Consider the following 115,343-nt stretch of genomic DNA (forward strand, 5'->3'; position numbering starts at 1 on the left):
CATCACTACCGCTCACCAAAGTCTTGCCGTCGGGACTAAAATTAACGCTATAGACACTGCCATTATGCCCTACTAAGCGATTATATTCCCTTCCTTCATTCATAATCTTCTGCAAAGCATCAATTACCTTCGTGTTGCTTGCGTTGTGTTTCTGCAAAATTTTTCCTGCCTTAATCGCTTCAACAATAGCATCTAATTCTTTTCCCTCTTCATTAAAGAGATGCAAAGAATAACCACTGAGAGAATTTGCTAAACTAAGTTCTGTATCAACTTCGCGCCGTTTTCTTTCTGCTTCGATTTTTTCTCGTTGCTTTTGATAGTGATAACTAGCTTTAATAAATTTTACGGCTACATCATCTAAATTAGAAAGTGATTTTTCTTTGATAAGATTGACAATCCTTTTCAGTTTAGAACCTCCCCAAAGCTCACTACTCGCTTTTACTGCATCTTGCTTCTGTAAATCATCCCACTGTTTAGCATCAGCATATAAACGACTTCTGAGAACAATTATCTCCTCTTTTTCTCGAATTAAATTCTGTAACACTTGCCAAGAACGTAATAACGCCTCATGTGCCACCTCAACCGTTGCTTTCCCGTCTTCTCCCTTACTCACCAAAAGACGATTATCTATTAATTGATAGAGAACCTCTCTTTGCATTTCCTCCTGTTCAAAACTCGATTTATCCGCCCTTCTGCTAACCGCTTTTTCCCCTTCTAAACTAATTAACTCTAGAAAAATTTCCTCTGCTGCTTTCCTTTGCACCTCATTAAATTGACCATAAATTTTATCCGCTTGTTTTTCTAGCGCACCCGTTACCCCACCAATCTCTTGATAAATCTTAATATTTAAAATCCGCTCTTGAATATGATCTTTTTCCCACAATAAATCTAACGTATATTGTAACAGAGGTAAAGAGCCGGCCTGTTCATAAAAATCCGCAATAATTTGATTAATTAATCCCTTTTCAAAAATTACACCATTTCTCGCCGCCGGTTCAGCAATAGCTAATCTTAACTCACTTTCATCCATATCCGTTAACATCTTGCTATACTGATCATGGATTTTTCCTAAACTGGGATAAGGACTTAATTTATCTAAAAAATCCGCCCTCATCGTCATCACAATTTTAACTAAACTATCATTATTTTCAATTAATTTAATCAAACTTTTAATAAAAATATCTCTTTCCGTCTTCGGTGTACGAGTAAATAATTCCTCAAATTGATCAATAAAAATAAACCATAAATCAGAATTATTTTTTAATCCTTCAACCACCTTAATTAAAGTCTCTTCCTTAACAGCTTGTGCTAATTTCGCTTGGGATTGTTTATATCTATTTGCCAAAAGACAACCATAAAAAGACTCAAAGGGATTAACATCAGGAACAAAAGTTAAATTAACCAATTTATTTGCGCCAAAATTATCCTTTAACTTAGGAATTAAACCCGCTTGCACGAGAGAAGATTTACCACTTCCCGACGCACCTAAAAGCAATAAAACATTCTTTTGCTTTAAATAATCGGTTAACTCAATAATCCAATTATCTCGCCCAAAAAACCTATCCTTATCATCTACCTCAAACTTCCTTAAACCCAAATAAGGTGAACCCGTAATTAAAGGTTGAGACTGAATCTCAACTCCTGACTTTTGGGTGATAATATATTGATTGATTACACCACCACTAATATCACCTGCAATTCCCTTAAATTCACCATCACCAATAAGACCTTTAACATCACCCCCTATTTCTAAATAATAACTTTTATCAGTCATTTTTGCTACCCCAAAATTATTCTTTTCAAGTTAACTTTAAATTGCAGTTTTAGAATTAGCACTCTTTAAGGACTTCCTACTAAACCAAACAATTTAGCCAAACCGCCTAAAATCGTTACAATTAAAGCAACTAAAATCCCTCGACTGACAAACTCTTGATTCTCTAAGCGCTTTTCCACGCCATCATTTTTTCCCTCTAGACGCTTCTCAATACCATCAATTTTTCCCTCTAGACGCTTCTCGACACCATCGATTTTTTCCTCCAGACGCTTCTCGACACCATCAATTTTTTCCTCCAGACGCTTCTCGACACCATCGATTTTTTCCTCCAGACGCTTAATTTCACCTTTAACTTCACTAAGTTCAATCTTAATATCAGTAACATCTTTTTGAAGATTATCTAACTTTTGATTGATTTGAATTAGAAAATCTTTAAGTTCTACCTCAACAGTAATTGACATAAATTTCCCTCCTAAATAATCCTCAACTAATTAATGTTCTGACTAATATTTCCACCACTAATATCTCCTGCAATTCCCTTAAAAGTACCATCTCCCACCATTCCTTTAATATCATCACCAACATTAATATTATACTTACCTGCGGCAAATTCTTCAGGTTTTAATTGCTTGAGTAATGCTTCTGCTGTCTTAATAACCTCTGCATCTCTATCAATTTTTGCTTCAAGTAACTCTTCTTTGAGCAGTGTTTTTACCCCCTCTGAATCTGGTTTTTTCTCATGTTTATCGACGATATCACTATCATCTGTTTTCCCTTTTTCTGCAAATTTCTTCTTAATCAACGCTTTTAAACCCTCATAAGCATCCTTAACCGCTGTTCCTGCCGTATCCTTAGCAGCAGCCGCCGCACCAGCAGCCAACGCAGCGAGAATTAGAGAAATCGGTTCCATTGCCTGAGACTCCAAATTAGATATTGCTGACTCAATCTTAGATCAAAGCAAAGTATCTGACGCGATTATGGCGCAGGTATTGGGCGCAAATGGCTTGCTCGTCGGGGTTGTTGGCTACTACTATAAGCTGGACGTGGGGGACTTGCTTGGGAATAATATCCCAGCCAGAAAATCGCTCTGTAGAAGAATCAGACCAGCCAGATAGCATATTATCAAAGCGTAAGTCCCTTAGCTGCGGGGACTCTCGAAGGACTTCCCCCTACTTAGGGTGATCAGCACACTTGAGCGATCGGAGGGCGCAGGTTCCTGGCACTTCTACAGTAACGGATTTTGTCCACAATGTAGGGGCGAACTGCGTTCGCCCAAAAGATACATTATCAAAGCGCAAGTCCCTAATCCCGTTTAGATCATATTTCATTTAGACGAGAAAGGCTGTACTTAAAAAAATATGGTATGATAGTAAATTGTCAGTTTTACGAAAGCCGATGAAAACGGAAGAGATTATCAAATCAATCGAAGCCGAGTATCTCAAGAGCGATCTGCCCATTATCCATGTCGGTGACACGATCCGGGTAGGGGTGCGAATCGTTGAAGGAGATAAAGAGCGGATTCAGCCCTACGAGGGTATTGTCATCGCCAAACGCCATGGCGGTATCAACGAAACGATTACAGTACGCAAAGTCTTCCAGGGTGTGGGAGTAGAAAGAGTTTTCCTGCTCCATTCGCCCCGGGTTGCCAATATAAAGATCATCCGTCGTGGTAAAGTACGCCGGGCGAAACTCTACTACCTGCGCGATCGGGTTGGCAAAGCCACCAGGGTCCAAGAACGTTTCGATCGCCCCCTCTAAAAAATTTCCGGCGACAGCCTAACCAAGAAAGTTGCTTAATCGCCAACAACTACGCTATAATAAATAAAGGCCTTAAAAAAGCCCAATAGTTTAGCGAATGGGCGCTCTTAGTTCAGTTGGTAGAACGCAGGTCTCCAAAACCTGATGTCGGGGGTTCAAGTCCTCCAGGGCGCGTTTGGTAATCACCAAGCCGATAATTGCAAAGGACATAATCTAAATGTCTGGGGGTTAGTGTGGGTTGTCCGGTGAAAATGATAAGTTAAGGATAGCTTGAGTATCATTTTAAGGAGTAGCGATCGTGGCCAAAAAAGAAACCCTAGAAAAAGACGCGAGCGACAAGAAAGAGGGAAGCTCCTTTCAGGTCAAGGAATTCGTCAATGAAACCAAAGAAGAACTCGCCAAAGTCGTCTGGCCTTCCCGTCAGCAACTTTTGAGCGAATCGGCGGCGGTGATGTTAATGGTGACTTTAGTAGCCACTCTCATCTATCTAATCGATAAATTCTTTGCCTGGGGTGCGGGGAAGGTGTTCCCATGAATCTAGAAGAAGAGCAGTTTCCCGAAGAACTCAATCTTAGCGGCCTACCGAAAAAACCCCGTTGGTATGCCGTGCAGGTGGCTTCCGGTTGTGAGAAACGGGTCAAAGCTAATTTGGAACAGCGCATCCACACCCTCGATGTGGCCGATCGCATTCTGCAAGTTCAGATTCCCCAAGCGGCCACCGTCAAAGTCCGCAAGGATGGTTCACGGCAACACGGTGAGGAAAAAGTCTTCCCCGGTTATGTCCTGATCAGAATGATCATGGATGATGACGCTTGGCAGGTGGTCAAAAACACCCCCCACGTGATCAACTTTGTCGGGGCCGAACAAAAACGCCACTACGGACGCGGCCGCGGTCACGTCACCCCGCTACCCTTGAGTATGTCAGAAGTTGATCGCATCTTCAAACAAGCTCAGATTCAAGAACCCGTCGTCAAAATCAATATGGAAGTTGGCGATCAAATCTTGGTTCTATCCGGTCCATTTAAGGACTTTGAAGGGGAAGTGATCGAAGTTAGTCCCGAGCGCGGCAAACTCAAGGCCCTGCTCTCCATTTTTGGTCGGGATACCCCGGTCGAATTGGAATTTAATCAAGTCGAAAAACAAAACTAAATCATGGCTAAAAAAGTCGTCGCAATTATTAAACTAGCTTTACCTGCTGGTAAGGCTAACCCTGCTCCTCCGGTCGGTCCTGCTTTAGGTCAACACGGGGTGAATATTATGGCGTTTTGTAAAGATTACAACGCTAAAACCGCCGATCAGGCTGGGATGATCATCCCTGTGGAAATTTCCGTTTTTGAGGATCGGAGTTTTACCTTTGTCCTCAAAACTCCCCCCGCTTCCGTTCTCATCCGTAAAGCGGCCGGTGTAGAAAGAGGTTCCAACGAACCTAACAAGAAATTTGTCGCCACCATTACCCGCGACCAATTACGCGAAATCGCCCAGACTAAAATGCCCGATCTTAACGCTAACGACATCGAAGCGGCCATGAATATTGTGGCAGGAACGGCCAGAAATATGGGTGTCAAGATCTCAGACTAAATCTTATTACGGGGAGAAGTTAAGCTTCGTTATTACCCAAGGAGCAACAAATCAGATGGTAAAAAAAGTTTCACGACGTTTGCGAGATGCCCAGGCTAAGGTAGAAAATAAAGCCTACGAGCCATTAGAGGCACTAACATTATTAAAGGAATTAGCGACGGCGAAATTCGACGAAACCGCCGAAGCTCATATTCGTTTAGGTATCGATCCTAAATATACCGACCAACAACTGCGGACAACGGTAAGTTTACCCAAAGGAACCGGACGCACGGTGCGGGTAGCGGTGATTACTCGCGGGGAACAGGTGCAGGAAGCGAACAATGCTGGGGCCGATATCGTTGGTTCAGAAGAATTAATCGAAGAAATCGCCAAGGGGATGATGGATTTCGAGGTGTTAATCGCCACCCCCGATATGATGCCGAAAGTGGCTAAATTAGGTCGTCAACTCGGTCCACGGGGTTTAATGCCCTCACCGAAAGGGGGAACCGTAACCACGGATTTAACGGGGGCAATCTCTGAGTTTAAAGCGGGTAAATTAGAATTCCGGGCTGATCGCACCGGGATCGTTCACGTTCAATTTGGTAAAGCTTCTTTTAGTGCTGAGGATCTGTTAGTTAATTTGAAAGCTTTACAGGAAACGGTGGACAGAAACCGTCCTTCCGGGGCAAAAGGTCGTTACTGGCGCACAGTTTACGTTTCTTCCTCCATGGGGCCATCGATTCAAGTGGATATTAGCTCCCTGCGGGATCTGAAATTAGCCGAAGGTTAATGACAGTTATTTTTCTTTGAAAAAGCCTCCAAGGGATTGGGGGCCTTTTTTGGCTTGATCGCCCGATTGATATAAAATCAAAAGGCTACACTCAAGATTAATCGCTTGAATTATTCTCTTGTATCTGTTCTTAAAGCCAGCGTGTGGATTGTAGATTCCCCTAATACCCGTATTTTAGCCCCTAGTGCGATCGCTCTTGGTAACTTTGATGGTTTGCACCTAGGTCATCAAACCGTCCTACAGCCAATTTTTCAGGATGAACCCGCTTATCCCACCGTTGTTAGTTTTACTCCCCACCCGCGGGAATTTTTTACGGGGGAAAAATGGCAGTTATTAACTCCTCTAGGGGAAAAGGTAGAGGTTTTAGAGAATTTAGGCGTTAAACAATTAGTTTTACTGCCTTTCTCTGCTCAATTAGCTTCCCTGACTCCCTTGGCTTTTATCGAACAGATTTTAGTAGCAAAATTACAGGCTAAATCGATCAGTGTTGGTCAAGATTTTCGCTTCGGTTATCGTCGTCAAGGTACAGCGGAAGATTTATTACAGATCGCCTCTCAATTTAACATTAAAGTCGAGATTGTTGCTTTAAAAAACTGTGGGACGGGTCGAATTAGTAGTTCCCTAATTCGTCAAGCTTTGGCAGCAGGAAACGTTGAGCAAGCCGGACAAATGTTAGGTCGTCCCTACAGTTTAACCGGTCGTGTGGTCATCGGGCAACAACTGGGCAGAACATTAGGTTTTCATACCGCTAATCTACAGGTTCCTCCCGATAAATTATTGCCGCGACTGGGGGTTTATTGCGGTTGGGTGCATCTCGATGGTTCTCGCTTACCAGCAGTTATGAATATCGGTTATCGTCCCACGATCGAGGGAAAAACTATCAGTGTGGAAATCCATTTATTGGATTGGTCGGGCAATGTATATGATCGTATTTTAACGATGGATTTAGTGCAATTCCTGCGACCAGAACAGAAATTTAATTCTCTCGATCGATTAAAAAATCAGATCGAGATAGACTGCGATCGCTCTCGGTTAATTTTAACTTCTGTAACCGACAACTTCTAATATTTTTGATATTCTCTTTCTACTTTACCCACCGCTTTCAATAAAGGAGAATCGAGGGGATCGATCCAATCAGCTACTTCTCGCGCTAATCCTAGGGTAACAATGCCTTGAGACGGTGGTAATTGACCAGCTAAAGCCTGACTTTTGATGGTTTTTAGGACAGAAATTAAACCCTCAATCCGAGTCGATCTTTCTGTTTTCGGCATCTGTTCGGCCACGGTAATAGCTTGGTCAATTGATTGAATTAATTCCCTCATGTTCGTTTCCATAATATTCTAGCGACAGGAAAGAGATGTAACCGTTATTGCTCGCCCCTCTCCCCATTGTATATTGGCATCTCGCGAGTCTTTAATAAAAGTTTGCTGACCACCACCGGGATAACAATCAGCAGGATTCTGGGGGGCGACAATTCCTTGATAAACCGTTGTTCCCGCAGGTAAAGTCACCGATATTACTTTGGTCGCTTGATTGGGAGGATTCCACTTTTGATCGAGGGCTAAATTCCTGATCACTTCCACATTGGTGGTATATTGATCCGTGGTCAGAAAACGACCTTTTTTGTAATTTTCGTCACTATAATAACGGAAAAAAGTCTGGGGTTTTTCTAGGGTAACTGCCTGACATTCACTATTGCGAAAAGTGATGGCAATATCTGGAGGAAGAGGACAGGAAGGAGCCTGATCTTGAGCCAATATTTTCCGAGAATTGAAAGTCAAATTTTCGGGCAAACTATTGGTTAATGTACTGGCTGCGATGCCTAAAACAAGACTAAAAACGAGCGAACTGGCTTTCATCTTCATCGATTAAGAGAAATTCCTCTCGATTTTATCAGACTGAACCGACTGAAAATCTTAATTTCGCCCACTGGCAACAATTCTTAACTAATTTTCTCCCTGCTCGCCACCCTAACCCTGATTAGCTCCCTAAAAGAAAATTTCCCGCCATTGTCTGTCAACTTTCCTCGCTAGTGTGGGCAAATTGGGAAAAGAATCGTTAAGATAAAAAAAACTTAACATTAATCTTCTTGACAAAATACCCCATTTGTGTTACGAGAGACGCTATTGATATTTTGATGGAAAATTTGAGCCAGAGCATCGTCGGCCAAACCGAATCGATTCGCATTGTGCTGGTGGCCTTACTCAGTGGTGGCCACGCTCTCCTGGAAGATGTACCCGGAGTTGGCAAAACCCTCTTAGCTGACAGGGGGACAAGCAAGCTGAAAAGCTTATGTAGCACGGAATACAGATACGGACTCCAAAAAAAGATAAGTCATATTTACCATATATGACCTAAATAACGAAAATGATAAGTGAACTATACCAGAAAGTGTTAGAAAATGAACTGGGACGAGCCAGATATCTACTGTTGTTAATGATAGTTGGAACCTTGCAAATACTAAAGCAAGCTAAGTTAGAGATATTAGCAGAAGCACTGCCAATACCAATCCTGTTTGAGAGTCGGAGAAAAAAACTAAAAAGATTTTTAAAACTGGAAATTCTGAATATTGAAAAAAATCTGGTTTCTCTGCTTAAAAGAGATGTTAAAACAGCAGGAGAGATTCACAATAAAAGGATTAGTATATATTGCCATAGACCGAACGAGTTGGGGAGCAATTAATATCTTGATGGTGAGTCTAATTTATGACAAGAGAGCCATCCCAATCTATTGGGAGATATTGGATAAAAAAGGAAGTAGTAATCTCGAAGAACAGCAGCGAGTATTGGGGAAAATATTGACGGTGCTATCAGGTCATAAAATCGTGGTGTTAGGAGATAGAGAATTTTGCTCGGTCAGTCTTGGAAAGTAGCTTCAGAAGCAGAGTTTATACTTTTGCTTAAGACAAAAACAAAGTACAAGTGTCAAGACAAAAGAAGGAATTTATCAAGAAATGAGAGAGTTAGGTTTAAGTCCAGGAACTCAACTATTTTTGAATGATGTCAATATTACAAAAGAGCAGGGATTTGTCCAGTTTAACTTAGCTGGTAAGTGGAAAAAAAACTATGGGGGTTTTCAAACAAAAGAACCTTGGTATATTCTGACAAATTTTGGAGATTTAGAGACGGCAATAATTGCCTATCAAAAAAGATTTGATATTGAGGAGATGTTCCGAGATTTTAAGTCGGGAGGCTATAGCTTAGAAGGTTCTCAATTAGCACCGCAATACTTATCAAAGCTGATAATTGTTATAGCTATCGCCTATACAAGTGCCACACTACAAGGTAAAAAAATTAAGGATATGGGAATCCAAAAATATGTCACAAGACCTGAAAAAAGATATAAAGGTCAACGCAGACACAGCAGTTTTTATGTGGGTCAACATCTCTATCATTGGCTCCAGCTACATCAAATGTTCCCAAAAAATATAGAAGAGCTAATGCAAATTAGCCGCTATCGGTTGAAGGATTACATCAAAGGACAAAGAGCGATATCGCTTGCCCTATCTACCTTCTAGCTCGCTTGTCCCCATCTCAGGCTTCCTCCCACTTTCCTGCTGCTAGTAAGTTATGAAGAAAATAGTAATTTTCTTTCGTTGTTGCCATGATATAGCGCACCTAAATGAAATGTAAAAACCCTCCGTTTGCCGTCTTGCTACACTTGACTTCTAGAGCCTACCCGTTCACAAATCAATTAGGCGCACTATATATGGACTCCTTATCTTTATATTTGTTCTGATCACTTACAATATCTCAGTTAAACGACAATTCAGAAGCGGGTGCGGCAGGACTCGAACCTGCGACTCGCTGCCTAGAAGTGCGATCGCCGATCTCGTAGGGTGCGTTAACATAGTGTAACGCACCCCTTTACTGACTCAAGCTGTTAAAATATGTCGGATGACTTAAAGATTGGGTTTAATTTATAACTCTACCCAATTCTCTAAACTTAATCCTTCAACCCTCAATAAATCACTGTCATTAGAAACAACAATTAAACTTTTAACTATAGCAGTAGCAGCAATTAAAATATCTTCTGTTTGTATGGGTAATCCTCTTAATCTAAGATGAGCATGAATTTCGGCTGCTTTTTCTAAAATAGCTAAATCATCTAATAAAATAATTTGATAATCCTGACAAAGTTGGTTAAATCTTTCTCTTTGTTTAGGTGCAGCAACTGCCAAAAATCCCCTCTTAATTTCAAAATAAGTAATGCAACTGATAAAGATACTTTTTCTTTGAGCTTTGACATCTTCAATTTTTTGATAAATTTCAAGATTACGCTTAATGATCAAAGAGACGATATTAGTATCTAACAAATAACTCATAATTATCTATTTACGCTTAATTGCTTCATCGAAAATAGCCATTTGTTCAGGAGTAAAATCGCCGCCAATTTTTGACAGGATTTCTGTGGACATAATAAAGCTACAATGCTCTTTCAATTCCGCCTCTGACATAGTGTTAAATTCATCAAAAGGTAAATTTTTTTCAAATAATTCAACCAAATGTTTCACTATTTCTGAATAATTAAGTTCCTCTTTAAAGAAAGGGCGGTCTTCCATTAAAATAGAAACAACTTGCTCAATTCTCTTAATCATTGATTTTTGTCTAACATCAGTTGATAACATATTTATGTCTCCAGTAAATTTTCAATAATATTTATCAACTGCCAATATATCAAGTTTCTCGTGGTTATGCAACATCGTGAGTTCGATCTCGAATAGATCCCTGTAACGGTGTCTTGGGTGGGATGTATCACCATTCTCATCGGATGGTGATTTCTGCGATGTCGAACCTGTTTGGGGTGAAGATGTCTTTATGGTTAAAAGACCGCAGGAGACGCACCTTGTCAGGCGAGGACATATTACACTATCATAAGATAGTAGTAACCTGAGCCGAAACCATGAAAACAATTAGTTTTAAAACCCATGTAGGAGAAGATGGAACATTACAAATATCTTTACCGCATGAACTTAAAAACACAGATTTAGAAGTTACCTTAGTTTATCAGCCAATATCTCTAAAAGAACAAGAAGAAAAAACTACATTTAGCCAATGGCAAGAAGGCTTTTTTGAAGAAGTAATTGGCGGTTGGGAAGGTGAATTATTAGTAAGAGAAAAACAGCCAGATTATGAGGAAAGAGCGATCGAGAATGATTAAGGACAAAAATCATCAAACCTATAGAGACCCTAGTATTGTCGGTTATTATGCTCAATTAACCGCACTACAGCCGGCAGAAAAGACAATTTTAACCCTGCTGCAAGAGCGTTTATCAACGATGAAAATGCTTGATTTAGGGGTAGGTGCGGGACGGACTACGAAGTATTTTGCCCCTCTTGTGGGAGAATATATCGGTGTTGATTATTCTGCGGAAATGATCGCCGCTTGTCGTCAAAAATTCCCCCATTTAGTCTGGCAAGTGGCCGATGCTAGAAATCTAGAACAATTTGCGGATAATTATTTTGATTTTATTCTCTTTAGTTTTAATGGCATTGATTATATTTCCCCTGCTGACCGTTTTCTAGTTTTAGAGGAAATTAGCCGCATCGGTAAAGCGGGCGGTTATTTTTGTTTTTCTAGTCATAATCTTCAGGGAATTATCCCAGAATTCGATTGGAAAAAAAAGATTAGTTTCAATCCTTTTAGTAGCTATGTCAATTTAGTCATCTGGGTGATTTTGCGGGTCTGTAATCCCTCTCTCAGCTACGAACAGTTATTGACTGCTGACTATGCAATTATTCGGGATGAACCCCATAATTTTCGTCTCCAAAATTATTACGCCACACCCAAAGAACAATTAAGACAGTTAGGGTCTTACTTTCAAGAGATTAAAATTTATTCTTGGAAAACCGGTCAGGAAATTAACAGCGAACAAGAGTTAAATACTAATCTTGATCATTGGCTTTATTATCTCTGTGTTCTTCCCTAATATTATCCCGCTTTTTTGGGGGATATTGAAGTAATGCTTGGGCAAGATAATGACCGGTGTAGGATCTTTCACATTTAGCCACGGTTTCCGGTGTTCCCACCGCGATTAATTCTCCTCCCTTGTCCCCTCCTTCCGGTCCCAAATCAATAATCCAATCGCTACAGCGAATCACGTCGAGATTATGTTCGATGACGATAATCGAATTACCTTTATCGACCAATCTTTGTAACACATCTAAGAGATGATGCACATCATAAAAAGATAAACCCGTAGTCGGTTCATCAATCAAATATAGGGTTTTTCCGGTGGCCCGTCGGGATAATTCGGCCGCTAATTTTACCCTTTGTGCTTCCCCACCGGATAAAGTGGGAGCGCTTTGGCCAAGTTTACAGTATCCTAAACCCACATCCACGAGAGTTTGTAATCTGGTGGTGGCCCGGGGGACATTTTCAAAGACCTTTAATGCTTCCTCGATCGTCATATCTAAGACATCGGCGATCGAATAACCTTTATACTTAACCTGTAGGGTTTCCCGATTATAACGCGCCCCTTTACACACATCACACTGCACATAGACATCGGGGAGAAAATTCATCTCGATGACGTTTACCCCTTGGCCTAAACAAGCTTCACAGCGTCCTCCCTTAACATTAAAAGAAAACTGCCCCGCTTTGTAACCCCTAGCTTTTGCTTCGATGGTTTCGGTGAAAATCTCGCGAATAATGTCAAAAACCCCCGTATAGGTGGCAGGATTTGACCGAGGAGTGCGTCCTATCGGTGATTGGTCGATGACAATTACTTTATCAACCGCGTCCAATCCTTCCACTTTCTCTAACTCTTTGGGGAAGGGAGTTAAACGGGTTAAATGATGTTGTAAAGCCGGATATAATAACTCATTAATTAGGGTAGATTTGCCTGAACCAGATACCCCCGTAATCGAGACTAATTTTCCTAAAGGAATCGTTACATCAATATTTCTTAGGTTATTCTGATGGCAATTTTTTAAAACTAAAGCGTTACCATTTCCCACTCTTCTTTGGGGGGGAGTTTCAATAACTTTGCGTCCCGATAGGTAGGCTCCTGTTATCGATTTTTTCGACTTTAAAAGGGTTTTAAAACTGCCTTGACAGATGATTTCTCCGCCATGAATGCCGGCTTTCGGACCGATATCGACCAAATAATCAGCTGCCCGAATCGTTTCTTCATCGTGTTCGACGACGATTAAAGTATTACCTAAATCTCGCAATCTTTGCAGGGTTTCTAACAGTTTACTATTATCTCTTTGGTGTAATCCGATGCTAGGTTCATCGAGAACGTATAATACTCCTGTTAATCCCGAACCAATTTGAGTAGCTAATCGAATTCGTTGGGATTCTCCCCCAGATAAGGTCATCGCTGGTCGATCGAGGGTAAGATAATCTAATCCCACATCGATTAAAAATTGTAGTCTCGCTTTGATTTCTTTGAGAGCTAATTCTCCAATTAATGCTTGTCTTGGGGTTAAATGACAATCATTAATTCTCTGCAAACAATCCCGAATCGGAACTCCGGTAAAATCCGTGACCGTATATTCTCCCAAACGTACTGATAAAGCTTCCGGTTTTAATCTTTTTCCGTGACAAACTTCACAGGTTTGGTTAACAATATATTTTTCTAGTCTTTGTTTAATAACTTCCGAGGTGGTTTCTTGATAATTTCTATCTAAGATATTGATAACTCCGGCAAATTCTCGATAGTAACCGCGACCAGTATCGTAACGGTAATCATCTTCAAAATAGATCGGTTCTTTACTCCCATAGAGAATGATATCCTGCTGGGTTTTTGTTAGTTTCTGCCAAGGAGTTTGAATTTCAAAACCTAAAGCTTGCCCTAAACCGTAGAGGAGAGAAAGATAGTAGGAATTATCCTTATCTGACCAGGGGGCAATAGCAGAATAAACCGGCTGTTTTGGGTCTGGAATGACTAAATCTGCCGAAAATTTCCGTAAACTGCCCAATCCGTGACAGTTGGGACAAGCACCATAGGGAGAATTAAAAGAGAATAAACGGGGGGATAATTCCTCCATAACTGCCCCGTGTTCGGGACAGGCAAATTTTTCAGAAAAGACAATTTCTTTGGTAACTTCGGGATTATCTTCGTTATTTTCATCGAGAATTTCCACAATCGCTACACCGTCGGAATGCTTTAAACAAGTGGTTAAAGAATCCACTAATCTTTCCTGTAAACCCTCTTTTTTGATCAGGCGATCTATAACAATTTCGATATCATGAAGATGTTTTTTATCTAACTCGATGCCCTCGGATAATTCTACTACCTTGCCGTCAATCCGCACCCGGGCAAAGCCTTGGGAGGCCAAACTAGAGATTAATTGCTTATGGGTGCCTTTTTTGCCGCGAATTACTGGAGCTAAGATTTGAAATCGGGTTTTATCGGCTAATTCCATCACTCGATCGCACATTTGATCGATGGTTTGGGGGGCAATATTGCGATCGCAATGGGGACAATGGGGTTCACCGGCACGACCGAACAATAAACGCAAGTAATCGTAAATTTCCGTTACAGTTCCCACACTAGAACGGGGATTGTGGGAAGTGGATTTTTGGTCAATGGAAATAGCCGGACTTAAACCCTCGATCGCATCCACATCGGGTTTATCCAATTGTCCCAAAAATTGACGCGCGTAGGCGCTGAGGGATTCCACATAGCGGCGCTGTCCCTCGGCAAAAATAGTGTCGAAAGCGAGGGAAGATTTGCCCGATCCCGAAACTCCCGTAAAAACAATCAACTGATTGCGGGGTAATTCGAGATCAACATTTTTGAGATTGTGTTGTCGGGCGCCACGAATACGGATTGAGTCAGTTTGAGCCATCGGACGGTGCCAAGTAGTCCTAAACAATCATAGCCTTGACGAATGGGTTTCAGCTACTAAAAAACCAGTCTTCTATCATATCAGAAGATTATCGGGGTTAAACCGCTCTTTCGAGAAACTCGCGCAGATCTCGATCGGCCCCAGGACCACAGCTAGGACTCGCTTCTTCTTCTAAATGGGCTAAAACTGGGCAATTAATCCGATAATCTGGTTCTTTTGACCGTTCTAGCTGCAATTCGTACACTTGTTTTTCCAGTTGTTCAATACGGTCCACCAAAGCGCGAATAGCCACCGCTTCCGAGTCGAGTAAATCACCGTGTTCGAGGGGTTCCACCCGCGTCCCAGCGCGATAGATTAAACGACCGGGTACACCAACAACGGTACAATCGGCGGGAATATCCCGCAGAACCACAGAACCAGCGCCGACGCGAACGTTATTACCCAGATAAATATTACCTAAAACCTTAGCCCCAGCGCCGACGACCACATTTTCCCCTAGAGTCGGGTGACGTTTACCGCTTTCTTTCCCCGTCCCTCCTAAAGTAACTCCTTGATAGATGAGGGCATAATCACCGACAATGGCGGTTTCTCCGATGACCACTCCCATGCCATGGTCGATAAAAACACCCTGACCAATTTGGGCGCCGGGGTGAATTTCAATACCAGTCAGAAAACGGGCAAGATGGGAAATTAAACGGGGAATAAAGGGAATCCCGATGTGATATAGCCAATGGGCGAAGCGATGGCACAGTAAAGCCTGTAATCCAGGATAACAAAACATTACCTCTAACCAGTTGCGGGCAGCGGGGTCACGTTCAAAAATGATCTTGAAATCGGCTAGGAGAATAGATAACACGAGTCTTGATTCCATATTGATCGAGCTTATACTAATCCATGTTATCACTCCGGTAAATGAGCCGTTCAACTAAAAAGCGATCGAATAACCCGTTTTCCTAGTTCGCTTTTACTGTCCTTGGCCAAATTTTGAAGATATCCCTAATTTCCCTCTTGTTTAATCTTCCTTTAACTTGGGACTGAAAAAAGGGGTTAACAGCGTTGCCATCAAAAATGGTATCGTGGCCATGGAAGCTAGTCAGATTACCAATAAGGGCAGTGTGGTTTTTTTCAATACTAATGGTGTCTTTGAGAGTCAGGTGACTGTGGGCACTTTACCAGATATGTTAACCTTCACTCCTGACGGTAATCGGGTTTTGGTCGCTAATGAAGGGGAAGCGAAAGGAGGGATCAATCCCAATAGTTCCGTTAGTATTATTGACCTTAGCATCAGTGTTCTCAATGCCACGGTCAACACTGCCACCTTTACCGGTTTTAATGGTCAAAAGAACACTTTAAGAAATCAGGGAGTCCGCATTTTCCCCAGTCAAACGGTTTCCCAAGATGTGGAACCAGAATACATCACCGTTTCCGACAATGGAACCACTGCGTGGGTGTCTCTACAGGAAAATAATATCGTCCCTATACTTTTGTGGGAATAGAAAGGGCTGGCGGTTTCATGGTTTATGATATCACCAACCCTAGTCATCCTTTCTTTGTTGATTATATCAACGATTGGCAATTAGGCGATATCTCTCCCGAAGGATTATTATTTATTCCCGCTGCCGATAGTCCCAATGGTACTCCCCTGTTAATTGTGGCCAATGAAGTGAGTCGTAATCTGGCGATTTATTCCGTTGAACCCGTACCCGAACCTAGCGCAGTTTTAGGATTGCTAACCATCGGATTAGCTGGTTATAGTTTGAAAAAAAGAGGGTATTGCTAATTAGGGTTTGCGGCAAAAAGTTTTTCGTGGGGGGTGGGGTGTGGGCTTCAGCGGTGAGCCTGTCGAACCGCCGGGGTCAATTAGCTAATTTTCAGGGAAAAAGTACCTTAATTTTCCCCCCGATCACTCCCAGATCTGATATACTTTTTGAGAAAAAAAGTCTAAAAGTCTTAGCCAAAAAGGTGTTTAGATGTATTCAGCCAGCCCTAGATAGAGAGCCATTTAAGTAATTTTCTATGGAGAGTTAAATTATGTCGTCAACTGCCTACGAAACTGATTATAATCAATGGCTAAAAGAGACGGTAAAACATTTACAAGAGCGCAATTTTGAGCAAGTGGATTGGGATAATTTAATTGAAGAAATCGAGAGTATGGGAAAAAGTGATAGACGAGCTTTAATGAGTCTGTTAACCCGTCTTATCGAACATCTTTTAAAGCTGGCTTATTGGCAAGAAGAAAAAAAACGGTCAGGTAATCATTGGGCGGCAGCAATAGTCAATTTTCGCGCCCAAATTCAGCAGCGTTTAGAAGATAGTCCCAGCTTACGGCCAGAATTAGCAGCCATGTATGATAAATTTTATCCAGTGGCGATTAAATCGGTTTCTCAGCTTTTTTCCCTTAATTCAGACGCTCATATATCCCTCGAACAAACATTAGATGATAATTGGTTTCCCCCAGCGGAAAAATAGTTCTTAATTAGGAGTAATACTAAAGCTGAATAAATGTGAAATATAGACGAGATAAGGGTTTTAGTGTCCTGTTTTGCTCTCACAGGTGCAAGATTTTGAGAGAATCGTGCTTCAAAACCTTGGGTCTTCATCGGCCCGCGTCCTGTAGGGGCGAAGCATTCGGGCAATAACCTATCGGTGAAACCGTAGATTTTCTATCCGAATGCTTCGCCCCTACTTTTTGCCGCAAACCCTAATCAGTTTTTAATAACCAGATTTATACTAAATCCGTTGAGTAACTCACAGAAAACGGGTTTCTCGGAGAAACCCGTTTTCTACTCATGCAAAAGGCAAAAAGGGGAATAAATAATCAGTTTTTAATAACCAGATTTAGTATAATTTGCATAGTCAACAGCTTACCCACGACTATAAAATTAACATCCATCTTGCGGGGGTATTACCCTGGTTAATACCCCCTATTTTTGGTCTGGTATAGTGTTAAGCTTCTCCTGTGATTGATAAACCCTCTACCCAAACGTAGGGACAAACACCACTGGGAGTAATAACTGCTTCCGGTTCCAGATAAACAATCGATTTCAGCAGTGTTAAAATATCCCCGGCTACGGTAGCGGAATCGATGCTAACGCGCTCATTTTTGTTCACTAACCAACCATCAAAGGGCAAAGAGAAGGAACCTTGTAGAGAATTAACTCCCGCATGAAGTGCCTGTAAACTATCAATTAACACCACATTTTCTGCTGTTTCCAAAGAATAGCTTTTTGGTTGATTAGCACTAGCAAAAACGTGATAAAAATGGGGACTAACCGTTACTTTTGACCCAATGTTACCGTTCCCAGTTGGTTCCGTATTCATCCGTTTAGCGGTAATCGTGCTATGGAGAAAATTACTCAAAATCCCCTCTTTAATTAATTCCACACGATGGGTGGGAGTACCTTCACTATCAAAAGTTTCTGCGGCAACATTAGCGGGATGGAGGGCATCATCGCACAAATTTAAGGCAGTGGCAGCGATTTGTGTTCCCAAAGATTCAGGAGTAGAAAGACTCTGTTTATCAAGGATATTTTGGGCATTAAACAGATTAGAAAATGCTCCCATTAGACTCAAAAAGGCGCGGGGGGCAAAAACCACCAAATATTTACCCGTGGTAATCGGTTGATAGTCCAGATGGCTAACAGTTTTGGTAATCGCTTCCTCGATGCAACCATCGATATCTAATTTTTCCAGTCCCGGACTCACCCGAAAAGCACCAGCGCTGCGGGGTTTTTTGCCTTCCTGTTCGGTTTTGGTGTATAAATACACACTGGCATAACTACGCGCTTCCTGACGCATTGCCCCGTCGCTATTGAGATAAAAACGTCTGACCTGCTGTTGTCCCAAACCGTTATAGGGAACACTGGCAATAGCTGGATGGGCTGCTAGTAACGATTTTTCGGCGGCTAATAACTTATCGACGAGAGTGGATACAGGTGCTTGATTAGACATTTCGCTGGCCACTTCTGTGGTAGGTGCGGTGGCAGCGGGACTAAAATCGGGGACATTTTCCTTAACGCCAAAAAAGCTGGCTTCTTGGGCGGTTTTCAGGGCTAATTGCAGTCCCACCGGGTCCACATCGGTGGTAGAGGTGACACCGACTTGATTATCCCGATTCCAGACGCGAACGATAACGCTGGAACGATTGGAAGCTTGTACCTGTTTCGGTTCCCCTTGAAACACATCCACATCGGTTTCATCCACAGAAGAACCATAGATGTCGTATTTAGCAATTCCTAAAGCTTGGGCGCTAGAATTAGCGATTTGGGCGATATCTTCAACTTTTGGCATAGATTTGGTCATAAATGAGATGAATGTAGAATTGAGCGGTCAGCCATCAGCCGTCAGCTAGATAATTAGGGAGGCACAATTATTTGTAGGATGGGTTAGCGGTAGCGTAAACTATGCGGGCGTTGGGTTTTATGCTTCAACCCAACCTACGTTCTGAAAACTCAAATCTGATAACTGATAACTGATAACTGATAACTGATAACTGAAGAGAGATTGGGCCAAGTGGTGACAATAAAGACGATAACGGCAGCCGTGGCCAGCATAGCTTTAGCAACGTGACCGATAACCGTACCGACGACGATACCGACACAGACTTTTAGGGATTGTTGCAAACGGGGGGTTAATTCCAAATCGCGACGATAGGCGTATTCTCCCAAAAAAGCCCCCACCACAGGACCGACAAATAAGCCGATAATCGGGCCGCCAATGGGTAAAGCCGGTAAAAGCCCGAATATTCCCGCTAATAAACCCACTACTAGCCCGATTTGACTCCAATTGCTCGCCCCAACTTTTTGGGCGCCGAGATAACTAGCGAGGAATTCCACCCCCAGACTGAGGAGAAGGATAACAAAGGCCACGGTTAAAGCGACCCCCATCCCCGCGAATTTGGTCACAAAACCCCACACCACCATGGCGATTAAAATCAAACTCATGCCGGGGATAGCGGGTAGCAGTTCACCAATTATCCCCACTATCATGATGGCGATGAGGAAATAGTAGAGAATTACTAAAGCCATGATTAACGACCGCCAACGGTAATAGAATCGACTTTTAAATGGGGTTGACCAACGGTGACATAAACGCTACCACTGACAGAACCGCAAAAACCCGCCGCTAGTCCTAAATCTTGGGAACACATAGAGATTTTATTCATAATCTCCTTAGCTGAACCGATTAAAGTCGCGCCTTTCAGGGGTTTAGTCAGGTTGCCGTTTTCGATAAGATAAGCTTCCTCGACAGCGAAATTAAATTCACCGGTCGCCCCCACACTACCACCGCCCATTTTTTTACAATAAATGCCTTTATCGATGGAATTAAAGAGATTATCGAGGGTATATTCCCCGGGAGCGATGTAGGTATTCCGCATCCGACTAGCGGCGGCATAGGTGTAGTTTTGACGGCGACCGCTACCCGTGCGCGGATGACCGGTTTTAATTGAACCGGTGCGATCGGCAATGAAGTTTTTTAGGATACCATTTTCAATTAGGAGAGTACGCTGGGCCGGCATTCCCTCATCGTCCATATCGATAGTACCGAAAGCTTTATCGGATAATCCTTCGTCCCAAGCCGTCAGATTTTCGTGGGCGATTTTTTCGCCTTTTTTATCGAGAAAGGGCGTGGTTTTTTGCTCAATTTGCGTAGTTTCTAGCAAATGGCCACAAGCTTCGTGGAAGATAACGCCGCCAAATTCATTGGCCATGACGATGGGATAACTGCCAGATTCTACATAGTCAGCGTAAAGCATTTTACCCGCCGATTCGGCCACTTCTGCCGCCGATTCCTCAGCATTCCACGTCCGCAGAAAATCGGGATTACTGGTACTACCCACCCGTTTACCAATGCTAGAACGATTGGTCCCATCGGCACAGAGGAGATTATAGCCCACGGATTGGGTGAGGCGAATATCCCGGGCAAAAGTGCCATCACTAGCGGCAACTAAAATTTCTTGCCAATCGCGAAAATAAGCGGCGCGACGAGATTGGACGTGAGAGGCTTTCTGATTGAGGTGAACGTTGGCAGTTAGGAGAATATCACCCATTTCTCGCAAAGAACTGCAATTATTCAGCCAAATATCTTTATTTTTGACCGTGGCATAATCCCGGAACATTTCCAGATTGATTTCGGGAATATACGCGTTAGGACTGGGTAGGTTTAAACCGAGAATCGATAAACCTTTTTCTAGGGCATTTTTTAAGCCTTGGAAGCTTAAATCGTTGGTACTGACATAACAATCGGCTTTACCGCGAAAAAGGCGGATTCCTGCCCCTGTAGATAGTTTCGGTGAGAGACTGGTGATGCTGTCATCTTCGGCTAAACAACTGATATAGTTGACTCTTTCCAGGAAAAATTCGATAAAAGTCGCCCCGGCAGCCCGTCCCAGTCCCAGGAGAGTGGACAAAGGGGCCGCCCAAGAGCTATCAAAGCGCTCCAGACTAGGATTATATTTCAGGGTGGGGAGTTCTTTGGAGATGAGTAGAGTGGGTGACATAAAGCTCGTTTATCAGTTAATCTGCTGGTTTCTAGTCTAACAGTTCTCAGTTTTTTCCGTCTTGGGGTGGGTTAGTGTGGCCTAACCCTGCTAAACTTTTCTCCTTCATATCTCTTCATAAAAACCTTGATTCGATCGCTGATCGCCCGCAAGATTAAATAAAGAGCGACTCAGGATTAAAATAATGGCCACAGCGACACAATTCTTAAACATTTCTGACTTGACAAAAGATGATTATTGTGTATTCGGTTTAGCGATTTGTTTTCTCAAACAGGAGGGAGAATTAGAAAAAGTGGCGGTGTTAGAACCGATTCCCTCGGCAGCCCTAGAGGCAATTGTCAAAGGAATTCCCACTTCCTACGAATTTGCCCGCGCCATGAGTTTAGGAGAGGTATTTCAGGACGATAATCCTCAAATACCCAGTAATTTCCCCGATAATGCCCAATTATGCGAGAATTTTGTCGAAAGGGCGATTGCTGCAACTCGCACCTATAAAAATCAACCCCACCTACAAGGGTTAATCCCCTTGGGCGGCCAAAAAGACGATTTAAACTTTTCCCTAGAGAAAAAACGCATCTTGAATGCTGTTCATGTGGTGCGGACGGAGGATAACGTCAAACAACATTCTCACACCCACAAGGTTTTGTAATCAAGTTTAGTTCGGATTAGGGAAATTTTGCCGTTTTCCCTGATTCCGAACTTAGGTTATCGCAGTGGAGCAATAGCTGCTCAATTAATTGTTTAGTCTCTGGTGATACTAATCGAGGTCAAATATAGGATAATTTCCCCAAAAATCAGCGATAAAAACCTTTTTTCCCATCTAGACTGGCTCTGAAGACTGGGAAGCTCGGAAAAATCCCAATTGAGCCACAATTAGCTTAATCAAAAAATGTGCTATAATCAGAATGTAGGCACAAGGGGCCGTAACGGTTTCGACAGGTTAGCGAAAGCTCCCCCGTGATACAGGTCGAGAGTGAGTCTCCTCTCGTAAATCAAAGGCTCAAACAAAAAGTAAATGCGAACAACATCGTTCCTTTCGCTCGTAAAGCCGCTCCTGTAGCTGCCTAATAGTCTCTAATCGACTCGAGCATTCATAGTTTGACTCCGTTAAGGACTATGGATAAACCCCCAACGGATGCCACGTTTAACTTTCTCTAGTTAGTTAACCGTCTAAGCTTTAACTAGAGCATCCCACTGTCCGGGATAAGTGACAGTCCCCGTTTCGAGGGTAATCGAAACTAAACCTGTGAATGAACGGACAGTCAATACCTAATTTGGACAGCAGTTCGACTCTGCTCGGCTCCACTGATTAGTTTAATGAAAAACCTTCTCTCCCGCATGGACGGGGTGCAAACGCCGATTATTCCCGTGGTCGGTCAATTAATTAAAGCGAACCCCAGCACTATTTCCCTAGGTCAAGGGGTTGTTTCCTATTATCCACCCCGGGAAGCGCTCGAATCTCTATCTTTATTTTTAGCTAATCCCAAAAATCATCAATATCAATCCGTGGCGGGAATTACCCCCTTATTAACAGTAATTCGGCAAAAACTAGCCGAAGATAATCGGATAGAAATCAGCGATAAACAGGCAATTTTTGTGACGGCGGGCAGTAATATGGCTTTTATGAATGCCATTTTAGCCATTACTTCCCCGGGGGATGAAATTATTCTCAACACTCCCTTTTATTTCAATCATGAAATGGCCATAAAAATGGCTGATTGTCAAGTAATTTTGGTCGCCACAGACAAAAATTATCAATTGCGTCCGGCTGCCATTGAAGAGGCAATCACGGCAAAAACTAAGGCAGTGGTGACGATTTCTCCTAATAATCCCACGGGAGTAGTTTATCCAGAAAATACCCTAAGAGAAGTCAATCGAATCTGTCAAAAAAAGGGCATCTATCACATTCATGATGAGGCTTATGAGTATTTTACCTATAACCATGCTCGCCACTTTTCTCCGGCGGCAATTGTTGGTAGTGAAGCCTGGACTATTTCCTTATTTAGTCTCTCAAAAGCCTACGGTTTTGCCAGTTGGCGCATTGGTTATATGGTAGTACCAGAACATTTATCTGAGGCGATTAATAAGATTCAGGATACTATTTTAATTTGTCCGCCGGTGGTTTCGCAATACGCGGCCCTAGGGGCGTTACAGGTGGGTAAAAGCTATCCTTTAGAACAGTTGAAAACCATCAGTCAAGTTAGAGAAATTTGCCTGAATGCTCTCGAATCAATCGGCGATATCTGTGATGTTGCCACTGCGGAAGGTGCTTTTTATTTTTTCCTGAAAATTACCACAGACAAGAATGATTTTCAGTTAGTTAAAAGTTTAATCGAGCGGCAGCGGGTGGCGGTGTTACCCGGTTCAACTTTTGGGATAACAGAAGGCTGTTATTTGCGTCTTGCCTACGGTGCTTTATCTCCAGAAACAGCTTTAACGGCAGTAGAAAGATTGGTAAAAGGACTGCGTTATTTTAGTCAGTGATTTTGAAGAATAAATACTGGCTTTCTTTCTTGGTTTTTACTTTACCACAACTGATGAAAAACCTTCTTTCGCGCATGGATGGGGTGCAAACGCCGATTATTGCCGTGGTCGGTCAATTACTTAAAGCGAAGCCTGGTACTATTTCCCTAGCTCAAGGGATTGTTTCCTAATTATCCACCCTGGGAGGCGATCAAATGTATTTCTTGAGACTAGGGGTTTGGCTGGCTGGTTTCCATAATCAGAATTGCTGACCTCTGGAGGGACAATTGACGGCAAAGCGCTTTTGATCTAGACTAGGGGATGCGGAATGCTCTGGCCTGTAAGATGCAAACAATCTATTTTTATGCTCCTGGCGAAATCAGACAAAAAAATATCAAGGAAGACCAGACTCTATGGACAGGCGATCATAGCAATTTTACGGCTTGGATAGCCCAAACCTACTTTCATCTTAAACAAGCCGGCTTTCCCTGTGAAATAGCCAGAGAAATCCCAGAGCAAGGAATTTTAATCGCCGACCGAGATACCCTAGATAATGACTATCCTTTGCTAGATAAGGTCATGTTAATTTGTGTCAAAAGCGACAAAGAATATCACCCTTCGGCTCACCTACACATTGTTTATAATCCGTCTAGTTGGGAGAAGGTTAAGGACTCTATTTGGAACCCCTATCTAATTAGTCATTGGCCGATGCCAGGGTTAGTTCCCAGAGATAGGGAACGGAACACCCTAGTGGAGAATATTTCTTACATTGGCACCAGGGGTCAGTTGGCACCGGAATTAAGGTCGGAAGCATGGCCAGAGTCTTTGGCTACTCTCAATTGCCATTGGATGCCGATTTGGGATAGATTTCAATGGAACAATTATACTAATCTAGATGTGATTGTAGCCGCGCGTAGTTTTGATTCTCGAAATTATCCTAATAAAGGTTCTATTAAGCTAATTAATGCTTGGCACGCGGGTGTTCCCGCTCTTTTGACTCCAGAGTTAGGCTTTTTAGCAGAAAGAAAGACGGAGTTAGATTTTATTATTATTCACTCTCTAGAGGAGGCAATTGAAGCAGTTCGTCGTCTGAAAAGTTCTCCAGAACTTTATCAAAAAATGGTTGAAAACGGTTATGAGAGGGCGAAAGAACACACAATTGAAACCACTTTAAATCAATGGATGTCTTTTTTCAAAGATGTGGCTTTTCCCACCTACGACCAATGGTCTGCTTTAAGTCAATTTGAAAAAAGATGGTTGTTCAGTCAGCGATATTTAGCTTTCAAATACGACAGATTTAAACACAAAATAAACAACCTTGGCAAGTCAAAAGCATAATTCAATTCTCGATCAATTATTTCTCCTTCGTGTAAAAAATAGTTTATCATGACCAACTCTCCAGACATATCTCATAATTTAGACCCATATTTTCTGAATTCTCGCACTAGGTTTGACCTAATAGAGTTAATACCCTATACTCCCAAAAGTGTTCTTGAGGTGGGTTGTGGTATTGGTAAAACTGGCAAAGCTATTGTGGATAAATATGGCAGTAAGGTAATAGGAATTGATCTTAGCGCTGAGGCGATTGAAGTAGCAAAACGACAGGGTTGTTGGGAAAAATTAATTGTTTGTGATCTGGATCGAACTCCTATCCCGATGGAAATCGAAAATTACCGTTTCGACTGCATAATGTATCCCGATGTTTTAGAACATTTGAAAAGTCCTTGGAACATCATTAAAGCCCATCTTGATCTCCTAAATCCAAGTGGTGTGATGATTGCAAGTATCCCTAATATTAGACATATCTACGTCATGAAGGATCTCCTGTTTAAAGGTAATTGGACTTATACAGAAATGGGTATTCTCGATAGAACTCATCTTCGATTTTTTACCAAAAAGACGATGATTAATCTTTTTGAACAAGCAAATTTAAAAGTGACCTGTATTAAACCTAGATCCTTTTCTGGTCCTTCGTTGCTTAAAAGTATCAATCGCTTAAATCATCATCTCTTAGAAGAATTTTTAACGGTTCAATATCTAATTTGTGCTTGCAGGAAATAAGTTCAGAAACATGAAAAACCTTGTAATTATTTCATTCTGGTGTGAGCGGAGTATTAAACCTTTGCTCCACTTACTTAAACAGCTTCAACGTATTGAGTCGGGTTGTCTCTTCGATATCGTGGTCGTCTGTAATGCCAACAGTTTGGGTAATATACCTGATTTACCTCAATTAGATAGCCAAAAAGTCAAGTATTTAATACGAGAAAATACAGGATTTAACATAGGTGCATGGGATTATGGTTGGCGACATTTGCCTCCTTATGACTATTATTTATTTCTTCAAGATGACTGTTTTATTGTCCGTCCGCTCTGGTTAAAAGCCTTTGTTGATCGATTCTGTCAATCTCCCCAAATAGGACTTCTAGGAGAAAGTTTAAACTGGGAATGTACTTGGGAAGAACTGGTGCGATCTAGTTATAATCAAATTAATCGGGATCATTTACTGAATGGTGAACCCATTAAAAGAGTTGATTTTTACCGACATTTTTTAGAGGAACATAAAATCCCTGAAGGGGAAACTGCCGAACACTTACAATCAATTATTATTTTTACATCTCGCTCCATTTTAGAAAAAATAGATGGGTTTATACTTGGCAAAAACTATGGGGAAGCGATCGCATCTGAAATTGCCATTTCTAAAAAGGTTCAAGGGTTAGGCTACCAAATACAAACCGTAAACCCTGATAGCTGTTATCATTATATTGCCCATCCCCAATGGTTTAGACGAAAAAGAAGGCTCGATCGATGGCTCTATACAGTTCGATCGAAAATCATCCCTATTTATAGGCAAGCTACAGATAACTAGGTTATTTGTTGTTTTATGAGTGACAACGCATCTCGAATAATTGACTCTGACTATCGAGATAGTTCCACCCTGGCTTTCCTGGGTATTGTGCTGAAAATATTCATTAGTGGGTCATTTGTTACAAAAACGGAAGTTAGATACCCTGTGGGACAAGCTTTTGAAGCAGACTTTATCTCCAGAAACAGCTTTAACGGCAGTAGAAAGATTGGTAAAAGGACTGCGTTATTTTAGTCAGTGATTTTGAAGAATAAATACTGGCTTTCTTTCTTGGTTTTTACTTTACCACAGCCTTTTTTCTCAAGATAACGACTCCCTAAAACCAGATAGTTTGTACCTCACCATTAAGATAACTGCTATAGGATAACCTCTGATTCGATCTTTTGGGCTATTCTTAGTTTAGCCGAACGAGAACGGGGATTTTTAGCCTGTTCTTCTCGGCTGGGAATAATCGGCTTTTTCGTGATAATTTTCAAGGAATTATCTTCGCGAAAGCCATACTTGATCAGACGATCTTCTAGACTATGAAAACTGATCATAGCGATAATTCCCCCGGATTTTAGCCAGTGGGGGGCTTGATTTAACAATTGTTGCAGAGAATCTAATTCTTGATTAACAGCGATGCGTAGGGATTGAAAAACCCGCGTTGCCGGATGAATACGTCCATAACGGTAACTAGCGGGGACAGAACTAGCGATGACAGCCGCTAATTCTGTAGTGGTAGTAAAAGGACGTTTTTGGACGATCGAGCGAGCAATAGGACGAGATAAACGTTCTTCTCCGTATTGATAAAAAAGATCCGCTAATTCTTTCTCCTGCCAATGGTTGATAATATCGGCTGCCGTCAGGGATTGACAGCGATCCATCCGCATATCTAAGGCTGCCGTGTGGCGAAAACTAAAGCCGCGCTCGCTCTGATCGAATTGGGGAGAACTGACTCCTAAATCGGCGATAATGCCATCAAAACTGCTATTTTGTCCATTATAATCGGCGAAGTTCCCCCACCAGAGGGTTAAACGGCTATCTAGATAGGGGCCAAGACTAATTTTAGCGGCTTCTAGGGCGCTTTGATCGCGATCAATGGCGGTTACTTTCGTTTCGGGATGAGCTTCTAAAAGCAAGCGGCTGTGTCCACCACCCCCTAGGGTAAGATCGAGATAATGCCCCCCGGGTTGAATATTTAAGCCGGCGATTAATTCTTGACTCAAAACGGAAATATGGGGAAAATCTTGATTCATCTGTACTGATAACTTCCTAAAAATGGCGATTTAACCTAAAAATAACTGATAGGCCCGGTTTTGACTTTCATCCCAATAGCGATAGCCGAGAGTATCGAGAAAAGCTTGCCATTGATTCATTTCATCGGGGGGGACTTGTATGCCCACGACGATGCGCCCGTAATCGGCCCCGTTATTGCGATAATGGAAAACGCTGATATTCCAGTGGGGACTCATGGAGGCGACAAATTTCATTAAAGCCCCCGGTCGTTCGGGAAACTCGAAACGATAAAATAATTCATGGTCGGCTAAATGCGATCGCCCTCCCACCATGTGGCGCAGATGCAGTTTAGTCAATTCATCATCACTAATATCGAGGGTTTTAAAGCCACAAGCTTCAAAACTCTCGGCTAATTTCTTGGCATCGCTGCGATTTTCGATCTGGGCGCCGACAAAAATATGCGCTTCTTTTTCATCGGCAATGCGATAACTAAATTCGGTTAAATTGCGTTTGCCGACACATTCGCAAAAACGCCGTAAACTGCCCGGTTGTTCGGGAATAGTCACAGCATACAACGCCTCGCGCCGTTCCCCTAATTCTGCCCTTTCCGCCACAAACCGCAGACGATCAAAGTTCATATTCGCCCCACAAGCCACAGCAACGAGGGTTTTATCCTCAATTTCTTCTCTTTCTACATAAGCTTTCGCTCCTGCTACCGCTAACGCCCCCGCAGGTTCTAAAATCGAGCGTGTATCTTGAAAAACATCCTTAATCGCGGCACAGATATCATCCGTATCCACGAGGATAATCTCGTCCACATACTGCTGACAGAGACGAAAAGTCTCCTCTCCCACCTCGCGCACCGCCACCCCGTCGGCAAATAATCCCACTTGCGACAAACGCACCCGATAACCGGCTTTTAGGGATTGATTCATCGCATCTGAGTCCACAGGTTCCACCCCGATAATTTTAATTTCTGGGCGTAAACGCTTGACATAGGCGGCAATACCTGATATTAAGCCACCGCCACCAATAGCGACAAAAATGGCCTCGATCGGTTGCTGATATTGTCGTAAAATTTCCATACCGATCGTACCCTGGCCGGCGATTACCTCCGGATCATCGAAGGGATGGATAAAAGTTAAGCCTTTTTCCGCTTCTAACTGCCGCGCGTAGGTGTATGAATCATCGTAGGTGTCACCGTGCAGGACGACAATTCCCCCCCGGGCTTTTACCGCGTCGATTTTGACTTGGGGAGTGGTGACAGGCATAACGATAATCGCTTGGGTTCCCAATTGCCGCGCTCCCAAAGCGACTCCCTGAGCATGATTTCCCGCCGAGGCAGCAATTACACCTTTTTGTAACAAATCCCTTGACAAATACGCCATTTTGTTGTATGCGCCGCGCAGTTTAAAAGAGAAAACTGACTGCATATCCTCACGCTTGAGTAAAAGCTGATTGTGCAAGCGTTGGGAGAGATTGGGGGCAAATTCCAAGGGGGTTTCTTGGGCGACATCATAGACGCGTGCGGTGAGGATTTGAACCAGGTAATCGCAGTACATTATTCTTTTTTGGCGGTGGGGATTGGCAAGTCAGGCTAGGATCCAGAATAGATCATCGTCGGTCCAGTTAGCAATAAAGAGCTATCATACTGAATCCTTTGATCATTTTCAACTTTTTCGATGAGTTTTCCTAGTCCGTAATCCTCTAGGATTTATGCAATTTTTTCAAATTCGGCAATGATAATCTTAACGGCAATCAGCTTTTGATCCTCGTCTAATACATAGTTTTTGGTAATTTCTAGCATTTGGAGTTTACCCTAAAATTTCTCTAGATTATTATTGATAAGCTGAATCGTGAGCGGAATAGGTATATCGGTTGGTAGAGAAAAGATAAGCAATTGACAGATAAAGATAGCGGTATCTTTCTGTTTTTTGGTCGGCAAATATCTTCTCCTAGAATTGTGCCAGTTTTGTTATCCCTATTTTACAGAATAGGAGGGTGGTGGTTTATGCTTGCCTAACGCACCCGACTGGACTTTAGATTTTACATTTTGCAAGTCTCCACGCGAGAGAATAAAATAAAGACCCAGTTCCACCACCAACTCCTCCCCAATTCCACAAATCAAAGATTCGGCATGGTAGATGTCCTCTAGGTGCATTTATATCGAAAATAGCTCTGTCGTATCTAATGTTTTTATTATCCTTTCGCCATCCTATAATCAAACCGAAGTCATCCCAGAGCTTATCATTATATTGTTGACCATTATTAAGCTGATCAAATAGTTGTTTTTGAATCGAAAAGCCAAATTTTTCTTGGCTATAATTTAACCATAGTTGATCAATTATTTGTAAGTCTTCACAAGGAAAAATATCTATATCTTCAACTCTTAAAAATCCATGTCTGTTACAAATTCTCAGCATAGTTTCAAAAGTTATTATATCCGCTTCTTTCCATTGCTGCCGTCTTAATAAATCTTCTAAGTTCCGATAATCGATTCCTTTGGCGCTTTTAAGCTGGATAGATGGGGGAGTTTGCGGAACGGAAATAATGGGAGATTGAATAATTGTTGCTACAGGTTGTTTTTGATTAATAATCTGGTGACTAGAAGTCTGACAAATAAATATTCTTGAGGTTAGATGATAGATAATATAACTTCCTTCTCCCTTATAACCGTAGCGTATTAGCGGCAAATGACCTTGAGGTGCTTGCAAACTATAATTAATATCTTGCCAATTCCAACTATTATTTTTTTGCCAGCCTACCAAACTGCCAAAAATATCCCAATTTCTTTCATTATATTCTTCCATGCCACCGATTTCTCGATAGATTTGCCCCTGCACAGAAAAGCCAAATTTTCCGTTACTGTAATAAACCCATAATTGGTCAATAGTTCGCAAATCCTCGCAGGGAAATTTCTGTATATCTTCATCTCTTAACCAGTCTTTGACACGATTAGTTACTTTTCGCACCAAGTTCGCAGTTTCCTCGTCTGCTTCTTTCCATTGCTGCCGTTTTAATAAATCCTCTAAGTTCCGATAATCGATTCCTTTGGCACTTTTAAGCTGAATAGATGGGGGAGTTTGGGGAACGGAAATAATGGGATTAACGGGTTTTTGAATATTTGTCTGGGGTATAGATACTGATGTTTTTATCTGCAAAGCTGACAACACTTCCGAGGCGGATTGATAGCGTTTTTTTGTGCCGAACTCGATTAATTTATCCAGAATATTCCCTAACTCATTACTAACAGGATTATTAACTAACCACTGTCGCCATACCCATTGGTGTTCCCCCCCATCGAATAAATCAAAGGGAGATATTCCAGTTAATAAATAAAGGCAAGTTACACCCAAACTATACAAATCACTGGCATTAACTGCCTTGCCATTTCCCTGTTCTGGGGCAATATATTCAGCAGAACCGATAATTGTTCCTGTCATGGAACGATTTAAAGGACTGACAAATTTTGCCGCTCCAAAGTCCACTAAAATCAATTTATTATCGCTTTTTCTGCGAATAATATTTTCGGGTTTAATGTCGCGATGAATTACTTGTTTACTATGAATAAATTCTAGAATCGGTAAAATCTCTGACAAAAGATGTTTAATTTTGGCTTCGTTAAATACTCCTTCCTGTTTTAATTCTTGTTCTAGATTTTGTCCCTCGATATATTCCTGAACGAGATATTGTCGCCCGTCATTAGCGGTAAAATAGGCGTAAAGTTCGGGGATTTGTGGGTATCTTCCCAAACTATCTAAACGAATCGCTTCTTCTTTAAATAATTCTGCTGCTTTTTGTAAAGTTCCTGTTCCCTGCGCTGACGGAAAAAATTGTTTAATTACACAATAGGGTTTTGAGGGTTTATCTTCATCTATGGCTTGAAATGTCTTGCCAAAACCCCCTTGACCGATTAATTTTAGCGCTCGATAACGTTCTCTGAGCAGTAATTGAGAACCGCACTTATGACAGAATTTATCCGTGGGGGTGTTTTGGTGCGAACAATCGGGATTGAGACAGAGACTCATAGCCGTTTGACAAGTGTGGGAAGATTAACCCCTATTATAGAAAAAGAAAGCAAGCTAGGGCGACTCTAGTGGGCAAATTTTCTGATAATTCGCTGAAAATAAGGTGACAGGTATGGTCAATCCACAACCCGTTATACTTTGTCCATACCACAATTTAGCCATTTTGTCAAAAAAATTTTGACTTTGCAACAAAACTACACAAAAATTAGATCAACGCTGTTGGGGAAAAAAGGGATAATTGGCGAAAGTGTTTGGTTTTGCTCAAGGGAAAAATCTAGATTTAGTAAGGGTTTTAAGACAACCTAGACCATAAAAACCTTAAAAATTACAATAAAGGCCATCATAGCATAATGGAAAATTGTACCAGAATCGCTGGAAGTATTGCAACCTCGTAAATAAATAAAAATTATTCTCAATAAATTCTTAAGTAAAAATAAATATTACCGATTGTAAATTTAAATATTTTTAAGCATTGAAGCTATTTATATATAAAATACTTATCATTTTTCCTGATTGCCTCTGACTGGAAAGAGGGTGTAGGGTGTGGGGTGTGGGGTGTAGGGAAGAAAACCTCTTTCATCTGTAGGGGTGAAAATTTTTTCATCGGGACTGACTTGAAAGAGGCGGTCGGCAGGGGGCAGGGGGCAGGGGCAGGAGGGAAAAGTACCATTTTGGGGAGTCAGTCGTCGATACCAAACTAGGCTAAACTCTATAGGAGAAACCCGATGACTAACTTGATTATTTCGCAAAAATATGGCTAAAAAGCTCGATTTTGTTATTCCCGCCGTCGGTGGAGTCACAGGAGCCAATTTATCTGCTTGTCTGGGAAATATTGGCTTAGTCGGCGGATTTGGCGGTATAAGCGTCGGTTTAGTGGGAATGACGGGGATTGGCATCCTGACAAGTTCGGCAATTTATGCCAGTCTGCAAGGACTAGAAACAAACGATCACAATGTCGGGTTAGCTTTGGGAATAGGAAGCCTTGGCGGAATCGGTATCTACTCTACCTTTGGGGGTGTGGGAGTCGCGGTTAAAGGTACAGCTTTCGCTGTTGGTGCCGGTTCTATGGCGATCGCTGGTGGGATAGTCGGGTTAGGAGTCTACGGACTGATGAAAATGTTATCCCCCACCTACTCCAACAATAATTTTTATGGCAATCTAGAATTTTTTGATCGCATTACTAGAGAGTACGAAGAAGCTTTATTTTGGCAAGAAGTTACGCGAAAATATAAAAATCTAGAGGCAGAACTACAGGGACTTTTAGAAGAAGTATCTGTTCAGGAAAATCAACAGTTATATTCTACAGAAATTACTATTCCAGAGCGTTTATCTTGGCAGTGTTTCCAAACTCTTAAAGGTCATCAGGAAAATATTGGGGCGATCGATGTTAGTCCTGATGGTAAAATTATCGCTAGTGCGGGAGAAGATCAAACCATAAAACTTTGGCAGCGAGAAACGGGTAAATTAATTTATTCCTTTGTGGGAGTTAATGAACCGCTCCAAACTCTGGCGATAAGTCCTAACGGTAAATCGATCATTGCTGGTGGATTGGATGGCAGAATTAGTCAGTGGCAATTAGAAACTAAGCAGTATAAAAGTAGTTTTTTCGCTCGTGTAAATGCTCCCGATAGCCACGATGGTGTAATTTTACAATTAGCTTTTGCTGCCAATGAAAGATTTATTGTTAGTGCTAGTAATGACAAAACTCTGCGAATCTGGGGTTATCATACAGGAGAATTGCAGCGAACTTTAATCGGTCATGAGGAGGCAGTTAATACCTGTGCTATTAGTCCCGATAGCCAAATTATTGCTAGTGGTAGTGATGATAAAACTATTAAATTATGGCGATTTGATCATAGTTATGCTTATCAAACTTTTATCGGTGACAGGGCAGCCGTTAACAGTTTAGCTTTTAGTAATGATGGTCAATATCTAATTAGTGGCGGTAGTGATAAAACGATTAAAATCTGGGATATAAAGACAGGAGAAATTATTAAAAGTTGGCAGGCACACGAGCAGGCAATTATTAGTATTGCTATTAATCCTCATCGCCATCTAATTGCTAGTGCTTCCCGAACAGAAATTAAAATTTGGCAAGGACAAACAGGAGAATTAATTAAAGTTTTACGGGGAACTGCTCCCTTAAAATTTAGTCCTGACGGTCAATTTTTAATTACAGGTAGTTATGGACATAAGGTAAAAATATGGTCAGAAATGTTAGGAGAATTAGAAATATTGCCCTCCGATTCCGAGGATTGGTGGGAGGTTTTAGAAATTTCTAAGAATGCCAGTTTTTCAGAAGTTAAACAAAGATATTATCAGCTTGCTCGTCAGTATCACCCCGATCACAATTCCTCCGCCATGGCGATTAAAATTATGCAAAAAATTAATCGAGCTTACGAGCGGTTTTTATTTTCTATCTCCCAACAGTAAAATTGTCAGCGTAGGTTCAAGTATTTAACTATCTTTCGATTCTCCCTTAATCCCCCCTTGATCCCCCCTGCCCCCCTTGATAAGGGGGGTGCCGATCCCCCCTTGATCCCCCCTTGATAAGGGGGGTGTCGATCCCCCCTTGATCCCCCCTTGATAAGGGGGGTGCCGATCCCCCCTGCCCCCCTTGATAAGGGGGGTGCCGATAGGCGGGGGGATCTCCCTTGATAAGGGGGGTATCTGATAATTTTTAACGACTACCTACTTATCTCACCATTAAGATAAATGCTATAATTATTCGATTCAAGAGCCAAAAGTAAAACCAGAAATATAGAGAGCTTACTAACAAGCTCTCTATAAAGTTTAGGTCTTTTACCACTTATCTTCCAGACTAGGATCTGTTAGCAGTATTCAAGCTACCCACTTGAATATTCAGATTAATTTTTTGTCCTTCCCGGCTAATTTCTACGGGTAAATTATCGCCGATTTGAGTATTAGCCACAATTTCCTGAACCGCATCGGGATCGGTGACATTCTTACCACCTACAGACTTTAACACATCACCCGATCGCAATCCCGCTGCTGCGGCAGGAGAATCTCTCATCACCCGCACTAACAAGACACCAGAATCATCGGGGACATTCCAATTATCAGCCATGGGACTATCGGCTAATTGTTCTTTTACCTCTGGGGTTAACTGTACCATTTGAACACCGAGATAGGGATGTTCCACCTTACCCGTGGCGATTAATTGTTCGGCGATTCTTTGGGCAGTTTTAATCGGAATAGCAAAACCTAAACCCTGGGCATTTTGAATGATAGCGGTGTTAACTCCGATAACTTCTCCGCGAGCATTTAACAAAGGTCCGCCGGAATTTCCGGGGTTAATTGCCGCATCGGTTTGCAGGAAATCCACCCGTTTATCACTAGCACCAATTTGGGAGCCATTGCGTTCCTTGGCGCTAATAATCCCCGTGGTGACAGTGTTATCTAATCCCAAAGGATTACCGATAGCGATCGCCCATTCTCCCACCTGTAAACTATCAGAATTACCTAATTTAACCGTGGGTAAATTGCTCGTTTCCACCTGTACCACTGCCACATCAGTTAAAGGATCACTACCTAAGACTTTACCATCAATAGTGCGACCATCTTTGAGGGTAACAGTCACCTTATCTGCTCCCTCGACAACGTGAGCATTGGTGATAATTTTACCGTCATTACTGATAATAAACCCGGAACCTGTACCCCTTTGAACTTGTTTTTCTCCTCGCTCTGGTATTTGGGAACCGAAGAAGCGACGGAAAACAGGATCGTTAGCAAATTCCGAAAAATCACCGCCTCCATTGACTTCCCTAGAAGCATTAATTCTTACCACCGCCGGCCCCACTTCTTGCACCACAGAAGCGACAAAATTGGTGGGAATAACTAGGGTTGAGGGAGCGGCTGCGGCTGCTGTGGAGGGGCGAGGATTATTGGTAGCGGTGGCAATATTTTGGGCTAATTCTAGAGGATTTTGACTGTAGGCATAGGTGGCACCGATACCTAACCCGGCACCCAAAACCAGTAAGGAGGAATAGGCAAAAAGTTTTTTCATTGCAGAAGATTTGGAGCGTTTGGGATTACCTTCGTTGAGCGGGGAAATATTATCGTTAAAAATATTGTGAGTCATAGTTTTTATTGTTTAACCATTTTGAGAAGGGAATAAAAGTCAGTCCTAATAATCGTGGGTGTGAGAGGAGTGTTTTGGAAAACGGCTTGGGACTGACTATCTCTAATTTAGGTGGGGGATATGAACTTACTGTGACGCAGACATGAACTTTTGATTGCAAGCTCATTGTTTTATAGTTTTTGACAGCTATAAGCATTAATACGCATGGCACAAGTGAGATGCTCCTCAGCAGAATAGACTCACTACTATGGCACAATTTAATTTTTGGGTTGCATTAATTAACCTAATCTAGGGAAGATAACAATAGAAAAAATGGAATTGTGAGGATAGTTTTATGTTTTGTTAGCCTTTGGAATGCATGAGAAAACGCAATAACCAACCGCTTGCTAAACCACTTAAATTTGTAACCGCAAGAATCAGAAAAATATTGAAAGGGCTAAAGTTTTTCTTGTCTAACTCTAATGTAGTATAATACTGAGTAAATACTATTACCATGCTCCCTATTCCAGTTACTACTCCCCCAAGAACATTCCCTGACATAAGACTGAAAGTAATACCACCTATCAATCCAGGAAAAACAAAAAGCAAGAAAGGTGCAAACTGATTTGTACTTTCCCAGCGATACAACAATAACTCAGCCACAGCCCAAGCCACAACCCCAGCCACAGCCACAGCCCCAGCCACAGCCCAAGCCACAACCACAGCCCCAGCCCAAGGCACAGCCCAAACCCCAGCCCCAGCCCCAGCCACAGCCACAGCCGCAACCCCAGCCACAGCCACAGCCGCAACCCAAGCCCCAGCCGCAACCAAAGCCAAAGCCCAAGCCACAGCCCCAGCCGCAACCAAAGCCAAAGCCCAAGCCACAGCCGCAGCCCCAGCCCCAGCCGCAGCCCCAGCCCCAGCCCAAACTTGCCATCGTGCTGAATTGGCAGCTAAAGTGTAACCAATTACACCATAAACAAGAAACATACCGAAAACAGGAAACACACCGATTAACCAACCCCAGGGAAGAGCTTTTAGTTTTTTCTGAAGAGAATTTTCAGAAGGTTTTGGGTTAACAGGGGCTTTTGTTTCAGCCCTTTTTGGTTCTTTCCTTGGCTGTGGGGGATTAACTATTTCTTGACGATATTTCTTTTCTACAGGAGGCGGTGGTAATTCCAATTGTTGAAGCCAATCGGACATGGACTGAGGGCGGTTTTCTTTTTCTAAAGCCATGCCCAGAGTAATCGCTTTGTTAAGATGATCACTTAAATTAGGATTAATTTCTTTCGGTGATGTTAAGGGACGATTATCTAAACGGCGTTCCAGTGAAGGAGTCGGTCTTTGACCTGTTACCGCATAATAAAAACTGGCGGCTAGGGCGTAAATATCCACACTAGGCTGACGATTGGCCTTGCTACCTTTATAAACTTGTTCATAGGGGGCAAAACTGGGATTTGCGGCATAATCCGTCGAACTACTACCAGCCGGAATAATCTCTTTAGCAATGCCAAAATCAATCAAGATAGCATTCCCATTGGGTTGAATCATAATATTGCCAGGGTGAGCATCTCGGTGTACCATTCCTGCTTGATGAACTGCCTCTAATGCGCTGCCAATTTGCCGAATATATTTTAAACATTCCGCTTCCGATAATTTTCCTTGAGTTTTCACCCTTTCCATCAAAGTTTGACCCTGAATAAAATCCATCACCAAACAGGGAACTTGACCTTCAGTAAAAAAATCGGAAATACGGACGATATGGGCATGGGGAGTCCGGGAAAATTTGGCTAACTTGCGTCCTTCCGCCTCAAATTGTCTAACATAATCCTCGTATTCCGTATCTCTTTTTTGCAAAATATCAGGAGTTTTGATCACCACTTCCAGGGTGAGTTGGCGATGACGTGCTTTATAGGTCAGGCCAAAACCTCCCCGTCCCAAGACCTCAAGGATCTCGTACTTGCCATTGTGGAGGAGTTGTCCCGCTTGCCAAACCATAGAATTTTGCAATAGTTATTTTTATCATACCAAAAAATCTGCTTTTGTCTCAAAATTGGCTTATGTTTTGGTATTTGAGTTTGTAGGGGCGAAGCATTCGGATAAGAAATTTACGGTTTCAGCGATAGGTTATTGCCCGAATGCTTCGCCCTTACGGGAGTTTGGTGGTGCTTAAGTTTACACCAATGGCACGTCTTGCATCCCATTGTGGTTAGTGAGTTTATCGAACTGCAATCGCCCTTGATCCCCCCTTGATCCCCCCTTGATAAGGGGGGTTTGATACCCCCTTGATACCCCCTTGATAAGGGGGGTTTGATACCCCCTTGATACCCCCTTGATCCCCCCTTGATCCCCCCTTGATAAGGGGGGGTTGATCCCCCCTTGATCCCCCCTTGATAAGGGGGGTTTGATCCCCCCTTGATCCCCCCTTGATAAGGGGGGTTTGATCCCCCCTTGATCCCCCCTTGATAAGGGGGGCATTTGATAATTTTTAACGCCTACCTACTTAGGAGAAGATGGGGGAGAACCTGTCGGAGTTGGTTGAGGTGTAAACTTTTGCTTCATCAATTCTGGTACACCTAAAGCCGTTAATAAAGTAGCAATCGCCGCGACACCAGCCCACACTAATGTCCAATTAATAACAATGGGTTGAGATATTTTAAATTGTTCTTTTTTGGGAATAGACAAACCTAAATCCTTAAACCATGCTTGCACTGACTGAGGACGTTTATCTGCGTCTAATTCCAATGCCCAAAGAATTGCTTTGTTGATATTAGGGCTGATTTTTGAATTGTAGGTTTTCGGCTCAATTAAAGGCGGATGATCAATTTTTCGAGTCATCGCATCTTTTCTAGTCATCGCATTCACTGGAATTTTACCCGTTAAAAGCTCGTATAACACGGCTCCTAAACTATAAATATCGGTAAAAGCTCCGCGTTTATTATTAAGAAAATAACACTCAATAGGCGCAAAACCTGAGGCTAATTCCTGGGTACGAATTTTGGTTAATTCTTCATCAAAATCTAAGGCTAAACCAAAATCAATTAAGACCGCTTCTGGTTTACCAGTCCGAATCATAATGTTACCCGGTCGAATATCTCGATGCAGAAAACCGCGACTATGTACCACCATTAAAGCCTGTCCAATCTGCTCAATGTAGCGTAAGGCTTCTTTTTCTGGTAAAATTTTTGTTGATCGCCGATCTAAGGTCGTCCCATCAATATATTCCATAACCATGCAGTTAGCTTTACCCTCTGAAAATAACTCTTTAACTCGCACGATATGAGGATGATCACAACCTTTTAATTTACTCGCTTCCTGCCAAAAAAGTTTCTGTAAACGCTTAGACTCCCACAATTTAAAACCCACATCCCTCGGCGTTTTGATCACCACTGAATCACCATTGCGATCGCTGGCTCGATAGGTAATGCCAAATCTTCCTTCACCCAATACTTCCTGAATCCTGTACTGGCCATCTTTAATTTTCTTGCCCAGATCCCAAACCATTAACTCCTAGCTCCTCTGCTCACAAACATTAATTAAACTTATTTTAATAGCGATGTCATTTTCCTAGAAGTATAACCTAATGTGGTGTTAACGACCGGCGACCGGCGACTGGCGACCCAATTAGATAAATTTGACCTAATCTTAGGTTTTATGGCTAGGATTATCTCTTGTCTTTTTTCTCCTCCTGTCTCCTCATCTAAGGGAAGATTTTTGATTTTTACAGGATTTCTATTAATCTTTCAGCAATTCTAGGCGATAACGATACAAAGCCACAGGACGATTCGGCGCTTGGAAATAATCCGGCGATTGGGGAGAAAGATAAATGGCTGTCACCTGATCGCCTAGAATTTTATCGGCAGATAATAACTGATAGGCGGTGGTGGTTTCCACCTCATTAAGATAAGTGTTGGTTTCTCCCCGGAAAATTTGTTGACTGATTTCTGTGGCAATAAATTGATTTCGGCTAGGAGTTTCGCTATTTCTGGCAATTACGGTGGAAATTAGTTGATGAGCGCCCCGTAAAAAGGTAATCTGACGATTGGGATTATTAGGGTCAGTTTTTACGGATAATACCGATTGATTACCTAAATAGGCGCGACTAATTGCTAAAGCATTAAAGGATCGATCGGCCACAATTGATGGTTTACTGATAATAGTGGATAAAAAGGCAGCATTTATCGGTCTGGAAATAGCTTTCTCGATGAATCTCACCGGAAACTCGATCGATTTTTCTAGGTAACGACGATTACTTTCAAAACCAGGTGTGATAATCTGGGGAGAAAGAGGAGCGGTTAAATCGATTAGGGTACTGGTGACAGTCCAATTGCCTACCATCCAATCGGGATAAACTAAATCTCCACTGGCAAAACTAACCACTGGTTTAGTCATCCAGCGAGGATAATTAGTTAAGCGATCGCTTAAATTTCCCGCTATAGATAATTCTAAATGGTTACTACAGCCTAGAATTAATACTAACAAGAACAAAATTATCCTTTGCATGGGTAAAAACATTTTTTAAGTAATATTCTTTAATTATGAACGATTTTATCAACTCCCACGCCTTTAATCTCGATTCGGCAGTAATTCCCATCGCACCCACTGGTTTTAAATCCGGTTTTATTGGCATTATTGGTCGTCCTAATGTGGGCAAATCCACCCTGATGAATCAATTAGTGGGACAAAAAATCGCCATTACTTCCCCCATCGCTCAAACTACCCGCAACCGTTTACGTGGCATTGTCACCGACGAGCGCTCCCAGATGATTTTTGTCGATACCCCCGGCATTCACAAACCCCATCACGAATTAGGCAAAGTTTTAGTTAAAAATGCCGAAAACGCCATAAATTCTGTAGATTTAGTTTTATTTGTTGTCGATAGTAGTAATTTTTTGGGCAATGGCGATCGCTATATTGCCGATTTACTGACTAAAAACCAAACTCCCACGATTTTAGGGCTAAATAAAGCCGATCAGCAACCGGAAGCCCCGGAGCCTATCGACGATAGTTATCGCACCTTAGCGGCGGAAAATAACTGGCCTCTGCTCAAGTTTTCGGCACTGGAGGGGACGGGAATCGAAGAATTACAAAATCTGTTAATTGATTCCCTCGAAGTCGGTCCCTATTACTATCCCCCCGATTTAGTCACCGATCAGCCGGAAAGGTTTATTATGGGCGAATTAATCCGCGAACAGATTTTACTGCAAACCCGTCAGGAAATTCCTCATTCTGTGGCGGTGGTGATTGAACGCGTCGAGGAAACTCCCGCTTTAACCAAGGTTTTTGCCGCCATCAATGTGGAACGAGCTTCCCAAAAAGGGATCGTCATCGGTAAAAATGGCAGTATGTTAAAAGCGATCGGCTCTTCCGCGCGATCGGCTATTCAAAAGTTAATCGCCGGGGAGGTATATTTAAAATTATTTGTGAAGGTAGAACCGAAATGGCGACAATCTCGCTCACTGTTAGCAGAATTTGGCTATCGCACCGAGGAGTGAATTGGGTTGTAGGGTGTGGGGTGTGGGGTGTAGGGTGTGGGGAGAAGCTTTTTTCAGTGTTGCCAAAGGCACGGCGTAGCCGTCCAGTAAACAGTAAACAGTAATCACTGAACTGAAAACTCACATCTGATAACTGAAAACTCACATCTGATAACTGATAACTGATAACTGATAACTGAAATGACCGATATTAAAACCCTAATTAAACAGGTACACCAAGAGGCAAAAAAAGAGGATTTTCCCATCGATACCCTGATTTACCAAGAGGCAAAAAAAGACCCCTTTGAACCGGTTTTATATGCTGGTAATCTTGCTAGTCAGTTATGCTTTTTTGGCCGGGATTTAGGACGAGATGAAGTGTATGCAGGACAACCTTTGATCGGGGCTGCCGGTAGAATGGTAAGAGAGGGATTTTTTCAAGCTTGGCAGGGGAGAAAATCTCATGATCGTCAAGAGTTATTATCGGTGTGCGATCGAATTTTCTTGACTAATACAGTTCCCTACAAACCTCCGGGTAATAAAGCTTATTCTGGGGAAGTGAAAGATCGTTTTCGTCCATTTATAGAAAAACTGCTCGTTTTTTATTGGCAAGGTGATCATATCATTCCCCTTGGTACGGAAGCTTTTAAATGGTTTGAACCCTACGGTAAACCCAGAGAAGTAGATAAATTCTATCTTGATAAAGAACGCTTTACCAAAAAACTCCTAGTTACCCTTACCGCTACTGATGAAGATGGATTAAAACAGCAAAAGAAAGTGACTTTATTGCCTCTCCCCCATCCTTCTCCTCTCAATCAAAGATACTATGCTCTTTTTCCTGATTTATTACAAAAAAGATTAACTGAATTTGCCTTTTAACCGATGAGAATTTACGGCAATCGTCCCATAAAAACCCTAGCAGGACAATTAACCCGTCCGACGACAGCAAGGGTCCGAGAAGCTTTATTTAATATCTGGCAACAGAAATTATCCGGCTGTCGTTGGTTGGATCTTTGTGCGGGTAATGGTTCCATGGGTGCGGAAGCTTTATGTCGAGGTGCGAGTCTAGTAATCGGAATTGAACAATCAGGACGCGCTGGTGAAATTATCAAGGAAAATTGGCGCAATTTAGCAACTTCTCCCCAGCAATTCCAAGTAATTCGGGGAGATGTGCTGACAAAGTTAGCCACTTTAGCGGGGAAAAGTTTTGATCTAATTTATTTTGATCCTCCCTACGAAAGCGGGTTATATTTACCGGTACTAACTGCCATCTCTCAATCTAATTTATTAGATTCTCTGGGGGAAATTGCCGTGGAACATAATCCCAAATCTTGGCAAGCAATTAATCTAGAAGGTTTAACCATTTGTCGTCAAAAACGCTACGGCAATACTACCTTAACTTTTTATCAAAAAGCAGTTATCTCCTGACCACTGACTTGAAAGAGGGTGTAGGGTGTGGGGTGTGGGGTGTGGGGAGAATAAATAAAAGCAATCTCCTGACTCCTGCTGAAAATAGTCAATTTTATTGGGCAGCCTAGAAAAATTATTATTTCTCAACAAAATCACATAATTTGTCACTTTTCTTGACAATCATCCTGAGTAAAGCGAGAAACTTTCTGGCAACCGCAGTTAATCGCCCCCTGTTTAAGCTATTTAAAGAAAAATTAGGGTTTATTTCGATAAAATTCGCAGTAAATAGGCTATAGCCTCCTAAAACACTTAAATTCCTTCTCCTAGTCCTTTTTTTGACCTAAAACTACCCCGAAGTTTCCTGACACGGCAGCCGAACTCTCTCCCCTTAACCCTTGCTGCTCCCCAGAATATCACCTATTTTTGGTATAAATTTATACCCGACTATTTTTGTCGGGTATATTTGACACCAAGATTTTGCCGGTGATAGGATGTGTGTAGATTCAGTTGACGGCAAGACAGGAAAATCATGACCCTAGCGACAAACATCAAAACCTCAAAATTCATCCCCACCTTTACCCGCTTGGTTTCTAAGGAAGGAGGGACTTCTTACCCCCTGAAAGCGCTGAATATCTGCGAAGAAACCTTTGCCCCCCTAGAAGTGGACTACGATTACGACCTCATCCGTCGCACCGTTACCAGAGAAAGCATTCAAGCAGGTCCCAATTCCATCTGGCGCTATCGTTCCTTTTTGCCGGTGGAAAGTGAAAATCCCATCGATGTGGGTACGGGTATGACTCCCCTAGTTAAATCCCACCGTTTAGCCCGGCGCTTGGGTCTAAAAAATCTCTACATTAAAAATGATGCCGTCAATATGCCCACTCTCAGCTTCAAAGATAGAGTGGTATCCGTCGCCCTTACCCGGGCCAAAGAATTAGGTTTTACTACCGTTTCCTGTGCTAGTACGGGAAATCTCGCCAATTCCACCGCCGCTATTGCTGCTCACGCCGGTTTAGACTGTTGTGTTTTCATTCCCTCCGATTTAGAAGCGGGCAAAATTCTCGGCACCCTAATCTATAATCCCACGGTAATGGCAGTTAAAGGCAACTACGATCAAGTTAACCGTCTCTGTTCAGAAGTGGGCAATACCTACGGTTGGGGTTTTGTCAACATCAATCTGCGTCCCTACTATTCCGAAGGTTCCAAAACTTTAGGCTTTGAAGTAGCTGAACAATTAGGCTGGAAACTCCCCGACCATATTGTCGCACCTTTAGCCAGTGGTTCCCTCTTTACCAAGATTTATAAAGGCTTCCAAGAATTCGTCAAAGTCGGTTTGGTGGCAGATAAAGCAGTGCGTTTTAGTGGCGCTCAAGCGGAGGGTTGTTCCCCCATTGCCCAAGCTTTCAAGGAAGGACGGGATTTTGTCGCCCCAGTTAAACCCAATACTATCGCCAAATCGATCGCTATTGGTAATCCCGCCGATGGTGTTTATGCCCTTGATATTGCGCGTAAAACCGGCGGTAATATTGAATCCGTCACCGATGCCGAAATTATCGAAGGTATTAAACTTTTGGCAGAAACGGAGGGCATTTTCACGGAAACCGCAGGCGGTACAACCATCGCCGTCTTGAAAAAATTAGTAGAAGCGGGTAAAATCGACCCCGAAGAAACCACAGTTGTTTATATCACCGGTAATGGTCTAAAAACCCAAGAAGCGGTACAGGGTTATATCGGTGAACCCCTGTTAATCGAACCGAAATTAGAAAGCTTTGAACGGGCCCTGGAACGTTCCCGCACCCTCGAACGCCTCGAATGGCAACAGGTTCTCGTCTAGAATTGATGTTCAGGGATGATGGGGCAATTATCCCCTTGCCTCATCTCCACAAGCAATTTAAATTTGCGCGCAGCTTACTGTCCTTTCCACTTTTTCCTTGATATCTATGGCCGTAAAAGTTCTCATTCCTACTCCCCTGCAAAAATTTACAGAAAATAAGGCTACCATCGAGTGTAGTGCTAGTAGTGTCGGTGATTTAATCGAATCCTTAGAAGCAAGTTTCCCCGGTATTAAGGCCCGCTTATGCGATGAAGAGGGCGCACCCCGGCGCTTTTTAAATTTCTACGTCAACAGTGAAGATATTCGCTTCCTCAATGGGACAAAAACCCCCTTAAAAGATGGCGATGAAGTCAGTATCGTTCCTGCGGTGGCTGGAGGTTAACCTCCCCATAAGTTTGTTTTCCGTCAATTGTAATTAAACCCCTAGAAAGTGATGTTTTCTGGGGGCTTTTGTTCAGGTAAGTTTTAGTTAGGGTTTGCTGAATAAATTTGAAATGTAGGCAAAGTAAAGGTTTTGGGGCTTTTCTCGCTCCCACAGGTGCAAGATTTTGAGAGAATCGTCGTTCAAAACCTTGCGTCTTCATCGGTCCGCGTCCTGTAGGGGCGAAGCATTCGGACAATAACCTATCGGTGAAAAGGTAGATTTTCTATCCGAATGCTTCGCCCCTACTTATTCAGCAAACCCTAGTTAGGGTTGCCAGAAAAACCTAATCTTTGTGTCCTTTGTGCCTTTGTGGTTGTTCATATTATTATAAGCTGAGACACATTTGGTCAATTGCCATAGAAGTTCTCATCTAAGATTTGCTCTGGCAAGAAAGGACAAATTTGAGGATAATCATTTTCTGGGGGAATCCGAACACCAAATTGAGCAAGTTTCCCTTCCTTAATTGCCACTTGACGAGCATCTGGATAAGCTTCCTCGATAGCAGTTTCTAGATAGGATTTCAGGGAAGGAGTATCGCGTAAGTTTTTCTCAATTCGCTGGCGATGCTCAATAATAGAACAATACCAGCTATCCTTCATTGATGGCGGTGCGTCGTGCTGTACTTTTAATTTGAGCAAATGAGCTAAAAGAATCATCAAATTACTTTCTAAAGTTCTTTTTTCCGATTTTCCCAACTCGGTTAACTCCTCAATTAAGTTATCAGTATCCAGCGCAGCAAATTCCCGCTTCTGTAGGTGGCTAATTGTTGTTGCGAGCCATACTTGAAAATCTTGTTCGTAGAGAGTTTTGGACATAGCGATAAGTTGTTCCTTCGAGTCAATAACTAGATTGGTAACTAAGCGGCTACAATTCTCAAGGCGTTACTAATTTCTAGCTTCCCTTGTAGTTTACCAAAAAATCACCTAAAATGGAAACTAAGTAGGTAGGCGTTAAAAATTATCAGATGCCCCCCTTATTAAGGGGGGACTAAGGGGGGATATCCCCTTATTAAGGGGATATCCCCCCGCCTATCGGCACCCCCCTTATTAAGGGGATATCCCCCCGCCTATCGGCACCCCCCTTATCAAGGGGAGATCCCCCCGCCTATCGGCACCCCCCTTATCAAGGGGGGCAGGGGGGATCGAACCTAAAATTTATCTTCAATTTAATTATAACCAGCTACTTATCTGTATCCCTTGCTGACTGCATCTGGCTCCCTACACCATTTTCTACTATCTTTGAGCAAACCGGCGAAAGATAAGGAGTTAAAACTATGCCTTTAAGTTGGAATGAAATTAAAAATCGCGCCATCGCTTTTCAAAAAGAGTGGGAAGGAGAGACTTCAGAAAAAGCAGAATCTCAGTCTTTTTGGAATGATTTTTTTAATGTCTTTGGCATTTCACGGCGTAGGGTAGCTAGTTTTGAGCAACCGATAAAAAAAGCAGATAATAAGCAGGGTTTTATTGATTTACTCTGGAAAGGAACGATTTTAGTTGAGCATAAATCGAAGGGGAAAGATTTAGAAAAAGCCACACAACAGGCTAAGGATTATTTTCCCAATTTAAAGGAACATGAGTTACCGCGTTATATTTTAGTCTCGGATTTTCAACGGTTTAAATTATATGATTTAGATTCGGGCAATCAATGGGAATTTGAATTAAGTAATTTTGTTGATAATGTTCATTTATTTGATTTTATTGCTGGTTACGAAAAGCGAGTTTATAAAGACGAAGATCCCGTCAATCTCCAAGCTGCCGAGTTAATGGGAAAACTTCATGATTGCCTCAAAGAAATTGGTTATATGGGGCATAATTTAGAAGTTTATCTAGTGCGTTTATTATTTTGTTTATTTGCCGATGATACGGGTATTTTTAATAAGGGGATTTTCTGGGAATATATCGATTTACATACCAAAGAAGATGGCAGTGATTTGGCGATGCACATTGATGCTATTTTTCAGCTTTTGAATACACCAGAAGAAAAAAGATTAAAAAATCTCGATGAAAATTTAACTCAATTTCCCTACATAAATGGCAAGTTATTCGAGGAGTCTTTACCTTTAGCGGCTTTTGATAGCAAGATGCGAGTCATGTTATTAGAAGCTTGTGCTTTTGATTGGGGAAAAATTTCCCCTGCTATTTTTGGCTCTATGTTTCAAGCGGTAATGAATCCAAAAGAGCGACGCAATTTAGGGGCGCATTATACCTCCGAGAAAAATATTCAAAAGGTTATTAAACCGTTATTTTTAGATGATTTACACAGGGAATTTGAGAAGATTAAAGGCAATCGCAATAAATTACTAGAATTTCAGAAAAAGATTGCTAATTTATATTTTCTCGATCCTGCCTGTGGTTGCGGCAATTTTTTAATTATTACCTATCGGGAGTTACGAGATTTAGAGATTTTGGTATTACAGGAGTTAGATAAATTAGATAAAACGGGGCAGTTAGTAACAGATATTAGTACCATTATTCAGGTAGATGTCAATCAGTTTGCTGGTATTGAATACGATGAGTTTGCGGTGAGGGTGGCAGAGGTGGCAATGTGGTTAATTGATCATCAGATGAATGTTAAGGTTAGTAATACTTTTGGTCAGTATTTTGTGCGTTTACCATTAAAGAAAGCGGCAAAGATTGTTAATGGAAATGCCTTACGGATTGATTGGGAGGAACTTATCTCAAAAGAGAAGCTCAATTTTATTTTAGGGAATCCTCCTTTTGTTGGTGCGATGATTATGAACGATGAGCAAAGGAATGATATGGCTTATGTTTTCGACGGTGAGAAAGGAATAGGCGTTTTAGATTATGTGTGTGCATGGTATATTAAGGCTGCTCAAATAATTCAGGGCAATAGAATCAGGGTTGCTTTTGTTTCCACAAATTCTATATCTCAAGGGGAGCAAGTTGCATTACTTTGGAATATTCTTTTTCAAAAATATCATTTAAAAATTCATTTTGCCCATCGTACTTTTAAATGGAGTAATGAAGCAAAAGGAAACGCTGCAGTTCATTGTGTTATTATTGGCTTTGGAAGTTTTAATATAACAACTAAAATCCTATTTGATTATGAAGATATTCAAGGTGAATCATTAGTTGTTCAGTCGAATAATGTTAATCCTTATTTGGTTGATGGAAGTGACATCATTATTAATAACCGAAGTTTTCCCTTATCTAATGTTCCATTAATGCGTTTTGGTAGTATGCCAAGAGATGGTGGTAATTTTATTTTTACAGAACCAGAAAAAGAAGAATTTTTTAAATTAGAGCCGAAGGCAGAAAAATGGATTAAACCTTATACAGGAGCGCAAGAATTTATTAATGGTTATAGTCGCTACTGTCTATGGTTACTTGATATTTCTCCCAGGGAATTAAAGACATTACCAGAAGTCATCAAAAGAGTAGATAGGGTTAAAAATTTTAGATTAAAAAGTAAAGCTGCTGCTACTCGTAAATTTGCGGCGACACCTACTCTATTCTGTCAAATAGCACAACCTGATACTAATTATTTACTTGTTCCCCGTGTCTCATCTGAAAGAAGAAAATATATTCCGATAGGTTTTATGAATAAAAATGTGATTGGTAATGATCAAGTTTTATTAATTCCTAATGCCAATCTATATTTATTTGGTATTTTAACTTCAGAAATGCACATGGCATGGGTTAAATATGTCTGTGGCAGATTAAAAAGTGATTATCGTTACTCAAAAGATATTGTTTATAATAACTACCCCTTTCCAGAAAATATCACCGACAAACAAAAACAAACCGTCGAAACTTGCGCTCAAGCTGTGCTAGATACTAGGGTAAAATATCCCGATAGTAGCCTTGCGGATTTATACGATACCTTAACCATGCCTCCCGACTTGCTCAAAGCTCACCAAAAACTTGACAAAGCTGTTGATTTGTGTTATCGTCCCCAACCCTTTACCAGTGAATTAAACCGTATTGAATACCTCTTTGAACTCTACGAAAAATTAACCGCTCCCCTACTCCCTACCAGCAAACAAAAACCCCCGAAAAGAAAAAATCCTCAATAACGAAGGCAAAAGGCAAAAAGCAGCTTTGTTCTCCCCATCACCCCATCACCCCACACCCCACTTCCCCATCACCCCACACCCATCCCTAAGCGCCGCAATTCCGGAGATTATATAAAAAAACACCCAGAACAATCGAGGTGATGGACAATACTAAAGGTTGTGTAGGTCATCAGAAAAGCCCTGTCAGGGTAAAATACTATGAAACTAGCGTCACGAGTCAATCAAGTCACCCCCTCCCTTACCCTAGCTATCGACTCTCTGGCCAAGGAAATGAAGAAAAACGGCGAAGATGTCTGTAGTTTTAGCGCCGGGGAGCCAGATTTCGACACACCCACTCACATCAGAGCTGCCGCGAAAAAGGCCCTCGATGAGGGAAAAACTCGCTACGGACCGGCTGCCGGGGAAGCGGGGTTAAGAAAAGCCATCGCCGAGAAATTGCTGCGGGATAATCAACTAGCATACAATGCCGATAATATCATCGTTACCAATGGGGGTAAACAGTCTCTCTACAATCTAATCATGGCGTTAATTGAAGCGGGGGACGAAGTAATTATTCCCGCACCCTACTGGTTGAGTTATCCTGAAATGGTGACGTTAGCGGGAGGAACATCGGTTATAGTCAACACTAGCCTAGAGAATCAGTATAAAATCACCCCCGAACAGCTAGAAGCGGCAATTACACCGAAAACTAAATTATTTGTTCTCAATTCTCCCTCTAATCCCACCGGCATTGTCTATACTCCCGAAGAAATCGCAGCTTTAGCAGAAATTGTGGTTGAAAAGGATATTTTAGTCGTTTCTGATGAAATCTACGAGAAAATCCTCTACGATGGCGCAATTCACCGCAGTATCGCTTCTTTTGGTCCGGAAATCTTTCAGCGCAGTATTATTAGTAATGGTTTTGCTAAAGCTTTCTCGATGACGGGGTGGCGCGTCGGTTACATAGCAGGACCGGTGGAAATTGTCAAGGCCATGACTAAGATCCAAGGTCATAGTACCTCTAATGTCTGCACTTTTGCCCAGTACGGCGCGATCGCTGCTTTAGAGAGTCCCCAAGATTGCATCGAGGAAATGGTCAAAGCTTTTAGCGAGCGCCGACAGTATATTTTAGAACGAGTGCGATCGCTCCCTGGACTCAATTGTCCTACTCCCAACGGTGCTTTTTATGTGTTTATCGATATTAGTCAAACTGGTTTAAAATCCCGGGATTTTTGTCAGAAACTCCTAGAAACCCAAAAAGTGGCTGCTATCCCCGGTATTGCTTTCGGTGCTGATGATTGTATTCGTCTTTCCTATGCTACAGACCTAAAGACGATTGAAAAAGGATTCGATCGCATTGATCAGTTCATCGGCAGTTTGTAGGATGATTACTTTATCTGTTAGGGTGAATTTTGTTCGCCCTTTTTTTGGGTTTTAACGGACTTGAACTATAAAACAGGGAATGTACTTCCTAACGACCCTTCTGGGGACTTTCCCTAGGGGCTTTTGTTAAGTTACATTAAGCCCTACAATAAAATTCCAGTGAGTTAGACGAAATTCGCTCGATCGCTTGGTTTTATCTGCTCCTAGCTGAGATAGAGAAAAGATAGCGCACCGAGAAACAGAAAACTTGAGCTACTCAAGCCTTCGTCAATACTGCCCTGTTATCCATCTTAAGTTATAACCTAGTGTCCCAAACCCTACCTAAACCTGCCCTAAAAAGAGAATTTTTGCCATTTACCCTACAGGATATCCGTCTAGCTATCCCGGCCCGTTGCTTCCAATCAAGCGTTTTTCGCTCTTTAGCCTACTTTTTTTTTGATATTGGCATCATTACCCTGCTTTACTGGATAACTTACCAGATTAATCAAGCATGGTTTTTCCCCCTTTTTTGGTTTATGCAGGGAACCATGTTTTGGGCCTTATTTGTCGTCGGTCACGATTGCGGTCACGGTTCCTTTTCCCGTTATCGTTGGTTAAATAACTTAATCGGTCATCTCAGTCATACTCCTATTCTCGTACCTTTCCACGGTTGGCGCATCAGTCATCGCACCCATCACGCTAATACTGGCAATATCGACACCGATGAAAGTTGGTATCCCGTCACGGAAACCCAGTATAACAATATGGCTTGGTACGAAAAATTAGCTCGTTTTCAGCTAATTTTATTTGTTTATCCCCTCTATCTTTTCCGTCGTTCTCCTAATAAACAGGGGTCCCATTTTATGCCCGAAAGCCCCCTCTTTCGCCCCTCGGAACGGTGGCAGGTACTGACTAGCACCGTTTGCTGTACCTTTATGTTAGGTCTATTAATCGGGGTGGGTATCAGCTACGGCTTTTGGTTTCTGTTTAACTACTACATCATGCCCTATATCGTCTTTGTGGTTTGGTTGGACCTAGTGACATTCCTACACCACACTGAAGATGATATTCCCTGGTATCGCGGTCAAGATTGGTACTTTCTCAAAGGAGCGCTTTCTACCATCGATCGCGATTATGGCATCTTTAATCCCATCCATCACCAAATTGGTACCCACGTCGCCCATCATATTTTTATCACTATTCCCCACTATCATCTCCAAGAAGCAACCGAGGCTATCCGTCCCGTCTTAGGAGACTATTATCGCGTCTCGAAAGAACCGATTTTCAGATCTCTCTGGCGGTCCTACCGCAATTGTCATTTTGTCAGTGACCAAGGCAGTAAGATTTTTTACCGCAAAAACTAATCCTGTCTTAGCTATCAAGAGGAAACGGCAGCAAAATCTGCCTCCTCCTCTCACACCGAGAATAGTTGCCAAAACTAGCGGTAAAGTCTTTGTCTTTATTTGATTCATTGGCAAGGAATTAAGCTGATGCAGTGAAATTGAACGACTTACAAAGGGAATGACATTGGCAGAATTGGCCAAGAATCAAACAAATATCCAAGCGGTTCTCTAGGATTTGATCATTTTGCTTTTCAACAGCTACTGGCAAGAGGATAGGCGTTGTCAGATGTAAAGATGAATCAAGCAAAAGTGTAGGGAACTGGAACATCCTTAAACTTAAGGTCATGAATTAGAAGCTTAAGGGAATTTTCTAATTTGCCGGCTCTCCCAGGTTTGGTGGGTAAAATGTATTCTAAGATACATTCCTCAAGAGCGAGGGGGTGGAACGAACCACAAAGACACAAAGGACACAAAGATCGATCAATCATATTGTAAGTTAAACTTATCACACAGAACCTAGAAGAGTCCATCTGTTATCATCTTGGGTAGTTCTCTAAGGATTTAGTCCCTATAAAATGGCGAGTTATACTTGAACCCGATCCCGATACAAACGAATGGGCAATTTGGTGTCCGGAACTGCCCGGATGCACATCTGCCGGTATTACACAAGAGGAAGCTCTCAACAATATACAGGAGGCGATCGAGCTTTATTTACAACCTGATGCTATCGACCTTCTACCCGGAGCAGTAATCCGTGAGGTTATGGTGGGATGACTCGACTCGGGAGGTGGTAAAATAGTCCGATGCCTGTAAAACATTAACAAAATATGACTACTCTGTTGCAAAAAGCATTCACAGAAATCCAGAAACTGCCAGAGTCTCTTCAGGATGAACTTGCTCAACAATTGCTGGAAGACATTGAAAGTGAATTAAAATGGCAGCAAAGCCTTTCTAGCGAAGATCTGGAATTGGGAGCTTTAATAACAATGGCACAGGAAGCCCTGATAGAAGAACAAGAGGGGAGAACAGAAGATAAAGGTTTTGGAGAAGAATGAAGTCAGCCAGAACCAAGAGGTTTCGTCAACTTTTTCTCAGTTTGCCGCAAAGGGTACAAGAAACAGCCAAGAAAAATTACGAGATTTGGAAAGAAAATCCATTTCACCCCAGCCTAGAGTTCAAAGAGGTGAAACCAAGAGAAAAAATCTGGTCAGTCAGAGTCGGCATTGGATGGCGAGCATTAGGGATTAAGAAGTCAGATGAAGAAAAGATAGTTTGGTTCTGGGTTGGGTCGCACTCCGAGTATGACAAGATTATAGGTAAGAATTAGGAGCGATCTAACCAATCACTGCACCCGACCGAGAGTTAGACTAATAATATTATTCAAGGTTCATGATAGCGGGTCAGTGCGATCGCCGATCAACTTGGTCTGGGTTGACGGCCAACGGTTGACCCGCTATCAGTTCTTCCAGCCTGTAAATTTAAAATAAGCAGTTGGTCATAGCAGATCATTTACCGGTAAAACATTAAGGAAGGTAAATTTTCTTTGTGGGGGGAGGGCAATGTCCAAGCTTGTAGCAACACTTCCAGATGGCAAGGTCTGTGATTTCATAGACCAGAAAACCCGTAATGATACGCCCGAAGAATATGTTCGCCAGAACATCGAGCGTCGATTGGTGCTGGAATTGGGCTATTTGCCAGAACAGATCGAGGTTGAGTATCCAGTTAAGCAGGGTAGTAAGACTGTTCGAGTGGATCTGGCTATTTTCCGTGAGGGGGATCAACACAATCAGGAAAATATTTGGATCGTTATTGAGTGTAAAAAGGACTCGATATCGCCATCTGCTAGTAAAGACGGGATTGAGCAGCTTCGATCTTATATGGCGGCTTGTGATAACTCTGAGTGGGGGATGTGGACAAATGGTAGGAAAAAGACCGTCTTGCGTCGAATTAGGACAGAGGAAGGCATTGAGTATGAAGAGCCTAATGATATTCCTTCTAAGAATGGTAATGTTGAGGAAGTTGATCGCCCAACTCGTGAGTCACTAAAGAATGCAGTTGGTGATAATTTACTGTTTTCTTTTAAGATTTGCCACGATCATATTTATGTAACGGATGGGCTACAAAAACAACCTGCTTTTTTTGAGCTTTTAAAGGTTATTTTTTGCAAGATTCATGATGAGCGTAATTTTCCTAATCCTTTAGAATTTTATGCAACAGCGAAAGAGAAAAAGAGTAATGATGGTCGGTTAACTGTTTTTAATCGCATTAGCAAGATTTTTAGCGCAGTTAAAAAGCAATACCCTGCTATTTTTGATGCTAATGATGAAATTAAACTTCAACCTCGTTCTTTAGCTTATATTATCGGTGAGCTTCAACGCTATAGCTTTCTGAGTACAAATATTGATGTTAAAGGGAAAGCCTATGAAGAACTGGTTGGCGCAAATTTAAGGGGCGATCGTGGTGAATTTTTCACACCTCGAAATGTGCAAAAAATGACTATTCGTATGCTGGAGCCGAAAGTCACTGATAAGATTCTCGATCAATCCTGTGGGACGGGTGGCTTTTTGGTAATTGCAATGAATGAGGTAATCAAAAAGTTAAAACTACAAGCAGGAGTAACTGAGCAGTCAGATCCTTGGATGCGAAATGCACTCAATTCTAAAATTCAAGAAACAGCTAAAATTAATTTCTTTGGGATTGATATTAATCCAGATTTAGTCAAAGCGACCAAGATGAATATGGTGATGAACAATGACGGCTCTGGAAATATTCTTAGACAAGATTCTCTGTTACATCCTCATCAATGGGAAGATAGTTTTCGGAAACAATTTGCCACGGCTTTAGCTATCGATCCAAAAACTTTACGCAGTGAGAAAGATCTGGGTCATTTTGATGTAATTGCAACCAATCCCCCCTTTGGTTCAAAGCTACCCATTAAGGATGAAGAAACCTTAAAGCAATATCAGCTTGCCTATGTTTGGAAAGAAACTGAGTCTGGTTGGGAGCCAACAGAACAACTTCAGGGTTCTGCATCACCTGAGATCTTGTTTATTGAACGATGCTGGCAATTTTTGAAACCAGGGGGACGGATGGGAATCGTTTTACCTGATGCAATTTTGGGCGCTCCTGGGTTACTTTATGTGCGTTATTGGTTAATTAAGCATTGCCGAATTGTTGCTTCGATTGACCTACATCCTGATACTTTTCAGCCTCACAATGGGACGCAAACTTCGGTTTTGATTCTTCAGAAAAAGACTGAAAAGGAAATCGATCAAGGAACAATGTCTGATTATGAAATCTTTATGGCACAGGTGAAGGCGATCGGACATGACAAACGGGGTAACATCACCTACAGACGTAATGAGGAAGGGGAAGAGATACTGGTTCCAACTAATCCAGAGTCAATCCCTTTGATCGAGCGAACGGCAACGGGTGAAGGTGTGGCTAGACCGCTACCTCGTCAGAAAGTTGAGGATGATGATACGGATTTGGTAGCTAATGAGTTTATTGAGTGGAAGAAAAAGGTGGTACTAGGATGGTAACTTACGCTTTTAAATCTGATTACACGCCAGAGATACCTGATGATGAGTCGGAGAAACTATCGACGACGATCAAACTCAGTGAAGTCCTGGCTGCTGGTGTGCGTCTAGAGGCTTCTGCTTTTAGCATTGAGGCTCATAATGCAGTTACAGCTTTGACAAATAGTGGTTTACCTCTCATCCCACTTTATGGCAAGGAAGGTCTTTGTCAGGAAGCTCTTGATGGCTTTCGTTTCAAGCGAATTTATGTAGATGCTGAACACGGTTTTCCATTTCTTTCTGGCTCAGAGATTATTAGTTTACGCCCTAGAGTAGAAAATTATTTAAGTTGTAAGCAGACTAAAGGCTTAGATAAATTAATAATCCAAAAGTGGGACATACTAATTTCTTCTTATGGAACTGTAGGTAATATCAGTCTAGCCACTGAAATATTTGCAGGTAAAGCCCTCTCAGAAAATGCTATTCGCCTCAGAGCTAATGATCCTGATACAGCAGGTTATATAGCTGTGTTTTTGCGTAGTCGCTATGGTCGCCCTCAGTTAACTCAAACATCTTGTGGTTCAGTTGTTAGTTATATAAAACCAGAACATCTTGGAAAAGTTTTAATCCCTGATTTACAACCAATTCGCCGGATTGAAATTGGTCGCTTGATGTGCCAAGCTGGAGAATTGCGTGATGAAGCAAATCATTTGTTAGATGAAGCCGATCGCCTTCTCCATGAACGTTTAAATCTACCCTATCTCAAAGATATTGCTCTGCGTGGTAGTGCGTCTTTTACGACTACGATCAAAGCTTCTCAACTCATGGGACGCTTAGAAGCAAGTTTTCACAATCCCGAAGCGATCGCTGCTGAAAAACAACTAGCGAAATTACCTGTTGAGATTACTAAAATTGGCGATCAGCGAGTTACTAAAGAAGTTAGAGCAATTACAAAGTTTAGAGAACGCACTTATGTTGACAAAGGTGGTATTCCTATGCTTAGTAGTAAACAACTTTTTCAAGTCGATCCAATCGATGTTAAACGACTTGCCAAGGGCGCACATACCAAAGATTTACCTGAAATTCAACTAGAAGAAAACATGATCGCTGTTACTCGTTCTGGCACGATTGGGAAAGTACAGATTATTCCTAAATACATGGCAGCATGGACAGCTAGTGAAGATGCAACTCGGATTCTAGCATCTGATGATATTAATGCAGGTTATCTTTATGCTTGGTTAGCCTCAGATTATGGCTACTGTCTCATGACTCGATGTTCCTATGGTTCGGTAATTCTTGAAGTTGATAAAGAAATGTTTTCTTCTGTCCATATTCCATTACCTGAACCAGCTATTAGAAATGAAATTGGCGATCTAGTTCTCAAAGCTAACCAACTACGCGATCAAGCTTGGCGCAGTGAACAAGAAGCGATCTCGAAATTAGAAAAACTGATTTCTTCTAAATCAAATACACCTATGAATAATCAAACACCTATCGAAAGCTTCTCTTTCGCAAATATTAAATTTGACTATAATGCAGAACCAATCTGGGAATTAGCCGCCCGACTTTCTGCCAAAATCCCCAATGAAGAATGGGCAAAACTACCAAAAGACTTAGCCCAAAACTTTGACCATTATCAACAGCAACAGGATAGTTAGTGAGAGTCGTTTTCGCCGATACAGGTTATTGGGTTGCCCTTCTTAACCCCAGTGATAATTTGCATAAAAAAGCTGTTCAGCTATCAAAAACATTGCATCCCGTCTATATCGTTACCAGTGAAGCCGTCCTCATCGAAGTCTTAAACGACTTTTCTAAACGTGGTGAGTATTTCCGTGACTTAGCCATAGAGCTAACTCAAAATTTGCGTTCTAACCCCAATGTTCGTATTGTTCCCCAAACCAGTGAGCAATTTGAACAAGGATTAAGACTATATCAACAGCGTAAAGACAAAGCATGGAGTCATACAGATTGCGTATCTTTCAAAATAATGGAAGAAAATGAAATCAGAGAAGCACTCGCTTATGACAAACATTTTGCCCAAGCAGGATTCACCGCTCTGATGCGGAATTGTCGGGTATGAGTTCGGAAGTAACGCCCGATTTTAGCAGAGAGTTTCGCCTTAAAAATCCCAACTTAGTAGATTTAGAAAAATGAGATGCAGCCTTCGTTTAACTGAATATATCGGATATAATCAAAGACAGGTCATTGAACGTTAAAGAAATACCGTGAACATCAGCCTAGATCTACCTTCAGAGCTAGAGAATGAGTTATCTACAAAATCCTCCTAAAACAGGGCTGGAGCTAGTTGCTTATTGGGAAAGCGTTGGGTTTATTGGCTCCCGACCTGATATTATCGATAGTTAGGAGCAGTCAAGCAAATTGCGCCATGAAGCTGAAACCCGTGAGCAGGCTTAGGTAGTAAATGTACCTTGTCGATGATGCTGACGAACCAGCACAGGTTCGTCGAGTTCTACAGCTTATAGCACCGTTATCTGTAAATATTCTCGTTTTCAAGGTTTAATTGGGCGATAGCTCCATCAATTAAATCACAGCCCTCCCCCAAGGATTCGATGCGCGAAAACCGATCGCGCCAAACCGCCGCACCGGTAAAATCCTGACAATACCAAGCCAGATGTTTCCGCGCTTGCCAGATACCGCGTTGTCCCTTGTATAGCCATAGCCCCTGTAAATGCTCTTTAGCTAGGCTTAACAGGTCAATAGAGGTGGGTTTCGGCAACTTTTTGCCTGTTTTGAGGTAATAATCGATTTCCCCCACTAAATAGGGATAACCGAGGGTTCCCCGCGAACACATCACCCCATCGGCCCGAGTAAATTCCAAACAATTAATCGCCGCTTCCACAGAAACAATATCACCATTAGCGATGACAGGAATCGATAAAACCTCCTTCACCCGTTTAATCCATTGCCAATCGGCCGGCCCGTGATAACCCTGTTCCCTAGTGCGTGCGTGCAGGGTCAACATTTGCGCTCCCGCATCTTCTAAACGACGGGCAAAATCGATAATATTAATCTCTTGGGCGTTCCATCCCAAGCGAGTTTTCACCGTTACCGGCACCGATACCGCTCCCACCACTTCCCTAACAATTTGCTCGGCAATTTCTGGCTGTCGTAAAAGCGAAGAACCGCCGCCTTTTTTAGTAATTTTATTAACAGGACAACCCATATTAATATCGATGGTCATCGCTCCTTCTTTAACCGCTTTTTCCGCCGCTACAGCCATAAAATCGGGACGGCAATCAAATAACTGCATACTAATTGGTTGTTCTTTGTCCCCGATAACCATCAATTGCGGTAACTCTTGCAGCTGGGAGATTTCTGTCGCATTGACCATCTCGGTATAGAGCATGGAATCGGGAGCAAAGCGTCTCACCAAGCGCCGAAAAACTAAATCGGTGACACCGGATAAAGGTGATTGCAAGACGCGGCTATGCACTTCTAAGTTACCGATTTTGAGAGGGGATGAGTAGATAGCCATAGGACCGGTTAAAAAATCAACAGCCAACACCAGCAAACCGAACAATTAGGGGACAGTTCAGTCACTGTTAGTATTTTGCCAACCCCTAATATATGCTTAACCGTCAACTTCTAGCCTAAAACTACCTGTATGATGATTGGAGAGGATAGAATCCTATCTCCCCTAAACGAGTAATTAAACAAAAATTTCGCTTTTTTTTATGGATAATCTGCAACTCTGGCAACGTTACCAAGATTGGTTATACTATCACCCTAACCTAGAACTTTATCTCGATGTCAGTCGGATTCCCTTCGATGAGGCTTTTCTCAAAGGTCTAGAAGCAAAATTTGAGCGTGCTTTCCAAGATATGACAGCTTTAGAACAGGGTGCGATCGCCAATCCCGACGAACAGCGTATGGTCGGCCACTACTGGCTGCGCGCTCCTGAACTCGCTCCTAACCAGGAATTGCGGGACGAAATCACCGAACCCCTAGCACAGATCAAAGAATTTGTCAAGAAAATTCACTCCGGAGCGATTAAGCCGCCCAATCGGGGAAAATTTAGCCATATTCTCTGTGTAGGCATCGGGGGGTCTGCTTTGGGTCCCCAATTCGTTGCCGAGGCTCTATCCCCCCTTAATCCCCCCTTAGAGATTGCTTTTATTGATAATACCGACCCTAAAGGCATCGATCGCACCTTAGCCCATTTACCCCTAGCTACCACCCTGGTTATCGTCACCAGTAAATCCGGCGGCACTCCCGAAGCGAGAAACGGAATGTTAGAAGTCCGCAACGCTTACGAAAAACAAGATTTAGACTTTCCCCAACACGCGGTCGCCGTCACTATGCCTGGTAGCCAACTGGACAAATACGCCCAAGATTGGCTAACTCGTTTCCCCATGCAGGATTGGGTCGGTGGTCGTACATCCGAACTATCCGCCGTCGGTCTTCTCCCGGCCGCTTTGCAGGGTATCGACATCGATGAAATGTTAGCCGGGGCCAAAGAAATGGACATCGCCACCCGCGTCCACAACCTGAAAAAAAATCCTAGCGCCCTACTGGCTCTAGCTTGGTATCATGAGGGCAACGGCAAGGGAGAGAAAGATATGGTGATTCTGCCCTACAAAGACAGTCTCTATCTCTTTAGCCGCTATCTGCAACAATTGGTCATGGAGTCCCTCGGTAAAGAAAAAGACCTCGATGGCAATAAGGTGTACCAAGGCATCGCCGTCTATGGTAACAAAGGTTCTACGGACCAACACGCCTACGTCCAACAATTACGCGAAGGGATTCCCAATTTCTTCGCCACTTTTATTGAAGTGTTAAAAGACCGACAAGGAGACTCCATGGAAGTGGAAACCGGCTCCACTGCTGGCGATTTCCTCTCAGGATTACTGCAAGGTACTCGACAAGCTTTATACGAAAATAGTCGTCACTCTATCACTATCACTATCCCAGAGGTTACTCCCCGTCAGGTAGGAGCTTTAATTGCCCTCTACGAACGGGCCGTTAGTTTCTATGCTAGTTTAGTTAACATTAACGCCTACCATCAACCCGGGGTAGAAGCAGGGAAAAAAGCCGCCGCTTCTATTCTGGATTTACAAAGAAAAATCGTGCAAGTTGTTCGGGAAACGGGAACTTCTCTTGACCTAGCCACTCTAGCGGCCAAAATCGGGGCTAGTGACCAAGTTGAAGCTATCTATAAAATTGTCCGTCATCTCAACGCTAATCGGCGCAGTTTAACTATTACCGGCGATTTAAGTAAACCAGAAACGATCCAAATTTCCGCACGCTAATCAGTTATCAGTTATCAGTTATCAGTTATCAGTTATCAGTTATCAGTTATCAGATGTAAGTTTTAAGTTAATTAGTTATTTAGTTATCAGATGTAAGTGAATTAGTTAATTAGTTATTTATTTATAGCGTTTCCTAAGCTAGTGAAGTACACTTGTTTTTCTTCCCTTTTGCCTCTTGCCTTTTGCCTAAAACCCATAACTTTTGTACCTCAGCAGACTGAAAAACGCTATATCTTCATCTTTATCCCTGTTTACTGTTTACTGTTTACTGTTTACTGATTACTGAATATAACTAACCATGGAAATGCTCGAAAACCTGAAAATGGCTTTTTCCGCTTTGATGGCCAATAAACTGCGTAGTGGTCTAACCATGCTGGGAATTGCTATCGGTAACGCCTCCGTCATTGCCCTAGTGGGAGTGGGTGAAGGAGCGCAAAAAGTCGCCCTAGAGCAGTTTGAAGCCCTCGGTCCGAATGTTTTATTTGTTTCCACCTCCTCGCGCAATGTCCGGCGGACAATTCCTAATCCCCGGCCGCTCACCTACGAAGATGCTCAAGCGATCGCATCTCAAGTTCCCGCCATTGCCGCCATTTCTCCCGAATTCAGCGGGAAAACAATCTTATCCTTCGGTAATAGAACCAGTAATAGCCCCCTAGTCGGGGTGGGAGCCGATTACCTAAACGTGCGTAACCGTCAACTATCTAAAGGTAGATTTATTATGGAATCTGACCTGAAACGGGATAATCGCGTGATTGTCTTGGGATCGGAATTAGCTAAAAATTTCTTTGGTAATCGCAATCCCGTCGGCGAAAATCTTCGCATCGGCAATCTTAGTTTTCAAGTCATTGGAGTTTTACAGGCGAAAGGCTCCTTATTTGAGGCTAATCAGGATGATCGAGCTTTAATTCCCCTAACTACCATGTCTAATCGGGTTCAAGGCCGCAGCTCTATCTTTGGCATTCCCCTAACTCATATTTCTGTCTTGGCCAAAAACTCCAGCCAAATTAAAGCCGCCCAGTTTCAGATTAGCAACCTGCTGCAAATGCGTCATCAGGTCAGCGACGAGAATTATGTGCAGATTTTCCCCCAAACCGCAATCCTAGAAATGGCCAAAGAAACTAACGATAGTTTAACTAGAATGTTAGCCTCGATCGCTAGTATTTCCCTTTTTGTCGGGGGAATCGGTGTCATGAATATTATGCTCGTGTCAGTCACGGAGAGAACCCAAGAAATCGGGTTAAGAAAGGCTTTAGGAGCGAAAGAAGGGGATATAAAAGGTCAATTCCTCATTGAATCGGTGATTTTAGCTACCACTGGCGGAATTATCGGCATTTTTGTCGGCATTCAAGGAATGTATCTAGCGGGAATTTTTGCCGCTTTAACCACCAGTGTCTCAATCCCCGCCATAATTCTCGCTTTAGGAGTTTCCAGTGCCATCGGTCTGATTTTCGGTGTTGTTCCCGCTCATCGTGCCGCTAAATTAGAGCCAATCGTTGCTTTGAGAAGATTATAGCTGGACTTCCCCGTTGACAAAAGGCCATAACCTATGCTGTAGGAGGGATTAAGAGAATTTCCGCCGCCCCGTTACTGGGTACAAATCAGGGAAACTCCCAATAAATCTAACGCTTTTTGTTGCAGTTGGGTCGGTCGAGTTATCTTAGAAAAACGATAACTTCCCTCCCTAATCGTACATTCCACTGTATTCAAGCAAATTGTCCCCAGGTCTTCCAACAAAGTCCGAAAGCTATGCACAGGGAGGTTCTCTTGATTCCGTTTTTTTCTCTCTTTAGACTGAGCGGATTCACTGCGACTCGCTTTAATCACATTCAGAGAACCATCATCAATTTCTTCATCCTCAAATAACAAAGGAGCCAAGCACTGTTTTAAATGCCATTCCACATAATAAGCCAACATACATAAAAAGATATGAGCTTTGACTCTATCACCCTGATAATGATAGATAGGACGTACCTTTAAATCAATTGACTTATAACAGCGAAATGCCTCCTCCACTTGAGACAAACTTTTATAAGCTTTAACCGTCGTCGCTGCATCCATCAAGGTTGACTCCAGAGAAGTTCTTAACACATACACACCATCCAAAGCCGTTTCTTGAGCGATTAATTCCCGCTGACGCTGATAAGAAAAGCCTTCCTCTGTTATCTCTAAGTTATAGTATTTATTGACCTTAAACTGATTAAGAATCTTGCCCACTCTCAAAGCTATCTTATCTTGACCCTTTAAAGCTCTTTTCTCCCTTTGAGTCGCCTGAACAATCAAATCTAGTTCCTTCTCTACCGCTTCTAATAATGCCTCTCTTTGTAGTTGATTTTTCTGGGCGATTAAGGGATTCCGACAAGCAATTAATCTTTCATCGGGATAATCTTCACTCTCAAATTCCACCAAGTTTACCTGATCAAATAATCCTAATTGAATCACTTCTACCTCAGCCAGTTTCCGAATTTGAGGCTTAGTTAAACCAGTAATATAGTCTAATCCTTCTATGGGTTTTACTAATTCGTTGATTTTCGAGTTGGTTAAAATTCCTCTATCGCTTACCCAGACAACATTCTCAATCCCCCAACCCTTTCTGACTTTCTCAATTTGTCCGCTTAAAGTAGCACCGTCTGAAGTGTTTCCTTCAAATACTTCTACCGCTATCGGACAACCCTTGGCTGAACAGAGCAGACCAAAAACTATCTGAGTTTTCCCTTTCTTTTTATCTCGGTTATAACCATATTTTCCCAGTTCACAACCATTTCCTTCTAGGTAGGTAGAAGTGACATCATACAAGACTAATGTTCCTGATTCTAAGTGTTTAATTGCTAGGTGCTTCTCAATTTTCTCTTGTTTTTCTAATAACCAATCTAAGGCGTTATATAATTCGTCTTCATCGGCTTTCTCTAAGTCTAACAATTGTCCTAAACTCTGACTACAAGTCTCGCTATTAAACCCTCTCGCTGTGGCTAGTTTCGATTTAGGATTGATGATTCTTGCCACAATCATCGCCACTACTAAGTTTCTGATTCGTGAGGATTTTTCACTGATTATTTTATCTAAACCTAATTTTTTAATCGTCTCTAAAATAGCCATTACATGACCATGAGGAAGACTTCTAATCACTTCAAAATGATTGGGAATGCCTTCAGTCATGGACAGTGTTGCGCCTTTAAGAGCCAGTTTCAGATTGTCGATAATATCATCGGGTAATTTTGAGAGATTGGCCAGGGTTCTTTTTTTGACTTGATCTCCTTCTCGGTAGGACTCCCGAAGAAGAACGGCGGGGGGGGAATTACGGTTAGGAACTTTTTCTATATACATGGCTATCATTCTAGCAAATAGAGAGAATTCTTGTCCATTAAGAAATGTTACAAATTACATGGGTACATTAAGAAAAGTTAAGGGGCGTATCCATTGATGGATAAGGGTTTTCGGCTATTATAGTATATATGTATGGGGGAAGTTCAGTTATAGTTGCTGAAACTATCCAATCTATCCTACTCGAGTCTGACCAAGACAAAAAAGTGAAACTTGAAATTAAGCAGCAATTTCTTGACTCTCTAAGACAGACTGAAAAGGGAGAAAGGGAGATTTCAGCCGAGGAAGTAGCTAAAAAACTAGGCTTAAATTGGTAATAGCCTACTTGGTAGAATTTACAGCCGAAGCAATCGCTGGTTTAGCAGCACTCCCTGCAATTATTCAAGAGCAAATTTTCGGTAAAGTTCGCCTGTTGTCGGACAATTTTGCCAATTTTAGTCCTCAAGCTTTCAGTGCTAATTTGACTGGTCTTTTCAAGCTTCGAGTCGATGACTATAGAGTTATAGTCATTTCAATTAAAATTGAGAATATCAATCCCAGAGTTTTTAAGGATTTTGTCGGTCTAGACTGTATCACACTTATTTGAAATGACTATACTCGTTAAGACTGCAAGGGAGCGCCAGAGCTGCGGAGCAGGGAGAGGCAGTTTGAGCATTTGTACTAAAAATTTCAATACGCAGTTTAAATTCAGTACAGCTTATCCATCTGGCACAGACAACTCCTGATTAGATAAGCCTTCCCACTTAGAATATCTACCAGACTAAGCCTGAATCCGCCGTAATTTCCCTGTTACTATCATTTTTATCTAGCCGACGGCTGACCGCTTCAAGATCACTGATCACTAAAATCACCGCGACGTTGGATCAGGTCTGAGGGGCTAAGATTGGAGACGAAATTGCGAAAAGCTTGACGTTCCTCTTCATCCGCATCACGATCAACAGGAATAGAGGCAGAAGCGATCACTTCTTCCATTACCCAGATGGGACTGTTGGTACGCAGGGCAATAGCGATCGCATCACTGGGACGACAATCGATTTCTTTTTTGACTTCGCCGCGCTGGAGACAGAGAACAGCATAAAAAGTATTGTCTTGGAGAGAATGGATGATAATCTTTTCTAAATCCATGTCCCAAGCTTTAAAAATATTAACGATCAAATCGTGGGTAAGAGGACGAGGGGGTCTTTGTTGTTCGAGGACGGTGATAATGGCCTTAGCCTGATCTTGTCCGATGTAGATAGGTAGGGCGCGACGCTCGGAACCATCCTTCAGCAGTACAATGGGACTGCGAGTGATAGCGTCTAGGGCAATTCCAGCGACTTTCATTTCGATCATGACTAATGGCTTCTCCAAGATAGAGATTCAGCTAGGGAAGGAGTGGGAAAGCAACCTGAATAATATAGTGCTTCGTTACACTCACAGTATGCCCTAAGATGGCGGAGATTAGCCTCATCTTTAATGAAAAAAATACATCAGCTGCCGTCAGGAGATAGGAGCCGGTCGTCAGGAGTCAGGAGACTCCGAGACAGGAGACTCCGAGACTATTTCTATTTATTCTCCCCACACCCCACACCCCACACCCCAACTAAATTACTTAATTTGTGCTATGATGATAGTTTTGGGATAAATTTAAATAGGAGCAGACTGTTTGTATGTCTCGTTATAGAGGACCGCGCTTGCGCGTTGTGCGTCGTTTAGGGGAATTACCGGGCCTAACCCGTAAAAATGCCCGTCGTGCCTATGCACCCGGGCAACATGGCCAGGCCCGCAAAAAACGTTCAGAATATGCCATTCGTCTAGAAGAAAAACAAAAACTGCGTTTCAACTACGGTGTCAGCGAAAAACAATTAGTTCGCTATGTCCGCAAAGCTCGCCGGGCTACTGGTTCCACCGGTCAAGTGCTGCTGCAACTCTTAGAAATGCGTCTGGATAATACCGTTTTCCGTCTCGGTATGGCCGGGACAATTCCGGGGGCGCGACAATTAGTCAATCACGGTCACGTCACCGTTAACGGTAGAGTTGTGGATATTGCTAGTTATCAGTGCCGTCCGGGTGATGTGATTGGAGTCAGAAATCAAGAGCGTTCCCAGGATCTAGTCAAAAGAAATATGGAATACCCCGGTTTAGCCAATCTGCCGAGTCATTTGGAATTTGACAAAAACACCCTCGTGGGCAAAGTGAATGGCGTTGTGGAAAGAGAATGGATTGCCCTCTCGATTAATGAACTGTTAGTAGTGGAATACTACTCTCGGAAAGTCTAGGAAAAAAGCCTTTTCCAGATACCTTGAGGACGCAATTGGCAGCGTCCTTATTTTATTGGTTAAATTTAGGTTGACAGATAGCAAAAATTACGATGCTAGAAACAAAATTAGGGAAATATAAATGGCTCCCCCAGGTTTGGTGAGTAAAATGTATTCTAAGATACAGTCTTGCAGGCGACTAAGTGGAACGAACCACAGAGACACAAAGGACACAAAGATCGATCACTACTATATAAGTTGAACTTATCACACAAAGTCGAGAAGAGCCAATAAATCTCTCTTTCGAAAAAATTAACCAGACTGATAACTTAGTGCAGGTGTAACCAATAATTCAATTTGTGATTCTGCTACCTCTGCTGTATCTTGGAAAATCAAGCCTTCTAAACTGTATCCATCTTCCTCACCTTCGGGCTTCTGATAATATTCAACAATTGTGCCAATACTTCCTTTTTTGGCTCTTCGTTACTTGGTATGGTTCGATAGGGGGGCATAAATCGACTAAATCCTTATCTGGCAAGGGATTTAATTGATTAGTTCACTCTAGATAGAAAATAATTGACAAAAATCGCTAAATGCCTTTCTATATAGGGGTTCCATCCCTTATAACCCCCGTCCATTGCATAACACAAACCGAAGAGCCCCTTTTTTTAAACCATATTCGGGAATATCTTCTGTTAAAAACACTTGGGAAAATAGCTTAAATTTCATCTTGCTTGCTCCTAAATGGCGAATAGCGTTACAAACTTTGTTTCTTGCTCAGTCACCATCCCCGTGTCTCCCCGGCCAGGGAGATAAATGTAAAGATTTATTAAATTGTATCTTAGAATACAATGTGTGAGCAAGGTAGTATATGTCGTTTTTTTGGGTCTCCACTGAGAGTCACGTTGCGCTGTCGTTCAGCCCAACCTTACGAAAGCCGCAAGCACGCTGAGATGTACCGATTGACGGAGTTAATCAACCATCGACTGGGAAAAGTTCCTGACTATCCCCACCCCTAGTAGGTAGTCTTCAACCAGTCAGCTGTGCACTTCAAACTTGAATTAGCCTACCTGATTAGTTTTGTAATTTAACCAAGTAAATCAGCCCATATGTCTTTGAGAGGATATTATGAAACTCCAGACTGAAAATAAAAAACCAGAATCCCAATACGAAAAAAACCAAGATTTTAACTTAATTAACCGATACCTACATTCTTTGAGGTATAAAAATCTTGTACAGACAATAAACAACTTTCAAGTGAATACTTCAAGACAAGGAAAGATTATAAAAATCCTAGACATAGGCAGTGGCTTTGGTCGAACTTTTTCAACATTGGATGAAAAATTTAATATCGATTACTGGGGGATAGAATTGTTTAAAGAGTGGCATGAAACTGCCTGCGAAAGATATGGTGAAAAAAACAATTTTCATAATATTTTGGGTTCTGCCTTAGACAGGGAAGTTTACAGTCGTATACCTGAGCCTGATATTGTCACTGCTCTGGAAACATTTGAACACCTACCGGAGCGAGATCTAGTCAGACTGATAGAGTTTTTAGCAGATACTGTAAAACCTCAACTCCTGATTGCCTCCGTCCCTGTCGAAATAGGACCTATTATTTGGATTAAAAATATTGGTTCGTTTATAACTGGATATGCTAGAAATGGATTCGCTAGGGGATATACCCTGGAAGAAACTTTTTGGGCGGGACTATACCAGTTGGATAAACTGCCTGTTCACGGAAGAGGTGAAGGTGTTGCAGACCATAAAGGGTTTGACCATAGATGGTTAACTCAAACCATTCGTCAAAATTTCAAGATACTGGAAATAAGAAAGTTTCCCTTTAATTTCCTCCCTGCATCCCTAGCCACCTCATTGTTTATAGTTGCGGTTACTAGGGAATGAAACCAATGTAGGCCTATGGCTAGGGAAACTGTCAAAAGGACTGAAGGATGTAAAATAAGGAACCAATAAATTTTAGAACCTTTTGTCAGTGAAACCGTCTACATTGAAACCAGTTTAGCATCGTCTCCTAAGATTGGTTTGAGCGCAATAATAGTCTAGAGAAAACCTACACAACCTAATTCCTTTAGAATATTCAAAACCTTGCTATATCTAGAAAACGGGTGGGTGCATCTCATATTTGTAAAAATATCATCTAGACAAGACACCATTAAGATAGGCACAACGTAAAGATAGAATAGAAGAAACGTTCTCATTATGAAAACTAAATTATCTCAGCTTTATGAAACTGATTTTAATTTGTGGCTTGAGCAAACCGTAAATCACTTAAAAAAGGGCAATTTAGAGGCACTCGATTTAGATAACTTAATCGAAGAAATATCCGATATGGGACGTAATAATAGACGGGAGGTATTCGTCCGTTTAAAAGTTCTCTTGATGCACTTACTTAAATGGCAATATCAACCAGAAAAACGGACTAATAGCTGGATAAATACCATTGATGAGCAAAGAGAACAATTAGAGCTTATTTTCAGGGATAGTCCTAGCTTAAAACCCTATTTAGCCGATATTTTCGCAGAATGTTATCAAAAAGCAGTGCGAGGGACGGTAAATGAAACTAATTGACCAAAAGAAACTTTTCCAGTTGATTGTCCTTTTAGCCAAGAACAGGTTTTAAAGTGGGATTATCTTCCTGAAAATAGCTTTTGAACAATGGATATAACTAGGGAGGAACAATTATTTGTAGGATGGGTTAGCGGTAGCGTAACATGAGCGGGCGTTGGATTTCATGCTTCAACCAAACCTACGTTCTACGTTCTTTCAAGAGTTCTCTGTCATCATCCCCGTGTCTCCCCGGCCAAGGAGATAAATGTAAAGATTTATTAATTTGTCAGCGTATGATACAGTCTGGGAGAGGATTAGAGTGTTATAATGTTTATTAAGAATGGATAGTAGACAGGAGGATTAAGTCATGGCTACTTACTACGGTACAAATCTTGCAAACTACTACAACTATACAGGAAGTCAACAACTTTATGCCTACGGTTATGGTGGCAATGATACCATCTGGGGTAATACCAACAATGATTATATTGACGGTGGCGACGACAATGATCGTCTTTATGGATGGTCGGGAAATGATACCCTATTGGGACGGAATGGCAACGATTATTTAGATGGGGGAACTGGCAATGACTATTTAGGTGGAGAATCGGGAAATGATACCTTATTAGGGGGATCAGGGAATGATACCTTATTAGGGGGATTCGGGAATGATAGTCTAAGTGGTGGTGATGGTAATGATCTCTTAACCGGCTCTACATCTCGCACTTATAACAGTTATCAGTACGATACCTTAGCTGGAGGGTCTGGAGGGGACATTTTTGTACTAGGTGAAAGTGCTGGTAACTATTATCAAGGTGGTGGCTATGCCCTTATTACTGACTATAACGGGGCAAACGACTATATTCGAATTAAGAATACTCGTACACTTAGCCTATCGTATGCAAATTGGGGGGTCGGTGGTTCTGCTTTAGATACAGCCATCTATCAAAGCGGTGACTTAATTGGAGTCGTTCAAGATAACATCAGTATTGCGTTAACCAGTTATTACTTTCAATTTGTTTAGCATCGCCTCGTAGGTTGGTTTCTATAAAAAAAACGAGTTTCTTTAGGAAACCCGTTTTCTTTGATAGCTAATGCTTAATCCTAAATTGCTCGACAAAACATAATAAATATCCTCTTTATTCAGTCAGAAGTATTTTCTTGCCAAATAGCCAAGGCCATTTGATGAACAAATCGCCAAGGTAGATGATGCTGACGGGCAATTGCGGCACAATCTTCGTATTCTGGTTGTACGGTAATCGGTTGATTAATTGACTCTTTATAGGCAACTTTTAGCCGAATTTGACCATAGACAGTATCGATCGATTGTATCTCTCTTTTTAAGATTGATCGCTCTTGAATTGTCCTTCTAATGCCTAAAGTAGTGGTTTCCTGAAAGATCATATTTTCACAAATAGCAATTTTATCCAAGGCACAAATTACTGTCAAAAGTATTCCCAAACGGGATTTTTTCATAGTAATTGCTTGACTAAATACATCCAAGGCACCCACTTGTAATAAAGACTCACTTAAGTAGGCGATCGCTTGCGGATTTAAGTCATCAATTTGAGTTTCTAAAACTGCCACGGTTTCGCTTTCATCTAGCTTTTCTGATTCTTTTTTCCCTAACCAAAGCCGGACAAGATTGGGAATCGGTAAATCTTTTGTCCCTGCTCCTAAACCGACCTTTTCTAACTGCATTTTCGGCGGTTTACCGAAACTTTTAGCTAAAGTTGTCACAATAGCTGCCCCCGTGGGTGTTACTAACTCCCCTTCGATGCCATTACTATAAATTGGTACTTGTCCCTGACTGAACAATTGTACTACTGCTGGCACAGGAACCGGTAAACGACCATGGACGGCCTGAACTGTACCGCCGCCGGTGGGTAGAGAAGAACAGTATAATTCACTCACCGATAGCCAATCCAAACCCAAACAAGTCCCGACGATATCAATAATGGCATCGGTTGCCCCGACTTCGTGAAAATGCACTTTTTCCGGTGCGATCCCGTGAACAGCCCCTTCTGCGATCGCAAGTTGTTGAAAAACCGCTAAACTCCATTCTTGGACTTTCTGGGGTAAATTTGCCTGTTTAATTAAATTTTCAATCTCCGGTAAATGGCGAGCGGGGGTATGATGGTGATGGTGGTGATGATCAGCAGACTTCTCGGCAGTGACATCGACGTGAACCTTAGTAGCAATTTGACCGCGACGATGCACTTTTTCGGCCCTTAACTGATATTCATCCTCAATTCCTAAAGTTTTTAGTTGTGCAATCAGGTATTCTAAGGGGACTCCTAAATCTACTAACGCCCCTAAACACATATCCCCGGCAATTCCCGTGGGACAATCCCAATAGGCGACGATTTTGCTATCATGGCTACTATTTACTCTCTCCATCCGGAAAATCCCCAACAACGTTCTATCCAAGAAATCTGTCATGCCCTGAAAAATGGGGCAATTATGCTTTATCCTACCGATACCGTCTATGCGATCGGTTGCGATCTCAATGTGAAATCCGCCGTCGAACGAGTTCGCCAAATCAAGCAACTATCTAATGATAAACCCTTGACGTTTCTCTGTTCTTCTTTGTCGAATATTTCCGAGTACGCAGTGGTCAGCGATTATGCCTATAAGATTATGCGACGAGTTATACCCGGTCCCTACACTTTTCTCTTACCGGCGACTAAATTAGTGCCGAAAGTGGTGATGAATCCGAAGCGGAAAACCACTGGTATCCGGGTTCCCGATCACGTTATCTGTCGCACTATTCTCGAAACCCTAGAAAATCCTATTATCTCTAGTTCTGCCCATCTTCCCGATCAGGAGGGGGATTTTCCCACCAAGGGATTAGAAACCCCTAGGCTATTCGATGCCCTCGATCATATAGTTGATTTAATTATCGAAGATGGTTCGGCTCCCGGTTCGGAAGTGTCAACAATTGTTGATTTTACCAGCGATCAACCGGATATCGTGCGTCAGGGTTTGGGTTGGCCGGAATTACAACAATGGTTATAACAGTGATTTTAGCCGTCAGCCGTCGGTTTTTTGCTCCCCACACCCCACACCCCACACCCCACAACTTCCCACTTGCCACTGATAACTGATAACTGATAACTGATAACTGTATCGGTTATTGCGACTTTTTATTTCCTGAAAACCGCCTTGTGTAAGCCAAGTTAGTTGCTTAAGATAGAGGTAATCGCAGTCAGAGAAAACCTCTCAAGGAAATTATTACTATGGCTTTCACTCTTTATTCTCCCTTCCTAGAAATTAATTCTGTTCAACGTCAAATCGATCAACTTTTTCAAGAAGTATTACCGACAACTTCATCGGTATCTCGTCCCCCGGTGGAAATCTCTGTTAACGAGGATTCCGTAGAATTAAAAATCGAATTACCCGGTGTGGATATTAAAGATATAGATGTGGAGGTTAGCAAACAAATGGTGGCTATTAATGGGCAACGTCAACGCGCTGCCGAGGTAGAAAACAGCGAATTTTATTATGGTAAATTTAGTCGCTTGATTACCCTGCCAGTAGAGGTGCAAAATAGCCAAGTTACCGCTAACTATCAAGACGGTATTCTTTATCTCACCCTCCCGAAAGCGGTGGCAGAAAAAAATAAAGTGGTGAAAGTTAATCTTGGTTAGATGAGAAAAAGACTGGAGAATTTCTCCAGTCTTTAGTTTTATTTGTGGTCGCTAACTGTTAATTGGATTCTTTGCCATTTACGTTAACGGGACGGGGTTGAATAACACCAAAACCGCCGTGATTGCGTTGATAGATAACGTTGATTTCGTTAGTGTCTTTGTTGCAGAACATAAAGAAATCGTGATCGACTAATTGCAATTGTGTTAGTGCTTCCTCAATAGTCATCGGTGGCATAGCAAAGTATTTCATCCGCACTACTTCCGCAGGTAATTCGGGAGTGCGATCGCCAATTAGGTTATCATCTAAGGGTTTCTCTTGCACCACCTCGCTAGTTTTAACGGTGGCGTTGGTGCGATGATCCACCAGTCTCTCTTTATACTTGCGGAGTTGACGAGCGATTTTATCAGAAACTAAATCAATACTTGCGTACAAATTTTCGCTTCCTTCTTGAGCGCGAATCACTGTTCCATTAGCATAAACCGTTACTTCCGCTTTGTGGCGATCGGGAATGCGTGCATTCTTTTCCACGGAGAGGTGAACATCAACTTTTGTGGTTATGCCGTTAAAATGTTTCACCGCTTTCTCCAGCTTTTGTTCGACATAATCATGAATAGCTTCGGTGACAGCGATATTATTGCCCTGAATCAATAGCTTCATACTCACTACTCCATCTAAAAATTTTGCTATAGACCGTCCACATCAACTATTTTTAAGGGATGTTGATGCTAGGAATTTAATCCTCAAAAATCCGCTCGATCGCGCTGTTGTCAGAGGTCACAGTCTAGATATTGTCGGTGTTTTCGTTCTCTTTTTTTTGTCGGATCGCGCGGAAAATTCATCGGGTCGAGCGCCTATTTGCAACTAGATTTATTTACCTCTATTCTAACAAGTTTCTCTCAACCTTTTCTTAACAGAAGTGCGAAGTTCTGTTAACTTTTATTTAAAGAAACCGATTTTCGCCGCCAGCAAGAGAATCCGGTGATTGTTTCTCCTGTGGGACGGTTAACATCCGAATAGATGGGATATCCTTAGATTAGCACTTAGTATTCTCCCCAACATCTATATCTTCTCTTCTTTTAATCTTCCTTTGCGCTCCTTTACATTTCTTAAATATTTTGACACATCTCGCAATGAATGCTCAAAAAATACCTCGTCTCTGTGGGCTGAAAATTCAGGCAATTACCCCCTATTCTCTGGCCTGGGCGCAACAGCGATCGCTGGTGGCGGCGAGAATTGCCGATCCTGACTTACCCGATGTGCTGCTCCTACTGGAACATCCCCCCGTTTACACCCTCGGTACTGGTTCAGATATTAAGTTTATTAAATTTAATCTTGACAAAACCGATAAAGAAGTGTACCGAATCGAGCGAGGAGGAGAAGTCACCCATCACTGTCCGGGGCAGTTAGTGGGCTATCCGATCCTCAATTTGCGCTATTATCAGCAGGATTTACACTGGTATTTGCGACAATTAGAAGAAGTCATCCTGCAAACTATCGCTATTTATGGATTGTCGGGGGAAAGAATCGCGGGCCTGACGGGGGTATGGGTAGAAGGGTATAAAATAGCGGCGATCGGTATTAAAGTTAGTCGTTGGATTACCTATCATGGTTTTGCCATTAATGTTTGTCCGGATTTAAGCGGTTTTGCCGAAATTATTCCCTGTGGGATTGCTAATAAACCCGTGGGCAGTTTACAGCAGTTTCTGCCTAATATTAGTCTTATGCAAGTACAGCAAGATTTATCGAGGGTTTTCGCCTCAGTTTTCGGTGTGGAATTATTTTCTCTTGACAAGGATTAATATGAGCGATCGCAAAGACCCAGAAAAACTCGCCGCAGAAAATAGGGCCGATAACCCCGAAAATAACGGTAAAACCAGTTTATCGCCCCCCGATGCCTCCGAATACGTCTCCTCTTTATCTTCGCGTAATCCTCTGCGTCAGCGCATCCTACTATTAAAAGATCTTCGGCCGGGTAACGCGGGGTTACTGTTGGCCCCCCTGATGGTGATGACCATCGGCCTGGTCTTTAGCTGGGACTGGTTAGGCTTTTCTGGGGCGATAGTAGCGATATTAATATCTTTACAGGTGATTTTGCCCTCTATTCGCCAGTGGATCGCCCATTATCTCACCCCCTCTGAACGTCAGACGGTTTTCGCTTTTATCGTTTTTATAGCTGCTCTGGCCGGATTAGGGAAATATTTAGGGGTTTATGATCGCATATTGCGATGGTTGGAGAGTTTTAAATACGATGAGTTCGGTTCCTGGGCCGAGTGGGTGGGGGCCTTGGGACAGATTATGATCGCCGTGTTAGCTGTCTATGTGGCCTGGGAACAGTACGTTATTTCTAAGGATTTAACCATACAGCAAAATCGCATTACCCAACAACAGACGATCGATTCCTATTTTCAGGGGATTTCCGATCTAGCCTTGGATGAGGAGGGATTTTTAGAAGATTGGCCCCAGGAAAGAGCGATCGCAGAAGGTCGCACCGCTTCTATCCTCAGCAGTGTCGATGCCTCTGGGAAAGCGAAAATACTGCGTTTTTTGAGTCAATCGCGGCTATTATCACCGATTAAACGCGATCGTTATCTAGGCCGACCGATTCTAGACGGGGAAGGGGGTTATGCGGAGGATCGAGAGTTCGGTACAAGAGTAGTACAATTGGGGGTAATGTTAGCGGGGGCTGACATTTCTGGGCAGGATCTGCGCTGGACGGATTTAAGCGAAGCGAATATGGTGCGGGCCGATTTAAGTTATAGCGATTTGGTGAAAGCAAATGTATCGCGGACAATTCTCTACGAAGCTAATTTAAGAGGGGCAGATATCAAAGGGATGCGTTTATTTTATGGTTCCCTAGAAAATGCTACCCCCCGCAGTCGTACCGTTCCCCCCAATTATGACAGCGGAGAACACACGGGAGCAGTGGTAGAAAATGTCAATTTTACCGGGGTGAAAAACATGAGCGAGGAACAACGTCACTATTGTTGTCGTTGGTGTGGGGAAAAGTCCCGCGCAACCATTCCGGGGGGATGTGCTGATATTGCCAATCTTTTAGGTCGTTAACGGAGGCGATCGGCAGGGGGCAGTGTTATAATCAGTGGTATTCATTGCTAATAATTCCCGCAAACTTATGAATCAAAAAGTCGTTATTCTTGCCACTGCTTCCGCTAGTTTATTAACCCTATTAGTTACCACTAACTCCGTACAAGCTGCCCCAGAGTCCTTTCATCCTAGTTTCAATACCGAGAACTTAGGTGACATGATTATCGCCAAGACAACCGGGGAAGAAAATCCGATTTTACGTCATCTTAATTGTAGTTGTGCCGCCTGCACGCAATCCCTTAACTCCTCACTCAATTGATAATTTTCCGCCCCAACGATCCTGGGGAATAAAAGTCCGCTCTAGATTAATTTTTGCCACGGGTTCTGTGAGGGTAAATTCTCCCGATTCGATCAGTGCTTTTAATTCTAAAGCGGCTTCCCGGGACAGGGAAATACTGGCCAAAGGAGCCACCCTCACACTTTTTCCCTCGATCATAATCCGACCGCTTTTTAGTTTAGCGTAGGTGATTAAACCAAAGGTAGGACGGACTCGCCGGGGAATCGAAAAATCCACCACTGGAGCGACAATTTCCTCATCTTTTACGGCACAATGTCGAACGATTTCCTCGTTTAAAATTGGAATCGGTACTGCTACCCCTAACATTAAAGAAGCCCCATAATTTTTGAAATAACAACCCCGCACCCAGCGAGCATTCATTTGTTTAGCATCCCCAATTAAGGCTAAGGTGGAAGCGGGACCAATAGGAGTTCGATTTTGTAGGCGTTTTTGCAGGGGAAAATGTTGGGTTCCTTCCCAGGCAATATAACCGATTCCTCCTCCCAAAAAAATGCGCGTACCGATGCCGATAGCCTCTAAATCTGGGTCATTTAACAGGGGAGAAATTGCCCCGGGGTTAGAATAAACTGCATTACCTAATCGGGGCTGTAGTGGTCCTAAATAAGTATATAAAGTCCGCTCTCCTCCATTGACTCCGACGATAAAATTCTGGTAGAGATTGCGAGGATTAAAAAGATAAAATTGATTGATAGTATCCTTAGAAATAATCGTTTCAAAAGAAGTGCGAGGATAACAATCAGTGGCCTGGCCGACAGCGCGCAATTGAATCGATTTTCCAGCGATTAAATCCTCAATAATATGTCCGCCGCCCCTTTCGGGATTTTCTCCCTCTAAATTCTCATTTTTGGCCGCTAGATCACTAATAGCACTGGCTCCTAAATATAAATCCACCGCTCCAAAACCAGCATAAGCAGGAATCCCATCTAACCAACATTGACGAATTTTTATCGGCGGATCCGTCTGACCTAAATTAATAATTGCCCCCGAAGATTCCATCGGTTCAAAAGTTCCCGTACAAACCACATCTACTTGGGAAAAAACCTCCTTAATTCCCATTTCGCTCACGCGGCTTTTTAATTCCTCTACTGTCCAGACTACAGCAGTTTTTTTAGCGATCTTGTCGTTGATTTCAGCGATTGTTCTCATAATAAGTAGCTGGTTATAATTAAATTGAAGATGTATTCCCCCTTAATAAGGGGGTGCCGATCCCCCCTTAGTCCCCCTTTATTAAGGGGGGTGCCGATCCCCCCTTAATCCCCCCTTAATAAGGGGGGCATCTGAAAGTTTTCAACACCTACCTACTTAAAAATTGGCAAGATGGGGGTTAGGGAGCTTTTTGCTTTTATCAGTCAACAGTTATCAGATGTGAGTTTTCAGTGAGTGGTATTAACTGAGTAGTATTAAATGGCGGTGACAGTGCTGTTTTTTCACTGATTACTGATTACTGATTACTGATGACTGATCACTGTTATAAGATGAGAAAGGGAAAATTTACGATCGAAGCTTTTCTATGACAGTTACACCCGTTCCGGCCTCCTTTAATCCTGTTTCTGGTCTAGTTAACCGTATTCTCGGCATAAAACCGCTTTTTGACATCGCTCGCTATCAGGCCCGCAATATGATGATTAAAAGAGCCGAAAAACTAGGCGTACCTTGGCGAGAAACCGTCAAACAATGGCAGCAACGGGATTGGAGTCAGGAACTGCAAGCGGTAGAAAATCCCGATCTCGTCTATCCCGAATACTACGTTTGTTCTTTCCACGCTTACGAAAAGGGCAATTTAGACTGGTTGCCAGCTTTTGAGGTAGAATCTGCCGCCTATGCTGTCCATTCTACCATCTGGCCTGGGGCGGGGATGGACGGCGACCCGCGATTGCGACGGGAATATCACCGGATATTAAAGGAGCAAATCAAGGCAAAAATTAACGATATTGTCGATTTAGGCTGTAGTGTCGGCATGAGTAGCTTCGCGCTGCAAGATACTTATCCGCAAGCGCGGGTAACTGGGTTGGATCTCTCTCCCTACTATTTAGCAGTTGCTCAATACCAGGCTCAACAAAAACAAAAGACGATTCAATGGCAACACGCGGCTGCGGAAAAAACTCAATTACCCAGTCAGTCCTACGATCTGGTATCTTCGTTTTTAATGTTTCACGAACTACCCCAACAGGCTACTAGAGAAATTTTCGCCGAAGCGCGTCGTTTATTGCGATCGGGGGGTTATTTGACGCTGATGGATATGAATCCGCGCTCGGAAATTTATCGAAAAATGCCCCCTTATGTCCTCACCTTACTCAAGAGTACCGAACCCTATCTCGATCAATATTTTACTCTCGATATCGAACAGGCATTAGTTGAAGCGGGGTTTCAAGCACCGATCATTACCCCCACCAGTCCCCGACATCGGGCGATTGTTGCGCGGGTTTCCGAATCATAATTTTGAGGTAATCAATGAAGATAATTTTTCGTCAAAGCTGGACAAAGATATTAACTATTGTCCCTCTCTTTCTGTTAATTTTTGCCAGCAAAACCCTTGCCCATCATGTCATGGCAGGGCAAACTCCCGATAATTTTTGGAATGGATTTTTATCGGGTTTAGCTCACCCAGTTATCGGTTTAGATCATTTAGCTTTTGTGGTGGCTAGTGGTTTAATTGCTGTGGGGATGGAACAGGGTTTATTAATTCCGATCGCTTTTGCGATTGCTACTTTAATCGGGACGGGGATTCATTTACAGGGAATAAATTTACTTTTTCCTGAAGGGATTGTTGCCCTTTCTGTGGTGATTTTTGGACTAATTTTAACCCTGAAAAAAGGGTTACAAAATCATTCTAATCTCTATACGATCGCTCTGGCAACTTTGGCAATGATCGCGGGAATTTTCCACGGTTATGCCTACGGAGAATCAATTATCGGGGCGCGAGTTGCCACTTTAGTTGCCTATTTAATCGGTTTTACCGTCATCCAATTAGCGATCGCATCTGGGGCTTTTTTCCTTGGCAGTGTCATCAAGGAAAAATTAGCCAAGCAAGCGACTCTAATTAGTAAGTTAATCGGATTGGCAATTATGGCGATCGGTACAACTTTTTTAGTGGGAATTAAGTAAATTAATCTCGATGGGGCTAATTATTAATGGCTCTCTTGAGGTTATGAGATCGAAGAAAGGGCGTACAATATACGCCCCTACCAAACAAGTACGGGAGAGGCACTGAATTGGAAGAGGAGTTAGGAATTGAGTTCTCAAAGCAAAAATAATCCTAATTCCTACCCCTACTATTTTTTTAGGTTTCAGAGGGGAAGTAACCAAACAGTTTTTTATAATCAGAGGCCAGATATCCTCGATGAAAAAAACCTAATTCTTCGGCAATTTCATAAGTTAATTTTGTCTGATTATTTTGGTTAAGAGATTGATGTAAAGCATTAAGACGAAGCAACTTAAAATAATTGTAAGGAGACATTTGATAGAAGTCTTTAAATATATATTCTAAGGTGCGTTGACTTACTTTTAATTCTTGACAAATCACTGGAATAGTCAGATCAGAACGCAGATTTTTTCTCATCATTTCTTCTGCTTTTTTGAGGATAGAGGTGCGTCTGATAGCGTTTTTAGGGGTTTTAATATCTTTGGTTACTGCTAAAGTCAAAAGAAAATCTTTGACAATTTCTTCTTTTAATTTTTGCCTGACAAAATTTAATCTTAATGCTTTTCTTTGCCAAGATATTTGTTGACGATCTAAATTAAATAGCATTCGATAAAGTTGATGACAAGATTGTTGGAGATGACGAATTTTTTCCGATGGGCAAATCACAACAGAAGAAGCGGAAGAATTTAAAAACTTTTTCGCTTCTGGTAGCTCTAAATTTTGGCACAATTGTTGCAGATAATTATCATGAACGTAAAGCTGAAAACGATTGGAAAAGGGATGTTGAAAAATGGAAATTTCTGATTTAGGGGGGACAATCCCAAGATAGTTATTTTCTAATGAGTACAAATTTTGGAAGAAGACGGAATTCACCTGAATAGGAATCGCAAAAACCCACATTTTAGAATGGACTACTCCCACAACATTTATTAAACAATTACGTTGCGATAATTCTAACATCACTTCATCGATGATGATCCTTGAAAGATACCCTTCAAAATGATCACCACTGAGTTGTAAAGCATCTCCGTTGACAAATTCTCGATTCTGAAAATAGCGAGAAAAGTCACAAAAATATTCACTTTTAAAGGTTAATTCCTGAGAATCAATTAAAATATCGGTTTTACTGTCAAAAATAAACATCTATGTATAACTCCTTGGTTATTGAGTAAAATTAAACTTTTTTTGCCCATCAATTTAAAGACTTGCGTTTTTTGGATCATCTTAGCATAGAGGACTGAGTAGTATGAGTTACAGCAGAGTTGATTTGTTAATTTTGTCCATCAGTGTAGTTCCGTTTAAATCTCTCACTTTTTCCCGTTATTAATTACCAAGTAAATGTCGATGGTTAAACAATATATGCCATTTAAAGATTGCTCTAGGGTATTGGGTGCAGAAATTCTTCAATTACGTCCCCCGGCATTTTCTGATGACCCAAAATATAACACATTTAGCTATACCTATTATCCAGGGGGATTGGAAATTTCCGATAGCTATATCTATTATCCAGGAGAATCAGAAATTTCCGAAGCCCTTGCCAGGGAAATCACTACGTTCGCCGTTCCCCCGACAAATTATCCAGAGGGATTGGAAATTTCCGATAGCTATATCTATTATCCAGGAGGATCGGAAATTTCCGAAGCCCTTGCCAGGGAAATCCCTACGTTCGCCGTTCCCCCGACAAATTATCCAGAGGGATTGGAAATTTCCGATAGCTATATTTATTATCCAGGAGGATCGGAAATTTCCGAAGCTGTTGTTCCTAATATTAGCACTTGTCTCTATGCGCTCAAAGCAATCATAGCATTTTTCATCAGAATGAGGCATGGGCAAGGGGCTTAAACCCTTTGTTGGCAAAACTTGTCGACACCTCAGTAACGTGAAAAGTGCTATAACTACACATCTAAGCCACCGACATCGTCTTCATCATCAGGAGGGGCTGTAACATTCAGCGTTAATCAAGGAGACCCGATCATAAACTTACTAGGCGGCTCCGGTGGTAAAGAATTTTATGAGGGTGTAGTATTGCCAAATGGAGATCTAAAAACTAACTGGCAACTGACTCCTTTTATGAACCTCGCCGTCGTTACCAATTATATTTTTGGTTTCGTCCTCATCTTTTTTGGCAGTGATAGTGCGATCGCAGATTGTGTAGAGAGTTTGTCGGGTGGGCAATGCCTATTTTACATTCAAGGTAAAATAGAGCCAAGGAAGTTAGTAGAGAGAGAAAGCTATTTTGCCAGCTATGAGCCAAACCCTACCTAAAACTGTTAGTTTCGAGGAATTCGTCCCTTGGCTGCCTGAAAATTCTGGAGTACGTTATGAGCTACACAAGGGAAATATTATTGAAATGGCACAACCCGCAGGAGAACACGAGGAAATCAAAGGATTTTTAACTGTTAAACTCAGTGGAATAATTGATAGACTGGGTCTTCCTTATTTAATTCCTAACCAAGCGATTGTCAGACCTGCTGGTAAAAACTCTGGTTATTTTCCTGATGTATTAGTGCTAAATCGAACCAAGCTCGCTCAGGAAAAATTATGGAAAAAAGAATCAATCCTTAGTGAGGGTGCATCTATCCCTCTGATCATTGAAGTGGTATCGACTAACTGGCGTGATGATTACTACTTAAAATTTGCTGATTATGAAGAAATGGGTATTCCTGAATATTGGATTGTCGATTATGCAGCCTTGGGTGGGCGTAATTTTCTTGGCACTTCTAAACAACCGACCATCTCTGTTTGTCGCTTAGTTGAGGAAGAATATCAAATTCGGCAATTTCGAGATAGTGATCGCCTAATTTCTCAGACTTTCACGGAATTAAATCTCACTGTCAATCAGATTTTCTTAAGTCTGTAGGGTGTGCATCGTCCACCTTACTCTTTTCGCTTTTTTCTTCAGTTTGAGAGGTTGATTTTGCCGATTAAAATCCGCAATTATTGCCTTTATTTGCTCCATCTGCTTGAGTTTTAAGCCATTAAGCTCAATTTATTTTATCGCTTTCGTGTTCATGTTCTCAAGGTCGTTACTAAGACAAGATCGTAAACTAAGACGCATTTTAAATGAGAGAAATTTGGGGATCCCTATTTATTTTTCTAGTCTGTCCTATTATCGGGGGATTGCCTCTGATTGATTGGATAAATTATCTAGTAACTGGACGTAAATTATCCCAATTAGGTACTGGTAATATCGGTGTAACTGCCGCTTTTTACCATGGGGGTAAATTAGTGGGAATTTTGGCGGTAATTTCGGAAGCAGCCAAGGGAATTATCGTTATTCTCCTAACCCGTTTATTTTTTCCCACCGGCTCCACGTGGGAATTATTAGCTTTAATTGCCTTAGTCATGGGGCGCTATTGGTTAGGAAAAGGTGCGGGAACTACTAATGTTTTCTGGGGATTAATTGTTCACGATTTTGTCGCTGTTTTTCTCACCTTAATCATTAGTGGGATTAGCTTTACTGTCTTTCGAGAAAAATCTACGGGTAGATTGGTAGGATTATTTTTATTAGCTTTAATTCTCACCTTGCGCCGTCCCCACGATTCAGGTTATATTATAACTGCCATTGCTTTAGCCTGTTTATTAGGGGCAATTTTTCAAAAAATCGCCGACGATTTAGACTTACCTGAAGCAAATGTTAACAATGAATCAAAAACTATGTTTCGTTTTTTTCGTGGAGATCGATCGATCCAAACTCTTGATGACAATCTGGCAGCTTCAAAAGTGGGACAAAAGGCCGCCACTTTAGCCGATCTTAAGCGTGCCGGTTATCCCATTCCTAGGGGTTGGGTTTTACCACCAGGAGATGATCCACAACCGTTAATAGAATCTCTTAATCCTGATATTAATCATCCCTTAGTCGTGCGATCTTCCGCTATTGGAGAAGATAGTGAAACCGCTTCATCTGCGGGACAATATACCACAATTCTTAACGTCATCAATCGAGAAAATTTAGCGGCGGCGATTTTAAGTTGCCAAACCTCCTATAATAGTCCTAATGCTGTTAATTATCGACTCGATCGAGGACAAGAAAACACGGCCATGGCTGTGTTAATTCAAGAACAAATTCGAGGAGTTTTTTCGGGGGTTGCCTTCAGTCGTGATCCGATTAATCCTCTCAGTTTAGATGTGGTTATTGAAGCTTTACCCGGAGATGCCACCAGAGTTGTATCGGGAAGAATCACCCCCGAAAGTTATCGAGTTAATTTAGAAGAAAATATCATCATCGGAGCGGGAGATATTCCCCCGGCTATTATTCAACAGGTAGCTAATCTTTGTCGGCAATTAGAAACCCTTGAACATGGCATTCCCCAAGATATAGAATGGACTCATGACGGACACAAATTATGGTTATTACAGTGCCGTCCTATCACTAATTTACAGCCAATTTGGACAAGAAAAATCGCAGCTGAAGTTATCCCCGGGGTAATTCGTCCCTTGCCTTGGTCAATTAATCGCCCCTTAACCTGTGGAGTTTGGGGAGATATTTTCAGTTTAGTTTTAGGCAAAAAAGCCCTCGATTTGGACTTCAATGAAACAGCGACTTTACACTATCAAAGAGCCTATTTTAATGCTTCTTTATTAGGCACAATTTTCCGTCGCATGGGATTACCTCCAGAAAGCTTAGAATTCCTGACCAAAGGAGCAAAGTTTACCAAACCACCGTTAACGGCAACCTTGGCTAATTCCCCTGGTTTATTAAAACTTTTAGGACGGGAATTACAGTTAGAAAAAGACTTTAGCCAAGATCAAAAAACCTATTTTATCCCAACGCTCGAAAAAATTAACGCTACTTCCCTAGAAGCTTTATCTTCAGGGGAGATTTTAGAGCAAATTGAGGAGATTTTAACCGTCTTAAAAAAAGCCACCTATTATAGTATTCTTGCCCCCCTTAGCTTCGCTTTGCGTCGCAGTATCTCGCGAGTACCTTTTGAGAAATTGGATAACTCTCAAGCACCAGAAATAGCCTCAATGCGATCGCTATCTGAACTGAGAAAAAATACGCTCGATCGAGATTTTGACTTAGCTTTTTCCCTCTGGTTAGAAACCTACGGTTATTTAAGCGAAGTAGGAACCGATATTTCGATACCGAGATGGCGAGAAAATCCCCCATATCTGCTACAACTACCCTTAGATATTCCAGGCAATAATAGCCAGAAAAAAGTCAAATCTTCCCACAATGTCCAAAAAAGATTAAATATCAAAAACCAAGTGACTGAAATTTACTCCCGTCTTTTAGCTCACCTACGCTGGCATTTTCTCGCTTTGGAAACCCTCTGGTTACAGCAACAAATATTATCAGAGACGGGAGATATATTTTATCTAAACTACTCAGAAGTTATCCAGTTAGGTCAGAATAATAATATCGCCAATCTTAAGCAGATTATTCGTCAGCGTCGCCAACAATTCCAAGAAAACTCTCAATTAAACGATATTCCCTATATCGTCTATGGACAACCACCGAAAAAAGAATTTTTAGTCTCAAATTTAACTGCCAAAAAACGCTTACAGGGAATTGCCGCTAGTGGGGGGACAGTGGAGGGACGAGTCAAAATTATGCCAACCCTACAAAATCTAGAAATTGCCCCTGATACTATTCTCGTTATTCCCTATACTGACTCAGGATGGTCCCCTTTATTATCCCAAGCTGTGGGCATTATTGCCGAGGTGGGGGGACAATTATCCCATGGTGCTATTATTGCCAGAGAATACGGAATTCCGGCGGTTATGGATGTGCATAATGCCATGAAATTGTTAAAAGATGGTCAATTAATTCGTCTCGATGGCAGTCAAGGAATTATTGAAATTCTCTAGGCATTAGGGGACAGGGTGTGGGGTGTAGGGTGTGGGGTGTAGGGTGTAGGGTGTGGGGAGTTTTCTCAGTTAACTGATAACTGATAACTGACTCCTAAACCAATGTTGGTCAAAGATAAGCAAAAATTATCTATTGACTCCAAAAACTTGAGAATATTTAAATTAATATTTCGCAATATTTACAAATTCTTAAGAATTAATTGAGAAAGATTTTTATTTAACAACGATGTTCCAATGGTTACAGCGATTTGATATAATTTCATAATCGGGTATTCTATACTTTTTTGGGCAGCAAAGGTTGAAACCCTTGCCACACCTAGAAGATAATCCCAATTAAGACAGGTAAATGAGTCAATTTCACCCACAACGATGATCTTTTTTTTGTGTAGTTTTATTGCAAAAAAAAAGTTTTTTTGACAAAAAGCACAAAGTATGATAGACCACCAATGGATTTCTAGCCGCAAACAGTAGCTGCTATATTAACTGGTTAAACCGTGTTTTAGGGCAAAACGTACCAATTCCGTGCGACTATTAGTACCAGTCTTGCTAAATAAGCGACTGACGTATTTTTCTACGTTCCTAACGCTGGTTTCTAGACGACTGGCAATTTCTTTATTCATCAATCCCTCCGCTACTAAATCTAAAACACTTTGTTCCCGGGGGGTCAGATCAACTTTAATCGGGGGGGGAGTGGTAGTAAAAGTGTTCTGTTGTCCCACCTGCTGTTTTAATTCCCGGATATCTCGGGCAATTTCTTCTAATCTAGCGTTTTCGCTGGTGGCTTGCAGGGATTGACGACGGCGCTCGATTAAAGACTTGATTAATGCTTCTAATTCTTCGGGATCGAAAGGCTTGGATAAATAAGCATCACAACCAGCATTATAACCCTGAATGCGATCGCTTGTCATCCCCCTTGCAGTGAGAAAAACCACGGGAATTGTCTGAAAACGAGCATCTTCGCGCAATTTCTTCAGAAACTGATAGCCATCCACCTGCGGCATCATAATATCGGAGATAACTAATTCCGGAATTTCTTGATTGAGTAAATCCCAGGCTTCGTTAGCATTACTAGCAGTTCTTACCTCGAATTCATCCCCGTACTGTAGATATGCTTGCACAGATTCACGAACCCCCGGTTCGTCATCCACTAACAAAACTTTCGCAGGTGTGTCCATCAATTTCTCGCAGCGATCGAATATTGTCCGAATCCTATCTTATCAGCTAAGGAGATAGGAGTCAGTAGTCAGGAGATAGGAGTCAGGAGATTGCTTTTATTTATTCTCCCCTCTCCACACCCTACACCCCACACCCCACACCCTACACCCTACACCCCACTTTCCAGATCATCCTCAAGATAGTGACGGTGAGTTAAACTAGCAGATAGAACCAAAAAGTTACAAAAATCACACAATAATTTTACAATCCTTTCACCATTCTTAACAAATCCCGTGACCATTCTCTGCTGGCTCGATCGCATTAGTGCTTCTGATCGCCCCCTGGTGGGGGAAAAAGCTTTTATTGCCAGTGAATTACACCAGCGAGGATACCCAATTATCAGGGGATTTGCCATTTTTAACCGCATTTTTGCGGAATTTTTGGAAACTATCAACAATACTGACTCATTCCTGACTGATTTTCCCCAGTCTTCCCTCTATTTAGACGTAGATAACCCAAAAGCTCTGCAATTAGTCGCCAAAGAAAGTCGGCGGGCCATTTTACAAGCGCAAATTCCTCCTCTCTGGTTAGAAGAACTAACGGCGGCCGTGGCACAATTATCCATGGATAGCCTAGTATGGCGCTTTTCCTTACCTGCTCATCTGGCTCGGCGAACTCTCGGTTTATTTTCCGCCCCCATCAGTGGAATTAAAGCAGATAATCTAGAAAATGCCCTAAAACAAGCTTGGGCGGAGTTATTCACCGCCAGAAGTCTATTTTATTGGCGAAAAGTGGGAATTGGTTTAGAAAAAATTCAATTATCTTTACTGGTACAACCATTATTACCAGCCAATTGTGCGGGAAATGTGCTGATTAATGAGGATAACTGGCAAATTCAGGCGGTTTGGGGATTAGGACACAGTTTAGCTAATGGAGAAGTGGCACCGGATACCTATATTATCGATCGCTCCGGTCAATTACGCAGTCGGCAATTAGGCAATAAATCCAGGGCTTATTATCTCAACAGTGACAGTAATCTGCTTGCACCACAATTATTAGCACCCAGTTTACAGGAAAGCTACTGTTTAGATAATTTCGCCATCGATCGCCTTTGTCAACTGGTTCAATCTCTACTAGCGGAAAAACCCAGCTTAACCAGCATAGAATGGCTGATGATGCTAGATGGTCAAATTTATATTCTCAACTGTCACAGTCAGGAAATCACCGCTACTACCTCCAATTATCCCTTAAGAGGATTAGGGGCATCCCCAGGGTTGGCATCGGGAGTGGCAAAAGTGATCAGCAATTTCGACTCCCCAGAGGCAAATTTTCAGGATTGCATTCTGGTTACTACTAATTTACCTCCGAAAAAACTGCCCCATTTACGCCAAATTCGAGCAATGATCACGGAACAGGGGGGATTAACTAGCCATGGAGCCATCTTAGCCCGGGAATTAGCCATTCCTGCCATTGTCGGGGTAAAAAATGCCACAGAAATTATCCGCTCAGGCGAGATAATTTTAGTAGATGGTACGAGGGGAATTATTTCTCTAGCATCTCAGGAACAGATTTCCTTACCCCCAGCACCCCCCAGAGAAACCGACGGGACGGCAATTGCTACCCGTTTGATGGTTAATCTCAGTCAAACTGAAAGTATTGCCAGAATCCAAGAACTGCCTATTGATGGGATCGGTTTATTGCGCTCAGAATGGATGATTTTAGAGTTACTTTCTCAGCGCAATCTAGAAGAATGGTTAACACCAGAGCATCAAGAAGCATTGATCGAGAGATTAAGTGATTTAATCGCACAATTTGCCCTTAGTATCCAGCCTAAGCCTTTATTTTACCGTTCTTTTGATGCTCAACATTCGGCTAAAGACAGTCGGGGAACCCATGGTTATATATTAGATCCGACTCTATTTGATCTAGAATTGCAAGCTTTACGACGGGTACAAACCACCAGCGCCACCAATATTAATTTACTGCTTCCCTTTGTCCGTGGGGTTGAAGAATTTATTTTCTGCCGGCAACGGGTACAATCGGCTTTACTCACTCAAGTCCCTTCTTTCCAATTGGGGATAATGGTGGAAGTACCGGGGGTAATCTTTCAATTGAGGGATTATGTGCAAGCAGGGGTACAGTTAATCGCTATTGGTACTAATGATTTAACTCAATTACTTTTAGGTAGCGATCGAGAACATTTCTCAGAATATTTTAACGCCCGTCATCCCGCAGTCAGGGCAGTTTTAAAACAAATTATCACTCAAGCAAAAGTTTTACAGATTCCCTGTTCCGTTTGCGGCATGGCCATCGTCCAGTATCCTGAAATTATCGATGATCTGATTGCTTGGGGTGTGACTTCTCTTTCGGTGGATACAGAAGCAGTTTTAGCCACTAGAGAGGCAATTGTTCGCGCAGAAAGAAGGTTTTTATTGGAAAATGGCAGATAACCTCGGCAAAAGGAGCGTTAGGGGTTGGCTGTTGGGGAAGATGTTAAGTAGGGTTTGCGACAAAAAATTTCTCGTATGGGTAAAACCCTACACCCCACACCCCACACCCCACACCCTGTCCCCACGAAAAACTTTTTCAGCATATCCTAATTATACTTATCCCTAAAACTGGTTTCTAGCAAGGCTTTCAAAATAGCTTGACATAAAAACCTGATTTAAGTGACCGCTATCCTCATCCTGCCAATAACTAATCGCTTGAAAATATAAGGGGAATAGGGCAATTGTTTCTAGACAATCGGGGGAAAGCTGAATATATTTTTCCCGTGCTAAACGACAATAAAACCAGAGAAAATAGCCAAGAGTATCATTTTGTGCGTGTTGCCAAACTTGGTCAATTTCCGTTAGTGTACGTCCCTCAAAACGAATATGAGGACGTTCCCTGATCTTTTCAGGATTAACCCGACCTTGGATAATATTAATAAAACGCCTTTGGAACTTTTGAAAATAGTTCATCAAAGTCTGAATATTCTTGACAGCGATCGCTGTCTGTCCGATAACATAGTGAGAATAAGCCAGATAAACGTTATCCCTCAGCCAAACATTGGCATATCCGGTGTATTCTGTCTCATTACTGACTAATGCTGCTGGAAATAAGCCATTTTCCAGATGGGGAAATCTCAAGACATCATTTTCCGACAAAAACGCGGATAATCTCTGAAGCTCCCCCAGAGAGTAGCGGTATTTAATGAAATCGAGAATTTTTTCGTTGTGAACAACCAGCATCGGCAAAATACCCCAATAATCTGCTCAAAAACGCATTTATCTCGCTCAATTCTACTGAGAAACCCAAAAAATGCGTCTTTGATTAGGATCCCGTCGGGGACTTTGTTCCCCCATCACTTGCCGCGCTTGACTAGGATCAAAGCTGCGAGTAAATTGATCTCGCAATTGATTAACCCGTTCCTCCTTTTCTTGGGCCGCCAAACGCACTTCTTCCAGTTTTGCCTGTTGCATCTGTTGGTAAGGTAGCAAACGAGCGATCGCAAAAACCGCCGTGATCGAAAGAGCGCTATAGGCAATAATTCGCAGCCAAATCTCGATAATTTGCCATTTTTGGGATTTATTGCCGCTTTTTTGCTTTTTTTGTGGTTTTTTGTCGGTTTGGTTTCGTGTTCGTGCGGTCATAGATTTATGAGTACAAGTAAAATCGGTGAGAAAGGTGGCTAATTACTTTCAATTTACACCCAATCACTGATAACCGATAACCTAAAAAACCCCAATCGGTCTATCCTATAACTAGGTTAGACGGGATTGGGGTTTATTGAAAGCGACTTTACTTATAAAGTTCCGTCGCTAGACGAAAAGCCAAAATCCCGGGGATTAAAGCAATTACCAGAGCGACTAGAACTTGAGTATCAGAAAGCATTGCTGATTATCTCCTCATAAAGATATTCATCCAATACTTTCCGACATCATCGGGGTTCTCTGCATCATTTCGTTACAAGACTTCATATCTCCCCACCCCGATGACGGTTATCTCCCCTAGAAAAGAAAGTTGTAAAAGCGTTAAGCTGAGATATTGCCATGATTACATTTATTTTTACCTGCGGCCTCAATGTTAGACTCGCTCCTTGATTCATCTCTAACCCTTAGTCTAAAAACCCCGTTAATTCTGTTGGTTCTCATTGCCCTAGAAGCGGTATTATCAGCAGATAACGCCATTGCTCTCGCTTCCATAGCACAGGGATTAGGAGATCATCAGCGTCAACGTCAGGCCTTGAATATTGGCTTAGTTTTCGCCTATATTCTCCGTATGGTCTTGATTCTTACTGCCACCTGGGTGGTTAAATACTGGCAGTTTGAACTTTTGGGAGCAGTATATTTGCTCTGGTTAGTCTTTAATTACTTTGCCTCCCCTGAAGACAAGGATCACACCCATCATAGTCTCAAGTTTCAATCTCTCTGGCAAGCTATCCCCCTAATTGCCGTTACCGATTTAGCTTTTTCCCTCGATAGTGTTACCACCTCCATCGCCGTGGCCGATGATACTTGGTTGATCCTGCTTGGTGGTACGATCGGAGTAGTTACCCTGCGCTTTATGGCGGGTTTATTTATTCGCTGGTTAGAGGAATACACCCACCTAGAAGATGCTGGTTTTGTCACCGTCGGTTTGGTGGGTTTAAGATTGCTGTTGCGGGTGATTAGTCCCGATTTTGTGCCGCCGGAATGGATTATGATTAGTTTAATTGCTATCCTCTTTGCTTGGGGTTTCTCAAAACGCAACGATCGAGAACCAATAGAGAGTGATGCCATCCAATCTGATGAATTGCCATAAAATAATCATCAGGAGTCAGGAGTCAGTGATCGGATTTGAGTTTTCAGTTCACTGATTACTGTTTACTGTTCACTGTTCACTGAAAAGAGAATCCCTAGAAGATCATGTCATCTTTACCGACTCCATCTGCTGATACCTTAGAAAATTCTACTCGATCGCCCTCTTGGAAAATTAAACTTCTCTACGATGGAGAATGTCCCCTCTGCTTGCGCGAGGTCAATTTTCTGCAAAAACGGGATGCTGGGAGAGGATTAGTTGCTTTTGTCGATATTGCCGCCGAAAACTATAATCCGGAGGAAAATGGCGGTATTTCCTTCGCGGCGGCCATGGGACGAATCCACGCTGTACTAGCCGATGGTACTATTCTCCAAAATGTGGAAGTGTTTCGCCAAGTCTATGACATTTTAGGCATCGGTTGGATTTATGCCGCTACCAAATGGCCGGTTATCGGGTTTCTAGTGGATATTATCTATGAAATTTGGGCTTCTTGGCGATTAACCTTAACCGGAAGACCGAATTTAAAAACAATCTTAGCAGAGCGTCAAAAGCGTCTGGAATGCAACGCATCAAATCGTTGTTCTCAGTGAGTCAAAATCTCCTAACCCTACCTCCCACTCGGAATCACCCCTTGGGAAGTAATACTAAATCCGTTGAGTATAGGCTACTTATAAGGACAGTCAAAAGGCAAAAGGCAAGAGGCAAAAGGAGAAATAAATAATCAGTTTTTAATAACCAGATTTAATGTGATAATTCTGCCTGGGAAATAGAAACTGAAATAACGCAAATTCGTCGATCATACTAAATCCGTTAAGTATAAGCTACATATCAGGAGAGGTACTCCTGCAAGGGGAGTGACTCTTAAATTATTACAGATGCGTCAGCAGCTGCGTGTAAGCATCCCACCGAAAAACTAATGCGCGAGGGGTTTGGGGACGGCGCTTGCGTCCCCAACGGGGGGTTTGGGGGGTAGAACCCCCCAAAAGCTTGGATTGAGTGATCAAGTGGGAAGTAATACTAAATCCGTTGAGTATAGGCTACTTATAAGGACAGTCAAAAGGCAAAAGGCAAGAGGCAAAAGGAGAAATAAATAATCAGTTTTTAATAACCAGATTTAATGTGATAATTCTGCCTAGTAAATAAATGGTACTTTATTTTCTTGCCAGTCCCTGACTGCGACCGATGATCGCCCAGAGATAGCTAATTGCTAAGGCCAAAAACGTGAGGGGAATACTTTCTTTGACGATAAAAATCCCTAAACCGATCAGCACACAGGGAACAAAGGTGCTTCCCTGACTGGTTAAGATAGTGGCGATGGTCGGCACGCTGGTCAACCCGTAGGCGAACGCACACCAAACCCCCACCAGAATCAAAAACACGCTGACGATAACGATCAGACTTGTCACGGTACTACTGGCAAACAGGGGAACGTAAATACCGATATTATCGCTGCCGTTGGCGACGGTCAACGCAGCCACGCTATAGGTGCGCGGGTCAAACCAACCACCGAAGGGGGAATGTTTCGCACCCTCCAGGTCCACTTCGACATTCTCCGGCTCCTCCTCCTTCTCCTCTTCTTTGAGAAGGGAAACGATGCCGAGAATCACAGGAACGAGGCCTAGATAGCGAATCCATGGGGTAGGGATGAGAAAGCACCCGAAAAATCCCGCTAAACTGGCAATAACAAGCAGACTAAAGCCGATATACTGACCGATGACGATATCGCGATGACGGAAGAGTTTCCCCGTTTGGCTGAAGAGAATCGTCAGGATCAATATATCGTCGAGGTTGGTGGCGACGAATGCCGCTACACCGGTAGATATCGCGATCACAATCTCGATCATGGTTTTTTCCTTAAGATGGCCGTCGGGTTCGTCCGTTCGTTATACCTTGTTCGGCTTTTCCTTCAAAGGTTCTGGAACGGAAGAATTTTACTACCTATCCCGATGGAGAAACTGTATTTCCCACGACCGATGGCTCTATCCCGGTGCGGGATGGAAAAAGAAAGCAAGGGTGATCACTGCGTAGGTGGCGACGAGTAATATACCCTCTAGCCAGTTCGAGCGACCGTCGTTACTGATCGAGTTAGTCAGCCACACCGCGACGGCGACGGCGACCAATTCAAACGGATCGAAATCGAGAGCCATCGGCTGACCGAGGAAATAACCGGCGATTACGAGAACCGGTGCGACAAAAAGTGCGATTTGCAGACTCGAACCCACCGTCACGGAAACCGCCAGATCCATTTTGTCTTTTAAGGCGACCCTAACCGCGGTGGCGTGTTCGGCCGCGTTGCCGATAATTGGCAGCAGGATCACCCCCGTGAAAAGGGTCGTTAATCCTAATTTATGCGTGGCTTCCTCTAGGGTATTAACTAATAATTCCGATTCGATCGCCACACCGAGCGTCACGAGCAGTAATATCCCCACCCAGAGCCAGAGATTCGGCTTTTTTACGCTTACCGCTTCCCCCGACTCTTGATCGAGATCTGCGTCCCCCACCTCGTAAAGATAGGTATGGGTCTTCATCGAAAACAGCAGACTCAGGCAATACACAAAAATTAATACCGCCGCCAACGCTACCGAGAGACGCTGTAGGGCAATCTCCTGGATTTCTGCGGAGGTGTATTGAACGGTCGTGGGTAGGAGGATCGCTGCCACGGCGAGATTCATCGACGAGGAATTTAAACGGGCGGTCACGGGCTGGAATTTCTGTTCTTTATAGCGTAAGCCGCCGAAAAACATCGATAAGCCCGTTACCAGCAGCAGATTCCCGATAATCGAACCGGTAATCGTCGCTTTCACCACCTCGATCAAACCTTCTTCGAGGGCGGCGTAGGCGAGAATTAATTCGGTAGCGTTGCCGAAGGTGGCGTTCAATAAACCGCCGAGATTGGGACCGACCACGACGGCGATTTCCTCGGTTGCCTTTCCCATGTAAGCGGCCAGGGGAACAATCGCTAGACAGGCACTCAGGAAAACGATCGTCACGTCCCAACGCAGGAAATTCCAGGCGATCGAGATCGGGACAAAAACCAACAAAATAGCGAAAATCCAGTCCTTTCTATTCATAGCAATGGGTGTCTCGGCATAAAACCGCGCACGGTTGTGAAAAACAGACTATCGGCTTTTTTTCTGTTTCAATTACCCAAATCGCCCGGTAATATACTCCCGGGCCTCGTCGGTTTGCGGATTGCCGAACATAACTTCCGTGGGGCTAAATTCGACTAATTTTCCCCGGCGTTTCCCGGAGGGATCGGTTTCGGTGTTAAAAAACGCCGTCCAGTCGGCGATCCGCGATGCCTGCTGCATATTGTGGGTGACGGTAATGATCGTGTAACTTTCCTTCAGTTGTAGGCACAATTCCTCCACCTGACGGGTAGAGATGGGATCGAGGGCCGAACAGGGTTCATCCATCAATAAAACATCTGGCTTCATCGCGATTGCACGGGCGATACAGAGACGCTGTTGTTGTCCCCCCGATAGTGCCGTTCCTTTTTCTTTCAGTTTGTCCTTTACTTCCTCCCAGATCGCCGCCTGCCGCAGGGAATACTCGACCAATTCATCAAGATTTCCCTGATAACCGTTGGTTCGGGGCGCGTAGGCGATATTCTCGTAAATGCTCTTGGGAAAAGGGTTGGGACGTTGGAAAACCATCCCCACCTGTCGCCTTAACTTGACCGCATTGACCTGCGAATCGTAAATATTCTGATTTCGGTAAAGTAGTTTTCCCTCCACCTTGGCGCCGGGGATCAGATCATTCATTCGGTTAAAGCAGCGCAAGAGGGTACTTTTCCCGCAACCGGACGGGCCGATAAAGGCGATGATTTTTCGCGCGGGAATTTTAATATGAACGTCCAGAAGAGCGAGAAACCCGTTATAAAAAACTTTGACCCCTTCTGCGTCGAAAACACTGTGATCTGGGTTAAGGTGGGTAGTCATGGCAAAAATTCTCCTGATCGTTTATTAAAGATCGATGGTTTTTTTAGAGGGGCGGGTTTGCAAACCCTCCCGTACTGGAAAAGTGGGGAGTGCAGGAGTAGGGAAGGTTATGTATCCCCTTGCCCGCTGCCTTCCCTAATTCAGTGTCGAATAACGTTGACGTAGATAGATGGCGATGGCGTTGAGGGCGAGAATTAACAGGATCAGAACGATAATCGCGGCCGCCGCCGCATTGGCGAAACCGGGTTCGGGACGGGTGATATAGCTGAAAATTTGAATCGGTAGTGCCATAAAGCGTTGGAATAAACCAGGATCGAAAGTGAGGAAACTAACCGCACCGACGACCATTAAGGAAGCCGCGTCCCCGATCGCCCGCGACACGGAGATAATCACCCCCGTGAGAATCCCCGGCACCGCGTAGGGTAAAACATGGTGTTGGATCGTCTGCCATTTGGTACTGCCTAGACCGTAGGAGGCTTGGCGTAGGGAATCGGGAACCGCCCGGATCGCCTCCCGCGCCGTGACGATAATCACCGGCAGCGAGAGAAGCGCAAGGGTTAAAGCGCCAGAAATCAGCGTCGGGCCAAAATTGAGCAGATAGTTAAAAACCGCTAATCCTAATAAGCCGTAGACGATCGAGGGAACCCCGGCCAGATTGCCGATATTCACCTCGATCAGTGCCGTCCACCAAGTTTTCGGGGCGTATTCCTCTAGATACAAAGCCGACCCGACCCCGATCGGCACCGCCACGAGAAGCACGATAATTCCCAGATAGAAACTACCGATGATCGCCGGACGGATACCGCCCCTTTCCGGGAAACGGGAAGGCGTTTCCGTGAGGAATCCGGGGGTTAAGAGTCGTCCGAGTCCATCGTGGGCGATATTCAACACCAACAGCGCCAGAACGAACAAACCGATCAGTAAACCGAAGAGGAAAAGATACTCGCAGAATTTGCCGATCGCCTCGCGGCGTTCGAGATGGTCGATAAATTCAACAGTATCGGATTTGACAGAGGATTTAACCATGGGAAATCAATCGTATTTTTCTTTAAAACGGTGGGATATCCAGTAACTGGCTAGATTCAGCACCAGCGTGATCAGAAAAAGCAGCGCGCCGACCGCGTAGAGGGTTTTAAAACTGAGACTGCCCCGGGGCGCATCTCCCCCGGAAATCTCGGCCATAAAAGCGGTCATCGTGGCGATCGACTCGAAGGGATTGAGGGTAAGCCGGGGTTGCGAGCCGGCGGCGATCAACACCGTCATCGTTTCCCCCACCGCCCGCGACATTCCCAAAATAATCGAGGCCATGATCCCGGAGAGGGCGGCGGGGAGAACCACTTTAAAAATCGTTTCCAGCTTGGTAATTCCTAGGGCGTAGGAACCCTCGCGCAGGGAACGGGGAACCGCTCGGATCGCGTCTAAACTAATCGATCCCACCGTGGGAGTGATCATGATCCCCATCATTAACCCGGCGCTGAGGGCGTTAAAAATCTCGACGGGGAAAAGATTCCGCAAAGTGGGCGTGACCACGAGTAGGGCGAAGTACCCGTACACCACCGTGGGAATCCCGGCGAGAAGTTCCACCGCAGGGCGTAAAATCGCCGCTAGGTTCGGTTTTGCGTATTCGGCGAGGTAGATCGCGGAAGATAGGCCTAAAGGAACCGCGACGGACATAGCGATGGCTGTGGTTAAAAATGTCCCGTTAATTAGCGGCCAGATACCGAAATGAGGGGTGGCGAACAGTGGAGTCCAACGGGTATCGAGAAAGAATTGGGCGAAAGATACCTCTTGAAAAAATCCCCAGGTTTCACTAAAAATAATCGCCACGATGCCGATTGTCGTCGCCACGGAAACGAAAGCGCAAGCGAAGAGAATCAGCGCGATTATCTTCTCTTGAATATCGTCGCCGGGGTGCTTGAGGAGTGAATTATCTGCCGCGAAAAAAGAATTATCGAAAGAACTCGGGGTTAAGGTCATGGTTTAACAAAATTCCTTTTTTAGATAAAGTTCGTGATCGGTTCTCCCGGTTTAGCTTTGCCGAATTTCGATCCCGTTTCCCCGCGCTCGAATTTCCGCAGGGTTTTGACGTAGGCCTCATCAGGTAAAGCGACGTAACCCACGCCATCGACCCATTTCCAGGAATTTTCTAAATAGAAGCGCACGAATTTTTCCAGGGATGGATTCGTTTTTAAATTATTCTTGTTGACGTAGATAAATAGGGGACGGGAAAGGGGATTATAGACATTGCGGAGAACGTTATCGAGGGGGACCGGTTTGACGCATTTTCCTTCATTATTTTTGATCGCCACCAAGTTCAATCGATCTTGGTTCTGCATATAGAAAGAGATGCCTAAATACGCAAGCGCGGATGGATTGCCGATCACCCCCTGTACGAGGGCGTTTTGATTGCGGTTCGGGGTAAAATCGGTGCGGCTATTTCTCCGTTTTCCCGTGATCGCTTGGGTGAAATAATCGAAGGTTCCCGTATCGGAAGGCGGGGCGAAAAGTAATAATCTCTCGTCGGGAAATTTGGGATTAATCTGTTTCCAACTGGTAATCCTACCCTCCGCTTTGGTGTTCCACATTCGATCGAGTTCTTTAATCGTTAAACACTTGGCGAATTGATTTTTTTTATTGACGATCACCGCCAATCCGTCGATCGCCATCGGTAATTCCAGAAATTCCACGCCGTTTTCCCGACATTTCTCGATCTCTTCCTTCCGGATCACCCGCGATGCCCCGGCAATGTCGAGATTTCCAGCGCAGAACTTACTAAAACCGCCCCCGGTTCCACTGGTGGCGACGCTAACCCTTGCGTCGGGATGGATTCTCTGATATTCTTCGGCAACGGCGAGGGAAAGGGCGAAACCCACCGCACCACCGTCGATCGAGACTGGCGCTTCTTTCTCGGCCGAGTCGGCCGGACGACCGCAACCGGCGATCAAATTACTCGCCATCAGAAGGGAGATTAGGAAAAAATAATGAGAGAATTTCATAGATTAAAGCGGGAAAAATGTTAGGAAGCCGACTGGTTTTTAATCTGCTCGAAGATGCCGTTATTGGCCAGAAATTCCTTTTCGATCAACGTCCAACCCCCGATATCTTGGGCGTTGAAAAGGGTCTTGATCGGCGGGAATTGTAATCCTTCATCCTTGGCCACGAAGGGATTAACCGAGCGATAGCCTAATTTGGCCAATTCCTGTTGTGCCGGCTCGGAATAGAGGAAATTCACAAAGGCCTCGGCCACCTCTCGCGTGCCGTGTTTATCGACATTTCTATCCACTACCGCCACGGGATTATCGATCGAGATATTGACCAGGGGGACTAAGTAATTGGTATCTGGTTGATTTCTTGCCGCTAGAATTACCTCGTTTTCGTAGGTGACTAAAACATCCCCCTTTCCTTCTTGGAAAAAGGCATTGCTGGCTTCCCGCGCGTCCCTGGCTAGGGTGGGAATCTTTTGATAGATCCGGCGGACAAAATCCCATGCCTGTTGCGGTTCGCCCCCCGTTTGCGTCACCGAACCCCAGAGGGCTAATAACTGCCAAATAGCGATCCCGGAAGTTTTCGGATCGGCGGATAGAACCGTAACGTCCTCTCTAGCCAGATCCGCCCAAGATTGAATCTTTTTCGGATTTCCCGCCCGCGTGACAATCGCTGCAACCGAGTGACTCACCACCCCCCGCCGCGGCACCCGATCTTCCCAACCGCGATTAATCAGGCCGGCTTGAGATATCCGCATCACGTCGAGGGGAAGGGCGAGATGTACCACGTCCGCCTCTTGTTTCCCGGCGAGCACGTCATCGGCCTGGGCCAGGGAACCGCCGTAACTCCGCTGGAAAATGACTTTTTGGTTATGCTCTTTCCGCCATTTCTCGACGAATTTCGGGATAATCTGGTCGTGGGCGGCTTTCGTGACCGAGAAGGAAACGAGATTCAGTTTCACCTCCGGTTTCGAGCCGATCCCGCCGCAGGAGGCGAGGGCAATACTTGCCAACAGTCCCACTAACAGGAAGGAAAGGAAGCTCCTCCCCGATAAGGAACGAAAGGGACGAAACAGCGATCGAATTGGCAACAGTGATACATTCATCGGGATTTTCTCGATAAGGTTGCTCTAAACCAACTAATTTTTTATTCTCTCTTCCTGAATTTTGACTCCCGTGGGATCTGGAGATTGGCGTTTACGGGGGGTCTAATTTACCCGATGGGAATCAACAGGCGATAGGATCCGTTATCGAGAATAATCCGTAGGCCCAACCACATCAGCACAAAAGGGAAAAGCTTACTGGCATAACGGCTGAGGACGACCGCGATCCCCGGTTGGCGGGTTAGATTATAGGAGAGAAATAACCAAGTACAGACGATTAGATAGCAGATCGGGATGATTACGGCTAACTGCGCCACGGTACTATTGGCGAATAGGGGAATATAGATACCGAGATTATTGCCGCCATTGGAGATCGTGACCGCGGAAACTCGATAGGTTTGGCGATCTCTGAGGACTTGAGCGAGGGATAGTCTGCGGGAGGCGAATCCATGAAATTGGGCGTTTCTTTGCAAATTCACCTTGTGATCTGCGGTTTCCCTCTCGTTATCCCGATTTAACGTCAGTAAATTTCTCACACCGATGAGGATCGGCAAGATTCCGAGAAGACCGATATAAATCGGTGGGATGATTAAGCCGAGTAGAAAACCCATCAAGCTAACCGATACCAAGACCGTAAACCCGACTAGCTCGCCGACGACGACGTGAACCGGGCGAAAGGTACGATTTACCTCACTAAAGAAGCCAGTTAGATAAATATTGTCGTCGAAGGTGGTGGCTATGCCGGTGGCCACCGCGATTTTGACGATTTCGATCAACCAATCCATCCATACCACCTCGATCTCTCAAATGCGGGCGCAATTTAATTTTAAAACTATATCATTTTCAATACATTTATAAATGTAATTCACTACACAATCTAGGAGTCGTGGATTTCTATAGTATGTCTGAACTTCCCCCATACATATATACTATAATAGCCGAAAACCCTTATCCATCAATGGATACGCCCCTTAACTTTTCTTAATGTACCCATGTAATTTGTAACATTTCTTAATGGACAAGAATTCTCTCTATTTGCTAGAATGATAGCCATGTATATAGAAAAAGTTCCTAACCGTAATTCCCCCCCCGCCGTTCTTCTTCGGGAGTCCTACCGAGAAGGAGATCAAGTCAAAAAAAGAACCCTGGCCAATCTCTCAAAATTACCCGATGATATTATCGACAATTTGAAACTGGCTCTCAAAGGGGCAACACTGTCCATGAATGAAGGCATTCCCAATCATTTTGAAGTGATTAGAAGTCTTCCTCATGGTCATGTGATGGCTATTTTAGAGACGATTAAAAAATTAGGTTTAGATAAAATAATCAGTGAAAAATCCTCACGAATCAGAAACTTAGTAGTGGCGATGATTGTGGCAAGAATCATCAATCCTAAATCGAAACTAGCCACAGCGAGAGGGTTTAATAGCGAGACTTGTAGTCAGAGTTTAGGACAATTGTTAGACTTAGAGAAAGCCGATGAAGACGAATTATATAACGCCTTAGATTGGTTATTAGAAAAACAAGAGAAAATTGAGAAGCACCTAGCAATTAAACACTTAGAATCAGGAACATTAGTCTTGTATGATGTCACTTCTACCTACCTAGAAGGAAATGGTTGTGAACTGGGAAAATATGGTTATAACCGAGATAAAAAGAAAGGGAAAACTCAGATAGTTTTTGGTCTGCTCTGTTCAGCCAAGGGTTGTCCGATAGCGGTAGAAGTATTTGAAGGAAACACTTCAGACGGTGCTACTTTAAGCGGACAAATTGAGAAAGTCAGAAAGGGTTGGGGGATTGAGAATGTTGTCTGGGTAAGCGATAGAGGAATTTTAACCAACTCGAAAATCAACGAATTAGTAAAACCCATAGAAGGATTAGACTATATTACTGGTTTAACTAAGCCTCAAATTCGGAAACTGGCTGAGGTAGAAGTGATTCAATTAGGATTATTTGATCAGGTAAACTTGGTGGAATTTGAGAGTGAAGATTATCCCGATGAAAGATTAATTGCTTGTCGGAATCCCTTAATCGCCCAGAAAAATCAACTACAAAGAGAGGCATTATTAGAAGCGGTAGAGAAGGAACTAGATTTGATTGTTCAGGCGACTCAAAGGGAGAAAAGAGCTTTAAAGGGTCAAGATAAGATAGCTTTGAGAGTGGGCAAGGTTCTTAATCAGTTTAAGGTCAATAAATACTATAACTTAGAGATAACAGAGGAAGGCTTTTCTTATCAGCGTCAGCGGGAATTAATCGCTCAAGAAACGGCTTTGGATGGTGTGTATGTGTTAAGAACTTCTCTGGAGTCAACTTTGATGGATGCAGCGACGACGGTTAAAGCTTATAAAAGTTTGTCTCAAGTGGAGGAGGCATTTCGCTGTTATAAGTCAATTGATTTAAAGGTACGTCCTATCTATCATTATAAGGGTGATAGAGTCAAAGCTCATATCTTTTTATGTATGTTGGCTTATTATGTGGAATGGCATTTAAAACAGTGCTTGGCTCCTTTGTTATTTGAGGATGAAGAAATTGATGATGGTTCTCTGAATGTGATTAAAGCGAGTCGCAGTGAATCCGCTCAGTCTAAAGAGAGAAAAAAACGGAATCAAGAGAACCTCCCTGTGCATAGCTTTCGGACTTTGTTGGAAGACCTGGGGACAATTTGCTTGAATACAGTGGAATGTACGATTAGGGAGGGAAGTTATCGTTTTTCTAAGATAACTCGACCGACCCAACTGCAACAAAAAGCGTTAGATTTATTGGGAGTTTCCCTGATTTGTACCCAGTAACGGGGCGGCGGAAATTCTCTTAATCCCTTCTACAGCACAGGTTATGGCCTTTTGTCAACGGGGAAGTCCAGGTATGTAGATAAAACTAATGGAACCTCTCCCGCTTGCCCTGAGCCAAGTCGAAGGGATCAAGCTGGGAAACCCTTCCCTCTTGTCTCCTTTCCCGACGATAAATCTTGTTTTCTGCGAGAAATCCCATGCTCCACCGTTCGATCAAGTGTCTCTGGAAACCGTGGCGAAATTGGCGGGCAGTTCGTCCTGCGGTGCTTTTTGTTACCAGCCTGGTCGGGAGCTTTCTCCTGGCTGGATTTTCCCACACGATCGCCGTCGGTCAAAATTCTCGCTCGGATAACCCGATTCTGAACCTCGTCGATAGCTTTAAATTCCCCCGAAATACCACTCCCCGACTATTGGAAACCGTGGGATTATTTATCGCTGGAATTCTCTTCTGTATCGCGATCGATCGCTGGTTCAAGCGCTCGACCCCCTCCGATATCACTCCCCTTGCCAAACAAGCGCGGCGGCTAGGAACCCTCAAGATCGGCTACCCCGAGGGCATGACCAATCTGGAAGTTCTCCGCGCCCAGGCCTTTCTGGAAAGACGCTTAAAACCCTTTGGGGTGACGGTAACGTGGACGAGTTTTCTGGCCGCTTCCTCTCTGATCGAGGCCTTGAGCAACGGAACGATCGATTTCTGCGGTGGTGGCGGTACGGCGAGTATTTTCTCCCAAGCGGCGGAACACGTCTTCGTCCGGGTAGCCAAGGAAAAATATACCGCCCCGAAAGGTCAGGCGATTCTCGTGCCAGAGGATTCGCCAATAGAGACGTTGGCGGATTTAAAAGGAAAAAGAATCGCCTTCGATCGAGGTTCGAGCGCCCATTACGTCCTTATCCGCGCCCTGATGAGAGTGAATCTAGAATTAAACGATATCGAACCGGTGTATGCAACCCAACCGGAAGCACTGGCGCTTTTCCGTCGCGGTGAGATCGACGCTTGGGTGGTGTGGGTTCCCTATTCCCCCACCGAGACGCGCACCTATCCGGGAAGATCGGTGGCCGATCTAGGGGGTATCTTTGGGGAAAACGCCTCTCTAGAAGTGCCGACCTATTATTATGCAGTTCCCGAATTGGTGCGGGATTATCCCGATGTACTGAAGGTGATTTTAGAAGAAGTGAACGAGGCAGGTGCTTGGGCGAAACAACAGGAGTTAGAGGCGACTAGACGCTTGGCAGCTCACCACGAGATCGATCCAGCGATCATCACTAATCTTGAACAACGGGCCTCTGAACGTGCCATTATCCCGATCGACGATCGCTCTCTGACGGCCCTACAACACCAAGCTAATATCTTCCGAGACCTGAAGCTGATCCCCCATCGAGTCAATGTGCGCGACGGAACCTACACCCTACAGACGAAACAAAATTGGACGTATTAATCCGACGGCAATATTTTGGGCATTGGTGGGATTTATGTGGCTACCAAATGCCCGATGATCGGGTTTCTAGTGGATATTATCAGGGAGTATTTAACTCCCTAATAGGGTTCTTCTGTTGGTGATCTAACTAACTCAAAGCTTCAAAATAATCGCGAATTTGATGATGTCGCCCGGATTGACGCAGTTTTTGCAACGCTTTCAACTCAATTTTTCGCACCCTTTCCCCGGATAATTCCAAGATGCGACCGATATCAGCCAAGGAATGGGATTTACCATCGAGAAAACCATAGCGCCATTCAATCACTTCTCGTTCGCGAGTGGTTAAATCTGCCAATAATTCTCTCATATCTCTTTGCAAAGATTCATAGACAAGACGATTTTCTGAAGACACTTCTTCAGTTTCCAAAAGGTCTATTAATTCCGTATCTTTTTCCTTACCCACTTTTATTTCTAAGGAAACCGAACGTGGCACTTTCATCAACAATTCCCGCACAGTTTCAGGAGTCATCCCTAACTCTTGGGCAATTTCCTCTACGGTCGCAGTACGACCGCGCATTTGTGAGATTTTCCGTTGTGTTTTCCTAATTCTGTTGAGTTTTTCGGTAATACTCACCGGTAAGCGAATAATCCGGCTTTGAGTCGCGATCGCCCTCGTAATTCCTTGACGAATCCACCAGTAGGCATAGGTAGTAAAATGATAGCCTTTGGTGGGGTCAAATTTCTTGACGGCGCATTCTAAACCTAGGGTTCCCTCTTGAATCAAATCCAATAATTCTAAACCGCGATTCTGATATTTTTTGGCCACCGACACCACCAGACGTAAATTGGCCTTGATCATCTGTTCTTTGGCACAGGTACCAAGGGCGATAATTTCTTCCAATTCTTCCACTTCTAAGCCCGCTAGATGCGCCCAACGCTGTTTTCCCGCTTTCAAAGCATTTTTTAACTCAGACACGGTGATTTGGGCAGTTTCTGCCCAACGTTCCAGGGAGAGAGGATGGGCTGATCGAGTTGACCCTGAGAGAAGCCGAAGGGCGGTCAGTCGATCACAAATCTTAATTAACTTGACAAATTGCTGTATTTGTGCATCACCTTGTTTAAGGGCAGTGGCGCGCAATTTCAGTAAAGACAGATGACGCTGCACCCGTTGCGCTTGTTCAACTTCTTCGTCCCGTTTGAGTAGAGGCACTCTGCCAATGTCTTGTAGGTATAAACGGACTAAATCGGTAGTTGTACGGTTGCTGTAGCTTTTTTGGGGACTAGATACTAAATTATCTTCTAAATCACTGCCGAGAAAATCTTCATCTAGGTCGATCGAGTTTTCCTTCAATTTTAGGACAGAAAAAGAGGGGGAGATAAATTCAGTTTCGAGCGTCGAGGAGGGATTAATTGCAGACATGGTGGCTTCTCTACGGGCGACTGTGATAGGAATTAGAAACTTCTAAATCGTTCACCGTAGTCATGGTTTTCCCCCTTGAGCGCGGAAATGATGCAGTCGGGAAAATTTTTTTTCAAAAGCATTGATCTTTAAACCGAGAAGTTACACCAAGTCTGGGGTTTACCTTCTTGGCCCAACTTCTCAAATTAATGATTGATTTAGAAGTAATTTCCCCTACAGCCTTATTCCTATCTATTCCTGATTTTCCAGATAATTACAGATTTGTTCTAGTTTAGCCAGGGCTTTTCCCGACTGTAAAGATTGTTCTGCTTGCTGGAAACCCGTGGGGATATCTGGGGCAATTCCACAGCGCCAAAGATAAAAACCACCGTTAAAAATTGCCGCATCGGTTAATTCGTTATTTTCTCCAGCTAATAAACCCTTTAATTTAGCGGTGAGCATCTCTAAAGATTCGAGGGGATAATCCGAGGGACAGAAGCCATAATCGCGAGGATTTAGGAAAAATCGCTGAAAGGAAGGGGTATCGGTGGGATTTCCCAGACCAATAATCGCCGTCCGATTACAGGCTAAATCACAACTCCCCTCTAATCCTTTCACGGTGGTGAAGTGAGAGATATTTCTCAGAGCGAAAGTTTCGCGAAAACGATCCTCGGTGGGGGGATGAACAAAACCCGATATCTGATGAATATTACCCACAAAAGGCGACCACATTAACTCTACCGTGGCCATGGGCGGACGTTTACCGATTTGCTCCCGATAGGTGACAAAATTCTGTACTAGGGGAAAATGGCGCGGAATATAGAAAAAAGTCAATCCTGTGGTGATTAAACAGTCTTTCACTGCTGCTAAGGATAATTGACTAAAATCTGCTCCTAATTGCTGCCAGATTTCCCTGAGGGAAATACCGTATTTAGTCGGCATTCGATCGCCCCCGTGCAGGACTACGGGAACCCCCGCCAACCCTAAGATTAAAGTAGTGATCGGAGTAACCGGGGCAGTGCGAGAGCGTCCATCGTAGGGATTGCCAAAAATAGCGATCGGATGCTGAAAAGAGGCTGATTCTAGGGTTATTTGCGGACCAAGCTCGGCGTAGGCATCAAGCATTCCCGCTAACTCATCGCTGGTGGGGCGTTTAATGCGATGGGCAATCATAAAAGCGCCGATTTGGGCTGGGGTTGCCTCTTGGGTTAACATCATCTTGGTGGCCATCGCCGCTTCGGGACGGGTTAGATTTTTGCCCGTATGGGTGCCACTACCGATCGCTTTTAATAATTCTCGAAAAGTATCGCTCATCTCAAGGAAGAAAATAAAGGATAAATGGGATTGATGGGAATTGCTAAGGCTGGACAGGGTGATTTTCTAAGCTTTTAACCACACTTTGATTCATTTGCCGCACTAATTGACAAAAATGAGCGATCGGTGGTATCTGTAGGCGATCGCTGGTGGTGACAAGGACTACCTGACGGGTGAGACGATGACTAAATTTACCATGGTTAAGATGGGGATTTTCGCCACTAGGGGAAGCAAGAGGACGAATGGCGAGGGTGGCATCGCTACGCGCTTCCATCAGGGCAGATTGAGGCAGAAGAGCGATAATATTACCCTGACGCACCACACCGCGAAAAGCATCAAGGGTGTTTAATTCCATGACAGTTTTTAGGTGGGCATCCTGACGGGAAAACCATTCTTGTACTAATCTTTGCATTCCGTAGCCATCTTTGAAAACCACTTGCGGATAGGGGATTAATTCCGACCATGGCACTTCTTTGTATTGGGCAAGGGGATGATTAGCGGCCATGAGAATTTCGATCGCTTCTTCGTATAATATTTCTACCACCATCTCTGGGCTAGAGGTGAGAAAACGATTATTCATTACCAAGGCCAGATCTACTAAACCATCCCGCAGCACTTTTAATGCGCGATCGCTGCCCAGGGCTGTAACTCTTAACTGCACTTCTGGGTATTCAGCACAAAATTTCGGCAAAATCGGCGGTAAATAGTGGGCGCACACGGAATGAATCGCCGCCACGCACAATTCTGGCTGTTTTCCCGCCTGTAGGTCAGTGATTTCCTCGTGAACATTCGTCCATTCTTGACAAATTCGTTTCGCCCGGGGCAGTAATTTCTCGCCAGCAATGGTTAATTTCGCTTGGGCGGTACGATGGAAAAGAGGTAAGCCCAAATCGGTTTCTAGGGATTGAATCTGGCGGCTGATAGTCGATTGGGTGACTCCACACTGGCGGGCAGCTTGACCGAAATTGCCTGTATCGGCTACGGCTAAAAAGGCTTGCAATTGCTCGATCCGCATTCTTTCTGGTTTTAATTACATTCCGTCATGACCTTATGACAATAACGAATTTTACTGGGACTTTTGGTAGAAATTGTTACCGTTTTCTCAGTTATCAGTTAGCAGTTAGCCGTTAGCAGGTGTCAGATTTGAGTTTTCAGTTCACTGATTACTTTTTACTGTTGACTGAGCATTGAAAAAAGCTCTCTGCTCCCTAGGGTTGATTCATTTAAATTAAGTACAGCTGATTTTGAGTCAATAAATTTGACTGAAGATTCTCAAGTTTATCTTTTTCTAATCAAAAGAGTTAGTTACAATAACTAATCTTTAATCCTCTGCCAATATTTATTATGAATAGATTGATAAAGCTTCTTTCCAAGCCACTAAAAGCCTATCTCTCTTGAAATTGTCTGAGAGTACATCCTCATTTTACAAAGACAGCGATCGCTTTTACTTTTGATATTCTGATGGGAGAATGAAACAGCCCTACCTTGATAAGGGGGGTGTCTGATAATTTTTAACGCCTACCTACTTAAAATCTGAGTTCGGGAATCAAAAGGGGAAAAGCGCCAGACCAGGGAGCTTCTGTTTTACACTAGAATTTGGCCGCCTGAATCTAGATCTATGCCCACTCTGACCCTCAATTTTCCCCTGACTGCCGTTGTCGGCCAAGAAGCGATTAAATTAGCCCTACTCTTAGCTGCCGTGGATCCCGCCCTCGGGGGTGTGGTAATTGCCGGTCGTCGGGGAACCGCCAAATCAGTCATGGCGCGAGCGATACATTCCTTACTGCCACCGATCGAAATTATCGCAGGTAATGTCTTTAATTGTGATCCCAACAATGCCGACGAATGGGACGATCGCACTAAAGAAGAATATAGCAGTGGAGAGGTCGCCACGGAAGTTATCCGGGCCCCTTTCGTGCAGATTCCCCTGGGAGTCACCGAGGATCGTTTATTGGGTTCCGTCGATGTGGAAGAATCGGTGAAACAGGGGGAACCAGTCTTTCAACCCGGTTTATTAGCCAGCGCCCATCGGGGAATTCTCTACATCGATGAAATTAATCTACTCGATGACCAAATTGCTAACCAATTACTAACAGTTTTAAGCGAAGGACGTAACCAAATCGAACGGGAAGGCATCAGTTTTCAACATCCCTGTAAACCAATCCTGATCGCTACTTATAACCCAGAAGAAGGGGATTTACGAACCCATTTATTAGATAGAATTGCCATTGCGCTTTCCGCCGATGGTGTCCTTAGTTTAGACCAACGAGTCACCGCCGTCAATCAGGCGATCGAGTATGCTGTTTCTCCCACCGCTTTTATCGCCCAATATGCCCAAGAAATCGATGATCTAAAAACCGAAATTATTCTGGCGAGGGAATGGTTAAAAGAGGTAAAAATTAAACCCGAACAAATTAGTTATCTAGTCGAAGAAGCGGTGCGCGGTAGGGTAGAAGGTCATCGCGCCGAGATTTTTGCCGTGAGAGTAGCCAAGGCCGCCGCCGCTTTAGAAGGTCGGGATTTAGTCAGTGCCGATGACCTAAAAAGAGCCGTCGAATTAGTTATTGTACCTCGATCGCTGATTACGCCACCACCCCCGGAACAGGAACAACAGCCACCGCCACCACCGCCACCACCGGAACCGCCCCAAGACGAAAACCAGCAGGAACAGGAAGAAAAAGAGGAGGAGAAAGAGGAAGAAAAAGAGTCGGAACAGCCCGATAATCTGCCAGAAGAATTTGTTTTCGACCCGGAAGGGGTTTTACTGGATCCCAGTGTGCTGTATTTTGCCCAGATGGCCCAGCGTCAGGGGAAATCGGGGGCGCGTAACCTGATTTTCTCGGAAGATAGGGGACGTTATATTAAGCCAATGTTACCCCGGGGCAAGGTGAAAAGAGTCGCCGTCGATGCCACTCTCCGGGCGGCCGCACCCTATCAAAAAGCCCGTCGCTTAAGAAATCCCGAACGTCATGTGATTATAGAAGAAGGGGATCTGCGCTCAAAACGACTGGCCCGCAAGGCCGGTTCTTTAATTGTCTTTGTGGTTGATGCCTCCGGTTCCATGGCCCTGAATCGGATGCAGTCGGCCAAAGGTGCGGTTATGCGTCTGTTAACGGAAGCTTACGAAAATCGCGACCAGATTGCCCTGATTCCTTTCCGGGGTGAGCGAGCAGATGTACTACTACCGCCGACCAAATCGATTACCCTAGCGAAAAAACGTCTAGAAACCCTGCCCTGTGGTGGCGGTTCCCCCTTAGCTCACGGTTTAACCCAAGGGGTTCATGTGGGGATGAATGCCCGTTTATCGGGGGATATCGGTCAAGTGGTGATTGTGGCGATTACCGACGGTAGAAGTAATATTCCTTTGGCGAAATCTTTAGGCGAACCGATTCCGGAGGGTGAAAAACCCGATATTAAGGCAGAACTGCTCGATATTGCCGCTAAAATTCGCTCTTTAGGCATTAAACTGCTGGTTATCGATACAGAGAAAAAATTCGTCTCCACTGGTTTTGCCAAAGAATTAGCCCTAAAAGCTGGGGGTAAATATTATCATCTACCCCGGGCCACGGAACAAGCGATCGCATCTATGGCGCGAGGGGCAATTGCGGGACTGTAGCTAGTGGTTAGGGGGTGCAGATCATTTTTGTCAATCTACCATCCCCACCCTAGCTTTAAGCCCTACCCTGTCAGGGTTTTAGACTATTCTTGGGCTAGAAACAAATCGCACCCCCAAATGCGAGATGCTTGCACGCAGTTTTTCATACATTTGTATTAATTGAAAAGTTACCGATAATTTCTCGGCGGTGGATATTTCTGTAATCTTGAGATAAACGCCTAAAAATTGGCTATTGACTTGAATTTTGCTGATTTTCTGTTTTTTTTGGTCTGGTGTGGCAGAATCTAGAAAAACTTAACAATAATCAGCAATCAGCGAGAGATATACTACAAACAAACATGAGCAAGTTTTAATTAAGATAACTATGAGCTTTCGATTTGGCAAAATCTTGATAGCAGGGGTATTAGCGACACTTTTGCTAGTAACTTCCTGTGCTAAAGCTCCCTCGCAATTTGACCGGGCGCAACAGGAAAGTACCGCTCGCGGGGCGGCGGCAGTGGTGAAAGAATCCACCTCTGGCGGCAGTTTTAATCGGTTTTTCCCGCCTTCTGGGGGAGGATACGAGCGCGTCTATACCCAAGAGAAAAAAGGCTTTGCTGAGGCAAAACTGAAGCAAGATGGCAAAGTTCTGGCTATGTTAGCCATATCTGACATCAGCAATAATCCCGCCGCAGCCAATAAATTCCAAGACAGTCAAACCACAATCAAAGGTTTTCCCTCTATCGAACAGGGTGCAACCGCCAGCTCCGTTTTAGTCAATAATCGCTATCAAGTCAAGGTTTTATCGCGGGATACGGATTTTGATGCCAGCGATCGCCAAGCTTGGTTGGCTAAGTTCGATTTAGATGGTTTAGCAAAATTAAAGTAAGGAGACATCCGTGAGTAAGCCAATTTTTGAACTGGTGGACAAATTACCGACGAATAATCTCACCGTCAAAGTTCTCAAAACCCTTGATTATGTGGTGCCGGGAGAGTGGGATAACCTAGTCGGGTTTAAAAATACGATTATCAAAGTCACCGGCGAAACCGACGAAAGCATGATCCAACAGATTGGCGATCGAGCCGTTTGGTTGTTTAATGATAAATCCCAGGGCTATCAACGGGCGCTCTGGCTCTACCAAACCATCGACAGCGCCGATAATGCCCTAGCCACCGCCTCTCTTGCTAATGCCGTCGGTGGTAAAATTCCCCTCATGGGCGGTTTAATCGAAAGATTAACCCCTGCCCCCGAAAAAGCGCAAACCATCGATCTAACCTTGAAATTAGTGACTGAATTAGTCGCTTTTTGTCAAATTAATGGCATTCCGGGGGATAGTATCGGGGATTTCGTCACTTCTCTGGGAGATTATAGCGGCGAATCCCTGATGCGGATGGCGGCGTTAGTTTGTTTGGATGGTTTGATTCCTCTGGGGGGCAGTTTTATCCGCAAAGTGGAATCCACCCTCAGTATTCTCCACCCAGAAGACTTAGAATCTAACTCCACTTTCGGCAGTATTAAAGAATTGATTCCGGGGGGAAATACTGCCAGAAAATTAGACTTTATCGGTCAAAGTTTCGACTCGACTAAAGGTTGGATGAGTAGTTTTGTCAGCGATCGCGATTTGAGCCAGCAGGGATTATTGAGCAAAATTCAGGGATTTATCGACTTTTCTGCCGATAAATTGGTGTATGTTGGGGCATTTCTCGATATGACGACTAATTACTATGAACATACTGGCATTCAAACCCTGGCTCGTCGTTTAATCGAAAGAGCCGTGGCGGAAATTTAACTGCAAGACTCTGAAACAAGCGAAGAAAAAGCTCTAGAAAAAGTTTAGGCTCTTCTAGGTTCTGTGTGATCAGTTTAACTTACATAATGATCGATCGATCTTTGTGTCCTTTGTGTCTTTGTGGTTCGTTCCACCCCCTCGCTCTTGAGAAATGTATCCTAGAATACATTTTACCCACCAAACCTAGGAGAGCCGTGCTTACTTCAGCTATTAAAAAGCAGCGCGTGAAATGCCCGCACAAAATGGAGCGATCAAACAACCCCGATAAATTTTTCTGTCCCCAACCTGATATGATCGAAATTGGCGATCTTACGATTAAGACCAATGCAAAATTTTCCTATGTCTAAACCCCAATGATTTAGGGCTTTTTTACTTGGGAATTTGTCGTTAAGGACAGCAGCATCAGCTTATTTTTTATCTTTAGCCCCGCCTATCTAACCGCTCATGTCTATTGAAGAAGCTTTGAAACTCCTAAAAGAATATGGATGTATTAAACTAAAAATTGCCCAATCTCCTGAAGAAGAAGAAGCTCTAAGACAGGCAATTTTATTGGTTAACCAAGGTTCGGAATCAATTAATTTAGGTATCTGTGCCGATAACAATGAAGAGGGATTTAAAGCTCTGAAAGGTTATCTACAAGCCCTAGGATACCCCCTGCCTAATAGTCTCCCAGAAGACCAGCCAGAACAGGGAGCGGTGTATATTAAATATAATACCCAAAGACAAGCTTCCTATCTCGATTCTTATACGGGAACCTATCGCGGTGTCCTGGTTTCTTGTCAATCAGAAAACGATCAATTAGTCGGTACTTATGGTCACTTTCCCCTCGATTTATTCTCTTAAGAGGGATAGTTTTGGGCTTATTTGAGCTATTAACAATCATCGGCACCCCCCTAATCAAGGGGGGATTAAGGGGGGATCAAAGACCAAATCTATTGAATTCTTAACTTTTTACCTGAAAAAAATATGTATTTGTTAATTCCAGCAGCGGGAATGGGTAAACGGATGGGCAGCGATCGCAACAAGTTACTGCTCACCCTGCACGGAAAACCGCTCCTCGCTTGGACTTTGCTGGCTGCCATGCAATCCAGGGCAATTATCTGGATTGGCATCATGGCACAACCAGAAGACTTTGAGGAGATCCGAGAAATTATAACCGCCATAAATGCCCTTAAACCCGTGAAAATCATCCAAGGAGGCGAAACCAGACAAAAATCGGTTTACAATGGCTTACAAGCCCTGCCAGAGGGGGCTGAGACGGTTTTAATTCACGATGGGGCGCGATGTTTAGCCACCCCCGAATTATTTGATCGCTGTGCTGTCGCTTTAGCCACTTGTCAGGGTTTCATAGCGGCGGTTCCGGTGAAAGATACGATTAAAATTGTCGATAGCAAGGGTTGGATTAAGGATACACCCGATCGATCTCGGTTGTGGGCGGCCCAAACGCCCCAGGGTTTTCAGGTAAAATTATTAAAAGAATGTCATGAACAGGGCCGAAAATTAGCTTGGGAAGTCACCGACGATGCCGCCTTATTAGAAAAATGTGGTTTTCCCGTCAAAATTGTCGTCGGTGAAGAAACTAACTTAAAAATTACTACCCCCGGAGATCTGGCAATTGCCGAATATATTTTAAGTCAACGTTTATAATTTTTCATCTACTTTAACGCCGTCCGGTTTAACAATACGAGCGGGAATACCCACCACCACGCAATTAGGTGGAATATCCTTGACTAGCACTGAATTTGCGCCCACGGTGACATTATCGCCGATGGTAATATTTCCCAAGACTTTAGCGCCGGCGGTAATCCTGACATTATTGCCAATTTTGGGGCGACCGCTTTTATCTTTATAGCCAAAGACCGATTTTGTCCACAATGTAGGGGCGAACTGCGTTCGCCCAAAAGGTACATTATCAAAGCGCAAGTCCCTTATTTATGACAATGAAGTAACTATACTTTAGACGTTCATAATCTGAGATTTATTAAACTTCTGAAATCGTAGAGTCAGCAAGGAATCCAGTTCTTTTTTATGTTTCAGATGGGCATCATTCAGACATTCATAAATGGCTGAAGAAAAGTCAGAAAAGTTTTCATAATATTTACCATGTAAACATTTCTTTTTGACAAATTTCCACAGCCTTTCAATTAAATTTAGATTAGGCGAATAAGACGGCAGATAGAGTAGCTCTATTGACAAAGAAAGAGCCAATTCTTCAACAATTTTACATTTCTGATAGCGGGCATTATCTAAGACTAGAGTGATGGGAATCATTAGTCCTAAAGCAGCTATTTTTTCAAGAAGTTCACAGACTTGAGTTGCCGTAATATAAGTGTCATTAGTAACTAGAATAACTTCATGAGTTATTGCATTTAATGCTCCTAAAACATTGAAGCGTTTACGCCCGCTCGGTGACTTAATAAAAAGTCTCTCAAAACACCAAACAAAACCGAGAAATGCTCCCATGACGAAGTGAGCGGCATCAACAAAAAAAACAGCCCTTTTTCCTTCTTTAGCCTCATTTAGTCTGGGTTCTAGCTTTTTTTCTTTGTAGTCTTCTTGTTCATCTGGGTCAGCTTTAGAAGGAAGAGAACCTATTTTTAAACATTTCATTCCCAAGGATTTTAAGAATTTCCTCACTTGGGTAGGACTTCGTTTTATCCCTGTCAATTCTTCTATTCTATATACAGCTTCATTTATTGTGGCTGGTGGATTTTTCTCGAAATATTTTTTGAGTGTTTCTCTTTGAGACTCTAATTCACTTTTAGGGCGATAGAAGTTGATTTCTTTTAATTTTTCTATTCCGCCCTCTTGATAATCTCGAAGATAGGTTAATAAGGTATTTGGCGAGATTCCTGCTAACTGACAAATTTTTTTGTGCGGTATCTTTTGGCTTTTTAACCAGAGAACTTCCATCTTCAGTTGAACCCGGGGATGAGGATGATGAAATCTTTCATAATACAGTGAGTTCTTTTCTTCTTCCGTGAATTCTAGGTTAATCATGTTTTTAATGAGTGCTTTGCTTCTAATTATGACTCTTGAACTATATTATTGCGCCAATTCAAAAATGAAACGCATCAACCTCAAGAGTTGACAAAGAAAGGCTCATCAGGTACTGTCTGATCATTAACAAAAACAAATCAGACCCAAAATGAGCCACCAACATCTTAACATAGAACAAAGAAACTTGCTCTACCAACTTAGTCAGGAGGGAAATTTATCTCAACGGCAAATGGCCGTCTGGCTCGGATGTCATCAAAGCACAATATCACGGGAATTAAAAAGGAATCAAAGTTCCCTTGGCTGCTATCTACCTGACACAGCACAAGCTCAAAGCGAGACAAGGCGAAAAAATGCCAAACAACCCTTTAAAAATGTCAGCGAGTCAGCCTTAGAGTTGGTCAAAGAAGGATTGAAAGATTATCATAGTCCCGAACAAATAGCAGGTCGTCTGAAAAAAGCTGGTCAAGAATCGCTCAGTCATGAAACCATCTATCAAATGATCTATCAGAACTATCACGGATGTGGAGAGTACCAGAAATATTTACGCCTGGGGCTTTGTCAAAGAAAGAGTCGAGGCGGAGCAAAAAGTAAGCGTGGAGGGATTCCAGGGCGTGTAGATATCAGCGAGCGACCAGTAATTGCTGACCAGAAAACTGAAATCGGTCATTGGGAAAGTGACACAATGATTGGAGGCAATCATCTAGGAGTTCTCGTTACTCATGTAGATAAAGCCTCGAAATTTTTAGTAGCAGGATTAGCCAAAAACAAAACCGCATCGGAAATCAATAGAGTCACAGAAAAACTTTTTCAAGAGATTCACCCTGACAAAAGAAAAACCTTTACTTGTGACAAGGTTAAAGAATTTTGTGGACATCAAGAGTTGAGTCAGAAACTAGGAGCAGATTTTTATTTTGCTACTCCTTATCATTCGTGGGAGAGGGGATTAAACGAGCATACCAATGGACTGTTAAGACAATTTTTCCCTAAGGGAACGAATTTTAAAATCGTTAAGCCAGAGGAGGTGGAAAGAGCCGTAAACTTGATTAACAATCGTCCTCGAAAATGTCTTGACTATCGTACCCCGAATGAGGTATTCTATAAAGGTAGATCAGACAGTGATGCAATTCAGACTTGAATTGGCCTTGTCTTTGAGTAAAAAATGCAAGTTATAACCGTGCAAAGTATAGAAGTGGCTACTAGGCAAGGCTACGAGCTTTATGATCATAATAAATAGCTGCTCAAAAAACCCGAAAACCCCATAGGAGTTTAGCAAATGCCTAACGAAACTGTAACTTATTCCCTAGAAGCTATCCTGACAAGGATTGAGAGTAAAATCGATAAAATCGATGAACGTCTCACAAAATTAGAAATCGGACAGGCCGAACTCAAAGCCGAGTTAAAGGGCGATATTAAAGTATTAGACGAGAAAATCGAGGGGTTAACGGCACGGGTTGGTTATCAGGAATT

General features: G+C 43.0%; 107 protein-coding genes, 1 tRNA gene, 1 other RNA gene and 6 pseudogenes (2 of these 115 cut by a window edge). 68 read left to right on the forward strand and 47 right to left on the reverse strand.

Features of this window, described 5'->3' with window-relative positions:
• From ACQY1X_RS02920 to ACQY1X_RS02930, 3 genes are all read right to left on the reverse strand, one after another.
• On the reverse strand, positions 1–1,774 hold the 5' portion of the coding sequence (locus ACQY1X_RS02920; RefSeq protein WP_430015375.1) for an eIF2A-related protein. Its footprint begins 2,054 nt before the window's first position; 1,774 of the gene's 3,828 nt are visible here — the first part of the coding sequence; it begins with the start codon at positions 1,772–1,774; the stop codon falls past the left edge of the window.
• A gap of 65 nt (positions 1,775–1,839) precedes the next feature.
• On the reverse strand, positions 1,840–2,235 hold the full coding sequence (locus ACQY1X_RS02925; protein ID WP_103111654.1) for a hypothetical protein: 396 nt from the start codon (positions 2,233–2,235) through the stop codon (positions 1,840–1,842).
• Between the two features lie 26 nt (positions 2,236–2,261).
• A complete protein-coding gene (locus ACQY1X_RS02930; protein ID WP_430015376.1) occupies positions 2,262–2,684 on the reverse strand; it encodes a hypothetical protein in 423 nt (140 codons plus the stop codon).
• A gap of 485 nt (positions 2,685–3,169) precedes the next feature.
• Here ACQY1X_RS02930 and rplS point away from each other — a divergent pair, with 485 nt between their 5' ends.
• The 7 genes from rplS (at position 3,170) to ACQY1X_RS02965 (ending at position 6,944) form a co-directional block, all read left to right on the forward strand.
• The gene (gene rplS, locus ACQY1X_RS02935; RefSeq protein WP_002754314.1) at positions 3,170–3,532 is read left to right on the forward strand and encodes a 50S ribosomal protein L19; all 363 of its coding nucleotides are present in this window, start codon (positions 3,170–3,172) and stop codon (positions 3,530–3,532) included.
• Between the two features lie 101 nt (positions 3,533–3,633).
• A tRNA-Trp gene (locus ACQY1X_RS02940) sits at positions 3,634–3,706 on the forward strand.
• 124 nt (positions 3,707–3,830) lie between these two features.
• Positions 3,831–4,067 carry a preprotein translocase subunit SecE gene (gene secE / locus ACQY1X_RS02945; protein WP_002737505.1) on the forward strand — a complete coding sequence of 79 codons (237 nt, stop codon included), beginning with the start codon at positions 3,831–3,833 and terminating at the stop codon, positions 4,065–4,067.
• Positions 4,064–4,681: a transcription termination/antitermination protein NusG gene (gene nusG / locus ACQY1X_RS02950; RefSeq protein WP_002735925.1), complete on the forward strand. Its 618-nt coding sequence runs from the start codon at positions 4,064–4,066 to the stop codon at positions 4,679–4,681. The genes secE and nusG overlap by 4 nt, the downstream gene beginning before the upstream one ends.
• 3 nt (positions 4,682–4,684) lie before the next feature.
• Positions 4,685–5,110 (forward strand): 50S ribosomal protein L11, encoded by a 426-nt coding sequence (rplK, locus tag ACQY1X_RS02955; RefSeq protein WP_002735897.1) that lies wholly within the window; start codon positions 4,685–4,687, stop codon positions 5,108–5,110.
• Between the two features lie 55 nt (positions 5,111–5,165).
• On the forward strand, positions 5,166–5,879 hold the full coding sequence (rplA, locus tag ACQY1X_RS02960; RefSeq protein ID WP_002737132.1) for a 50S ribosomal protein L1: 714 nt from the start codon (positions 5,166–5,168) through the stop codon (positions 5,877–5,879).
• Positions 5,880–6,020: 141 nt separating this feature from the next.
• On the forward strand, positions 6,021–6,944 hold the full coding sequence (locus ACQY1X_RS02965; protein WP_002776112.1) for a bifunctional riboflavin kinase/FAD synthetase: 924 nt from the start codon (positions 6,021–6,023) through the stop codon (positions 6,942–6,944).
• Here the strand turns inward: ACQY1X_RS02965 and ACQY1X_RS02970 are convergent.
• Both ACQY1X_RS02970 and ACQY1X_RS02975 read right to left on the reverse strand, forming a co-directional pair.
• Positions 6,941–7,213 carry a hypothetical protein gene (locus ACQY1X_RS02970; protein ID WP_036386450.1) on the reverse strand — a complete coding sequence of 91 codons (273 nt, stop codon included), beginning with the start codon at positions 7,211–7,213 and terminating at the stop codon, positions 6,941–6,943. The two genes, ACQY1X_RS02965 and ACQY1X_RS02970, sit on opposite strands and share 4 nt — an antisense overlap.
• A 6-nt stretch (positions 7,214–7,219) precedes the next feature.
• Positions 7,220–7,738: a hypothetical protein gene (locus ACQY1X_RS02975; protein WP_002737967.1), complete on the reverse strand. Its 519-nt coding sequence runs from the start codon at positions 7,736–7,738 to the stop codon at positions 7,220–7,222.
• 278 nt (positions 7,739–8,016) lie between these two features.
• Here ACQY1X_RS02975 and ACQY1X_RS02980 point away from each other — a divergent pair.
• The 3 genes and pseudogenes from ACQY1X_RS02980 to ACQY1X_RS02990 form a co-directional block, all read left to right on the forward strand.
• Positions 8,017–8,142 (forward strand): annotated as a pseudogene (locus tag ACQY1X_RS02980) (AAA family ATPase); the annotation flags it as partial.
• A gap of 128 nt (positions 8,143–8,270) precedes the next feature.
• Complete coding sequence (locus tag ACQY1X_RS02985; protein WP_430013946.1) at positions 8,271–8,561, forward strand: hypothetical protein; 291 nt, start codon at positions 8,271–8,273, stop codon at positions 8,559–8,561.
• Positions 8,562–8,832: 271 nt separating this feature from the next.
• Positions 8,833–9,396, forward strand: a complete 564-nt coding sequence (locus ACQY1X_RS02990) for a hypothetical protein (RefSeq protein WP_430013947.1) — start codon at positions 8,833–8,835, stop codon at positions 9,394–9,396.
• Between the two features lie 402 nt (positions 9,397–9,798).
• Here ACQY1X_RS02990 and ACQY1X_RS02995 read toward each other — a convergent pair whose 3' ends face one another.
• Together ACQY1X_RS02995 and ACQY1X_RS03000 are read right to left on the reverse strand one after the other, a co-directional pair.
• On the reverse strand, positions 9,799–10,203 hold the full coding sequence (locus tag ACQY1X_RS02995; RefSeq protein ID WP_016515662.1) for a type II toxin-antitoxin system VapC family toxin: 405 nt from the start codon (positions 10,201–10,203) through the stop codon (positions 9,799–9,801).
• 6 nt (positions 10,204–10,209) lie between these two features.
• Positions 10,210–10,506, reverse strand: coding sequence for a hypothetical protein (locus ACQY1X_RS03000; RefSeq protein ID WP_002754297.1), 297 nt, complete (start codon positions 10,504–10,506; stop codon positions 10,210–10,212).
• A 275-nt stretch (positions 10,507–10,781) separates the two neighbouring features.
• Here ACQY1X_RS03000 and ACQY1X_RS03005 point away from each other — a divergent pair, with 275 nt between their 5' ends.
• Positions 10,782–11,039 (forward strand): hypothetical protein, encoded by a 258-nt coding sequence (locus ACQY1X_RS03005; RefSeq protein ID WP_271936414.1) that lies wholly within the window; start codon positions 10,782–10,784, stop codon positions 11,037–11,039.
• Positions 11,032–11,808: a class I SAM-dependent methyltransferase gene (locus ACQY1X_RS03010; RefSeq protein WP_002736800.1), complete on the forward strand. Its 777-nt coding sequence runs from the start codon at positions 11,032–11,034 to the stop codon at positions 11,806–11,808. Before ACQY1X_RS03005 ends, ACQY1X_RS03010 begins: the two co-directional genes overlap by 8 nt.
• On the opposite strand, the gene uvrA is transcribed toward ACQY1X_RS03010, so the two are convergent.
• Positions 11,765–14,677: an excinuclease ABC subunit UvrA gene (gene uvrA, locus ACQY1X_RS03015; protein WP_430015377.1), complete on the reverse strand. Its 2,913-nt coding sequence runs from the start codon at positions 14,675–14,677 to the stop codon at positions 11,765–11,767. The genes ACQY1X_RS03010 and uvrA overlap by 44 nt on opposite strands.
• Before the next feature lie 97 nt (positions 14,678–14,774).
• On the reverse strand, positions 14,775–15,548 hold the full coding sequence (gene cysE / locus ACQY1X_RS03020; protein ID WP_002754289.1) for a serine O-acetyltransferase: 774 nt from the start codon (positions 15,546–15,548) through the stop codon (positions 14,775–14,777).
• A 157-nt stretch (positions 15,549–15,705) separates the two neighbouring features.
• Between cysE and ACQY1X_RS03025 the strand changes: the two genes are divergently transcribed.
• From ACQY1X_RS03025 to ACQY1X_RS03035, 3 genes are all read left to right on the forward strand, one after another.
• On the forward strand, positions 15,706–16,173 hold the full coding sequence (locus ACQY1X_RS03025) for a choice-of-anchor I domain-containing protein (protein ID WP_430015378.1): 468 nt from the start codon (positions 15,706–15,708) through the stop codon (positions 16,171–16,173).
• Between the two features lie 17 nt (positions 16,174–16,190).
• Entirely contained in the window at positions 16,191–16,457 is a 267-nt protein-coding gene (locus tag ACQY1X_RS03030) for a choice-of-anchor I domain-containing protein (RefSeq protein WP_430015379.1), read from the forward strand.
• A 251-nt stretch (positions 16,458–16,708) separates the two neighbouring features.
• Positions 16,709–17,146 (forward strand): DUF29 domain-containing protein, encoded by a 438-nt coding sequence (locus tag ACQY1X_RS03035; RefSeq protein WP_002776095.1) that lies wholly within the window; start codon positions 16,709–16,711, stop codon positions 17,144–17,146.
• Between the two features lie 477 nt (positions 17,147–17,623).
• Here the strand turns inward: ACQY1X_RS03035 and ACQY1X_RS03040 are convergent, their stop codons facing one another.
• The 3 genes from ACQY1X_RS03040 to ACQY1X_RS03050 all read right to left on the reverse strand — a co-directional run bounded on the left by ACQY1X_RS03040 (position 17,624) and on the right by ACQY1X_RS03050 (position 21,176).
• Positions 17,624–18,967: a TldD/PmbA family protein gene (locus ACQY1X_RS03040; RefSeq protein ID WP_430015380.1), complete on the reverse strand. Its 1,344-nt coding sequence runs from the start codon at positions 18,965–18,967 to the stop codon at positions 17,624–17,626.
• Between the two features lie 161 nt (positions 18,968–19,128).
• A complete protein-coding gene (locus ACQY1X_RS03045) occupies positions 19,129–19,704 on the reverse strand; it encodes a DUF456 domain-containing protein (protein WP_430015381.1) in 576 nt (191 codons plus the stop codon).
• Between the two features lie 2 nt (positions 19,705–19,706).
• The gene (locus ACQY1X_RS03050; protein ID WP_002735204.1) at positions 19,707–21,176 is read right to left on the reverse strand and encodes a TldD/PmbA family protein; all 1,470 of its coding nucleotides are present in this window, start codon (positions 21,174–21,176) and stop codon (positions 19,707–19,709) included.
• A gap of 184 nt (positions 21,177–21,360) precedes the next feature.
• Between ACQY1X_RS03050 and ACQY1X_RS03055 the strand changes: the two genes are divergently transcribed.
• The 8 genes and pseudogenes from ACQY1X_RS03055 (at position 21,361) to ACQY1X_RS03090 (ending at position 26,743) form a co-directional block, all read left to right on the forward strand.
• Positions 21,361–21,825 (forward strand): hypothetical protein, encoded by a 465-nt coding sequence (locus ACQY1X_RS03055; RefSeq protein WP_002735666.1) that lies wholly within the window; start codon positions 21,361–21,363, stop codon positions 21,823–21,825.
• Between the two features lie 268 nt (positions 21,826–22,093).
• Positions 22,094–22,484, forward strand: a transfer-messenger RNA (tmRNA) gene (gene ssrA, locus ACQY1X_RS03060).
• Positions 22,485–22,493: 9 nt separating this feature from the next.
• Entirely contained in the window at positions 22,494–23,660 is a 1,167-nt protein-coding gene (locus ACQY1X_RS03065; RefSeq protein ID WP_430015382.1) for a pyridoxal phosphate-dependent aminotransferase, read from the forward strand.
• Positions 23,661–23,713: 53 nt separating this feature from the next.
• Positions 23,714–23,864: pseudogene (locus tag ACQY1X_RS03070) on the forward strand (pyridoxal phosphate-dependent aminotransferase); the annotation flags it as partial.
• Positions 23,865–23,984: 120 nt separating this feature from the next.
• Positions 23,985–24,977, forward strand: a complete 993-nt coding sequence (locus tag ACQY1X_RS03075) for a glycosyltransferase (protein ID WP_125730336.1) — start codon at positions 23,985–23,987, stop codon at positions 24,975–24,977.
• A 48-nt stretch (positions 24,978–25,025) separates the two neighbouring features.
• Entirely contained in the window at positions 25,026–25,700 is a 675-nt protein-coding gene (locus ACQY1X_RS03080) for a class I SAM-dependent methyltransferase (protein WP_024968556.1), read from the forward strand.
• A gap of 61 nt (positions 25,701–25,761) precedes the next feature.
• The gene (locus tag ACQY1X_RS03085; RefSeq protein WP_133158918.1) at positions 25,762–26,505 is read left to right on the forward strand and encodes a glycosyltransferase family 2 protein; all 744 of its coding nucleotides are present in this window, start codon (positions 25,762–25,764) and stop codon (positions 26,503–26,505) included.
• Between the two features lie 106 nt (positions 26,506–26,611).
• Positions 26,612–26,743 carry a hypothetical protein gene (locus tag ACQY1X_RS03090; RefSeq protein ID WP_002735344.1) on the forward strand — a complete coding sequence of 44 codons (132 nt, stop codon included), beginning with the start codon at positions 26,612–26,614 and terminating at the stop codon, positions 26,741–26,743.
• 115 nt (positions 26,744–26,858) lie between these two features.
• Here ACQY1X_RS03090 and rsmH read toward each other — a convergent pair whose 3' ends face one another.
• The 6 genes and pseudogenes from rsmH to ACQY1X_RS03120 form a co-directional block, all read right to left on the reverse strand.
• Positions 26,859–27,740, reverse strand: coding sequence for a 16S rRNA (cytosine(1402)-N(4))-methyltransferase RsmH (gene rsmH / locus ACQY1X_RS03095; RefSeq protein WP_159253363.1), 882 nt, complete (start codon positions 27,738–27,740; stop codon positions 26,859–26,861).
• A 30-nt stretch (positions 27,741–27,770) separates the two neighbouring features.
• The gene (ilvA, locus tag ACQY1X_RS03100; protein WP_002737080.1) at positions 27,771–29,282 is read right to left on the reverse strand and encodes a threonine ammonia-lyase, biosynthetic; all 1,512 of its coding nucleotides are present in this window, start codon (positions 29,280–29,282) and stop codon (positions 27,771–27,773) included.
• A gap of 35 nt (positions 29,283–29,317) precedes the next feature.
• Positions 29,318–29,527 (reverse strand): annotated as a pseudogene (locus tag ACQY1X_RS03105) (hypothetical protein).
• Between the two features lie 232 nt (positions 29,528–29,759).
• Entirely contained in the window at positions 29,760–30,404 is a 645-nt protein-coding gene (locus ACQY1X_RS03110) for a GUN4 domain-containing protein (protein WP_376697712.1), read from the reverse strand.
• A pseudogene (locus ACQY1X_RS03115) lies at positions 30,384–31,748 on the reverse strand (GUN4 domain-containing protein); the annotation flags it as partial. The pseudogene ACQY1X_RS03115 and the gene ACQY1X_RS03110, both read right to left, overlap by 21 nt.
• Before the next feature lie 500 nt (positions 31,749–32,248).
• Entirely contained in the window at positions 32,249–32,497 is a 249-nt protein-coding gene (locus tag ACQY1X_RS03120) for a hypothetical protein (RefSeq protein WP_002738100.1), read from the reverse strand.
• A gap of 4 nt (positions 32,498–32,501) precedes the next feature.
• On the opposite strand from ACQY1X_RS03120, the gene ACQY1X_RS03125 reads away from it, so the two are divergent.
• Entirely contained in the window at positions 32,502–34,181 is a 1,680-nt protein-coding gene (locus ACQY1X_RS03125; RefSeq protein WP_002737620.1) for a DnaJ domain-containing protein, read from the forward strand.
• Between the two features lie 388 nt (positions 34,182–34,569).
• Here ACQY1X_RS03125 and ACQY1X_RS03130 read toward each other — a convergent pair whose 3' ends face one another.
• The 4 genes from ACQY1X_RS03130 to ACQY1X_RS03145 all read right to left on the reverse strand — a co-directional run bounded on the left by ACQY1X_RS03130 (position 34,570) and on the right by ACQY1X_RS03145 (position 40,332).
• Positions 34,570–35,850, reverse strand: coding sequence for an HhoA/HhoB/HtrA family serine endopeptidase (locus tag ACQY1X_RS03130; RefSeq protein WP_002737668.1), 1,281 nt, complete (start codon positions 35,848–35,850; stop codon positions 34,570–34,572).
• 342 nt (positions 35,851–36,192) lie between these two features.
• On the reverse strand, positions 36,193–37,827 hold the full coding sequence (locus ACQY1X_RS03135) for a serine/threonine protein kinase (RefSeq protein WP_430015383.1): 1,635 nt from the start codon (positions 37,825–37,827) through the stop codon (positions 36,193–36,195).
• A 501-nt stretch (positions 37,828–38,328) separates the two neighbouring features.
• Positions 38,329–39,333: a serine/threonine protein kinase gene (locus ACQY1X_RS03140; protein ID WP_430015384.1), complete on the reverse strand. Its 1,005-nt coding sequence runs from the start codon at positions 39,331–39,333 to the stop codon at positions 38,329–38,331.
• Positions 39,334–39,564: 231 nt separating this feature from the next.
• Entirely contained in the window at positions 39,565–40,332 is a 768-nt protein-coding gene (locus ACQY1X_RS03145; RefSeq protein ID WP_430015385.1) for a DUF6816 family protein, read from the reverse strand.
• Between the two features lie 35 nt (positions 40,333–40,367).
• Between ACQY1X_RS03145 and era the strand changes: the two genes are divergently transcribed.
• The 5 genes from era (at position 40,368) to ACQY1X_RS03170 (ending at position 44,929) form a co-directional block, all read left to right on the forward strand.
• Positions 40,368–41,324 carry a GTPase Era gene (era, locus tag ACQY1X_RS03150; RefSeq protein ID WP_287232241.1) on the forward strand — a complete coding sequence of 319 codons (957 nt, stop codon included), beginning with the start codon at positions 40,368–40,370 and terminating at the stop codon, positions 41,322–41,324.
• Between the two features lie 180 nt (positions 41,325–41,504).
• Positions 41,505–42,182, forward strand: a complete 678-nt coding sequence (locus ACQY1X_RS03155) for a uracil-DNA glycosylase family protein (RefSeq protein WP_193979988.1) — start codon at positions 41,505–41,507, stop codon at positions 42,180–42,182.
• Positions 42,183–42,185: 3 nt separating this feature from the next.
• On the forward strand, positions 42,186–42,731 hold the full coding sequence (gene rsmD, locus ACQY1X_RS03160; protein ID WP_016514818.1) for a 16S rRNA (guanine(966)-N(2))-methyltransferase RsmD: 546 nt from the start codon (positions 42,186–42,188) through the stop codon (positions 42,729–42,731).
• A gap of 511 nt (positions 42,732–43,242) precedes the next feature.
• Positions 43,243–44,547, forward strand: a complete 1,305-nt coding sequence (gene thrC / locus ACQY1X_RS03165; RefSeq protein ID WP_002750866.1) for a threonine synthase — start codon at positions 43,243–43,245, stop codon at positions 44,545–44,547.
• A gap of 106 nt (positions 44,548–44,653) precedes the next feature.
• A complete protein-coding gene (locus ACQY1X_RS03170; RefSeq protein ID WP_130758501.1) occupies positions 44,654–44,929 on the forward strand; it encodes a MoaD/ThiS family protein in 276 nt (91 codons plus the stop codon).
• Between the two features lie 389 nt (positions 44,930–45,318).
• On the opposite strand, the gene ACQY1X_RS03175 is transcribed toward ACQY1X_RS03170, so the two are convergent.
• Positions 45,319–45,786 carry a DUF29 domain-containing protein gene (locus tag ACQY1X_RS03175; protein WP_016514586.1) on the reverse strand — a complete coding sequence of 156 codons (468 nt, stop codon included), beginning with the start codon at positions 45,784–45,786 and terminating at the stop codon, positions 45,319–45,321.
• A 458-nt stretch (positions 45,787–46,244) separates the two neighbouring features.
• Here ACQY1X_RS03175 and ACQY1X_RS03180 point away from each other — a divergent pair, with 458 nt between their 5' ends.
• The 9 genes from ACQY1X_RS03180 (at position 46,245) to ACQY1X_RS03220 (ending at position 57,289) form a co-directional block, all read left to right on the forward strand.
• A complete protein-coding gene (locus ACQY1X_RS03180) occupies positions 46,245–49,007 on the forward strand; it encodes a class I SAM-dependent DNA methyltransferase (protein WP_430015386.1) in 2,763 nt (920 codons plus the stop codon).
• Between the two features lie 198 nt (positions 49,008–49,205).
• The gene (locus tag ACQY1X_RS03185; protein WP_430015387.1) at positions 49,206–50,369 is read left to right on the forward strand and encodes a pyridoxal phosphate-dependent aminotransferase; all 1,164 of its coding nucleotides are present in this window, start codon (positions 49,206–49,208) and stop codon (positions 50,367–50,369) included.
• A gap of 305 nt (positions 50,370–50,674) precedes the next feature.
• Positions 50,675–51,712 carry a fatty acid desaturase gene (locus ACQY1X_RS03190; protein WP_016514798.1) on the forward strand — a complete coding sequence of 346 codons (1,038 nt, stop codon included), beginning with the start codon at positions 50,675–50,677 and terminating at the stop codon, positions 51,710–51,712.
• Positions 51,713–52,261: 549 nt separating this feature from the next.
• Complete coding sequence (locus ACQY1X_RS03195; protein ID WP_103111630.1) at positions 52,262–52,465, forward strand: type II toxin-antitoxin system HicB family antitoxin; 204 nt, start codon at positions 52,262–52,264, stop codon at positions 52,463–52,465.
• Between the two features lie 53 nt (positions 52,466–52,518).
• On the forward strand, positions 52,519–52,746 hold the full coding sequence (locus tag ACQY1X_RS03200; protein ID WP_430013964.1) for a hypothetical protein: 228 nt from the start codon (positions 52,519–52,521) through the stop codon (positions 52,744–52,746).
• Positions 52,743–53,018 (forward strand): hypothetical protein, encoded by a 276-nt coding sequence (locus tag ACQY1X_RS03205; RefSeq protein ID WP_002738270.1) that lies wholly within the window; start codon positions 52,743–52,745, stop codon positions 53,016–53,018. Before ACQY1X_RS03200 ends, ACQY1X_RS03205 begins: the two co-directional genes overlap by 4 nt.
• Before the next feature lie 232 nt (positions 53,019–53,250).
• Positions 53,251–55,233 carry an N-6 DNA methylase gene (locus tag ACQY1X_RS03210; RefSeq protein WP_430015388.1) on the forward strand — a complete coding sequence of 661 codons (1,983 nt, stop codon included), beginning with the start codon at positions 53,251–53,253 and terminating at the stop codon, positions 55,231–55,233.
• Complete coding sequence (locus tag ACQY1X_RS03215) at positions 55,203–56,867, forward strand: restriction endonuclease subunit S (RefSeq protein ID WP_430015389.1); 1,665 nt, start codon at positions 55,203–55,205, stop codon at positions 56,865–56,867. The genes ACQY1X_RS03210 and ACQY1X_RS03215 overlap by 31 nt, the downstream gene beginning before the upstream one ends.
• On the forward strand, positions 56,867–57,289 hold the full coding sequence (locus ACQY1X_RS03220) for a type II toxin-antitoxin system VapC family toxin (protein ID WP_002736269.1): 423 nt from the start codon (positions 56,867–56,869) through the stop codon (positions 57,287–57,289). The genes ACQY1X_RS03215 and ACQY1X_RS03220 overlap by 1 nt, the downstream gene beginning before the upstream one ends.
• Positions 57,290–57,697: 408 nt before the next feature.
• Here ACQY1X_RS03220 and dusB read toward each other — a convergent pair whose 3' ends face one another.
• The gene (dusB, locus tag ACQY1X_RS03225; protein ID WP_185240191.1) at positions 57,698–58,705 is read right to left on the reverse strand and encodes a tRNA dihydrouridine synthase DusB; all 1,008 of its coding nucleotides are present in this window, start codon (positions 58,703–58,705) and stop codon (positions 57,698–57,700) included.
• A gap of 199 nt (positions 58,706–58,904) precedes the next feature.
• On the opposite strand from dusB, the gene ACQY1X_RS03230 reads away from it, so the two are divergent.
• Both ACQY1X_RS03230 and ACQY1X_RS03235 read left to right on the forward strand, forming a co-directional pair.
• Complete coding sequence (locus ACQY1X_RS03230) at positions 58,905–60,479, forward strand: glucose-6-phosphate isomerase (protein WP_430013967.1); 1,575 nt, start codon at positions 58,905–58,907, stop codon at positions 60,477–60,479.
• A gap of 298 nt (positions 60,480–60,777) precedes the next feature.
• Complete coding sequence (locus ACQY1X_RS03235; RefSeq protein WP_002752366.1) at positions 60,778–61,992, forward strand: ABC transporter permease; 1,215 nt, start codon at positions 60,778–60,780, stop codon at positions 61,990–61,992.
• 71 nt (positions 61,993–62,063) lie between these two features.
• Here ACQY1X_RS03235 and ACQY1X_RS03240 read toward each other — a convergent pair whose 3' ends face one another.
• Positions 62,064–63,800, reverse strand: coding sequence for an IS1634 family transposase (locus tag ACQY1X_RS03240; RefSeq protein WP_430015722.1), 1,737 nt, complete (start codon positions 63,798–63,800; stop codon positions 62,064–62,066).
• Positions 63,801–64,122: 322 nt separating this feature from the next.
• Between ACQY1X_RS03240 and ACQY1X_RS03245 the strand changes: the two genes are divergently transcribed.
• The gene (locus ACQY1X_RS03245; protein ID WP_002737784.1) at positions 64,123–64,383 is read left to right on the forward strand and encodes a type II toxin-antitoxin system RelE family toxin; all 261 of its coding nucleotides are present in this window, start codon (positions 64,123–64,125) and stop codon (positions 64,381–64,383) included.
• A 245-nt stretch (positions 64,384–64,628) separates the two neighbouring features.
• On the opposite strand, the gene ACQY1X_RS03250 is transcribed toward ACQY1X_RS03245, so the two are convergent.
• Positions 64,629–65,129 (reverse strand): bifunctional nuclease family protein, encoded by a 501-nt coding sequence (locus tag ACQY1X_RS03250; RefSeq protein WP_002792488.1) that lies wholly within the window; start codon positions 65,127–65,129, stop codon positions 64,629–64,631.
• A 317-nt stretch (positions 65,130–65,446) separates the two neighbouring features.
• On the opposite strand from ACQY1X_RS03250, the gene rpsD reads away from it, so the two are divergent.
• The 4 genes and pseudogenes from rpsD (at position 65,447) to ACQY1X_RS03270 (ending at position 69,626) form a co-directional block, all read left to right on the forward strand.
• Positions 65,447–66,055 carry a 30S ribosomal protein S4 gene (rpsD, locus tag ACQY1X_RS03255; protein WP_002737433.1) on the forward strand — a complete coding sequence of 203 codons (609 nt, stop codon included), beginning with the start codon at positions 65,447–65,449 and terminating at the stop codon, positions 66,053–66,055.
• 1,107 nt (positions 66,056–67,162) lie between these two features.
• Positions 67,163–67,939, forward strand: a complete 777-nt coding sequence (locus ACQY1X_RS03260) for a class I SAM-dependent methyltransferase (RefSeq protein WP_002736571.1) — start codon at positions 67,163–67,165, stop codon at positions 67,937–67,939.
• Positions 67,940–68,254: 315 nt separating this feature from the next.
• A pseudogene (locus tag ACQY1X_RS03265) lies at positions 68,255–68,707 on the forward strand (DUF29 domain-containing protein).
• Positions 68,708–68,969: 262 nt separating this feature from the next.
• Positions 68,970–69,626 carry a calcium-binding protein gene (locus tag ACQY1X_RS03270; protein WP_430015390.1) on the forward strand — a complete coding sequence of 219 codons (657 nt, stop codon included), beginning with the start codon at positions 68,970–68,972 and terminating at the stop codon, positions 69,624–69,626.
• Between the two features lie 119 nt (positions 69,627–69,745).
• Here the strand turns inward: ACQY1X_RS03270 and larC are convergent, their stop codons facing one another.
• On the reverse strand, positions 69,746–71,002 hold the full coding sequence (larC, locus tag ACQY1X_RS03275) for a nickel pincer cofactor biosynthesis protein LarC (RefSeq protein ID WP_430013969.1): 1,257 nt from the start codon (positions 71,000–71,002) through the stop codon (positions 69,746–69,748).
• On the opposite strand from larC, the gene ACQY1X_RS03280 reads away from it, so the two are divergent.
• A complete protein-coding gene (locus ACQY1X_RS03280; RefSeq protein ID WP_002735809.1) occupies positions 70,979–71,620 on the forward strand; it encodes an L-threonylcarbamoyladenylate synthase in 642 nt (213 codons plus the stop codon). The two genes, larC and ACQY1X_RS03280, sit on opposite strands and share 24 nt — an antisense overlap.
• A gap of 221 nt (positions 71,621–71,841) precedes the next feature.
• The gene (locus tag ACQY1X_RS03285; protein ID WP_430013970.1) at positions 71,842–72,252 is read left to right on the forward strand and encodes an Hsp20/alpha crystallin family protein; all 411 of its coding nucleotides are present in this window, start codon (positions 71,842–71,844) and stop codon (positions 72,250–72,252) included.
• Positions 72,253–72,310: 58 nt separating this feature from the next.
• On the opposite strand, the gene hpf is transcribed toward ACQY1X_RS03285, so the two are convergent.
• Positions 72,311–72,910 carry a ribosome hibernation-promoting factor, HPF/YfiA family gene (gene hpf, locus ACQY1X_RS03290; protein WP_002735641.1) on the reverse strand — a complete coding sequence of 200 codons (600 nt, stop codon included), beginning with the start codon at positions 72,908–72,910 and terminating at the stop codon, positions 72,311–72,313.
• A gap of 473 nt (positions 72,911–73,383) precedes the next feature.
• Between hpf and lipB the strand changes: the two genes are divergently transcribed.
• From lipB to ACQY1X_RS03305, 3 genes are all read left to right on the forward strand, one after another.
• Entirely contained in the window at positions 73,384–74,052 is a 669-nt protein-coding gene (gene lipB, locus ACQY1X_RS03295) for a lipoyl(octanoyl) transferase LipB (protein ID WP_103111625.1), read from the forward strand.
• A 1-nt stretch (position 74,053) separates the two neighbouring features.
• Positions 74,054–75,316, forward strand: a complete 1,263-nt coding sequence (locus ACQY1X_RS03300; RefSeq protein WP_430015391.1) for a pentapeptide repeat-containing protein — start codon at positions 74,054–74,056, stop codon at positions 75,314–75,316.
• Positions 75,317–75,383: 67 nt separating this feature from the next.
• Positions 75,384–75,614: a hypothetical protein gene (locus ACQY1X_RS03305; RefSeq protein WP_002737992.1), complete on the forward strand. Its 231-nt coding sequence runs from the start codon at positions 75,384–75,386 to the stop codon at positions 75,612–75,614.
• On the opposite strand, the gene ACQY1X_RS03310 is transcribed toward ACQY1X_RS03305, so the two are convergent.
• On the reverse strand, positions 75,603–76,799 hold the full coding sequence (locus ACQY1X_RS03310) for a homocysteine biosynthesis protein (RefSeq protein ID WP_002776032.1): 1,197 nt from the start codon (positions 76,797–76,799) through the stop codon (positions 75,603–75,605). The two genes, ACQY1X_RS03305 and ACQY1X_RS03310, sit on opposite strands and share 12 nt — an antisense overlap.
• A 364-nt stretch (positions 76,800–77,163) precedes the next feature.
• Here ACQY1X_RS03310 and ACQY1X_RS03315 point away from each other — a divergent pair, with 364 nt between their 5' ends.
• Together ACQY1X_RS03315 and ACQY1X_RS03320 are read left to right on the forward strand one after the other, a co-directional pair.
• Positions 77,164–78,090, forward strand: a complete 927-nt coding sequence (locus ACQY1X_RS03315) for a class I SAM-dependent methyltransferase (RefSeq protein ID WP_002736498.1) — start codon at positions 77,164–77,166, stop codon at positions 78,088–78,090.
• A 14-nt stretch (positions 78,091–78,104) separates the two neighbouring features.
• A complete protein-coding gene (locus tag ACQY1X_RS03320) occupies positions 78,105–78,758 on the forward strand; it encodes a HupE/UreJ family protein (protein ID WP_430015392.1) in 654 nt (217 codons plus the stop codon).
• Between the two features lie 175 nt (positions 78,759–78,933).
• Here the strand turns inward: ACQY1X_RS03320 and ACQY1X_RS03325 are convergent, their stop codons facing one another.
• Complete coding sequence (locus ACQY1X_RS03325) at positions 78,934–79,938, reverse strand: helix-turn-helix domain-containing protein (protein ID WP_430013973.1); 1,005 nt, start codon at positions 79,936–79,938, stop codon at positions 78,934–78,936.
• A 201-nt stretch (positions 79,939–80,139) separates the two neighbouring features.
• Here ACQY1X_RS03325 and ACQY1X_RS03330 point away from each other — a divergent pair, with 201 nt between their 5' ends.
• From ACQY1X_RS03330 to ACQY1X_RS03345, 4 genes are all read left to right on the forward strand, one after another.
• Positions 80,140–80,637, forward strand: coding sequence for a hypothetical protein (locus ACQY1X_RS03330; protein WP_430013974.1), 498 nt, complete (start codon positions 80,140–80,142; stop codon positions 80,635–80,637).
• A gap of 183 nt (positions 80,638–80,820) precedes the next feature.
• Positions 80,821–81,060: a hypothetical protein gene (locus ACQY1X_RS03335; RefSeq protein ID WP_430013975.1), complete on the forward strand. Its 240-nt coding sequence runs from the start codon at positions 80,821–80,823 to the stop codon at positions 81,058–81,060.
• Entirely contained in the window at positions 81,041–81,655 is a 615-nt protein-coding gene (locus tag ACQY1X_RS03340) for a Uma2 family endonuclease (RefSeq protein ID WP_016514965.1), read from the forward strand. The genes ACQY1X_RS03335 and ACQY1X_RS03340 overlap by 20 nt, the downstream gene beginning before the upstream one ends.
• A 203-nt stretch (positions 81,656–81,858) precedes the next feature.
• Positions 81,859–84,609 carry a glycerol-3-phosphate acyltransferase gene (locus ACQY1X_RS03345; RefSeq protein ID WP_430015393.1) on the forward strand — a complete coding sequence of 917 codons (2,751 nt, stop codon included), beginning with the start codon at positions 81,859–81,861 and terminating at the stop codon, positions 84,607–84,609.
• Positions 84,610–85,088: 479 nt separating this feature from the next.
• Here ACQY1X_RS03345 and ACQY1X_RS03350 read toward each other — a convergent pair whose 3' ends face one another.
• Positions 85,089–85,784 carry a response regulator transcription factor gene (locus tag ACQY1X_RS03350; RefSeq protein WP_002737332.1) on the reverse strand — a complete coding sequence of 232 codons (696 nt, stop codon included), beginning with the start codon at positions 85,782–85,784 and terminating at the stop codon, positions 85,089–85,091.
• A 273-nt stretch (positions 85,785–86,057) separates the two neighbouring features.
• On the opposite strand from ACQY1X_RS03350, the gene ACQY1X_RS03355 reads away from it, so the two are divergent.
• The gene (locus tag ACQY1X_RS03355; protein WP_430015394.1) at positions 86,058–88,214 is read left to right on the forward strand and encodes a putative PEP-binding protein; all 2,157 of its coding nucleotides are present in this window, start codon (positions 86,058–86,060) and stop codon (positions 88,212–88,214) included.
• Between the two features lie 162 nt (positions 88,215–88,376).
• On the opposite strand, the gene ACQY1X_RS03360 is transcribed toward ACQY1X_RS03355, so the two are convergent.
• From ACQY1X_RS03360 to psaM, 3 genes are all read right to left on the reverse strand, one after another.
• Complete coding sequence (locus tag ACQY1X_RS03360; protein WP_149106691.1) at positions 88,377–88,997, reverse strand: glycoside hydrolase family 15 protein; 621 nt, start codon at positions 88,995–88,997, stop codon at positions 88,377–88,379.
• A 51-nt stretch (positions 88,998–89,048) separates the two neighbouring features.
• Positions 89,049–89,399, reverse strand: a complete 351-nt coding sequence (locus ACQY1X_RS03365; protein WP_430015395.1) for a hypothetical protein — start codon at positions 89,397–89,399, stop codon at positions 89,049–89,051.
• Positions 89,400–89,547: 148 nt separating this feature from the next.
• Positions 89,548–89,640 (reverse strand): photosystem I reaction center subunit XII, encoded by a 93-nt coding sequence (gene psaM, locus ACQY1X_RS03370; RefSeq protein WP_012264462.1) that lies wholly within the window; start codon positions 89,638–89,640, stop codon positions 89,548–89,550.
• A 189-nt stretch (positions 89,641–89,829) separates the two neighbouring features.
• On the opposite strand from psaM, the gene ACQY1X_RS03375 reads away from it, so the two are divergent.
• Both ACQY1X_RS03375 and ACQY1X_RS03380 read left to right on the forward strand, forming a co-directional pair.
• Positions 89,830–90,549, forward strand: a complete 720-nt coding sequence (locus ACQY1X_RS03375; protein ID WP_193956532.1) for a TerC family protein — start codon at positions 89,830–89,832, stop codon at positions 90,547–90,549.
• 104 nt (positions 90,550–90,653) lie between these two features.
• A complete protein-coding gene (locus tag ACQY1X_RS03380; protein ID WP_430015396.1) occupies positions 90,654–91,136 on the forward strand; it encodes a thiol-disulfide oxidoreductase DCC family protein in 483 nt (160 codons plus the stop codon).
• A gap of 561 nt (positions 91,137–91,697) precedes the next feature.
• Here ACQY1X_RS03380 and ACQY1X_RS03385 read toward each other — a convergent pair.
• The 8 genes from ACQY1X_RS03385 to ACQY1X_RS03420 form a co-directional block, all read right to left on the reverse strand.
• Positions 91,698–92,390 (reverse strand): cadmium resistance transporter, encoded by a 693-nt coding sequence (locus ACQY1X_RS03385; protein WP_430015397.1) that lies wholly within the window; start codon positions 92,388–92,390, stop codon positions 91,698–91,700.
• A 135-nt stretch (positions 92,391–92,525) separates the two neighbouring features.
• Complete coding sequence (cax, locus tag ACQY1X_RS03390; RefSeq protein WP_130758528.1) at positions 92,526–93,617, reverse strand: calcium/proton exchanger; 1,092 nt, start codon at positions 93,615–93,617, stop codon at positions 92,526–92,528.
• Positions 93,618–93,689: 72 nt separating this feature from the next.
• Positions 93,690–94,487: a phosphate ABC transporter ATP-binding protein PstB gene (gene pstB / locus ACQY1X_RS03395; protein ID WP_016516758.1), complete on the reverse strand. Its 798-nt coding sequence runs from the start codon at positions 94,485–94,487 to the stop codon at positions 93,690–93,692.
• Positions 94,488–94,622: 135 nt separating this feature from the next.
• The gene (pstA, locus tag ACQY1X_RS03400) at positions 94,623–95,513 is read right to left on the reverse strand and encodes a phosphate ABC transporter permease PstA (RefSeq protein ID WP_002738206.1); all 891 of its coding nucleotides are present in this window, start codon (positions 95,511–95,513) and stop codon (positions 94,623–94,625) included.
• A gap of 6 nt (positions 95,514–95,519) precedes the next feature.
• Positions 95,520–96,464: a phosphate ABC transporter permease subunit PstC gene (gene pstC / locus ACQY1X_RS03405; RefSeq protein WP_103111599.1), complete on the reverse strand. Its 945-nt coding sequence runs from the start codon at positions 96,462–96,464 to the stop codon at positions 95,520–95,522.
• Positions 96,465–96,484: 20 nt separating this feature from the next.
• A complete protein-coding gene (locus ACQY1X_RS03410) occupies positions 96,485–97,483 on the reverse strand; it encodes a PstS family phosphate ABC transporter substrate-binding protein (protein ID WP_430015398.1) in 999 nt (332 codons plus the stop codon).
• 20 nt (positions 97,484–97,503) lie between these two features.
• Positions 97,504–98,577, reverse strand: coding sequence for a sulfate ABC transporter substrate-binding protein (locus tag ACQY1X_RS03415; RefSeq protein WP_430015399.1), 1,074 nt, complete (start codon positions 98,575–98,577; stop codon positions 97,504–97,506).
• A gap of 107 nt (positions 98,578–98,684) precedes the next feature.
• A complete protein-coding gene (locus tag ACQY1X_RS03420; RefSeq protein WP_430015400.1) occupies positions 98,685–99,359 on the reverse strand; it encodes a cadmium resistance transporter in 675 nt (224 codons plus the stop codon).
• Between the two features lie 267 nt (positions 99,360–99,626).
• Here ACQY1X_RS03420 and ACQY1X_RS03425 point away from each other — a divergent pair, with 267 nt between their 5' ends.
• Together ACQY1X_RS03425 and ACQY1X_RS03430 are read left to right on the forward strand one after the other, a co-directional pair.
• The gene (locus tag ACQY1X_RS03425; RefSeq protein ID WP_430015718.1) at positions 99,627–101,363 is read left to right on the forward strand and encodes an IS1634 family transposase; all 1,737 of its coding nucleotides are present in this window, start codon (positions 99,627–99,629) and stop codon (positions 101,361–101,363) included.
• 197 nt (positions 101,364–101,560) lie between these two features.
• Complete coding sequence (locus ACQY1X_RS03430; RefSeq protein WP_287637141.1) at positions 101,561–102,799, forward strand: sulfonate ABC transporter substrate-binding protein; 1,239 nt, start codon at positions 101,561–101,563, stop codon at positions 102,797–102,799.
• Positions 102,800–102,926: 127 nt separating this feature from the next.
• Here the strand turns inward: ACQY1X_RS03430 and sigC are convergent, their stop codons facing one another.
• The 3 genes from sigC to ACQY1X_RS03445 form a co-directional block, all read right to left on the reverse strand.
• Positions 102,927–104,198: an RNA polymerase sigma factor SigC gene (gene sigC, locus ACQY1X_RS03435; RefSeq protein ID WP_430013983.1), complete on the reverse strand. Its 1,272-nt coding sequence runs from the start codon at positions 104,196–104,198 to the stop codon at positions 102,927–102,929.
• Positions 104,199–104,429: 231 nt separating this feature from the next.
• Positions 104,430–105,491, reverse strand: coding sequence for an anthranilate phosphoribosyltransferase family protein (locus tag ACQY1X_RS03440; RefSeq protein WP_123229937.1), 1,062 nt, complete (start codon positions 105,489–105,491; stop codon positions 104,430–104,432).
• A gap of 43 nt (positions 105,492–105,534) precedes the next feature.
• Positions 105,535–106,506 (reverse strand): LysR family transcriptional regulator, encoded by a 972-nt coding sequence (locus tag ACQY1X_RS03445; RefSeq protein WP_002737888.1) that lies wholly within the window; start codon positions 106,504–106,506, stop codon positions 105,535–105,537.
• Between the two features lie 603 nt (positions 106,507–107,109).
• On the opposite strand from ACQY1X_RS03445, the gene bchD reads away from it, so the two are divergent.
• From bchD to ispD, 5 genes are all read left to right on the forward strand, one after another.
• Entirely contained in the window at positions 107,110–109,107 is a 1,998-nt protein-coding gene (gene bchD, locus ACQY1X_RS03450; protein ID WP_271935426.1) for a magnesium chelatase ATPase subunit D, read from the forward strand.
• Between the two features lie 364 nt (positions 109,108–109,471).
• Positions 109,472–109,975, forward strand: coding sequence for a hypothetical protein (locus tag ACQY1X_RS03455; protein ID WP_016516745.1), 504 nt, complete (start codon positions 109,472–109,474; stop codon positions 109,973–109,975).
• Between the two features lie 10 nt (positions 109,976–109,985).
• Positions 109,986–110,876: a hypothetical protein gene (locus ACQY1X_RS03460; protein WP_002776005.1), complete on the forward strand. Its 891-nt coding sequence runs from the start codon at positions 109,986–109,988 to the stop codon at positions 110,874–110,876.
• Positions 110,877–111,320: 444 nt separating this feature from the next.
• Positions 111,321–111,719, forward strand: a complete 399-nt coding sequence (locus tag ACQY1X_RS03465; protein ID WP_002737278.1) for a DUF1824 family protein — start codon at positions 111,321–111,323, stop codon at positions 111,717–111,719.
• A gap of 123 nt (positions 111,720–111,842) precedes the next feature.
• Entirely contained in the window at positions 111,843–112,523 is a 681-nt protein-coding gene (gene ispD, locus ACQY1X_RS03470; RefSeq protein WP_002736698.1) for a 2-C-methyl-D-erythritol 4-phosphate cytidylyltransferase, read from the forward strand.
• On the opposite strand, the pseudogene ACQY1X_RS03475 reads toward ispD, so the two are convergent.
• Positions 112,518–112,730, reverse strand: a pseudogene (locus tag ACQY1X_RS03475) (serine O-acetyltransferase); the annotation flags it as partial. The gene ispD and the pseudogene ACQY1X_RS03475 sit on opposite strands and share 6 nt — an antisense overlap.
• A 102-nt stretch (positions 112,731–112,832) precedes the next feature.
• Positions 112,833–113,876 (reverse strand): IS630 family transposase, encoded by a 1,044-nt coding sequence (locus ACQY1X_RS03480; RefSeq protein ID WP_430013985.1) that lies wholly within the window; start codon positions 113,874–113,876, stop codon positions 112,833–112,835.
• Positions 113,877–114,024: 148 nt separating this feature from the next.
• Here ACQY1X_RS03480 and ACQY1X_RS03485 point away from each other — a divergent pair, with 148 nt between their 5' ends.
• Both ACQY1X_RS03485 and ACQY1X_RS03490 read left to right on the forward strand, forming a co-directional pair.
• On the forward strand, positions 114,025–115,011 hold the full coding sequence (locus tag ACQY1X_RS03485; protein WP_430013986.1) for an IS30 family transposase: 987 nt from the start codon (positions 114,025–114,027) through the stop codon (positions 115,009–115,011).
• Positions 115,012–115,149: 138 nt separating this feature from the next.
• Positions 115,150–115,343: the 5' portion of a DUF4164 domain-containing protein gene (locus ACQY1X_RS03490; RefSeq protein WP_430013987.1), read on the forward strand. The gene runs 85 nt beyond the window's last position; the window shows 194 of its 279 coding nt (coding positions 1–194); its start codon is at positions 115,150–115,152; the stop codon falls past the right edge of the window.

Origin of the sequence: Microcystis protocystis FBCC-A270 (genome assembly GCF_050500235.1) — a bacterium.
In the GTDB taxonomy this organism is placed as follows: domain Bacteria; phylum Cyanobacteriota; class Cyanobacteriia; order Cyanobacteriales; family Microcystaceae; genus Microcystis; species Microcystis ichthyoblabe_A.

What these genes read in the sequence shown, in the direction of transcription:
- ACQY1X_RS02925 (WP_103111654.1), bottom strand. Translation starts at nt 2,235, where the DNA reads ATGTCAATTACTGTTGAGGTAGAACTTAAAGATTTTCTAATTCAAATC.
- ACQY1X_RS02930 (WP_430015376.1), bottom strand. Translation starts at nt 2,684, where the DNA reads ATGGAACCGATTTCTCTAATTCTCGCTGCGTTGGCTGCTGGTGCGGCG.
- rplS (WP_002754314.1), top strand. Translation starts at nt 3,170, where the DNA reads ATGAAAACGGAAGAGATTATCAAATCAATCGAAGCCGAGTATCTCAAG.
- nusG (WP_002735925.1), top strand. Translation starts at nt 4,064, where the DNA reads ATGAATCTAGAAGAAGAGCAGTTTCCCGAAGAACTCAATCTTAGCGGC.
- rplK (WP_002735897.1), top strand. Translation starts at nt 4,685, where the DNA reads ATGGCTAAAAAAGTCGTCGCAATTATTAAACTAGCTTTACCTGCTGGT.
- rplA (WP_002737132.1), top strand. Translation starts at nt 5,166, where the DNA reads ATGGTAAAAAAAGTTTCACGACGTTTGCGAGATGCCCAGGCTAAGGTA.
- ACQY1X_RS02970 (WP_036386450.1), bottom strand. Translation starts at nt 7,213, where the DNA reads ATGGAAACGAACATGAGGGAATTAATTCAATCAATTGACCAAGCTATT.
- ACQY1X_RS02975 (WP_002737967.1), bottom strand. Translation starts at nt 7,738, where the DNA reads ATGAAAGCCAGTTCGCTCGTTTTTAGTCTTGTTTTAGGCATCGCAGCC.
- ACQY1X_RS02990 (WP_430013947.1), top strand. Translation starts at nt 8,833, where the DNA reads ATGAGAGAGTTAGGTTTAAGTCCAGGAACTCAACTATTTTTGAATGAT.
- ACQY1X_RS02995 (WP_016515662.1), bottom strand. Translation starts at nt 10,203, where the DNA reads ATGAGTTATTTGTTAGATACTAATATCGTCTCTTTGATCATTAAGCGT.
- ACQY1X_RS03000 (WP_002754297.1), bottom strand. Translation starts at nt 10,506, where the DNA reads ATGTTATCAACTGATGTTAGACAAAAATCAATGATTAAGAGAATTGAG.
- ACQY1X_RS03005 (WP_271936414.1), top strand. Translation starts at nt 10,782, where the DNA reads ATGAAAACAATTAGTTTTAAAACCCATGTAGGAGAAGATGGAACATTA.
- ACQY1X_RS03010 (WP_002736800.1), top strand. Translation starts at nt 11,032, where the DNA reads ATGATTAAGGACAAAAATCATCAAACCTATAGAGACCCTAGTATTGTC.
- uvrA (WP_430015377.1), bottom strand. Translation starts at nt 14,677, where the DNA reads ATGGCTCAAACTGACTCAATCCGTATTCGTGGCGCCCGACAACACAAT.
- cysE (WP_002754289.1), bottom strand. Translation starts at nt 15,548, where the DNA reads ATGGAATCAAGACTCGTGTTATCTATTCTCCTAGCCGATTTCAAGATC.
- ACQY1X_RS03030 (WP_430015379.1), top strand. Translation starts at nt 16,191, where the DNA reads ATGGTTTATGATATCACCAACCCTAGTCATCCTTTCTTTGTTGATTAT.
- ACQY1X_RS03035 (WP_002776095.1), top strand. Translation starts at nt 16,709, where the DNA reads ATGTCGTCAACTGCCTACGAAACTGATTATAATCAATGGCTAAAAGAG.
- ACQY1X_RS03040 (WP_430015380.1), bottom strand. Translation starts at nt 18,967, where the DNA reads ATGCCAAAAGTTGAAGATATCGCCCAAATCGCTAATTCTAGCGCCCAA.
- ACQY1X_RS03045 (WP_430015381.1), bottom strand. Translation starts at nt 19,704, where the DNA reads ATGGCTTTAGTAATTCTCTACTATTTCCTCATCGCCATCATGATAGTG.
- ACQY1X_RS03050 (WP_002735204.1), bottom strand. Translation starts at nt 21,176, where the DNA reads ATGTCACCCACTCTACTCATCTCCAAAGAACTCCCCACCCTGAAATAT.
- ACQY1X_RS03055 (WP_002735666.1), top strand. Translation starts at nt 21,361, where the DNA reads ATGGCCACAGCGACACAATTCTTAAACATTTCTGACTTGACAAAAGAT.
- ACQY1X_RS03065 (WP_430015382.1), top strand. Translation starts at nt 22,494, where the DNA reads ATGAAAAACCTTCTCTCCCGCATGGACGGGGTGCAAACGCCGATTATT.
- ACQY1X_RS03075 (WP_125730336.1), top strand. Translation starts at nt 23,985, where the DNA reads ATGCAAACAATCTATTTTTATGCTCCTGGCGAAATCAGACAAAAAAAT.
- ACQY1X_RS03080 (WP_024968556.1), top strand. Translation starts at nt 25,026, where the DNA reads ATGACCAACTCTCCAGACATATCTCATAATTTAGACCCATATTTTCTG.
- rsmH (WP_159253363.1), bottom strand. Translation starts at nt 27,740, where the DNA reads ATGAATCAAGATTTTCCCCATATTTCCGTTTTGAGTCAAGAATTAATC.
- ilvA (WP_002737080.1), bottom strand. Translation starts at nt 29,282, where the DNA reads ATGTACTGCGATTACCTGGTTCAAATCCTCACCGCACGCGTCTATGAT.
- ACQY1X_RS03125 (WP_002737620.1), top strand. Translation starts at nt 32,502, where the DNA reads ATGGCTAAAAAGCTCGATTTTGTTATTCCCGCCGTCGGTGGAGTCACA.
- ACQY1X_RS03130 (WP_002737668.1), bottom strand. Translation starts at nt 35,850, where the DNA reads ATGACTCACAATATTTTTAACGATAATATTTCCCCGCTCAACGAAGGT.
- ACQY1X_RS03135 (WP_430015383.1), bottom strand. Translation starts at nt 37,827, where the DNA reads ATGGTTTGGCAAGCGGGACAACTCCTCCACAATGGCAAGTACGAGATC.
- ACQY1X_RS03140 (WP_430015384.1), bottom strand. Translation starts at nt 39,333, where the DNA reads ATGGTTTGGGATCTGGGCAAGAAAATTAAAGATGGCCAGTACAGGATT.
- ACQY1X_RS03145 (WP_430015385.1), bottom strand. Translation starts at nt 40,332, where the DNA reads ATGCAAAGGATAATTTTGTTCTTGTTAGTATTAATTCTAGGCTGTAGT.
- era (WP_287232241.1), top strand. Translation starts at nt 40,368, where the DNA reads ATGAACGATTTTATCAACTCCCACGCCTTTAATCTCGATTCGGCAGTA.
- ACQY1X_RS03155 (WP_193979988.1), top strand. Translation starts at nt 41,505, where the DNA reads ATGACCGATATTAAAACCCTAATTAAACAGGTACACCAAGAGGCAAAA.
- rsmD (WP_016514818.1), top strand. Translation starts at nt 42,186, where the DNA reads ATGAGAATTTACGGCAATCGTCCCATAAAAACCCTAGCAGGACAATTA.
- thrC (WP_002750866.1), top strand. Translation starts at nt 43,243, where the DNA reads ATGACCCTAGCGACAAACATCAAAACCTCAAAATTCATCCCCACCTTT.
- ACQY1X_RS03170 (WP_130758501.1), top strand. Translation starts at nt 44,654, where the DNA reads ATGGCCGTAAAAGTTCTCATTCCTACTCCCCTGCAAAAATTTACAGAA.
- ACQY1X_RS03175 (WP_016514586.1), bottom strand. Translation starts at nt 45,786, where the DNA reads ATGTCCAAAACTCTCTACGAACAAGATTTTCAAGTATGGCTCGCAACA.
- ACQY1X_RS03180 (WP_430015386.1), top strand. Translation starts at nt 46,245, where the DNA reads ATGCCTTTAAGTTGGAATGAAATTAAAAATCGCGCCATCGCTTTTCAA.
- ACQY1X_RS03185 (WP_430015387.1), top strand. Translation starts at nt 49,206, where the DNA reads ATGAAACTAGCGTCACGAGTCAATCAAGTCACCCCCTCCCTTACCCTA.
- ACQY1X_RS03200 (WP_430013964.1), top strand. Translation starts at nt 52,519, where the DNA reads ATGACTACTCTGTTGCAAAAAGCATTCACAGAAATCCAGAAACTGCCA.
- ACQY1X_RS03205 (WP_002738270.1), top strand. Translation starts at nt 52,743, where the DNA reads ATGAAGTCAGCCAGAACCAAGAGGTTTCGTCAACTTTTTCTCAGTTTG.
- ACQY1X_RS03210 (WP_430015388.1), top strand. Translation starts at nt 53,251, where the DNA reads ATGTCCAAGCTTGTAGCAACACTTCCAGATGGCAAGGTCTGTGATTTC.
- dusB (WP_185240191.1), bottom strand. Translation starts at nt 58,705, where the DNA reads ATGGCTATCTACTCATCCCCTCTCAAAATCGGTAACTTAGAAGTGCAT.
- ACQY1X_RS03230 (WP_430013967.1), top strand. Translation starts at nt 58,905, where the DNA reads ATGGATAATCTGCAACTCTGGCAACGTTACCAAGATTGGTTATACTAT.
- ACQY1X_RS03235 (WP_002752366.1), top strand. Translation starts at nt 60,778, where the DNA reads ATGGAAATGCTCGAAAACCTGAAAATGGCTTTTTCCGCTTTGATGGCC.
- ACQY1X_RS03240 (WP_430015722.1), bottom strand. Translation starts at nt 63,800, where the DNA reads ATGTATATAGAAAAAGTTCCTAACCGTAATTCCCCCCCCGCCGTTCTT.
- ACQY1X_RS03250 (WP_002792488.1), bottom strand. Translation starts at nt 65,129, where the DNA reads ATGATCGAAATGAAAGTCGCTGGAATTGCCCTAGACGCTATCACTCGC.
- rpsD (WP_002737433.1), top strand. Translation starts at nt 65,447, where the DNA reads ATGTCTCGTTATAGAGGACCGCGCTTGCGCGTTGTGCGTCGTTTAGGG.
- ACQY1X_RS03260 (WP_002736571.1), top strand. Translation starts at nt 67,163, where the DNA reads ATGAAACTCCAGACTGAAAATAAAAAACCAGAATCCCAATACGAAAAA.
- ACQY1X_RS03270 (WP_430015390.1), top strand. Translation starts at nt 68,970, where the DNA reads ATGGCTACTTACTACGGTACAAATCTTGCAAACTACTACAACTATACA.
- ACQY1X_RS03280 (WP_002735809.1), top strand. Translation starts at nt 70,979, where the DNA reads ATGGCTACTATTTACTCTCTCCATCCGGAAAATCCCCAACAACGTTCT.
- larC (WP_430013969.1), bottom strand. Translation starts at nt 71,002, where the DNA reads ATGGAGAGAGTAAATAGTAGCCATGATAGCAAAATCGTCGCCTATTGG.
- ACQY1X_RS03285 (WP_430013970.1), top strand. Translation starts at nt 71,842, where the DNA reads ATGGCTTTCACTCTTTATTCTCCCTTCCTAGAAATTAATTCTGTTCAA.
- hpf (WP_002735641.1), bottom strand. Translation starts at nt 72,910, where the DNA reads ATGAAGCTATTGATTCAGGGCAATAATATCGCTGTCACCGAAGCTATT.
- lipB (WP_103111625.1), top strand. Translation starts at nt 73,384, where the DNA reads ATGAATGCTCAAAAAATACCTCGTCTCTGTGGGCTGAAAATTCAGGCA.
- ACQY1X_RS03300 (WP_430015391.1), top strand. Translation starts at nt 74,054, where the DNA reads ATGAGCGATCGCAAAGACCCAGAAAAACTCGCCGCAGAAAATAGGGCC.
- ACQY1X_RS03305 (WP_002737992.1), top strand. Translation starts at nt 75,384, where the DNA reads ATGAATCAAAAAGTCGTTATTCTTGCCACTGCTTCCGCTAGTTTATTA.
- ACQY1X_RS03310 (WP_002776032.1), bottom strand. Translation starts at nt 76,799, where the DNA reads ATGAGAACAATCGCTGAAATCAACGACAAGATCGCTAAAAAAACTGCT.
- ACQY1X_RS03315 (WP_002736498.1), top strand. Translation starts at nt 77,164, where the DNA reads ATGACAGTTACACCCGTTCCGGCCTCCTTTAATCCTGTTTCTGGTCTA.
- ACQY1X_RS03320 (WP_430015392.1), top strand. Translation starts at nt 78,105, where the DNA reads ATGAAGATAATTTTTCGTCAAAGCTGGACAAAGATATTAACTATTGTC.
- ACQY1X_RS03325 (WP_430013973.1), bottom strand. Translation starts at nt 79,938, where the DNA reads ATGTTTATTTTTGACAGTAAAACCGATATTTTAATTGATTCTCAGGAA.
- ACQY1X_RS03330 (WP_430013974.1), top strand. Translation starts at nt 80,140, where the DNA reads ATGGTTAAACAATATATGCCATTTAAAGATTGCTCTAGGGTATTGGGT.
- ACQY1X_RS03340 (WP_016514965.1), top strand. Translation starts at nt 81,041, where the DNA reads ATGAGCCAAACCCTACCTAAAACTGTTAGTTTCGAGGAATTCGTCCCT.
- ACQY1X_RS03345 (WP_430015393.1), top strand. Translation starts at nt 81,859, where the DNA reads ATGAGAGAAATTTGGGGATCCCTATTTATTTTTCTAGTCTGTCCTATT.
- ACQY1X_RS03350 (WP_002737332.1), bottom strand. Translation starts at nt 85,784, where the DNA reads ATGGACACACCTGCGAAAGTTTTGTTAGTGGATGACGAACCGGGGGTT.
- ACQY1X_RS03360 (WP_149106691.1), bottom strand. Translation starts at nt 88,997, where the DNA reads ATGCTGGTTGTTCACAACGAAAAAATTCTCGATTTCATTAAATACCGC.
- ACQY1X_RS03365 (WP_430015395.1), bottom strand. Translation starts at nt 89,399, where the DNA reads ATGACCGCACGAACACGAAACCAAACCGACAAAAAACCACAAAAAAAG.
- psaM (WP_012264462.1), bottom strand. Translation starts at nt 89,640, where the DNA reads ATGCTTTCTGATACTCAAGTTCTAGTCGCTCTGGTAATTGCTTTAATC.
- ACQY1X_RS03375 (WP_193956532.1), top strand. Translation starts at nt 89,830, where the DNA reads ATGTTAGACTCGCTCCTTGATTCATCTCTAACCCTTAGTCTAAAAACC.
- ACQY1X_RS03380 (WP_430015396.1), top strand. Translation starts at nt 90,654, where the DNA reads ATGTCATCTTTACCGACTCCATCTGCTGATACCTTAGAAAATTCTACT.
- ACQY1X_RS03385 (WP_430015397.1), bottom strand. Translation starts at nt 92,390, where the DNA reads ATGATCGAGATTGTGATCGCGATATCTACCGGTGTAGCGGCATTCGTC.
- cax (WP_130758528.1), bottom strand. Translation starts at nt 93,617, where the DNA reads ATGAATAGAAAGGACTGGATTTTCGCTATTTTGTTGGTTTTTGTCCCG.
- pstB (WP_016516758.1), bottom strand. Translation starts at nt 94,487, where the DNA reads ATGACTACCCACCTTAACCCAGATCACAGTGTTTTCGACGCAGAAGGG.
- pstA (WP_002738206.1), bottom strand. Translation starts at nt 95,513, where the DNA reads ATGGTTAAATCCTCTGTCAAATCCGATACTGTTGAATTTATCGACCAT.
- pstC (WP_103111599.1), bottom strand. Translation starts at nt 96,464, where the DNA reads ATGACCTTAACCCCGAGTTCTTTCGATAATTCTTTTTTCGCGGCAGAT.
- ACQY1X_RS03410 (WP_430015398.1), bottom strand. Translation starts at nt 97,483, where the DNA reads ATGAAATTCTCTCATTATTTTTTCCTAATCTCCCTTCTGATGGCGAGT.
- ACQY1X_RS03415 (WP_430015399.1), bottom strand. Translation starts at nt 98,577, where the DNA reads ATGAATGTATCACTGTTGCCAATTCGATCGCTGTTTCGTCCCTTTCGT.
- ACQY1X_RS03420 (WP_430015400.1), bottom strand. Translation starts at nt 99,359, where the DNA reads ATGGATTGGTTGATCGAAATCGTCAAAATCGCGGTGGCCACCGGCATA.
- ACQY1X_RS03425 (WP_430015718.1), top strand. Translation starts at nt 99,627, where the DNA reads ATGTATATAGAAAAAGTTCCTAACCGTAATTCCCCCCCCGCCGTTCTT.
- ACQY1X_RS03430 (WP_287637141.1), top strand. Translation starts at nt 101,561, where the DNA reads ATGCTCCACCGTTCGATCAAGTGTCTCTGGAAACCGTGGCGAAATTGG.
- sigC (WP_430013983.1), bottom strand. Translation starts at nt 104,198, where the DNA reads ATGTCTGCAATTAATCCCTCCTCGACGCTCGAAACTGAATTTATCTCC.
- ACQY1X_RS03440 (WP_123229937.1), bottom strand. Translation starts at nt 105,491, where the DNA reads ATGAGCGATACTTTTCGAGAATTATTAAAAGCGATCGGTAGTGGCACC.
- ACQY1X_RS03445 (WP_002737888.1), bottom strand. Translation starts at nt 106,506, where the DNA reads ATGCGGATCGAGCAATTGCAAGCCTTTTTAGCCGTAGCCGATACAGGC.
- bchD (WP_271935426.1), top strand. Translation starts at nt 107,110, where the DNA reads ATGCCCACTCTGACCCTCAATTTTCCCCTGACTGCCGTTGTCGGCCAA.
- ACQY1X_RS03455 (WP_016516745.1), top strand. Translation starts at nt 109,472, where the DNA reads ATGAGCTTTCGATTTGGCAAAATCTTGATAGCAGGGGTATTAGCGACA.
- ACQY1X_RS03465 (WP_002737278.1), top strand. Translation starts at nt 111,321, where the DNA reads ATGTCTATTGAAGAAGCTTTGAAACTCCTAAAAGAATATGGATGTATT.
- ispD (WP_002736698.1), top strand. Translation starts at nt 111,843, where the DNA reads ATGTATTTGTTAATTCCAGCAGCGGGAATGGGTAAACGGATGGGCAGC.
- ACQY1X_RS03480 (WP_430013985.1), bottom strand. Translation starts at nt 113,876, where the DNA reads ATGATTAACCTAGAATTCACGGAAGAAGAAAAGAACTCACTGTATTAT.
- ACQY1X_RS03485 (WP_430013986.1), top strand. Translation starts at nt 114,025, where the DNA reads ATGAGCCACCAACATCTTAACATAGAACAAAGAAACTTGCTCTACCAA.